Genomic DNA, 113,210 nt, shown 5'->3' with positions numbered 1-113,210 from the left:
CCGTCGTCGGCGCTCTCCTCACTCATGGGCCCCACCCTGCGGGCGCACCGGTTACAGGGGCCGAACGCGCGCTGTCACCTCGCTGTTAGGCGCCCCCGCCTAGCCTGGGCACGGACCTCGGCCGCGAGACGGGAGCAGGCGTATGACGTGGGGACCGCCCCGACAGCTCACGGGCCTGACCGCCCGGCTCGCACTGCGCCACGGCACCGCCCGCGCCCGCTTCACCGCCCTGTACGTCGCCCTCTTCCTGCTGTCGGGAACGGCGTTGCTCGTCGTCGCCGCCGTGGTGGCGTCCGGCGCGTCGAGCGACAGCGAGGCCGCGCCGGGCAGCGGCCTCGGCCGCCCGGCCACGGCGGCACTGGCCCAGGGCCGCATCGACCAGCTGGAGCAACAGCTGGCCCAGGCGCACGACCTCCAGTCCCGGCAGATCCTGATCGGCTCCGCCGTCGCGCTCGGCGTCATGGGGGTGACCTCGGTCGGCCTCGGCTGGTTCGTCGCCGGTCGTGTCCTGCGCCCGCTGCGCGTGATGACGGCGGCCACCCGCCGGATCACCGCCGACAACCTGCACGAACGCCTGGCCATCGACGGCCCCGGCGACGAGGTGAAGGACCTCGCCGACACCATCGACGACCTCCTCGGCCGCCTGGAGAACTCCTTCGACGCCCAGCGCCTCTTCGTCGCCAACGCCTCCCACGAACTGCGCACCCCGCTCACCACCATGCGGGCCTCCCTGGACGTGGCCCTCGCCAAGCCAGGCCCGATCCCCGAGGCCACCGCCACGCTGGCCACCCGGATACGCGCCGAACTCGACCAGGTGGACCACCTGTTGGAGGGCTTCCTCGTCCTGGCCCGCACCCGGCACGCCGAGTTCACCGACTCCGCGCGCCTCGCCCTCGGCCCCCTCGCGCTCACCGCCCTCACCGGACGGGCCGAGGACATCGCGGCCAAGGGCCTGACCGTGCGCGAGGACCGGATCGACGACCGCGCGTGGGTGTGGGGCAGCCGGACGCTGCTGCGCCGCGTCGCCGACAACGTGGTGGACAACGCGATCGTGCACAACGTCCCCGGGGGCTGGATCAGCGTCGCGGTACGGGCCGAGGGGGACGACGCGGGCGTGTCCCTCGTCGTCGAGTCCGGCGGGCCGATCCTCGACCGGCGGCGGGTGGCGGACCTCGCCCAGCCCTTCCGCCGCCTCGGCGCCGACCGGACCGGCGGCGGCCGGGGAAGCGGCCTCGGCCTCTCCATCGTCGCGGCCGTCACCCAGGCCCACGACGGCACCCTTGACCTGTACGCACGCCCCGACGGCGGCCTGCGCGTCACCGTCACCCTTCCCCGTACCGCCGACACGGGGGAGGGCGTGGCGCGTTGAGAATCCTGGTGGTCGAGGACGCCCGCCCTCTCGCCGAGGTCATCGCCGAGGGCCTGCGGGACCAGGGCATGGCCGTGGACGTGGCCCACGACGGGCTCGACGCGGCGGCCAAGCTGGACGTCACCGCGTACGACGTCGTCGTCCTCGACCGCGACCTGCCGGGCATCCACGGCGACACCCTCTGCCAGATGATCACCGAGCGGGACGGCCGTGCGACGGTCCTGATGCTGACCGCCGCCGTCTCACCCGGCGACCGCGTCAGCGGCCTGACCCTGGGCGCCGACGACTACCTCGCCAAGCCCTTCCACTTCCCCGAACTCGTCCTGCGCGTCCGCGCCTTGGCCCGCCGCCGCCCCGCCGCACGGTCCCGCGTCCTGCGCGCGGCGGGCATCGAACTCGACTCCGTACGCCGCACCGTCAGCCGTGACGGCCGCCCTCTCGACCTCTCCGTCAAGGAGTTCGCGGTGCTCGAAGCGCTCCTGCACGCGAGCCCCGCCTTCCTCAGCGCGGAAGACCTCCTCGAACAGGTCTGGGACGAGCACGCCGACCCGTTCACCAACACCGTGACGGTCACCATCAGCCGCCTGCGCCGCAAACTCGGCGATCCTCCGATCATCGCCACGACACCCGGCGTGGGGTACCGGATCACCGACCCAACTGCCGCGCCCGGCTGACCAGTCGGCGCCGGACGGAGCTTCGCTTCGGCGGATCAGGCCAGCAGCGGGGCGGTGAAGCTCCGCAACTCGTCGGCGCGGCGGTAGTGATGGCCGGTCAGTCCGGCGGCGCGGGCGGCCGTGACATGGCCGAGGGTGTCGTCGATGAACAGGCACCTGCGCGAGGCCGCGCCCACCCGCCGGGCCGCGGCCTCGAAAACGCGCGGGTCCGGCTTGGCGAATCCGAGGCGGGCGGTGTTGACCACCGCGTCGAACGCGTTGGTCAGGCCGAGCGCGGCGAGATCGTCCTCCAGCCGCGTGGTGGCGTTGGACACCAGGGCCACGGGCACCCGGGTGCGGACCTCGGCCAGGAGGCCCAGCACGTCGCGGTCGAGGCGGCCGGTCAAGACGCTCCAGTTGCCGACGAGTTCGCGGGCACGGTCGGCCGACCCGCAGGGCCCGGCGAGATCCGACGCCACCTGGGCGCGCCACTGGGCGTCACTGATCGCCCCGGTGACCGCCGCACTCAGCAGATCAGGGGCGAACGCCGCGGCGGCCAGCGTCCCTTCGGGTACTCCTGCCGCACGGTCGAGCGCGGCCATGTCGCCAAAATCCCACAGGCGCAGCACGCCGTCGAAGTCGCAGAGGACGGCATCGAAAGGCAAGTCACCCATGCCCCGATCCTGCCAGGCTGCTGCTGAACGGAGGAGCTGCGAACTGCAACTGACCCGCCCTCGCCGCGCGCGCTGTCTTCTGCCGATGGACACGGGACGGGGTTATGGTGCAGATGACGAAGGGCCAACGGCACCACCGGCCACCGATAAACCCGCAGGTCACTCGCTCTCCTCCCCGCACACGCGGGGCTGTTCCTGAGGCGGCCTGTACGCCGGGTATAAGCCAGGTCTCCTCCCTGCACATGTGGGGCTATTCCGGGCATCCACGTGACACTTCCGGCACTCGACGTACGGACGCTCACCCACTGGCCCCGTGCCTTCCCGAGCAGGTTGCCCTGGCCTGGCCAGTGGGCCGTGCCGTGCACGAGGCCGACGTGAATCGGGCGCGATCGGGGGCGTAGTCGCACGTCAAATACCCGGCGACGTGGGCGACTCGCACCGGGATACTGGTCGCCCATGGATGAGGTCGAAGTTGTCGTCGCCCATTCCGAGCGCACGACCCTGCGCGTCGGTGGGATGTTCCTGAAGGTGGACGCCGATCAGGCGCGCATCGACGCCGAGGTCCAAGCGATGGCCCTGGCGCCGGTTCCGACCCCCGAGGTCCTGTGGCACAAGCCGTCCGTGCTCGCGATCGCCGAAGTCCCCGGGACGGCACTTGGCCGCCTCGGCGAGCCGTCAACCGCGTCCCCGGCGGCGTGGGCCGCGGCAGGCGCCGCCGTCCGGAAGCTGCACGACGCGCCGCTGCCGCCTTGGCCCAGCCGGGGGAAGGGACCCGACGAGTTGGCGGCGGAACTGGACGGCGAGTGCAAGTGGCTCGTGGCGAACGGCGTCCTGCCCGCCGACCTGGTCACCCGCAACCGCCAGGTCGCCGAGGCCGCGCTCCGGCCGTGGACTCCGGTGTTCACGCACGGAGACCTCCAGATCACTCACGTGTTCGTTGAGGATGACCAGGTCATAGGCGTCATCGACTGGTCCGAGGCGGGCCCGGGTGATGCCCTGTTCGACCTGGCCATCCTGACGCTCGGGCACGAGGAGCGCTTGGGCGATGTCCTCGCTGGCTATGGCACGGACGTTGATCTCGACGTGATTCGCGCCTGGTGGTCGTTGCGCAGCCTGCTGGTGATTCGCTGGCTGGTCGAGCACGGCTTCGACCCGTTCGGGCCGGGCTGCGAGGTCGATGTACTGAGATCCCGGATGTGACGCACTGCGGGCCCTACGACGAATGCGTTCCAGCCCAGAGCCGGTCTCTGCCCATCCAGAAGCTCCGTGGGGGACCTGTGAGGTGCGGACGCTGAAAGGACATCGGCTATGCAGGGACGGCACGTTCCAGACAGCTACGGACGACAGCCAGGGGGCGGTCCTTGCACCCCCCTTCCGCCCATGGCCTTCGGGACGTCGGAGTCGGCGCGGGTAAAGTTGAGCAAAATCACCACCGCCCCCCGATAAACCCCCAGGTCACTTGCTCTCCTCCCCGCACACGCGGGGCTGTCCCCTACTCCCTCCTCCTGCGGGCCCTGCGCCCCCCTCCTCCCCGCAGACGCGGGGCTGTTCCCGAGAGGCGAGAGGGTTCCTTGAGGCTTTCAACCGTCCATTCCTGTAGTTCTGTTGTTACGCCTGGTGGAGAGCACCAGCGCGCAAAGTCGTACCGTTCACTGGCAAGTTGGGGCCATGGGGACCTTCGATGATCGAGACCTGAGCACAGCGATCATGAACGCGGATTCGCCGGTGTGGACTCTTCGCGCCGCTGCTGGCCGACAGCTCGCGGCATCGGCCAAGATCGGCGAAGTGGCAGACATTCTGAGTCGCCTCCTTCTGGATGCCTTGGACACCGGGGTGACCCAGGCCACCGCTGAGGCGTTGCTCACCCGCAGTGACTCCGTCGGCCTGCGACACGTGCTGTTGGCGAGAAGTCGAGCCGCCAGCTTCGACACAGCGGACCAACTGAGCGCCGCTCTCGACTCCGACCCCGACTGGATGACGACCGAGGGGGCGGATCGGCTGATCAGGCAGCTGCGAGAGTTGACGGCGGATGATGACGAGGGCGTCCGTGACGAAGCTGAGGGAATCCTCGCGAGAATGCGTCCGCGCGAGGAGTGGTCACGCGACCCAGCGACCGGGCCGGGTGGGTGACCGGCACAGAGTCCGCATTCAGCGACCAGCCGAACAGCATGGTGACCCGCTTCCCCCGGCACACTCGGGGCTGTTCCGCGTGGCCGGGCGGCGTGCTCAGCGCGTGGGTGCGGTTTTGATGAGTGGGGCGTCGCGCGTGAACATGCGGAAGCCGACACCGTAGTACAGCCCGCGCGCCGCCGGGTGGCCCGGGGCGCCCAGGCAGGCGACCGTCGCGTGGGTGGCACCGGCCGCCCGTGCCAGGTGCATCCCGTGCAGCAGCATCGCCCGGCCCAGGCCCCGGCGGCGGTGGCCCGGGTGCGTTCCGACCGGCTCGAACCCGACGGTCCTGTTCGCCTTGTCCAGCCACATGACGGTCGAGGCCGCCATCGTCCCGTCCGGCGCCTCCACCAGGACGTGGAGGTCGCCCCGGTACCCCGCCGTCTGCCGCACGCCCTCGTAGCTCTCGGCCGTGTACGCCGACGGAGCCCACGCGTTGAGGTGCGCCAGGACGGCGGCCTCCGGCCCCGCCTCGTCGGCGGTGCGGAACCTGAACCCGGCTTCCAGCGCCGGTAGTTCGACGTCGGCGAGGTCCCGCACGTTGAGCTGGGTCCAGGACCCGGTGTCGCCCAGCGAGGCCGGGTCGGTCACGTAGCCGTGCGCCGCCCACCGCGCGAGGCCGAACGTGTCGGCCGCGCTCGGCAGCACCGTACGTTCGACGCCCGGCGCCGTGGCGTCGTACCAGGCGATCACCTCGTCCACCAGCCCGGCGTGGTCGGGATGGACCTGATACGCCAGGTAGGCATCGGTGACGTCCCTCACCGACCCGTCGTTCCGCCTCACCCGGCGCGGGAGTTGGGCCCAGCCCCACGCCACCAGGTCGCCGCCGGAGAACCACAGCCGACGCGGCCAGCCCCCGCCGTCGCTCGCGTGCCCCCGGCCCCAGTTCCAGGCCAACTCCCCGAACGCCGCGTCGCTGTTCACCAGGTCAGGCCGGGTGGCGACGACACGTTGCGCCAGACCCTGCATGAGCCGCACGTCCGCGGCGCTCAGAAGCTCGAAACTCGGCACAGTACGCCACTGTGCCAGGACCCCACCCGGGCCATCGAACCGATTTCCGGGACCGCCGGTCGCGGCGGCGGCGCGTCGGGCCGGTGGGACGGCGCGTGGTGGTGGGGTGCGCCCGTGCCTGGTTCCGCACCACCGCCGGACGCCCCCGTGCTCTGCCTCGCCGTCATGGTCAACCCACGCCTTCGCCAGGAGAGTTGAGGAGCCCTGGCCTGTGGATGACCGGCCGGGGACCGTTCACCGAGGAGGTAGATGTGGCAGTGAAGCACGCCTTGCTCACGGCAGTGGCTCTCGCCGGGATATGGGTCTCCGGCACCGGTACGGCCCTGGCCGCCGGGGAGCCAGGGACGGCGGACGTCGGCGTCCTCGTCAGCCGGTTCGACAACGGCAGCTTCGAGTACCCGGTGGCCCGCGCGAACGCGTTCACCACGTACCAGGCGGGGGAGGCCATCGGGCCCTGGACGGTGACGAGCGGGGCCGTGGACCTCGTGGACGACGGCCTGTGGCAGGCCGCCGAGGGCAACCAGTCGGTCGATCTCAACGCCACCGTCCCCGGCGCCGTGGCGCAGATCTTCACCACCACCCCGGGGCAGACCTACACCGTCAGCTACGCCCTGGCCGCGAACCCCGGGGGCGGCCCGACCGTGAAGACCGGCCGGGTCCTCGTGGACGGCCAGAACGTCCAGGACTTCTCCTTCGACATCACCGGCAGGTCGCACACCGCCATGGGCTACATCAAGCGCCAGGTGACGTTCGTGGCCACGGCCGCCACCACGACGCTCGGCTTCGCCAGCACCACCGCCAACAGCCCCTACGGGCCGGTGATCGACGACGTCCTCGTGACCACCTGCGGCTGCCCCTGCTGAGACCCGCGCCGCCGCCTCCGGGGCCGTCACGGTCCCCGGGGGCGGTACGCCGTCTCAGGTGGCGCGGAGGTCGGAGAGCACCGCGTCCGTGAAGCGGGGCCATGCCTCCGCCGCCCACGGGCCGAACGGGCGGTCGGTCAGCGCCACGCAGGCGGCGCCGACGTCCGGGTCCACCCACAGGAACGTCCCCGACTGCCCGAAGTGCCCGAACGTGCGCGGCGACGACGTGGCGCCCGTCCAGTGCGGCGACTTGTGGTCCCGCAGCGAGAAGCCGAGCCCCCAGTCGTTGGGCCGCTGGTGCCCGAAGCCCGGCAGCACGCCGCTCAGCCCGGGGAAGACGACCGACGTCGCCTCGTCCAGCGTCCCGGGGTCCAGCAGGCGCGGCGCCAGCAGTTCGGCGGCGAACAGCAGCAGGTCGTCCAGCGTCGAGACGCCGTCCTTGGCGGGCGATCCCGACAGCTTCGTGCCGGTCATGCCCAGCGGCTCCAGCACGGCCTGCCGCAGGTACTCGGGGAACGCCATGCCGGTGGCCCCGGCGACGTGCTCGCCCAGGACGTCGAAGCCCGCGTTCGAGTACAGCCGCCTGGTGCCGGGCGGGGCGGCCACGCGGCGTTCGTCGAAGGCGAGCCCCGAGGCGTGCGCCAGCAGATGCCGTACGGTCGAACCCTCGGGCCCGGCCGGTTCGTCCAGCTCGACGGCGCCCTCCAGGGCGGCGATCAGCACGGCGTACGCGGTCAGCGGCTTGGTCACCGACGCCAGCGCGAACTGCCGGTCACCGGGACCCCGCGCGGCACGCCGCCCGTCCGCCCCGACCACTCCCGCCGCCGCCGTGTCCACCGGCCAGCCGTCGATCAACTCCAGGCTCTGCATACGTGCGAGCCTAACCCGTGGCCCGGGAACAGGACTCCTGGTCCCGGGGGCTTGCCTGGAGCGCACTCCAACTCCTTAGCGTTCTTCCATGACCCTGGTACAGCTCCGGCAACCCCAGTCCGAACGCGCCGATCTCTGCGCTTCGGCCGATCTGCCGCCCCCGCGGCCGGACGGCCAGGACCGCTACACGATCAGCGAGGTCTCCGCGCACTCCGGCCTGAGCGTCCACACCCTGCGCTGGTACGAGCGGATCGGGCTCCTCCCCAACGTCGATCGCTCCCACACCGGCCAGCGCCGCTACACCAACGCCGACCTCAGCTGGCTCGCCCTCGTGAGCAAACTGCGCCTCACGGGCATGGCGGTGGCCGACATGGTGCGCTACGCCGAACTCGTGCGGCAGGGTGATCACACCACGGCCGAACGCCGTGAACTGCTCAGCACCACACGAGAGGACGTCCTGCGCCGCATCGCCGAACTTCAGAGCACGCTCGCGGTCCTCGACTTCAAGATCGACCTGTACAGCGACGACGACACCCCCGGGGTGTCCGAAAGGAATTGATCCCGCGCATGACCACTTCCCAGATCGCGACCGCCGCCCTCGGCAGGGGCGGCCCCCGGATCGGTGTCCAGGGCCTCGGCTGCATGGGCATGAGCTTCGCCTACGGACCCACCGACGCCGACGAGGCACGCGCCACCCTGGAGCGCGCCCTCGACCTCGGGGTGACCCTCTTCGACACCGCCGACATGTACGGCATGGGGGAGAACGAGACGTTCCTCGCCCCGTTCGTCGCCAAGCACCGCGAAGAGATCACGATCGCGACGAAGTTCGCGCTGAGCTACGACCCGGAGCGGCCCACCGAGCGGCCCATCCGCAACGAACCGGCCTACATCCGCCAGGCCGTGGAGGCCAGCCTGCGGCGCCTCGGCATCGAGACGATCGACCTCTACTACATGCACCGCTACAACCCCGCCGTGCCGCTGGAGGACAGCGTCGGCACGATGGGCGAGCTGGTCACCGAGGGCAAGGTCAGGTACCTGGGCCTCAGCGAGGTGACGGGCGACGAGCTGCGCGCCGCGCACGCCGTCCACCCGATCGCGGCGCTCCAGTCGGAGTGGTCGCTGTTCTCGCGGGACGTCGAACGCACCGCCGTGCCCGCCGCGCAGGAGCTCGGCGTCGCGTTCGTGCCCTACTCGCCGCTCGGCCGCGGCTTCCTCACCGGCTCGTTCACGGACGCCTCGGCCGAGCTGGACGCGGGCGACTTCCGGCGCGGCCAGCCCCGGTTCAACGGCGCCAACGCCGTCGCCAACCGCGGCCTGCTCGACCCGATCCGCGCGGTGGCCGACGCGCACGGCGCCACCCTCGGGCAGATCGCCCTCGCCTGGCTCCACCAGCAGGCGCGGCTGCGGGACCTGACCGTCGTGCCGATCCCCGGCACCCGCAGGCGCACGCGCGTCGAGGAGAACACCGCCGCGACCCGCATCACGCTGGGCGAGGACGAGCTCGCCGCGCTCGACGCCATCGGGCCGCGCGTCGCGGGCAACCGCTACGCCGACATGAACTTCACCCAGGCCGGACGGGAATGACCCCGCCCGTGCCCCGTCCCCCCACCCCCTGACGCCCGCCGTACCCCGACCCGCCCCACCCCGACCCGCCCCACCGTCACGAACCGGGCCGACGGTTCATCCCGCACGGGACCGTCGGCCCGCCGCGCCGGGCTCACAGCTCGGCCAGCAGCTCCGACTTCTTCGCCGTGAACTCCTGGTCGGTCAGCAGACCGGCGGAGTGCAGCTCCCCGAGATGCCGTATGCGGTCGGCTATGTCCGCCGGGTTCGCCCGGTGGTCACGGTGCCGCGCCGCGTCGTCGTCCTCCGGCTCGGCCGCCCGTATCGCCTCAAGCACCGCCGCCGCGAGCGGCAGCGACTCGTGCACGGGGCCGTAGCCCCGCCCCAGGACGACGGACGCCGGGTCCTGGTCGGCCGCGGTGTCCGCGTCCGTCTCCTGCCCCTCGCCGCCCGCGCGCTCCTTCGCCGCGCCGTCCCGCAGCAGCCGCAGATGCCCCACCGACACCTCGGGCGAACGCCACTCGACGCCGGTCAGCTCGCTCACCCGGAACGCCTGGTCCCCCGCCTTCCACTTCGCGGACGACGCGGCCGTCCAGAACCAGCGGAAGGACACCTCCTTCCCGTCGAAGGCGACCTTCCCGTCGTACGCCTTGAACGCGGGCGGCGCCGGTGGCGCGGCCACCAGGTACGTCCGCGCCTCCTCGTCGGCCGGCGGCCCGAGCGCGCCGCGCAGCTCGGTCGCGTAGTACCCGGCGAGGTTCTCGCGCTCGGCGGGCAGGACGAGCCGGTACGGGTCCGCCGCCTCGCGCAGCTGTCCCCCCGCGGCGTCGAACAGCGGATCGGCCCCCCGCCGTGGCACGGCGTGCAGCACCACGGTCCCCTTGCGTTTCCCCGGTGCCAGATCGACCGTGCTCAGCGCCTCGTACGGAATACGGCGCTCCCCCAGCACCTGGAGGAGTCGCGGCGTGCGTATTCCCCGTTCGAAGCGGATGAGCACGGAATCGGTGTCGAACTCCCATGTGGAGTGGATTCCGGCCAGCACATCACCCATGCGGGTCATCGTAAGCGCCGGGACTGACGAAAAGGCTTCGCCCCGAGTGCTGTGGTCCTGTCACAATCCGCCGATCGCCGAACAGGGGGCGGACGGCGCGCATCCCCGCACCCCGGGGGCGCACGTCACACGGTCCGCGCGGCCCGCCCCGATCGCCGCCATCTGCACGAGACCCGCCCCGCCCGGCTCGAAGTACGCGCTGTGCCCCCGCGCCGCGCCCGCCGTCAACAGCCGTGCGCCGAACGACGGTTCGACCGGGTCGGTCCCGAAGCCCAGCGGCCCCAGCTCCATGTGCGGCACGTCCTCGATCCAGTCGCCCCGCGCCCGCATCGCCCACACCCGCGCGTCCGTGCCCAGCTCCGAGACGTGCGACGCGCGCATGCCGGGGCTCCCGGCGACTGTGATGTCCGTGACACGCGACGGCAGCCCGGCCGCCGCGACCCCGCACACCACCGACCCGTACGAGTGGCAGAACAGCGCGACGCGTGCGTCACCGGGCAGCGCCGACACCGCGGTCGTCAGACGGGCGGCGCCCGCCTCGGCGCGGCCCGCCGTGGCCGCCGACATGGCCATCCCCGCCGGGGCGTCGTAGTCGGCCCAGGCGATGACGGCCGTCCCGCCGCCGGACGGCAGGACGTCACGCTGCGCCGCGTACAGCGCCGCCGCCATCCCGGCGGGCGCCGTGTACCGGCCGACCGTGCGCTCGAACGTGAGCAGCCCCGTGTCCACGCCCGGCACGACCACGGACACGCGCCCGGCCGTCTCCAGGTCGCCGAAGACCTCCGCGACCCTGCCCTGCCCCGTCGGGTCGAACGAGAGGATCTGCCTGCCCGGCCGCAGCAGCGACTCGAAGCGGTGCATCCGCCGCCCCGCCTCGTGCTGCCCGGCGGCCGACAGCCGCGGGTCGCGCATGCGCGCCCGCTCGACGTCGCGCGCCGTCACGAGGGCGCGGCGGTTGGCGCGGTAGCGCAGCCGCACGGGCGCGCCCGCCATGTTGCCGACGACGAGCGGGTAGCGCTCGGCGAGACGGCGCCGCTGGCCGGGCGAGAGTCCTTCGAAGAACCGCGCGGTGCTCTCCGGCGCCATGGACGGGTCGGGCAGCGGCTCACCGGCGGCCGTGCCGCGCGCCCACGCGGCCAACTCGGCCTCGTACGCGTCGGGCAGCGGCTCGTCGGCGCCGGCGATCCAGCCCGCGGTCGCCAGCACGGCGAACACCACGGCGAGCGGCAGCAGCACACGGCGCACGGTCGCCGAGACCGACGCGGGCGCATCTGCGGACGTTTCCTGGGGAATGGGGTGAAAGTTCAGCACTGCCGCGTCATCTTACGGTGCTCGAACGGCCGCGCATACCGTCGTTCACCAGCCCGTACGCGCCCCGGACGCCGAACGGCCGCCGCACCCCTGCCGGGTACGGCGGCCGTCGTCGCGCGCGGGGCGCGGGATCAGCGGGTGGGACGCGTCACGCGTCGCCGCCCGCCGCGCCCGGGTCCGCGGCGGCCACGTCGAGCAGTTGGTAGCGGTCGATGGCCTGCTTGAGCACGGAGCGGTCGATCCGGCCCTCCTTGGCCAGCTCGGTCAGCACGGCGAGCACGATCGACTGCGCGTCGATGTGGAAGAACCGCCGTGCCGCGCCACGGGTGTCGGCGAAGCCGAACCCGTCGCCGCCGAGCGACTGGTAGGTGCCGGGCACCCAGCGCGCGATCTGGTCGGGCACGGAGCGCATCCAGTCGGACACGGCCACGAACGGGCCCTGCGCGCCCTGGAGTTTCGTCGTGACGTACGGCACGAGCTGCTCCTCCTCCGGGTGGAGGAGGTTGTGCTCCTCGGCCGTGACCGCGTCGCGGCGCAGCTCGTTCCAGGACGTGACGGACCACACGTCCGCCTTCACGCCCCACTCGTCGGCCAGCAGGCGCTGCGCCTCCAGCGCCCACGGGACGCCGACACCTGACGCCATGATCTGCGCCGGTACGGAGCCCGAGGTGCCCTCGGAGATCCGGTGCAGGCCGCGCACGATGCCCTCGGCGTCCACGTTCTCCGGCTCGGCCGGCTGGACGATGGGCTCGTTGTAGACGGTGAGGTAGTAGAAGACGTCCTCGGCGTCCTCGCCGTACATGCGGCGCAGGCCGTCCTTGACGATGTAGGCGATCTCGTACCCGTAGGCCGGGTCGTAGGCGACGCACGCCGGGTTCGTCGAGGCGAGCAGCTGCGAGTGGCCGTCGGCGTGCTGGGTGCCCTCACCGGTCAGCGTGGTGCGTCCGGCGGTCGCGCCGAGAACGAAACCGCGCGACAGCTGGTCACCCATCTGCCAGAACTGGTCACCGGTCCGCTGGAAACCGAACATCGAGTAGAAGATGTAGATCGGGATCAGCGGCTCGCCGTGCGTGGCGTACGCCGAGCCCGCCGCGATCAGCGACGCGGTACAGCCCGCCTCCGTGATGCCGTCGTGCAGCATCTGCCCGTTCGGCGCCTCCTTGTAGGCGAGCAGCAGCTCCCGGTCAACCGACTCGTAGTTCTGCCCGAGCGGGTTGTAGATCTTCGCGGACGGGAACATCGCGTCCATGCCGAAGGTCCGGTACTCGTCCGGCGCGATCGGCACGAAGCGGTTGCCGATCTCCTTGTCCCGCATGAGCTCCTTGAGCAGCCGGGCGAACGCCATCGTCGTGGCGACCGCCTGCTTGCCCGAGCCCTTCTTCACGGACGCGTACGTCTTGTCGCCGGGCAGCGCCAGCGGCTTCGCCCGCAGGACACGCTGCGGCACGAACCCGTCGAGCGCCTGCCGCCGCTCCTTCATGTACCGGATCTCCGGCGAGTCGGCGCCCGGGTGGTAGTACGGCGGTACGCCGCCCTCCAGCGCGCTGTCCGGGATCGGCAGCCCGAGCCGGTCGCGCAGGCCCTTGGCGTCCGCGACGGTCAGCTTCTTCATCTGGTGCGTGGCGTTGCGGCCCTCGAACGCGGGGCCGAGCTTCCAGCCCTTGATCGTCTGCGCCAGCACGACGGTCGGCTGCCCCTTGTGGGCGAGCGCGGCGCTGTACGCCGCGTACACCTTCCGGGCGTCGTGGCCGCCACGGCCGGTCGCCAGCCGCACCAGGTCCTCGTCCGACAGCCCCTCGACCATCGCCGCGAGGCGCGGGTCCGAGCCGAAGAAGTGGTCGCGCATGTACGCGCCTGACTCGGTCGCGTACGTCTGGAACTGGCCGTCCGGCGTGCTGTTCAGCCGGTTGACCAGCACACCTTCGGTGTCCTGGGCCAGCAGCGCGTCCCAGGAGCTGTCCCAGGCGACCTTGACCACGTTCCAGCCCGCGCCGCGGAACTGGCCCTCCAGCTCCTGCATGATCTTGCCGTTGCCGCGCACCGGGCCGTCGAGGCGCTGGAGGTTGCAGTTGACGACGAAGGTCAGGTTGTCCAGGCTCTCGCGCGCCGCGAGCGACAGCTGGCCGAGCGACTCGGGCTCGTCCATCTCGCCGTCGCCGAGGAACGCCCACACGTGCGAGCGCGACGTGTCGGCGATGCCGCGTGCCTGCATGTAACGGTTCATGCGCGCCTGGTAGATGGCGCTGATCGGGCCGAGGCCCATGGAGACGGTCGGGAACTCCCAGAAGTCCGGCATCATCCGCGGGTGCGGGTAGCTGGACAGGCCCCGGGGCGCCTTGGACTTCTCCTGGCGGAAGGCGTCGAGGTTCTCCTCGGACAGGAGGCCGTGCAGGTAGGCGCGGGCGTACATGCCGGGCGACGCGTGACCCTGGAAGTACACCTGGTCACCGCCGTCCCCGGCGTCCTTGCCGCGGAAGAAGTGGTTCCAGGCGACGTCGTAGAGGACGGCGGACGAGCCGAAGGTGGCGATGTGACCGCCCACCCCGATGCCCGGCCGCTGCGCGCGGGTGACCATCACGGCCGCGTTCCAGCGGTTCGCGTTGATGATCCTGCGTTCGAGCTCCTCGTCACCGGGGTACTCGGGCTCGTCCTTGGTCGCGATGGAGTTGACATGGTCCGTGCTGCGCGTCTCGGGCACGGCCACCCGCTTCTCACGGGCGCGCTCGATCAGGCGGAGCATGAGATAGCGGGCCCGTTCCCGGCCTCGCTCATCGACAGCCGCGTCGAGTGAGTCGAGCCACTCCTGAGTCTCCTCAGGGTCGAGATCCGGGACCTGGCTGGGAAGGCCGCCCATGACGATCGGGTTGCGATCTGATCCGGAAGCCACGCTGTTCCTTCACTGTGAGTTGTCTGCTCTGCATGTGTCGCGCCGCCTCCATCGTGGACCCCGGACGGCGAAACGTCATCTCTACCGGACGGTAATCAAGGGTGGCCCTGGTCCGGTGCCGGGGCCGCGTCCGCCCCGTGACCGGTGCGCCCTGGGCCCGCTGTCCACCGGCGCCAGGTCCGCGCCGCAGGGCGGCTCCGGCCGACCGCCCACCCTACGCCTGTGCCCTCCGACCACCGCGAACGCCTGTTCACCCCGTCCGCCGCCGGGGCGAACGCGCCGCGCGGCGCTGCCACGCCCGGGAGCCGCGCGGAACACGGCCGAGACGTCAACGTTTGGGCGGGCTCGACCGCCGGGTACTTGCGCGATCCGCCCCACGCGTGTGGACTACGCCCCAAGCCGCGCGCGCACGCGCGGCATGCCCGTACCCTTTTTCCAGGGTACTTCCCCGTAGTTTTCACAGAGCAGTTCCCGAGCGCAGCAGGAGTCCCCACGGACCCGAGGCTGCCCGACACAGGACAGGAGCAATCCGTGAGCGCGACCGCGGACCACGCGGAGGAGCGGACCAACCCCGCCGCGAGGCTGGGATTCCAGGCCGGACAGGTGGTCCAGGAGCTCGGCTACGACGACGACGCCGAGCAGGAACTCCGCGAGGGGATCGAGGCCCTCACGGGCCAGGATCTCGTCGATGAGAGCTATGACGACGTGGCCGACGCGGTGGTGCTGTGGTTCCGCGAGGATGACGGCGATCTGACCGACGCGCTGGTGGATGCCACCACCATGATCGACCCCGGGGCCCCCGTCTGGCTGCTCACACCGAAGACCGGCCGCGACGGCTACGTCGAGCCGAGCGAGATCGGTGAGGCCGCGCAGACCGCCGGTCTGTCGCAGACGAGCACCGTCAACGCGGGCAAGGACTGGTCGGGCAGCCGGCTGGTGACGCCCAAGGCGGCCGGGAAGAAGTAACCGCGCCCCGCGCACGTACGCCGGTCCCTGGGGGCAGCGATCCGCCCGCCAGGGACCGCGTCGTAGGCTGGGCGGTGACTTTGCCTCCCGCCGAGAAACGGATTACGCGCTCATGGCGATCGAGCCGGGCACCAAGGCCCCTGACTTCCAGCTCAAGAACCAGCACGGCCAGACCGTCTCGCTCGCCGACTACCGGGGCGAGAAGAACGTCGTGCTGCTCTTCTACCCGTTCGCCTTCACCGGCACCTGCACGGGTGAGCTGTGCGCGCTGCGCGACCAGCTGCCGACGTTCGTCAACGACGACGTGCAGCTCCTCGCCGTCTCCAACGACTCGCCGTTCTCGCTGCGCGTCTTCGCCGAGCAGGAGGGCCTTGAGTACCCCCTGCTGTCCGACTTCTGGCCGCACGGGGACGTTTCCCGCGCCTACGGAGTTTTCGACGAGGAGAAGGGCTGCGCGGTGCGTGGCACCTTCGTCATCGACAAGGAAGGCGTGGTGCGGTGGACGGTCGTGAACGCCCTTCCGGACGCACGCGACATCGGCGATTACGTCTCCGCGCTCCAGGCGCTGTGACCCACAGGTCCCGGCCCACCGGGACCGCCAGCTGATCCGGCCCCGGTCCCCGGGGTGACGGATCGGCCCGCGGGCGCCGCTCCGGCGGCGCCCGCACCCTCCCCGCCTCGCGGAAGACTGGACAACCCGTGATCCTGAAAACCTTCGGCTGGTCCTTCGGCCTCACCGTCGTCGGCCTAGCCGCCGCCTTCCTCCTCTGGGGGTGGGAGGGCTTCGCCATCGTGGCGATCCTGACCGTCCTGGAGATCTCGCTCTCGTTCGACAACGCCGTCGTCAACGCCGGTGTGCTCAAGCGGATGAACGAGTTCTGGCAGAAGATCTTCCTCACCGTCGGCATCCTGATCGCCGTCTTCGGCATGCGCCTGGTCTTCCCGGTGCTGATCGTCTCGCTGACGGCGCGCGTCGGCCCCATCGAGGCCGTGCAGCTCGCGCTCGACCACCCGGACCAGTACTCCGAGATGGTCACCGACGCCCACCCGGCCATCGCGGCCTTCGGCGGCATGTTCCTGCTGATGATCTTCCTTGAGTTCATCTTCGAGGAGCGCGAGCACGCCTGGATCGGCTGGCTGGAGCGCCCGCTGTCCAAGCTCGGCCGCATCGACGCCGCCTCGGTGGGCATCGCCCTCGCCGCGCTGCTGGTCACCGCCTCCACGATCGCCACCAACGCCTACCAGCACGGCGGCGGCCACGCCGACAAGTCGCAGACGGTCCTGCTGGCCGGTGTCGCCGGTCTGCTGACGTACCTGGTCGTCGGCGGCCTGTCCGGCTACTTCGAGGACCGCCTGGAGGACACCGAGGAGCGCGTGGACGAGGAGGCGCGGGAGAGCACGCAGCGTTCCGGCGCCCCGACGGCCGTCGGCCTCGCGGGCCGCGCCGCGTTCTTCCTGTTCCTCTACCTGGAGGTGCTGGACGCGTCGTTCTCGTTCGACGGCGTGATCGGCGCGTTCGCCATCACCAACGAGATCTTCGAGATGGCGCTCGGCCTCGGCATCGGCGCCCTGTACGTCAGGTCGCTGACGATCTACCTCGTCCGGCAGGGCACGCTGGACGACTACCGCTACCTGGAGCACGGCGCGCACTACGCGATCGGCGCCCTGGCCGTGCTGCTGCTGGTCAGCATCCGCTGGCACCTGCCCGAGGTCGTCACCGGCCTCATCGGCGTCGCCCTCATCGGCGCCGCGTTCTGGTCGTCGGTCAGGGCCAACCGGCTCGACGCGGCCAAGGAGAAGGCGCCGGCGGGCTGATCCGCGCCGCCCGCCGTCCCCCGGGGGATTGAAGGGGCGGGCGGCATGGGAAGTCTCCTCACGACGGGGCGGTCGATCGACCGCCCCGCCGTGCGGACGGCGCGCTGTCCCGGCCACGGCGGCAGCGGCACGACGGGAAGAGGGTGGGCGGCGATGGCGTCCCTGTGGTCGTACGTACGGGGCGGCGGTTCCGCCCGGCAGAAGTTCGACACCGTGGGTGGCATGTCGAGCTACGCGGTCGAGCTGACGCGGCGCTCGCCCACCGCCCCGCTGACCGCCGAGGGCGCGGACACCGGCACGTTACGCATCGAGCTGTCCTGGCGGATGCGCACCAACACGGACTTCGACCCCACCGCGCGGCGCGTGTGGCGCCAGCCGTGGAAGATCTTCAGACCGGCCGAGATCCAGGGCCACTCGCAGGGCGTCGCCAGCCTCGACTTCGACCTCGCCTGCCTGTACGAGCTGGCCGACGGCACCCGGGGCGTCGTGCAGTCGGTGGGCGGGCTGCTGGGCGACTTCAACGACCCGCCGTACGTCAAGCTCAGCGGCGACGACCGCTTCGGCACCGCGTCGGGCGAGCACCTGTACGTGAACCTCGACCACAAGGACGACTTCAAGCGCCTGCTGGTCTTCGTCTACATCTACGACGGCGTCCCGGCCTTCGACCGCGCCGACGCCGTGGTGACCGTCTCGGCCGCCGACGGCAAGAACATAGAGATCGGCCTGAACGACGCGCCCCCGCACGCGCGCTCCTGCGCCGTCGCGCTGATCGAGCACCACAAGGGGCGGCTCGTGGTGCGGCGCGAGGTGAAGTACGTCTACGGCTTCCAGGCCGAGATCGACCGGCTCTACGGGTGGGGCATGTCCTGGGGCTACGGCAGCAAGCCCAGCCGTACGCGCGCCTGAGCCCTCCCGACCGCGTCGGGCAGCGCCCACGGCGCGCGGCGGCGGCCGGTTCCATTCCGGACAAAGGCGGGGAAAGTCACGCCCGGCCGGTCCGGGTGCTCCTACCATGCGGCGGGCGGGACTTGCGGTCCGCACCGTGCCCGCCGACCGGGCGGGCGTCGAGCATGAGCAGCCCCGGCGCGGCGTCGCGCCGGGACGGAGGAGCGCCATGGCCACCACCACAACCGCCGCCCTCGCCATACCGGGTGAGGAGAAGTACACCCTGCGTGACATCGTCGTGGACGACCCGCGTCCGCGAGAGGTCTTGGTCCGCGTGGTCGCCACCGGGCTGTGTCACACGGACGCGACGTTCAAGGGGGCGTGGGCCGACCCGTCGCTGCCGCCGCTGGTGCTGGGGCACGAGGGGGCGGGCGTCGTGGAGAAGGTCGGCGACCGGATCACCGGCGTCCGGCCGGGCGACCGCGTGCTGCTCACGTTCAACTCGTGCGGCGAGTGCGCGACCTGCCGCACCGGCCACCCGGCGTACTGCGCCCGGTTCGACGGCCTCAACACCAGCCTGACCGGCAGCGTCCGCCCGGACGGCTCCTCGGGGCTGTCCGGCGTGGACGGCAGCCCGGTCGCCGGGGCGTTCTTCGGCCAGTCGTCGCTGGCGGGGCACGCCCTCGCGCAGGAGCGCAACGTGGTGCGGATCGACGCCGCGGACGACGAGGAGCTGGCCCTGCTCGCGCCGCTCGGCTGCGGCATCCAGACGGGCGCGGGCGCCGTGCTGAACGAGCTGCGGCCTGGCCCCGGCAGCACCGTCGCCGTGTTCGGCACGGGCGCGGTCGGCCTCGGCGCGCTGATGGCGGCCCGGCTCACCGGCGCCTCGCGCATCGTCGCCGTGGACATCGTCCCGTCCCGGCTGGCCCTGGCGCGCGAGCTGGGCGCGACCGACGTGATCAACAGCGCGGAGACGGATCCGGTCGCGCGGCTCCGCGCGATCGGCGAGGGCGTCGGCGTGCAGGCGGCCGTGGAGACCACGGGGGTGCCGCAGGTGCAGGCGCAGGCGCTCGAATCGCTGGCGGCGCGGGGCGTCCTCGGGCTGATCGGCGTGCGGCTGGGCGCCGAGTTCAGCGTCCCGGCGCTGTCGCTGCTGAGCGGGCGCCGCGTGTACGGGATCATCGAGGGCGACAGCGACATCGTGACGTTCCTGCCCGCGCTCGTCGGCCTGGTGCGCTCGGGCCGGATGCCGCTCGGGCGGCTGATGCGGTGGGGGAGGTGTGGGCGGGGCCGGGCGCCGGGCCGCGCCGATGCCGAACTCGCCGGCCAGCGCGACGAGGCCGCCGCGCACGCCGCGTCCGGCCGCGCGGAACTCCCAGCCGTCGGCCGTGCGCGCCAGCTCGCCGCCCACCATCGCCGTCTCGGCGGGCCCCGGCGTCAGCGGGAAGACGCCGAGGACGGCCGCGCTCGCCGCGTCCTGGACGAGGAGGCGGGGCGCGCTGTCCGGCGCCTGGAAACCGGCGTCGGCCGACACGGCGAGCACCACCCGCGTCACCCCGGCGTCGAGCTGCGCGAGATCCACCTCGACCGTCTCCCGCAGGCCCGCCGCGTCCCGGCGCCTGGCCAGCCTGCGGACGAGGCCGCTGGGATGGCGCGGCTGGTTGTAGAAGACGAAGTCGCCCTCGGAGCGCACGCGGCCCCCCGCGCCGAGGAGGAGCGCCGAGAGGTCGATGTCCGGGACCCCTGGCCCGCTCGCGGTGGGTGTCCAGCGCAGCACGGCGCGTACGACGGCGGCGGGCAGGTGAATTGCCGCCCCTTTGTCCAACGGGTGCGTCATGTGAGGAATCCTGCCTGTCGCCATACTTCCGAAACATTGGCGCGATTACGATTGGCCGAAGGGGTGGCCGGTCCAGCCAGTGGGGCGACCGGCACAGCTGGGAAGAGTCGGGGTAACCATGCGGCACTACGGGCATCTCACGCCTGGGCGACGTCGCGCGCTGTTCCACCGGGAACCGGCGGAATTCGGCCCGTCCTCGCCCGTCAGAACCCTGGGTGTCGCTCTCGGGGCGACACTTTACAGCCCCGCCACGCGGCCCCGGCTCGACGCCGACATCCGCAAACAGGCCGCCGCCGGTGTCATGTCCATGGTCTTGTGTCTTGAGGACTCCATCAGCGACGCCGAGGTGCCGGGCGCCGAGGAGAACCTCGTCCGGCAGTTCGGCCGCATGCTCCGCGACGCCGCCCCGCCCGACGCGCCAGCCGACGCGCCCCTGCTGTTCATACGCGTCCGCAGACCCGAGCAGATACCCGACCTCGTCGCCCGCCTCGGCCCCGCCGTGCGGCTGCTGACCGGCTTCGTCGTCCCGAAGTTCACCGCCACCAGCGGCCCGCCGTTCCTCGAAGCCCTCCTCGGCGCCGAGACGATCGCCGGGCGGCGCCTCCTCGCCATGCCGGTCCTCGAATCCCCCGAGCTGCTGCACATGGAGACCCGCGCCGAGGGCCTGCGCGCCGTCGCCCGCGTCCTCGACAAGTACCGCGACCGCGTGCCCGCCGTCCGCCTCGGCGTCACCGACTTCTGCTCCGCCTACGGCCTGCGCCGCACCCCCGACATGACGGCGTACGACGTGCACCTCGTCGCCTCCGTCATCGCCGACGTCGTCAACGTCTTCGGCCGCGCCGACGGCTCGGGCTTCACCATCTCGGGGCCCGTCTGGGAGTACTTCCGCCCGCAGGAGCGCATGTTCAAGCCCCAGCTGCGCAACAGCCCCTTCACCGGCCGCGCCGAGGGCCTGCGCGCCCGCCTCATCGAGCACGACATGGACGGCCTCCTCCAGGAGATCGAGCTCGACCGCGCCAACGGGCTCCAGGGCAAGACCTGCATCCACCCCTCGCACGTCGCCCCCGTGCACGCGCTGTCCGTCGTCACGCACGAGGAGTTCAGCGACGCCGCCGACATCATCGGCACGGGCCCGGACGGCGGCGGCGTCCTGCGGTCCGCGTACACCAACAAGATGAACGAGGTGAAGCCCCACCGCGCGTGGGCAGAACGGACCTTGCTGCGCGCCGAGATGTTCGGCGTCGCCCGCGAGGGTGTGGACTTCGTGGACCTACTCGCGGCGGGAATCTCATGAACACGACACCCACGTACGACACCACCGGCACCGGCACGGGCGACGCGCCCGTCTGGCCGGGGGAGTGGGTCGCCCGCCGCCTCGGCGTCACCCTGCGGGGCCCAGGCGTCCGCGACCTCCTCGGCCTCGCCCTGCGGCACAACACGAAACGGGCCCACCTGCTCGTCTCCAGCGTCCTCGGCAAGCACGTCCCGCAGGACCCGCGCACCGTCCACGGCACCGGCCTGCGCCTCGGGCAGCAGGTCCGCGACCTGCTCGGCCCCGACGCGGAGCGCGCCGTCGTCCTCGGCTACGCCGAGACCGCCACCGGCCTCGGCCACAGCGTCGCGGACGGCCTCGGCGTCCCCTGCCTCCACTCGACGCGCCGCCCGGTGCGCGGCCTCGCGGCGGCCGGTGGCTTCGAGGAGGAGCACAGCCACCACACGTCGCACCTCCTGCTGCCCGCCGACCCCGCGCTCCTCACCGGCGACGGCCCCCTCGTGCTCGTGGACGACGAGCTGAGCACCGGCCGTACCGTCCGCAACACCCTCACCGCCCTGCACCGCGCCCACCCCCGCGCCCGGTACGTCGTCGCCACCCTCGTGGACATGCGCACCGACGCCGACCGCGCCGCGCTCGCCAAGTGCGCGGCCGACCTCGGCACGACCGTCGAGGTCGCCGCCCTCGCGCGCGGGCGCGTCGAACTGCCCGCCGACGTGCTGGAACGCGCCGCCGCCGTCGTCGCCGAGGCCGAGGCGGGCATGCCGCCCGCCGCGCCCCCGGCCGCCACCGCGCCCGCCGCCGTACGCGTCGAACTGCCCTGGCCCGCCCGCGTCCCCGACAGCGGACGCCACGGCTTCACCCCCGCCCACGCCGCGCGCCTCGACGCCGCCCTCCCCGACCTCGCCCGCCACCTCGCCGCCGCCCTGCCCCCCGGCGCCCGCGACGTCCTGTTCCTCGGCACCGAGGAACTCATCTACACCCCGCTGCGCCTCGCCTGCGCCCTCGCCGACGCCACGCCCGCCGCGCGCGTCCGCTTCTCCACGACCACCCGCAGCCCCGTCCTGCCCGTGGACGACCCCGGCTACGCGATAAGGACCCGCCTCACCTTCCCCGCCCACGACGACCCGGCGGACGGCCCGGGACCCCGCTACGCCTACAACGTCGCGGGCCGCGCCTGGGACGCCGTCGTCCTCCTCACCGACACCCCGGGCGACACCCCCGCGCTCCACGCGCCGGGCGGCCTCCTCGACCAACTCGCCGCGCACACCCCGCACCTGATCCTCGCCGTCGTCCCCGACCGCAGACTCGCGGAGCCCCTGCGCGGCCCCGCCTTCTCCTCCTACGCGCCCGACGAGGTCGGCTGGCTGCTCCAGGACGTCTCCGACGTCACCCTCGAAGCCCCCGCCGAGGAACGCGAGGAGGCCATCCAGTCGGGCGGCGCGCACTACGCCGAGTCGCTGCCCGTCGAGTACCAGCCGAGCCCCGAGTACCAGGCGCTGTTCCACGCCGCGCTCGCCGCCTCGGCAGGACGCGTCGCCCGCGCCGTCGGCACCGTCACCGAGGCCGTCCTCGCCGAACGGCCGGGCCGCCGCCCCGTCCTCGTCTCCCTCGCCCGCGCGGGCACCCCCGTCGGCGTCCTCATGCGCCGCTGGGCCCAGCACGCGCACGGCGTCGAACTGCCGCACTACGCCGTGTCCATCGTGCGCGGCCAGGGCATCGACACCACCGCGCTGCGCTGGCTCGCCGCCCATCACGACCCGGCCGACGTCGTGTTCGTGGACGGCTGGACGGGCAAGGGCGCCATCACCCGCGAACTCGCCGACGCCCTCGCCCCGTTCCCCGGCTTCGACCCCGCCCTCGCCGTCCTCGCCGACCCCGGCGGCTGCGTCACCACCTACGGCACGCGCGACGACTTCCTGATCCCCTCCGCCTGCCTCAACTCCACGGTCTCCGGGCTCATATCCCGCACCGTCCTGCGCGCCGACCTCGTCGGCCCCGACGACTTCCACGGCGGCAAGCACTACCGTGAACTCGCCGCCGCCGACGTCTCCGTACCCTTCCTCGACAGCGTCGCCGACCACTTCACCGACCCCGCCACCGCCGCCGGGGTCGCCGCCGACACCGCCGCGCTCCTCGCCGCCGACCGCACGCCCACCTGGGAAGGATGGCGCGCCGTCGAACGCATCAGCGAGAGCTACGGCATCGGCGACGTCAACCTCGTGAAGCCGGGTGTCGGCGAGACCACCCGCGTCCTGCTGCGCCGCGTCCCCTGGCGTGTGCTCGCGCGCCGGGGCGCCGGAGCCGACCTCGACCACATCCGGCTGCTCGCGCAGCAGCGGGGCGTGCCCGTCGAGGAGACCGACGACCTGCCCTACAGTTGCGTCGGGCTGATCCACCCCCGGTACACCAAGGGCGCCACCGGCGCCGACGGAAAGGCCGCCCGTTGAGTTCGCCCCCGACCGTGATCGCCAGCGATCTGGACCGCACCCTCATCTACTCGCCCGCCGCCCTCGCCCTGCCCATGCCGGACGAGGACGCGCCGCGCCTGCTGGGCGTCGAGGTCCACCAGGGCCGCCCGCAGTCCTTCCTCACCGAGACGGCCGGACGCCTCTTCGCCGCGCTGACCGAGGACCCGCGCGCCGTCCTCGTCCCCACCACGACGCGCACCCGCAAGCAGTACCACCGCATCAACTTCCCAGGCCGCGCGCCCGAGTACGCCATCTGCGCCAACGGCGGCCACCTCCTCGTCAACGGCGCCACCGACCGCGACTGGCACGCCTCCGTGCGCGCCGCGCTCGCCGCCGACTGCGCCCCCCACGCCGAGGTCGCCGCCCACCTGCGCACCACCGCCGACCCCGCCTGGCTCCTCAAGGACCGTGACGCGGAAGGGCTGTTCCGCTACCTCGTGGTCGAACGGGCCCTGCTGCCCGACGCGTGGGTCAAGGAACTCACCGACTGGGCCGGGCCGCGCGGCTGGACGGTCTCCCTCCAGGGCCGCAAGCTCTACGCCGTCCCGCGCCCGCTCACCAAGTCGGCCGCCGTCGCCGAGGTCGCGCGCCGCACCGGCGGCGGAACCGTCATCGCCGCAGGGGACTCGCTCCTCGACGCCGACCTGCTGCTGGCCGCCGACCACGGCTGGCGGCCGGGACACGGCGAACTCGCCGCCGAGGGCTGGACCGCCCCGCACGTCACCGCTCTGCGCTCTCAGGGCGTCCTGAGCGGCGAGGAGATCCTGCGGGCCTTCCTGGCGCACCTCGATCGTCACGGCGATCGTCACGGCCCTGCGGACCCGTCTGCCCCTCCCGGCCCGTCCGCACCCGCGTGATCGCCCGGCCGCGCATCTCGTTCAGCCTGCGCCGCCGCAACTCCTCGCCCAGCGCGTCCGGATGCCGGGCGCGCCAGTAGGGGTTGTCGTGCGGCAGGCGGCCCGAGAACCGCCCGTACATGCCGAACGCCAGCAGCACCACGCCGATCGCGAAGCTGAAGACGACGTTCTGCATGCGGAAGTCGAGGAAGTTCGCCGGGGTGCGCAGCACGGCCAGGTTGAAGAAGCCGCTCAGCACGAACAGCGTCCCGAGGACGAGGATGAGGTTCGACGCGAAGTTCCCGCCCACCGCCATGCCGACCGCGAGCAGCGCGCCGATGACGATGGACAGCACGCTCAGCGCGCCGTTGCTGTTCAGCCCCCACACGGCGTTGTTGCCCGTGTCGAAGAACCCGATGCTGGAGAAGAGCCCGAAGATCCCGAAGACCGCGAGGCCGAGCCCCATCAGCCCGGCGCCGACACGGTAGACCGTGCTCAGGCGGTGGTCGGTGCGCAGGGACTCGTTCAGCCTGGCGTTCGTCAGGAGCGCGCGCGGGCCGACGGGCAGCCGTGAGCCGCCGCGCGGGTCCGTCCCCGGGGGAGCGGTCATGAGAGGGCCTCCTCACCTCGTGTCCGAGGCCGCGTACCCGCTCACGAAGCGGACAAATCACCCACGCGCGGTGCGGATCTCCTCCACCACCCCGGCCGCCATGCCGCGCACGGCCCGTGTCTCGGTCAGGAACACCCAGTAGTCGGGATGGCGCCCGCCGCCCTCCAGCACCGCCACGGCACGCTCCAGCCGCTCCGCCGCCGCGTCCAGCGGCCTGGCGTGGCGCGGGTCGGGGCGTGAGCGGCCCGCCATCGCGAGGCGCTGCGCGTCCCGGACGGCGAACTGCGTCCGCTCGATCTCACGGCTCGGGTCGGCCGCCACCTCGTCCAGCAGCCGCAGCCGCTCGCGCGCCGCGCCCACGGCCTCGTCCGTCCGCCCCAGCAGCCCGTGGACCGTCGTCAGCCCGTCGGTCGCCGCGCCGAACCGCTGCTCGGCCCGCGCCCGCCCGGCCTCGGCCAGCAGCTCCCGCGCCTGCCCGACCGACGCGGCGGCCTGCTCCGGCACGTGCTGGAGGTCCTGCCAGCAGGAGGCGGTGAACCGCCGCCGCAGCTCGCTCAGCACCGGCTCGACCTGCTCGGCGCGGTTCGCGATGGCGTCGGCGCGTGTGCGCAGCGACGACAGCCGCCGGTCGATCTCCCCGGCGCGCTCCGGCAGCCGCTCCACCTCGGCGGCCAGCGCCGTCGCGCGGCGGCTGACGTCCTCGGCGCGCCGGATCGTCGCCTGCACGCCGTGCCGCCCGGCGCCCTCGTTCAGCAGCCGCAGCTCGGGGCCGAGGGCGGCCAGCGCGGCGGCCGGTTCCTCGGCGCGCATCCCGGCGCCGCGCGCCCCGTCCAGCGCCTCCGTGGCGGCCCGCAGCGCCTGCCTGGCGCGCTCCACGGCGGGCGTCACCCGTGCGAGCTGCGACTCGGCGCGCATCTGGAGCGGCTCCAGGCGCTGCCCGAAGCGCGCCAGCTCGCCCTTCACGGTCTGGAGCTCGGTGCGGGTCGCGGTGAGGGCCTGGCGGGCGCGGTGGGCGCCGTCGGCGTCGAGCTGGGCGCTGTCGAGGTCGTGCGCGTCCACGACGGTGATGTAGTGGGCGCTGACGTTGTCGGCGCGCTCGCTGAGCGTCGCGAAGTCGGCGGCCATCCGCGCGGCCTGCGGCGAGTCGTCGGCCGCGCCGATCGTCTCCAGCGCGATCCGCAGGTCGCGCTGCGCGGTGTCCAGCTCGTAGAACGCGGCGGCTGCGGCGTCCTTCGCCTCCAGTGCGGCGGCCCGCAGATCCTCGACGCGACCGCGCCGCCAGGGCCGCGTCCCGCCGCCCGCGAACACGGCGGGCAGCGCGGCGGGCAGTACGGAGGCCGCCAGGACGGCCACGGAAAGCGACGGCGCAAGCACGGACGAGACGAAGTCCTTCGCGAAGCGCGGTGCGATCACGCGTCCCTCTCCCCACGACGTTCCGGCAGGTACGTGTCCGCCCATTGTCCCACCCGCCCCCGCATTTGCGGCGGCGGGCGGCGGGGCATGTAGGCTTCTGCTTCACTTCCGGGTGCATAGCTCAGTGGTAGAGCGCCGCCCTTACAAGGCGGATGTCGGCGGTTCGAACCCGTCTGCACCCACCTGTGACCGCAAGCCCGAACAGGCCCTCGCCGAGGGCACGTTCGGGCTTCGTCACGCTGCCCGCCGGGCGGGCCCGGCGGACGGGTCCGGACTCAGGAACCGCCCGGGGCGGGGGCGAGCCCGTCCGGCTGGCTCGTGACGGTGGCCCACAGGGACGCGACGGCAGCCCGTGCGCTCGCCACGGCGATGTCCCGCTCCCGGTCGTCCACCGCGCGTGACGCGGCGACCGCGGTGGCGGGGAACAGCCGGTCGGTGATCGGCCGCAGCTGCGGCGCGTCGCCGAGGTCGGCCAGCCGCTCGACCAGTTCGTGGGGCACGCTCTCCGGCCAGTAGTGCAGCCCGCCCCAGGAGTTCGATGCCTGGGCCACGAGCGGCACGAGTCGCTGCGCGATCCGGCAGCGACGGCAGGCGTAGTACGACCAGCCGGGGCCTGAGCCGGACGCGACCTCGGCCACCGCGACGAGGCCGCCGTCGTGCGCCTCGCAGTACATGCACCGTGGCACGAGACTCACCGCTCCTCCTCGCCGTCGGGCTCGGTCGGCAGGGGCGGCTCGTCCTGCCACGGATACTGCCGCAGCGGCCCCTCCAGACCGGTGATGACGGTGATCTCCGGCTCAGGATCACGCACCGGCGCGGGCTGCGGAGGGCGGAAGCGGTCGTCAACCACGGAAGACCCCCTCGAACCTGCCGGGCAGCCATGCGGCGCACGGAATGATCGGGGACCGGGGCGGGGGTGTTGAGACGTCGGGCATGTCGCTCCTTGCCGAACTGGGGGAGACCCGTGCCACGACGGTAGGGAGGAGCGGAGCGCCGGCGCGTCCTCGATTCGCGGATATTCAGCGCGGCGCTCGGCCGATTCACGGCCGTTCTCAGAGGCTGAGCTGGGCGCGAGCCCTGGCGATCAGCCGGTGAGCCGCCGCCCCGTAGACGGCGCTCTCGGCGAGCATCTGCCACACGCGGAGGTACAGGGACACCGACTCGGAGTCGTCCAGCCACAGCTCCGCGTGCCAGTCCTCCACGATGGCGAGCCGCTCGTCGTAGATCCAGAACCCGCCGGAGGGTGGCAGTTTCAGGATGCTGCCGAACGGCACGATGCCGAGCTTGACGGTGTCCAGCCCCAGCACGCCGGTCAGCCGATCCAGCTGGGCGGCGAGAACGTCCGGCGCGCACACTCCCGCGTGCAGGGCCGCCTCCCACATCAGGATGCGGAAGCTCCGGCCGCTGTCGTACAGGAACTCCTGGCGCCGCACGCGGGCGCGGACGGCGTCGTCTATGTCGCGTGGAGTCCGGTGCAGATCGGCGTACCGGCTGAAGACGGCTCGGGCGTAGTCCGGGGTCTGGAGCAGCCCCACGACCATGGCGCTCTGCCACGCACGCATGGTGGCCGATCGGGCGTACTCCACCGTCAGCGCGTCCTGCACGGGCCGGTGCCCGGCGGCGAGCTGGCGGCGCCACGACCGCGAGCGGGATTCGAGGGTCCCTAGACGAGCCAGCAGTTCGTCCGACGCCTCCGGGTTGCCGGTCGCCTCCGCCCACGCGATCAGGTCCGGTGCGCTCGCCGTCTGGCGGCCGGTCTCCAGCTTGCTGATCTTCGACTGGGGCCAGCCGAGCCGGTCGGCGAGTTCCCGACCGGTGAGCCCGGCGCGCAGCTCCCGGAGCCGCGCGCCGAGCGCCACCCTCCCTTGTTGGAAATCGGTGCTCACACCTGTGCCTGGTCGTAGGGCACGGCATGGTGCCATGCCGCCTCACGAGTCCGGCAGTACCGGACGACCTGCACCGGGTCGGTGATCAACTCGACGCCGGTCAGGGCGTCGTCACCGTCGAAGCGCAGCAGTGCCACGACTCGCGCGTCGAAGATCCAGAAACCTTCGGCGGGAAGCTCCAGTTCGTCCGCCGCAGCACGCGAGAGGATGCGGATGTCCTCCCCGACGGCGGTGTTCCGCCGTGCGTTGTCGAGCAGGTACCGCTGGCCCGGGGTGGGCGGGTCGTCCACGAGCCGCACGCGCTCGAACCGTTTGCCCAGGGCTGATTGTTCCCGGTGCCCACGGCACCACGGGTCGTCAAGATCCCACCGCACGGTGCCGTTGCTCATGAACTCCCGCCAGGTGTCCGTCTCCTCGTCCTCGGCGTACCGACGCCGTGTCTCCAGTCGCCATGCCGAGTGCGCCAGCGTGCGGAACATCGCGCCGAACTCTTCGAAGGTGATCTCGTGCGGAACGTGGACCGGTTCTTTCGGACCGAAGTTGGCCAGCAGCTCGCGCGGCACGATCACGGCGCCCTCGCCGTCCTTGAGATTGCGCAACTGCCGCAGCTCCGCCGGGTCGGTGACGACGTCGCCCTGCACGAGGTAGCTGTCGGTGTTCTCGACTTCGTAGAGAGTGGGGCAGCCGTCGTTCCCCGAGCTGGTGCCCACCAGACGTAGCCGTCGCGTCATCGGTGTTCCCCTCCGTCGATGAGGACACGCACGGTAGCCGGGTGTGCGGTCCGGGTACCAGTCCTGCCTCTGTCGGTGGGATGCGGGTGCCCACGCCAGGGCTCGACCCTGTGTGGCGAGAGGCGTTCGTGCGTGTGGTGCACTTCCCTCATGAGCGGCCGTGTGTTGTATCTCCTGGCTTGCGGTGCCCCGCCTGTGCGGTACTTGGAGCGGCCGGTCCGCGAGGCGCGGGCGCGGGGTTGGGATGTCTGTGTGGGGGTGACGCCGACCGCTGCCGAGTGGACGGTGGATCAGCACGCCGGGTGGGAGCGGCTGGCTGGGCATCCGGTGCGGGTCCGTCCCCGCGTGCCGGGCGCCCCGGCGGACGGGTGGCCGCCCGCCACCGTCACCGTGGTCGCTCCGGCGACGCTGAACACGGTCAACGCCGTCGCCCTCGGGCTGACTCCGACGTGGGTCGCGGCCAACGCTTGTGAGGCGATCGGCAAGCGGAAGCCGCTCGTGGTGATGCCGTGCGTGAACAGCGCCTACGCGACGCATCCGCAATTCGGCCGGTCCGTCGAGGTGTTGCGCTCCACCGGGGTCCGAGTCCTCTACGGGCCGGGCGGGTTCGTCCCGAACGAGCCGGGTCAGGGGCAACCGGAGGCATACCCCTGGCACTTGGCTCTCGACGCTGCCGACGAGGCCGTGTAGCGCGCGCACCCGGCGACCGGGGGGCGGGAGGGCCGTCAGGGTGTGGTGCGCAGGCCCAGGATGTAGGTGGCGGTGAGGGCGACGGTGCGGTCCTTGTCGTGCGACAGGTCGGTGAGGGCGCGGGAGGCCGTGGTGCCGGGGATGTCCGCGAGCGCCTGGGCCAGCCGTCGGCGTGCGGACGGCTCGTTGTTGCCGTCGCCGTGGGCGAAGCGAGCGACGAGCCCGGCGGCGATGCGGTCGGCCAGCGCCGGGCGGCTCGCCAGCGCGCTCAGCGCGTCGGCCGCATCGACGTCGTGCACCTGCTCCACGACCATCTCGACGAGCGTCGGGACCGCCTCGGCCACCTCCCGCGCCCCGAGCGCCAGGGCCGCGTACCTGCGGACCACGACGTCGGGGTGCGCGAGCGCGTCCCGCAGCGGCGCCGTCGCGCCCTCGTCCTGAATCTCCGCGAGCGACTGCACGGCACGCTTCCGCACCTCGGCCACCGGCGAGCGCAGGCCCTCCGCCAGCAGCGCCGCCCCCTCGTCGCCCGACTGCGCCAGCGCCCACCGCAGGGCCCCGGCGACATACGGGTTCGTCTCGCTCAGCGCCGCCTCGACCAGCGTCTCCACCGGGACCGGCGCCTCGGCGGTCGAGGACAGCGCGGCGCGCTGGCGCGTCCCCGCGCTCTTCGAGCCCAGCCCGTGGAGCAGGGCGACGACCTGGAGGACGTCGGCCCAGTCGGCGGGTTCCGCCGCGTCGATGCGCCGCAGCCGCGTGAGGAGGGCCGTCTCCGCCGCGATGCGTTCCTGCGTCCGCCGGACGAGGTCGGCGACGAGGTCAGCGGGCCTGAAGCCGGGGTCGTCCAGCGCGGCCCCGGCCTCCCGCAGCGACAGCCCCAGCGACCGCAGGCTCTCGATGTGGAAGATCCGCCGGATGTCCTCGTCGGAGTACTCCCGATAGCCACCCTCCGTACGGCCCGTCGGCCGCACCAGGCCGAGCGCGTCGTAGTGCCTGAGCATGCGGGCGCTGACCCCGGACCGTCGCGCCACCTCACCGATCAACACCGCTGCTCACTCCTCCCGGCCGTTCGTGCCGAGGACCACGATGCGCTTCGCCTCCTCGATCGCGAACTCGAACCCGGCGTCCGGGTCGCGCAGCAGCCGTTCCGTGGCGATCGCGTGCTGACGCGCGGGGGGCGCGGCGTCCGCCATCGCGGCGCGCAGCGTCGGGAGCATCGCCTCCCCGAGCCCGATCAGCGCCCGGCTGAGACTCAGCTGCGTCTCCCGTCCGCCCCGCCCGAGCTGGGTGGCAAGCACCCCGGCCAGCTCCGCCTTCCCGTCCTCCGGCACGAGCACGACCGCCGCCCGCCAGGCACTGCGCGCCACCTCGTCGTCGGCGTCGGTCAGCAGCGCCCGGGTGATGCCCGGCCAGGCACGGCGGTCCCCGATCTTGGACAGCGTGTGCAGCGCCTGGCTGCGCGGCTGCGCCGCCTCCGCGCGCAGCTCGGGCAGGAGCGCCGGGACCGTCAGGGACGACGGGTGGCGGGTGAGCGCCCAGGTGAGCATCTCGCGCACGGAGAACTCGGGCTCGACCGCGCAGCGTTCGACCAGTTTGCCGACGAACCGGGGGTCGGGGTCCGTGCCGACCGCCAGGGCGGCCCGCAGCCGCACCGACGCGTCGCCGTGCTCCAGCGCACGGAGGAGTCGGGTCGTGTCAGGGGACTGGTTCCGTGTGGTCATCGGGATCACCTCCATGTCCGCCAGTGAAGACCTTCGCACCGTGACAAGGTCAAACGGGTCACGCCCTGTGGGCGGGCGCGGACTTTCCGTCCACCGGTCGGCGTCCGAACGGTGAGGCCCGCCGGGCGTGGGTGGGGGAAGCCCCACCCGCGAGCCGGTGGCGGGCTCCAGTGATCGGACGGGGCTCCGTGCGGGAGGCTGAGCGGCGGGGGCCGGGCCACGGCGTGCCCCGTACGTCGGCAGGTCCCGCACGTCCCGCACGGAAGGAAGTCACTGCACATGAACACACTTGCCGCTCCCCGGTGGCCCCCGGGCGTCTCGGCCCGCGCGCTCGCGGCCGCTGCCGGGGCCCTGGTCGTGGCCTTCGTCGTCGCCCCTGGCGTGCTGGCGGCGGTCGGGCCCGGCGGCGGTCTCGCCGGTGGGCGGGGCATCGGCGAGGCCGTCCGCGAGGCGTTCGTCGGGTACTGGGGCACGGACGGGCGGGAGTTCACCCCCGAGCTGGAAGGGGTGGTCGCGTACTGGTTCCGCTATCACGTCGCCAAGGCCGTGATCGCCGGGATGCTGCTGGCGGTGCTGGTCGCGCTCGCCGTCCCCGTGGGGAGGGCTTTCCTGCGGGCCGACGGCCTCGGAGCCGGTCGGCGGGCCGCTCTCGCGGGGGCCGGTGCGCTCGTCGCGGGGCTCGGGGCGCTGGCGCTCGTCACGGTGATGGCCAACATCCAGGGCGCACTGGCGCCGTACTCCTCGCTGCTGCCGATGCTGACGGAGGGCACGTCCGACGCCGAACTCACCGGCACGCTCGACCAGGTCACGGAACAGCTCCGCGACGCGGCGGGGGCGGCGGGCCCGGGGCATGAGCCCTCGCCCGCCGTGGACGCGATGATCGGCGACTTCGCCCACTACCACGCGGTGATGGCCGTGATCGCCGCCGTCGCGGCGGTCGTCCTCGTCGGCCTGAGCGTGTGGCTGTGGCGGCGGTTCGCGGGAACGCCCGCGCCGGACAGGCGGAAGAGGCGCGTGCTCGGATCGGTCGGCACGCTCGCGGTGTTCCTGTCGCTGGCCGTGCTCGTCGTCGCCGTCGCCAACACCTCGACGGCGGCGGACCCCGCACCGGCGCTCCTCGCCTTCTTCGACGGCGGGTGGTGACGTCGGGCGCGGCGGAGGGAGCGTGGCACGGTCGGGGTCGGGGTCGGGGTCGGGGTCGGGGCGAGGGGGCGGCCCCGGCCGTGCCGCGTCAGAACCGGAAGCCGATGACGCCGAAGCCCGGCTTGGCCGCAGCCATCCGTATCCAGCCGAGGCACTGCGTCACCGCCTCCTCGACCGCGGGCTCCAGCGCAGACGCCTGCCCCGACGCAGCGACGGCCCCTTGGCCCGCCTCGTACTGCCGCAACGCCTCGGCTATGTGCTCGGGCGCCCACTCGCCGCAACTCGGTGCGTCGGCCCAGGGGAGGGGAGAGGGCAGGCTGCCGTAACCGAAGTCGGCCACCGACACGGCCGTGACCCCCCGCGTCTTCAACCCCTCATCGACCATCGACAGCCAGTCGCCCCGGTGGGGGGTGAAGCTGTTGTTGTCGAGGAACCGGCCGGTGAGCGAGCACAGCCGCTTGTAGGCGTAGCCGTAGGTGAAGGCGTGGTCCCTGTTCTCGGAGAACGGCCCGCCGTGGACGACGGCGTGCAGCGCCTCGCTCGCCGTGGGCGCGCCCTGCTCGATCGCGTGGCTGAAGTAGTCGTCGTCCTGCGCGAGCAGGTCGGGGAAGGCAGCACGGACCCATGCGAGCAACTCGTCGTCACGGGACCCGACGAGGGCACGCGTGGCGGCGATGTCGAGCAGATAGACGCTCAGGGAAGAACTCATGCGGTGAGTCTAGGAAGGGGCACTGACATTGCTCGTGTGACCGTGACGGCGGGGGACGAACGGGAATCGGGGCCGGTTCATGTGACGCCCGCGTGTCGGCGCGCTTTAGGACAGGATCCGCCCTGAAGTGTTCCTACTGTGGATGGCTCCAGAGCCTTCGGTCACGGAACACCGTGACGTGGGCACGGAACCAACACGGAGGCAGCACGATGGACTTGGTGGTCACCACCCCAACCGGGCATGTCGGGTCTCGTGTCGTGCGGCTGCTGCTCCAGGCGGGGGTCCGTCCCCGTGTTCTGGTGCGCGATCCCGACCGGCTGGACGCCTTCACCCGTGAGCGCGTCGATGTCCGGCGGGGCGACCTGACCGACGCATCCTTCGTCCGCTCGGCGACGTCGGGCGCGGACTGCGTCGTGTGGATCGACCCCACCCCGCACACGGCCGACGACGCGAACGAGCTGTCACGCCGGACGGTCGCCGGACTGACGGCCGCCCTCCGCGCCGGGGACGTCGGCCGGGCGATCCTGCTGAGCAGCGTCGGCGCCGAGAAGCGCTACGGCGTCGGGCACATCGACGGATTGGCCCGGGTGGAGGACGAGTTGGAGGAGACGGGCGCCGATCTCCTCGTCCTGCGGTGCGGCTACTTCTTCACCAACCTGCTCGCGCGCTCGGACGAGTTGGAGCGCGGCGTCCTCAGCACGTCCGCCGACCCCGATCAGGCGATGCCGTGGGTGGACCCCCGCGACGTCGGCGACATCGTCGCGGCGCGGTTGCTCGCCGGGACGTGGCGGGGGCGGTTGGTCCGGGCGATCCACGGCCCGGAGGATCTGACGTGGAAGGCCGTGGCGGAGAACCTGTCCGGCGCGCTGGGACGGCCGGTCGAGCTGCGGGTCGTCAGCGACGACGACGTGCGGCGGTCGCTGCGCGCGGCGGGTCTGTCGGCGGATGCGGCCGAGAGCGTGGTCGGCATGACGGCCGGGCTGCGCGGCCTCGTCCCCGAACAGCCTCGGACCCCGATCACCACAACGCCATCCGACCTGGCCGGCTGGGCATACACCCACCTCCGGCCCGCGCTTGCCCGCTGACGCCGCCCGTGCTGTTCCGGTACGTTGTCGGGGCGGCTCGACAGTGAGCTGCCGCTCCGGGGGGAGCAAGTCTCTGACCAGCGCAGATGCACTACCGGCGGATCGCTGCACTTCCGCCGCGAAAACCACCCGCAACCCCCGGGCTGACCAGCGGCTTTACCCTCGGGTCGTCATCACCCCAAGGTGGGTTCGCAACTCGTGCCGGTGCGCGCCGGTGACGGCGCCGAGGTGCCGTCGTCATCACCCCAAGGTGGGTTCGCAACGCGAGCTGGCGGAGGCGGTGTTCGGCGGCGCCGGGCTGTCGTCATCACCCCAAGGTGGGTTCGCAACTGGACGCCCTTGTTCTTGAACGCGGTGCCGCAGAACACGTCGTCATCACCCCAAGGTGGGTTCGCAACGTCGGCCTGGGGGTCGGGTCCGGGGGCGGCGTAGGTCGTCATCACCCCAAGGTGGGTTCGCAACGGCAGCACGGCATGGTCCAGGACGGCGCGGATGTCCAGGTCGTCATCACCCCAAGGTGGGTTCGCAACAGGTCCCCCGCTTCCGCCCGCGCGTACGCGTCCGGTCGTCATCACCCCAAGGTGGGTTCGCAACCGCGGCAGACGAGCGGCGCGTGGTCGATCCGTCCGGTCGTCATCACTCCAAGGTGGGTTCGCAACAGGTCCACATGAGCCGACCCGGCGTAGACGTAGCGTCGTCATCACCCCAAGGTGGGTTCGGAACGCCGGTCGGGAGGACCCGGGCGGCGACGGCGGTCACGGTGTCATCATCACCCCAGGCTGGGTTCGGAATATGCACGGCTTGTCGGTACCCGCGATGACCTCGGGGTGTCATCAGCCCATGGTGGGTTCGCAGATGGGGGCGAAGGGGTGGGTCAGAGGTCGAGGCGGGAGGGGTCGAGGGTTGGGGCGGACTGTGCGAGGAATGCCTTGCGGGGTCCGACGTCGTTGCCCATCAGCAGGTCGAAGACCTGCTCCGCCGCCTCCAGGTCGGCGACGTTGATGCGGCGCAGCGTGCGGTGCCGCGGGGCCATCGTCGTCTCGGCCAGCTGGTCGGCGTCCATCTCGCCCAGCCCCTTGTAGCGCTGGACGGACTCCTTGTACCGGACGCCGGTGCTCCTGAACTCCGTCAGCCGCTCGCGCAGTTCGCGGTCCGAGTACGTGTAGACGTACTTCTCCCGGCCCTTCCCCGGCTGGACCAGCTCGACGCGGTGGAGCGGCGGAACCGCCGTGAAGACCCGTCCGGCCTCGACCAGCGGTCTCATGTAGCGGTGGAACAGGGTGAGCAGCAGGGTGCGGATGTGGGAGCCGTCCACGTCGGCGTCGGTCATCATGATGATCTTGCCGTACCTGGCCCGGCCGAGGTCGAAGGTACGGCCGGACCCCGCCCCTATGACCTGGATGATCGCGCCGCACTCGGCGTTCTTGAGCATGTCGGTCACCGACGCCTTCTGCACGTTGAGGATCTTGCCCCGGATCGGCAGCAGCGCCTGGAACTCGGAGTTCCTGGCGAGCTTCGCCGTCCCCAGCGCCGAGTCGCCTTCCACGACGAACAGTTCGCTGCGCGCGACGTCGTCGCTGCGGCAGTCCGCCAGCTTGGCGGGCAGCGAGGACGACTCCAGGGCCGTCCTGCGGCGTTGCGCCTCCTTGTGCTGACGGGCGGCGATCCGCGTACGCGCCGCGGCGACGGCCTTGTGCAGCACGGCACGGGCCTGCTGGGCGGCGTCGCCCCTGCCGGAGGCCAGGAACGCCTTCAACCCCCCGGCCACGACGGCGTGCACGATGCGGCGGGCGGCCGAGGTGCCGAGGGCTTCCTTGGTCTGCCCCTCGAACTGCGGCTCGGCGAGGCGCACCGTCACGACGGCCGTGAGCCCTTCCAGGGCGTCGTCCTTGCCGATGTCGCCCTCGGCGGCCCGCAGCAACTTCCTCGTCCGCAGCGCCTCGTTCACCGTCCTGGCCACCGCCTGCTCGAAACCGGCGACGTGGGTGCCGCCCTTGGGCGTGGCGACGATGTTGACGAACGAGCTGACGACGCTGTCGTAGCCGGTGCCCCAGCGCATCGCGACATCGACGCCGACCTCCCGCGTGACCTCGGTGGGCGTCATCCGCCCGTGCTCGTCGAGCACCGGGACGGTCTCGGTGAAGCTGCCCCGCCCGCTGAAGCGCAGGACGTCGCTGATGCCCCTGTCGGCGGCCAGATGCTCGCAGAACGCGCTGATGCCGCCGTCGAACCGGAAGACGTCCTCGCCCGCGCTCCCCGCCGCGCCGGGGCCGCGCGCGTCGTGGACGGCGATCGTCAGCCCGGGGACCAGGAACGCGGTCTGGCGGGCGCGCCGGTGCAGCGTGTCCAGGGAGAGCGCGGCGTCGCTGAGGAAGATCTGACGGTCGGCCCAGTAGCGCACGCGCGTGCCGGTACGCGACGCGGGGATCGTGGCCGTGCGGCGCAGGCCCCGAGCGGGGGTGAAGGGGGCGTCGGGGCCCGGCCCGCCGAAGGTGCCGGGGACGCCGTGGCGGAAGCTCATGGCGTGGGTGCGTCCGTGGCGATCGACCTCGATGTCGAGCCGGGCGGAGAGCGCGTTGACCACCGACGCGCCGACGCCGTGCAGGCCGCCGGAGGCGTCGTAGGAGCCGCCGCCGAACTTCCCCCCGGCGTGGAGCTTGGTGTAGGCGATCTCGACGCCGGACAGCCCGGTGCGGGGTTCGGTGTCCACGGGGATGCCGCGGCCGTTGTCGCCGACCTCCACCGACCCGTCCCGGTGGAGGGTGACCTCGATGCGGTCGCAGGCGTCGGCCAGGGCCTCATCGACGGAGTTGTCGAAGATCTCCCACAGGCAGTGGGTCAGGCCGCGGCTGTCGCTCGAACCGATGTACATGGCGGGGCGTTTGCGTACGGCCTCCAGTCCTTCGAGGACGGTCAGGTGCCGCGCGGTGTAGGCGGAGCCGTCCGCGACGGGACGCTCGGTTGGCGGGGCGGGGAACGTGCTCACGCGGGGGCTCACTTCGGCTGCGGAGGGACGAGGGGGCGGCGCGTTCAGATGTCGAGGAAGCGCACGTCCTTGGCGTTGCGCTGGATGAACGACCGCCTGGCCTCGACGTCCTCGCCCATCAGGACGGTGAACAGGGCGTCGGCGAGGGCCGCGTCGTCCAGGGTGACCTGCCCCAGGACGCGGTGCTCCTGGTCCATGGTCGTGACGCGCAGCTCCTCGGCGTTCATCTCGCCCAGGCCCTTGAACCGCTGGATCGAGTCGTCCCTGACCCGGCGGCCGTCCCGTCGGCCGCGCTCCAGCAGCGCGTCGCGCTCGCGGTCGGAGTAGGCGTACTCGACGTGGTCCCGGCCCCACGTGATCTTGTACAGCGGCGGCCGGGAGAGGTAGACGTGGCCGTGCTCGATGAGGGGCCGCATGAAGCGGAACAGGAAGGTCAGCAGCAGGGTGGTGATGTGCTGGCCATCGACGTCGGCGTCCGCCATCAGGATGATCTTGTGGTACCGGAGCTTCGCGAGGTCGAACTCCTCGTGCACACCGGTGCCGAACGCCGAGATCATCGCCCGGACTTCCTCGTTGTGCAGGATCTTGTCGATGCGGGCCTTCTCGACGTTGAGGATCTTGCCGCGGATGGGCAGGATCGCCTGATACCGGGGGTCGCGGCCCGACTTGGCCGAGCCACCGGCCGAGTCGCCCTCCACGATGAAGATCTCGCCGCGCGCCGGATCACCCGACTGGCAGTCGGACAGCTTGCCCGGCAGGGCCGCCGACTCCAACAGGCCCTTGCGGCGGGTCAGGTCACGGGCCTTGCGGGCGGCGACGCGGGCGGTGGCCGCCTGGGTCGCCTTGCGGACGATGTCGGCCGCGTCGTGCGGGTTGCCGTCGAACCAGTCCGTCAGGCGCTCGTGCACGACCTTCTGCACGAACGTCCTGGCCTCGCTGTTGCCCAGCTTGGTCTTGGTCTGGCCCTCGAACTGCGGCTCGCCGAGCTTCACCGAGATGATCGCGGTCAGGCCCTCGCGGATGTCCTCACCGGTCAGGTTGCCGTCCTTCTCGCGCAGCAGCCGCTTCTCGCGCGCGTACCGGTTGACGACCGTGGTCAGCGCCGTGCGGAAGCCCTCCTCGTGCGTGCCGCCGTCGTGGGTGTGGACGCTGTTGGCGTACGAGTAGACGCTGTCGGCGAACTGGCTGTTCCACTGCAACGCGACCTCCACCGACAGCCGCCGCCCGGTGTCCTGCGCGGCGAGGGAGACGACGGACGCGGGGACCGGCTGCCCCTTGCGGGCGTTGAGGTAGGTGACGAAGTCGGTGAGGCCGCCGTCGTAGCGGTGGGAGACCGTCCTCGCCGCCCCTTCCTCGGTCGCCGCACGGGCCGACGCGCGCTCGTCGGTGAGGGTCAGCGTCAGCCCCCGGTTGAGGAAGGCCATCTCGCGGAACCGCCGGGCCAGGGTCTCGAAGGCGTACTCGGTGGTCTCGAAGATGTCGCCGTCCGCCCAGAACGTGAGGGACGTGCCGGTCTTCGAGGTGGCCTCGTGGCGGGCCAGGGGAGCGGTCGGCGCGCCGCGCTCGTACTCCTGGGTCCAGCGGTGGCCTTCGGTCCAGATCTCGGCGGACAGCCTGGTCGAGAGCGCGTTGACCACCGAGAGCCCCACCCCGTGCAGCCCGCCGGAGACGGCGTACCCGCCGCCGCCGAACTTGCCGCCCGCGTGCAGCACCGTCATGACCAGCTCGACGGCCGGTCTCCGCTCCACCGGATGCATGCCGACGGGGATGCCCCGGCCGTTGTCGCTCACCCGCAGGCCGCCGTCGGCCAGGATCGTCACGTCGATCCGGTCGGCGACCCCGGCCAGCGCCTCATCGACCGAGTTGTCCACGATCTCCTGCACCAGGTGGTGCAGGCCCTGCTCACCCGTGGAGCCGATGTACATGCTGGGCCGCTTGCGTACCGCGTCGAGCCCTTCCAGGACGGTGATCGCGCCCGCGTCGTACGCGGCGGGGGTGGTGTGAGCCCGGGAAGTGGTCACATTGCTCTCTTTTCGGGCACGGCGAACCGCGCCGCGCCGCACCAGTGGGTGCGGGAGCGGTCGGATCACCGGACGGACGACGGGTCGCGGGCAGGCCGAGGAAGGGCCTCGGGGCCCGCGGGTCCCGGCGCCGGGGAGGCGGCGGGACGTCGTCCAGAATATCGAGAGTGATGTGCGGAGTTGGGGCGAGGAGTTGCCTGGGCGCCTCTCTCGCCGCCGTTGAGCGCCCCGGTCGATCCCCCCTGATGGGTGAGCGGGAAAATCCGGGAGAGCGGCGTATGGCGGCCCTCTCGGCGCTCTGGCGCACCGGGTGACAGGCGGCTTTTTCCGGCGTGACGCTCCGCAGTCGGAGTCGGTGTCGTGGGCCTCCCGGCCGGACGTCCGCCGTGCAAAGGGGGCGCTCTCCGGCTCACTGCCGGGGAGGTGTCTCCTCGCCGTCCCGGGGCTCGTCCGGCTGGGGTTCGGGGGGCATGCGCCACACCGGGCGGGGCAGCGGGCCCTCAAGGCCGGTGATCACGGTGATCTCCGGGTTCGGGTCGCGGACGGGCGCGGGCTCGGGGGGCCAGTAGCGCGACGGGTCAGGCACGGCATTCCCCGACCACGCGGGACCGTATGGCGAACGGCGCGTTCCGGACGGCCGAGGCGGGCATGCGCGCCGCGTCGATCGTCCACGAGGACGGCAAGAGCAGGGGGGTGGGTGTCGCCATGAGCGCTCCTCAGGGACCGAGGTCGTGCTCAGACCGTAAAGATTCGGCCGGATGAAAGGCCATGGGATTGCGGAAAGTTGCGGCGCTCATCCCAGGGCGTCGAGGGCGGACGTGATGAGGCGGCGCGCGCGGTCGCCGTGCACGGCGAGGTCCAACAGCCGTGCGTGCGCGCGGACATAGAGGTCCACCTCGCCCGGCGCCGTCACCGTCACCTGCGCGGCGAGCAGTTCGACGTGCACCCGCTGGTCGTCGAACATCGTGAACGCCTCCAGCGTCCACTGCCCCCGTGACCGGGCCGCGAACGGCACTATCCCCACCGACACGGACGGCAGCGCCATCACCGAGAGCAGGTACCCGAGTTGCCCGGCCATCACCGCCGGGTCGCCTATCTGGTAGCGGAGCACCGACTCCTCGATCAGCATCACGAAGCGGGGCCGCCCCTGCCGGACGATGCGCGAACGCGTCATCCGGGCCTCCACCGCCTCGGACACGTCGTCGGGGGTGCCGCGGAAGTCCGTTATCGCCGTGAGCAGCGCCGTGGCGTATTCCGGTGTCTGCAACAGCCCCGGCATCACGTGCGAGGAGTACGTGCGGAACAGGCGCGTCGCCTCGTACAGCGGCACGCGGGACTCCTGGAGGCGCCGCATCCCGCCACGTTGGAGGCGGCGCCACTCGATGTACATCGAGTCCGCGTCGCGCGAGGCGCTGACCAGGTCGCCGACCTGGTCCTCGACGCCGCACGCGGCGCACCACGCGCGGATGTCGGCGTCGGACGGCGCGGCCTGCGCCCGTTCCAGCCGGGTGGTCTTCGCCGGGTGCCACCCGCACCGGGCAGCCACTTCGCGCCCGGTCAGCCCGGCGTCGAGGCGGAGCTCCCGCAGACGGCTGGCGACGGCCCGGCGTGCTGCCTGGGCGCTGGATGACGGCTCTGTCATGGGCGGCTGCTCGGCACCTGGTGTCAGATCGTGAACTCGGCGTGCGGCACGGCTCGTTCCCATACCTTCTCGAACGCGGTCGAGCACAGGGCGACGACAGCGGGAGTGTCCACGACCTCGGGGCCACCGCTCGCGCCGTCACCGCTGAAATGGTTGAAGCGGACGACTACCTTATCGAACAGCCAGAAGTCGTTGCCCGGCAAGGCGATGTCCGACGTGTGTCGGCGCGACAGCCAGCGCACGTCCTCGCCCGCCTCGATGTTGAGCGGGGTGCCCGCGTGCTCGAAGCGGATGTACTCGGAGACCGGCTCCGAGACGATCCGCGCCCGGCGGAAGGTCACCCCACGGCCGGTGGCGGCGCGCACCATGTCGAGCCACGCGCTCCGGCGTCCGACCCGGTCGTTCCTGCTGCCGTCCCGGCCCGCCCGCCAGGCGGCGAACTCCGCGGCCTCCGGGGCGATCGCGTAGGAATCGCGCATCTCCAGATGGACGGCCGAACTCCGGCAGTCAGCCAGCTGCTCTGCGAAGCTCGGCGGCATCGCAGGCCGTCCTCAGGATCGACGCCATCCGGGCGGGGATTCGGATCACGGCCTCGGTGTCGGGAATCCTGCCGGTCTCCAGGCACTCGCTCTCGGTGGCCTCGTCCGCCTTCCATCCCTGCACCACGATGTCGGCGGTTTCCTCGTCCACCCATACTGTCGGGCACTCGTCCCCGTCTGTCGTGGGGTCGATGCCCATGAACCGTAGTGCCATCCCGTCATCTCCTGTCGAGTAGCTATCGGGCGTTTCGGACTGTCGCCCTCCAGGGACTATGTGTCAAGGGTGCATTACGTGCGGTGATGTCGCGCCCCGCGTCCGCGCCCGCGCCCCGTGTCGCGGGGGTCTCGGCACGGGGGCGGACGGGCGGGGTGCGGGGGCCGGGGGGCGGCGCCGTGCGGTGCCGGTCGCCGGTGGGAACGGGACGGGGGTGGCCGGGGCGTGCGGTGGCCTGCTCGTCCGTCGTTCGCGGTTTGCCGGACGGTGGGGGAGGCGCCGGGCGCGTCAGGCGGTCGGGAAGCGGGTGACCCAGCGCCGTTGCCACGGCGTCTCGACGGCCCGGGGGTGGTGGTGCGCGCGCGTCCAGGCGACCGCCTCCGCGGGGGCCACCCCGGCCAGGATCGCCAGGCAGGCGACGACCGTCCCCGTACGGCCGACGCCGCCCCCGCAGGCGACCTCCACCGCCGCGCCCTCGCGTGCCCGCCGGTGCAGGTCGCGGATGTGCCGCACGGCCGCCTCGCCGTCGCGCGGCAGCAGGAAGTCCGGCCACTCGATCCAGGCGTGCTCCCACTCCAGCTCGCCCTCGTGGCGGCGGCGCAGCTTGGCGGTCCCCAGGTAGAGGCCGAAGTCGGGCGACGGCCCCTCGGGGCGTCCGTCGCGCAGACCGCGGCCCCGTACGAGGGAGCCGTCGGGGAGGCGCAGGGCGCCGGGCAGTGCGGTGGTGCTCATCGGGTCACGCTCCCTGGGGTGTTGACGGGCTGAGGGATCGGCGCAGGCGGTGGTTGGCGACCTTGAGCCGGTTCCCGCAGCGCTCCGGCGTGCAGTAGCGGCGCCGGCCCGCCCGCGTCGTGTCGGCGAACACGCCCCGGCAGCCGGGGGCGGCGCAGTCGCGGAACCGCTCGTGGCCGAGCGTGCGGACGACGCCCGCCAGGCCCGTGGCCAGGAACGCCGCCAACTCGTCGGCGAGCGACGCGCCCGCCGCCGTCGTGACGTACCACTGCCAGCGGCCGTCGCCGTCCTGCCGCAGCACGGGCGCGCGTCCGGCGCGGCCGGTCAGCACGGCCGTGCCTGCGGCGGCGTGGTCGGGGGTCTCCGTCTCGATGATGCCGCGCACCTCCCGGCGCAGCAGGTGGAGTTGGTGGACGTCCGCCGGGCTCGGTGGCCTTCCGTCCGCGAGGGCGTCGGGGCGGAGGTCGTGCCTGGTCAGGAAGGCCGTCAGGGCGTCGGCGTCGGGCAGCGCCTCGCCTTCGGTGGCCCGCACGGTGGGCGACGTGCACACGAGCGCGGTCGCGACCGCGGCCCCGCGCGCGTAGTCGCCGAGCGGGAACTCCATGCCGTGCTCCTCTCGTCGGTAACCTGTGTAGCGGCAATATAGCGGTTACGGGCGCGCGCGGGAGCCGGGCCGGGCCGGGGTGCACGATCCGCGCCACGACCACGGACGCCGACACCGCCGCACCTCGTCGGCCGGGCACACCCTGATCTCCGCCGTGCCCTCGCCCGCTGACGCCGCCCGCGCTGTTCGGGTACGTTGTCCGGACGGCTCGACAGCGCGCTGCCGCTCCGGGGGGGAGCAAGCCTCTGACCAGCACTGATGCACTACCGGCGGATCGCTGCACTTCCGCCGCGAAAACGGCCCGCAACCCCCGGGCTGACCAGCGGCTTTACCCTCGGGTCGTCATCAACCCAAGGTGGGTTCGCAACACCTGATTGAAGAAGTCCGGGTTGGGGCCGTCCGCGTCGTCATCAACCCAAGGTGGGTTCGCAACCGCAACTTCTTGACGTAGTCCCTCTCGGTCTGGATGGTCGTCATCAACCCAAGGTGGGTTCGCAACGGGGAGTTGAAGAAGTTCATGGGCGGACTCCGGTCAGGTCGTCATCAACCCACGGTGGGTTCGCAACATGCGCTGCGGCGGGCCCTGATCCGTACGGCGCAGTGGTCGTCATCAACCCACGGTGGGTTCGCAACGCTGGCCGCGGATCGGCGTCGAGGCGCTTGAGCAGCGCGTCGTCATCAACCCACGGTGGGTTCGCAACCCGGTAGAGCCGGGCTCGGACGTGGCGGAGGAAGAAGTCGTCATCAACCCACGGTGGGTTCGCAACCCGACGAACGCCTCGGCGTGATCAGCTCCGATCTGTCGTCATCAACCCACGGTGGGTTCGCAACGTGCAGCCGATCCGGCGGGCGATGGCCCGATCCGGTCGTCATCAACCCAAGGTGGGTTCGCAACATGTATCGGACCTGCACGGGGGCGAGGGTCCGTCTGCCGTGTCGTCATCAGACCAGCGTGGGATTCGCCGCGTGGTGAGGTGTGCTGCGAGGAGGGTGAAGGCCGGGGGTGGGGGCGTCGGGGTGTGTCAGAGCCTGTGATTTCGGTGCGGGTGGGCTCGGGCACACTGCCTGCATGGCGTTCATCGACGGCCGCCCGGCCACCGCGGAGGACCTGGCCGCGCTCGGGCTCACCAACTACGGCCACTACACGAGCATGCTGGTCACCGACGGGCGGGTGCGCGGTCTCGGGCTGCACCTGGAGCGGCTGGTCAGGGACTGCCGCGCGGTGTTCGGCGCCGATCTCGACCCCGGCCGCGTCCGCGCGTACGCGGGGGCGGCGGCGCGGGCCGGGAGCGGTACGTTCGTCGTGCGGGTCACGGTCTACGACCCCGCCATCGGCCTGGCCACCACGCACCGGCGCGGGGAGCCGCACGTCCTGGTCACCGTCCGTCCCGCCGGGGGGACGGACGCGCCGCCGCTGCGCGTGCGGCCCGTGCCGTTCCAGCGCGACGTCCCCGAGGTGAAGCACACCGGCCTGTTCGGGCCGCTGCACGCACGCCGGGAGGCCAGGCTCGCGGGGTACGACGACGCGCTGTTCGTGGACCCGGCGGGCCACGTCTCCGAGGGCACCACCTGGAACGTCGGCCTCTACGACGGCCGCGACGTCGTCTGGCCGGAGGCGGGCGTCCTGCCTGGCGTCACGATGACGCTGCTCCAGCGGGCCCACCCGTACGTCGTCCGGCCCGTCCCCGCCGAACTGCGCAACGTCGAGGCGGTGTTCGCGACGAACAGTTCCTTCGGCGTCCGGCCGATCGCGCGCGTCGGCGAGGCCGCGTTCCCGGCCGTCCACCCGATCATGGACGAACTGAGCGCCGCCTACCTCGCGTTGCCGCTCGACCCCCTGGACCCGCCGGACTGAGCCCCGCTCACCCCCAGACCGCCGTCGCCGGATCGACGCCGTGGGCCCGCGCGTTGGCGAAGATCGTGTCCCGCAGCCAGACGGCCGTGCCCGGCGCGAGCGTGTCGTAGTACGCGGCGAACCTGGGGTCGTCCGCGAACATCCGCCCCAGGCACACGTGCATGGCGTGCGTGCAGTCGAAGTAGCCGCAGAGCAGGGCCCGTTGCCGCTCGGCGAGGGCGTTCGCCGCGGTGGAGTCGGGGGCCGTACCGGCGCGGGACGCGGCGGCGAGGTCCGCGTTCAGCGCCTCGGTGGCCGCCGCGACGTCCTTCCAGTCCTCGGCGCTCCGCCCGGCGGACCGCTCGGCGTACTGCGCCCACTGCGGCGAGCCGCCCCAGCGCTCCTCGGCCTCCCCGACCCACTCGGGCCGCCAGTCGGCGCCGAAGATCTCCACCTGCTGCTCCGGGGTGAGACGTATGCCGCCGCGCGACGCGTCCAGCATGCGGTCCACGGCGCGGACCATCCGCTCCAGGCGCGCCCCACGCTCGACCAACTGCGCGCGCTGCCGCAGCAGATGGTCACGCGCGTCGGTGCCAGGCTCGTCCAGGAGGCGGGCGATCTCGGCGAGCGGGAAGCCGAGTTCGCGGTAGACGAGGACCCGGTGCACGCGCGCGACGTCGTCGCCCGAGTACACGCGGTACCCCGCCCAGGTGCGCCCGCCCGGGCTGACCAGGCCGATGGCGTCCCAGTGGTGCAGCGTCCGCACGCTGACGCCGACGAGCGCCGCCGCCCGCCCCACGGTCAGCCCGCCGCCCGTCCCCGGCGCCTCGTCGTCCTGGCCCACCCCGACAGTCTCGCCGATCGGCGCGGTCATGACCGGGGGACCTCGATGCCCACCGCCCGCATGCGCTCGGCCGCCGGGCCTTCCGGGTCGAGCGGAAGCGCGGCCGTCAGCACGACCCGGGTGTTCTCCGGCGTGACGACGGTCAGTTCGACCGAGTTCCACGGCATCTCGCGCGGGCCCTGCACGCAGCCCGGCGCCAGCTCCTCGCAGTGCGCGGCGATCTCGTCGAGCTGGCCGAGGACACAGGAGAAGGCGATGCTCACGGGCGGCGGCTCGGCCGCGGGCGTGCCCGGCACGAGCAGGACGTCCTGGAACGCCCACCGCCGCAGGTGGACCAGCCGTCCCGGGATCGTGAACAGGTCGATGAAGCCGAGCCCGCGCTCCCAGAAGTCCCGGGAGGCGTCGAGGTCCGCGGTCGGGACGCTGAGGTAGGTCGGCATGCCGTAGAAGCCCCGGTGGACGTCCGGGGCGACGGCGTCGAGGGCGGGAAAGGGGACGGGGCTGGTGAACTCGCTCATGCCGCGATCCTGGAGCCTCCCGCGACGTCAGGGTCAAGCCGCGCCCCACCCGCCTTTACGAAGTGTCCAACTCTGGATAAAGTGTCCGACGTCCGGTGGCCTGGGCGCCACCGGCGGAAGGATGCGTCATGGAAACCCGGCCACCGACCCCTCCCGCGCCGTGCCTGATCGACCAGCGCACGGACCGCGCGTACCCCCTCGACCCGCTGCGCTGGTGCGGCGACGACGGCGCGCCGCTGACCGTCTCGCCCCTCCCGGCCGTCCCGCCCTCCGGCATCGACACGGCGGAACGCTCCCTGTGGCGCTACCGCGCGGCACTGCCCGCCCCGGCCACCCACGCCCCCGTCAGCCTCGGGGAGGGCCGCACGCCGCTTCTCGAACGCACCTGGGAGGGCGCCCAAGTGCGCTTCAAACTGGAGTGGTTCAACCCCACGGGCAGCTTCAAGGACCGGGGCGCCAGCGTCATGATCTCCGCGCTGGCCGCGCAGGGCGTGACCGAGGTCGTGGAGGACAGCTCGGGCAACGGCGGGTCCGCCGTCGCCGCCTACTGCGCCGCCGCCGGGATCGCCGCCGAGATCCTCGTCCCCGAGGGGACGTCCGCGGCCAAGGTCGCCCAGACGCGGGCCCTCGGCGCGCGCGTGCGGGCCGTCCCGGGCGACCGCGACGCGACGGCCGCCGAGGCCCTGCGGCAGTCGGCGCGCGTCCCGTACGCCGGGCACAACTGGCACCCCTTCTTCCTCCAGGGCACCAAGACGCTGGCCTACGAGCTGTGGGAGGACCTCGGCTTCACGGCCCCCGACGCGGTGGTGACGGTCGCGGGGGCCGGGAGCATCGTCCTCGGCCTCGACCTGGGCTTCGGTGAACTGCTCGCCGCCGGGCTGATCCCGCGCCTGCCCCGGCTGCTGGTCGCCCAGCCCGCCGCCTGCGCGCCGCTGCACGCGGCCGTCCAGGGCATCCCCGTCCCGCCGTTCGGGCCGACCGTCGCCGAGGGGGCCGCCATCCGCGCGCCGGTCCGGCTGCCGGAGGCCGCCGCCGCCGTCCGCCGCTCCGGCGGGGACACGGCGGCGATCCCCGAGGCCGCCATCGTCGAGGCGCAGCGCGGCCTCGCCTCGCTCGGCCTGCACACCGAGCCGACCAGCGCCACGGCCGCCGCGGCGGTGCGCGTCTTCCGCGAACGCGGCGCCGTCCGCGCAGGGGAGACGACGGCCGTGATCCTCACCGGCACGGGCCTCAAGGCCGCGGCGGCGGGCGGCGGCAGCCTCGTCGCCGTGGGCGCCGCCGCGTGACGGGCGACGGCGGGGCGCCGGGCACCGGGGCGGCGACCGGCGGCACGGACATCGAGGCCGAGAACGCGCTGCTCCTGCGCGAGGCGGAGAAGATCGTCACCGCGCTCGGCCGGACGTTCCCCGGGCTGTGCGAGGTCGTCCTGCACGACCTGAGCGACCCCGGCCACGCCGTGCGCGCCATCGAGAACAACCTCTCGGGCCGCGCCGTGGGCGACCCGGCCACCGAACTGGGCCTCGCCCGCATCGAGGACCCCGGCTACCCGGACGTCCTCCAGAACTACCCCAACCGCTTCCCGGACGGCCGCCCGGCCAAGAGCACGTCCATCGGCATCAGGAACAGCGCGGGCGTCTACGTCGCCGCCATCTGCCTCAACCTGGACGTGTCGCTGTTCGCCACCGTCTCGCGGAGCCTGGCGAACCTGGTGCGCACCGAGGAGACCGACCAGCCGCCGCGCGAAACCCTCAGCGCCAGGACCGTCACCCAACTGCGCGCGGCCGTCGAGGAGTTCGCGGCGGCCCGTGGCACCACGCCGCGCGGTCTCGACGCGCACGCCCGCCAGGAGCTGGTCCGCTCCCTGCGGGAGCGCGGATTCCTCCAGGTCAAGCACGCGGTGCCGACGCTGACCGACCTCCTCGGCGTCTCGCGCGCCACCGTCTACAACTACCTGCGCCCCCAAGGAGACGACCAGCCGTGACCGCCCCCTCGCCCCGCCCCGCCCGCCCCTCGGGCCACTACACGCAGGCCGTCGTCGTCCCGGCGGGCGCGCGCCTCGTGCACGTCTCGGGCCAGTTGCCCGTCACGCCGGACGGACAGGCCCTCGCCGACCGTCCGTTCGCCGAGCAGGTGGCCCAGGTCCTCGCCAACGTGGACGCCTGCCTGGCCACGGTCGGCGCCGACCGCAGCCACCTCACGAAGGTCCGCGTGTACGTCACCGACATCGCCGACTGGCCCGCGTTCGACCGCGCCTACGCCGCCTGGCTCGGCCCCGACCTGCGCCCGGCCCGTGCCGTCGTCGGTGTGGACGCGCTGCACTTCGGTGTCCGTCTGGAGATCGAGGCGGAGGCCGCCCTTCCCTGACCTGCGCGAACGCGGGCTTCCCCGGGGTCGGGGGCGGGCCGCGCCGCGTCCGCCGGGCACCTCCACGGTTGATACGGCACCCGGCGCGTGGGAGTCTGGACTACTGACGAAGCTCAGTCCGGACTCCCGGGTTCCGGTCCACGGCCACCGTGTGAAGGTGGCCGTGGAGCCGGAAACCGGTTCCGGACCGTGCGCGGCGCCGAGCCGCGCGCCGTAACTGCGGGCGACCGGCCCGCGTTTCTGGGCCGCCCCTCATGGAAGGGGGAACGCGGCATGCACGACTTCACGTTGACGACGACATCGACCGCGGGCAGCGTCGTCATGGCGCCCCACGGTGAACTCGACTACGACACCCTGTCCGACATCGAGGACGCCCTGACCCGCCTGCCGGTCTCGGCGGGTCCGGTCGTCCTGGACATGACGGGGGTCTCGTTCATGGACCTCGCCGGGCTGCGCCTGGCATACCTGCTGGCCAACGAGGAACCGGTCGCGGGCCGGATCGTCATGGCGCGCGGATGGCGCCCCCAGCCGGAGAAGCTGATGCGGCTGGTGGACCTGCCGCGGCCCTGTGGCCGCTGCGCGCTCTGACCGCACCGCACCGCACCGCACGAAGGACGGACGGCGCCCCGCGCACCACGCGGGGCGCCGTCGCGTTCCCCGGCGGTCAGACGCCGCGTGCCGCGCTGGCGCTGTTGTGGTCGCCGGTCAGCTTGGCCGCGAGTCCCTTCACGAGCGACCCGGCCGCCGCGATCCCGGCGGCGCCCGCGGTCTCCCAGAAACTTGCCGAGAACATGTCGGCGGGACCCGCCGCCACGGCGACACCCGCGGCGGCCACGACGAACGTCGCGACGACCCGTTCGACGAGATCGGTCACATATGTCCTCGCCGTGCGGACGAGGTCGGAGGGGGCGGGGAGATCGGATTTCATCAGCTGGCTCCACTCTGTGGGGAAGCGCTTCCCCACAAGGTTTCCCGCTCCGTAGTCGCTCAGTGACGAACGGTCGCGCAGTGCGGCTTACGAGGGACAGCTCGCACGGATGACTGAACGGTGGCGCCCCCGCCGTCGCCGCCCGGCGCGGGCCTTCCTAGAGTGGCCGCGATGCTGTCGCTCCCGGCCGTCACGCCGTCCCTGCCGTCGCCCCTGACGCCGCTGTCCGACCCGGCGCTGTCCCGGGCGGGCGTCGAGCTGCGGCTCAAGCGCGACGACCTGATCGACGCCCGCATCCCCGGCAACAAGTGGCGCAAGCTCATGCCCAACCTGCGGGCCGCCGTCGAGCAGGGACACACCCACGTGCTCACCTTCGGCGGCGCCTGGTCGCACCACATCCGGGCCGTCGCCGCCGCCGTCGGGCCCGCGGCCACCGGCGTCATAAGGGGCGACGAGCTGGCCACGCGGCCCCGCAACCCGTCCCTCGCGGCGGCCGAGGCGGACGGGATGCGGCTCGCGTTCGTCTCCCGCGCCGACTACCGGCGGCTGCTGCGCGGCCTGGACGAGCCGGGCGTACGGGAGGAGCTGCGGCGCGCGCACGGCCGCTGCTACGTCGTCCCCGAGGGCGGGTCCAACGCGCTCGCCGCCCGGGGCGCGGCCATGACGGCGGCCGAGCTGCCCGACCTCGGCGCGCGTGACGTCGTCTGCTGCGCGGTGGGCACGGGCGGGACGCTCGCCGGGATAGCGGCCGGGCTGCCGCCGGGCGCCCGCGCGCTCGGGGTGGCGGCGCTGCGCGGCGACGGCTACCTGGAGGGCGAGGTGGCGCGCCTGCACGCGGCGGGCTGGGGCCGCCCGTTCGCCAACTGGACGATCGACCACGGCCATCACGGCGGCGGCTACGGCCGTGTGCCGCCCGAGCTGGAACGGTTCGCCACCGCCTTCGAGGCCCGGCACGGGCTGCGCGTGGAGCGCCGCTACGTCGCCAAGGCGCTGCTCGCCGTGCACCGGCTCGCGGGCGGGCCGCTGCTGCCGCCGGGCACGCGCGTCACCGTCGTCGTCACCGGCCCTCCAGGCGAGGGCGCTACGAGGTCGGGCTGAGGCCGAGGAAGAAGTCCCGCACGTCCCCGGCGAACAGCTCGGGCACCTCCATCGCCGCGAAGTGGCCGCCGCGCTCGAACTCCGACCAGTGCCTGATGTCGTACAGGCGCTCGGCCAGCGGGCGCACCGACAGCGTGATGTCGTGCGCGAACACCGCCACGCCCAGCGGCACCGGGCACCCCCCGCCGCCCCGGGTGGACTCGCGGGTCAGCCGTGCGGACGAGGCCGCCGTGGCGGTCAGCCAGTACAGCGAGACGTCGGTCAGTATCCGCTCGTCGGGGACCGGCGTGCCCGGGTCGGTCCACTGCGCGAAGCGCTCGGCTATCCACGCCAGCTGGCCGACCGGCGAGTCGGTCAGCGCGTAGCCGAGGGTCTGCGGGGTGGTGGCCTGGAGCGCCTGGTAGGGCGGGCGGTTGGCCATCAGCCGCCTGACCGTGTCGAGCCTGGCCTCCTCCGCCGCGGTCAGGGTGACGTCGGCGTCCGGGGCGGGCCGGGTCGGCAGGTAGTTGACGTGCACGCCGACGACCCGCTCGGGCGCCACCGAGCCGAGCGCCGTCGAGATGCCTGAGCCGAAGTCGCCGCCCTGCGCGCCGTAGCGCTCGTACCCGAGGCGGTCCATCAGCTCGGCCCAGGCCCGCGCGACCCGCGTGACGTCCCAGCCGCGTTCGTGGGTCGGCCCGGAGAAGCCGAAGCCGGGGATGGACGGGATCACCAGGTGGAAGTCACGCGACAGCGGCTCGATCACGTCGAGGAACTCCAGGAAGGAGCCGGGCCAGCCGTGGGTGAGGATCAGCGCGAGGGCGTCGGGCCGGGGGGACCTGACGTGGACGAAGTGGATGTCCTGGCCCTCGATCTCGGTGGTGAAGTGCGGCAGCTCGTTGAGCCTGGCCTCCTGCGCGCGCCAGTCGTAGCGGGTGCGCCAGTGTTCTGCCAGCTCCTTCAGGCGTGCCAGCGGGAAGCCGTAGTCCCAGCCCGCGTCGGTCAGCTCGTTGGGCCAGCGGGTGCGGGAGAGGCGGTCGGCCAGGTCGTCGAGGTCGGCCTGGGGGACGTCGATGCGGAACGGCTTGATCACAGTCATGGTCGGCACTCCGGAGCGCTGGTGCGGGGACCCCATTGTTGGTGCCCCTAACGTTTGCCTGACTAACGATACACCAATCGTTAGTGGACCCAACGATTCGGTAGACTCGCCGCATGGAGAACCCACGGTGGAAGACCATGCCGAGCTGGCTGCTCACCCAGACCGGCAACCACGCCCACCGCCTGGTGACGGACGAGTTCGCGTCCGTCCAGGCCCGCGGCTACCACTACCGGCTGCTCGCGACGCTTGAGGAGTTCGGCCCGGCCAGCCAGGCCGCCCTGGGGCGCCGTACGGAGATCCACGTCAGCGACATGGTCGCGACGGTCAACGAACTGGCCGGACGCGGCCTCGTCGAGCGCGCCCCCGACCCCGCCGACCGGCGGCGCAACATCATCACGCTGACCGACGCGGGCACGCGGCAGCTCCGGGTGCTTGAGGAACGGCTGGCCGCGTCCCAGGAGGCGCTGCTGGCCCCGCTGTCCGCCGAGGAGCGGCAGCGGCTGACCGCGCTGTTGTCCACCCTGCTCGACCACCACGACCGGCGCCCCGACGCCGCGGATTCGCCGTCGCGCTGACGTGCCAGGAGGAGGACGTCCGCCCGCCGGGAACGGTCGGGGTGCGGGCCGTCAGGGAAGCGGTGTCGCGCCCGGCTCGGGAAGCGAGGGCGGCGCAGGGACCGGCCGCAGCAGCCGCAGCGCGACGCCCCCGGCCACCAGCAGGAAGACGACGGACAGCCCCGTGCTGATCCAACTGGCGCCCAGCAGTTGGCCGCCGAGGTAGCCGATGCCGACGCTGTAGACGGTCCACACGACGGCGGCCAGCGCCGACCAGGGCAGGAACTCCCGCTTGCGGCGCCCCGACACCCCGGCGCCGAGACTGACGACCGCCCGCCCGGCGGGGGCGAAGCGGGCGAGGACGACGAACGAGCCGCCGCCGCGCTTCAGCGCGGAGTCCAGCCGCTGCTGCGCGCCCGACAGGCGGCGCGAGCGCGCGATCGCGCCGTCGAAACGGCGCCCGCCGTGCAGGGCCGCGGCGTAGGCGAGCAGGTCGCCCGCGATGGAGGCGGTCGTCGCGCACACACCCAGCAGGAAGAGCTGCGGCAGGTGACTGTTGGCGCCTGGCCCCGGGAGACCGGCGACGTCGGCCGCCGTGCCCGCCGCCACGGTCGCGGCGGCGACCACCAGGGCACCGCTCGGGAGCACCGGGACGAACACGTCGAGCAGGATGGACAGCGCCACCACGACGTAGATCCACGGGGCGTAGAGCAGTATCCCCAAGGTCTCCTGCACAGCGCTCCCCGTCTTCCGCTCCGCCCCTGTCTCCCGGCTCTCACCGGGGTGGGCCGCGTGTCCCAGTAGGACGCGCGATCGAACGTGGTGGTTCCGCCGTAAAGCGTACGCCCGCGTCCCCCACCCGGTGCACATGGGTGCGTGTGGCGGGCATCTCAACGTCCACGTGGGCAGGGTGGTCCCGGACGCTGCCCGGCACGGTGTGCGTGAGGTGGCGCGTCAGAGCGGACGAGCACGAGGAGCAGCGGTGAAGGCACGGGTCATGAGCGGGGCGGTCGCGATGGCGGCGACGGTGGTGCTGGGCGTGGGCGCGGCGCCCGCGGGGGCGGTCCCCGGAGCGGGGCCGGGCGCCGAGGGCGCAGAGGAGGCCGAGCACTGGCTGCGCGCCAAGGGGGAGTTCGGGCCGGTCGGGGAGACGGGCGAGGTGCCGGTCGCGGTGACGTACGACGAGGCGCTGGTGCCCGCCGGGGCACACGTCCGCGTCGGGCAGCGCGTCACCGGGGACCGGATGGTGATCGACCTGTTCGTGGGCGGTCTGGTGCCCGGCCGCACGTACGGAGCGCACGTCCACACGGCGCCGTGCGGGGCCGATCCGGCGTCCTCGGGGCCCCATTACCAGAATGTGCCGGGCGTCGCCACCGAGGAGAACGAGGTGTGGCTCGACTTCACGGCGGGCGGCGAGGGCGCGGGCAGCGCGGTGGCCGGGAAGGGCTGGGTCTTCCGCGAGGGCGAGGCGGCCTCGGTCGTCGTCCACGAGCACGCGACGGGCCACGGCGGCGTGGCCGGGGACCGGCTGGCGTGCTTCACCGTCCCGTTCGCGGGCGCGGCGCAGGGCTGACGGCGACGGCGGGGGAGCGCGGGCGCCCGCGCTCCCTCCCCGGGCCGGGCCGGGTCAGGCCGGGCCGGGTCAGGGGAGCGGGGGCAGCGGGCGCCGGGCGACGTCGTGCGCCTCGTCCGCGGGCAGTCCGAGCATGCGCAGGACCAGCTCAGCCATCCGCTCCCCGGCCGCCGCGTCCAGGGCCTCCAGCGTGTGGAGCTGGAGCATGCCGAGGATCGAGCCCCCGACCGCCCCCAGCGCGAGCCGCGGGTCCTCGACGGCGAAGCGGCCTGACGCCGCGCCCGCCCGGAGGTCGCGCAGGGCGCGCGGGCCGAGCCCGGTCCCTGCGTGGATGTGCTGGAGCCCGCGGTAGCGCAGGATCTGCGTGATCTCCGGGTGGGTGGCCGCCAGGCGCAGCGTCAGCCGGACGCCGGTGGCGACCGTCTCGGCCGGGTCGGCGATGCCCTCGGTCACGGTGTCGAGCAGCCGCCCGTACTCCTCCAGCGCGTCCGCGACGGCGGCGTCGAAGAGGGCGGTCTTCGTCTCGAAGTGGTTGTAGAAGGTGCCGAAGCCGACGTCCGCGCGGTCCGCGATCTCCTGGATGCTGACGTCCGTGCCGCCCTGCTCGGCGAGGATGCCGCGGGCCGCGGCGACGAGCGCCTGCCGTGTCCTGGCCCTGCGGCGCTCGAAGCGGTTGGCGGGCTCGGTGGCGGGCTGGGGCATGCGGCCGATTCTATGAGCCGCCGGAACCGGGCGGACGCCCGCCCGCGTCCGTGCCCGCGTCCGCCGTCGTCAGGGCCGCCCAGCCGGCCGCCGACGCGGCGATCGCCTCGCGCCCCCGCTCGGCCGCCAGCACCACCCTGTCCGGGCGCAGCAGCACGGCGCCGCCGCCCAGCCAGGCGGCGAGCCGCCCGTCCGGCTCGGCGACCACGGGCCCGGCCGCCGTCGCCCCGGGCGACAGCGACACGACGCGCGCCGGGAGCGTCCGCGCGAGCGCCAGCAGACGCGGCGCGGGCGGTCGGCAGGTGAGCAGCGAGAAGCCGTCCCCCAGCACCTCGTCCAGCAGCACGCGGCTCCCGTCCTGCGTGAGGACGTACGGCTGCGGGCACAGGTCGCCGGGCCGCGCCCCCCGGCCGACGGCGGGCCGGTGCGCCGTGAGGGTGCCGTCCGTCAGGGGCGGGCTGAGGTTCGCCAGGGCCAGCCGGGACAGCGCGCCGCTGCGGCGCCCGACGCGGAGGGCCGCCGTACGGGCCAGGGCGGTGGCCGGATGCCCGTTCGTCATGGCGTGGCCGACGAGCACGGCGGTGCGCACGAGCCGCGTCGCGTGCGGACGGCGCTCGGCCTCGTACGTGTCGAGCAGCTGCTCGGGCGCGGCGCCGTCCAGGACGCGGGCCAGCTTCCACGTGAGGTTCCGGGCGTCGCGCAGCCCGGCGCCGAGTCCCTGGCCGATGAACGGCGGGGTGAGGTGCGCGGCGTCGCCGAGCAGGAAGACCCGCCCGCGCCGCCACCGGTCGGCGACGCGCGCGTGGAAGGTGTACGCGGCCGTGCGCAGCACCTCGATCTCCCGCGCCGGGACGGAGCCGGTCCAGGGCGCGAGCAGGGCGCTCAGCCGCGCCGGGTCGGCGAGCGCGGCGTCGGCCGCCCCGGCGCCGAGGCGGAACTCCCAGCGGTAGCGGTCGGGGCCGATCCGCATGTACGTGCCCGGCGCGGCCGGGTCGCAGATCTGGTGCACGCCGTCCCAGGCGGGCAGGGGCCGCGCGCAGCGGACGTCCACGACGAGCCAGCGTTGCGCCCCGCCGAGGTCGCGGTTGCGGGCGCCGACGGCCTCGCGGGTCAGGCTCGCCGCCCCGTCGCAGCCGAGGACGGCCGAGGCGGCGAACGTCCGCTCCCCGCCGCCGTCCCGCAGCCGGACCCGAACGGGCAGGCCGCTGCCCGGCGGCGGCAGGGTCAGCCCGGTGACCTCGACCGGCGCGTGCAGGCGGACGCCGGGCTGCCGCGCCAGGTGGGCGCGCAGCAGGCGTTCCAGGTCGGGCTGGTCGAACATGTTGGCCTGCGGGAAGCCGTGGTCCCCGAGCGGGCTGTCGCGCGGGAAGCGCGCCAGGACGCGGTGGCGCCCGTCGATCAGCTGCATGCCGAGCGCCGGGCGGCTGAGGGCGAGGAACTCCTCGTGCGCACCGGCGGCCTGGAGGACGCGCACCACCTCGTCGTCCAGGTGCACCGCGCGCGGCAGGGCCCAGGGCGTCGCGTGCCGCTCGAAGACGTCGCACGCGACGCCGTGCCGTGCCAGCAGCAGCGCGGCCGTCAGGCCCACCGGCCCCGCGCCGATCACGGCGACCGGCTCGCGTCCCGGCGCCGTCACGAGGCCATCGCCTTCATGAGCGCGGCCAGGCGCGGGACGTCCAGTTCGTTCTCCTCCCGCAGGGCGCGCGCCACGGTCCGCAGCAGCGCGGGCGACGGCGACGTGCCGAGGAAGTCGCGGGTCGCGGGCGGCCCCCACTGGGCGAGGCCGGACGCGGACATGGCCGCCCAGCCGGGCGCGACGGTGTGGTCGAACAGGTCGCCGTCCGTGAAGTGCTCGACCAGCAGCCGGTCCGGGTCGCGCCAGTAGTCGAAGATCTGGCTGCCCTGGATGTGGCGCCCGATGCCCCACGAGCGGCGGTAGCCGCGGCTGGCGAGATACGTGCCGCCCGCGGCCAGCGCGTCGAGGTCGGCCACCTGGTAGGCGGAGTGGACGTAGCCGGGGTCGGGGCCGAGGTGCATGGCCAGGGTGTGGTGGTCGGCGGGCAGCGTGCCCCGGTCGCAGCGGATGAACGCCATCGACGGGCCGCGCCCGCGCTGCCCGTCGAGGTAGAGGAAGTCGCTGACGATCAGGCCGAGATGGCGCAGGTACCAGTCCAGCGCGCGGGCGAACACCCTTGTCGCCAGCACGACATGGCCGAGCCGTTCCACGCGTGCCGGTTCGAGCGGCGGGCGCTGCGGCGCGTTGATCCGCGCGGCGCGCGCTCCGCTGTTGAGGACGAGGGGCCGCTGCGGCGGCAGCGCGGGCTGCTCGGCGACACCGTGCACCACGCGCACGGGCAGCCCCGACGGGTCGAGGAGATCGACGCCGTGGCCGCCGCCGTACTCCTCCAGGGGCCGCACGGCACGCCCGGTGGCGCGCGCGAGCCGGTCGAGGTCGGCGCGGTCGGCGGCCAGGAACGCCGGGCCGAGGAAGTGCGACGCCGGGCCCTTGCGGATGACGAGGCAGTGCGGGCCGGGCAGCGTCCCGCGCAGGTGGAGCGCGTCGGGCGTGCGGGCGGCCACGGTGAAGCCGAAGTCGCGGGCGAACGTCTCGGCGCGGGCGAGGTCGGGCTTCACGAATTCGAGCCACGCCAGGTCGGTCACCTTGATGACGGCCCGCGGGTCGCGGCCCGGGTGCTCGCCGCGGCGCGCGCCCTCCTCGCTGTGCAGGCCGTGGTGCGGGTCGTGCGCCGGGCGTTCGGCGGGGGTGGTCATGGTGCTTCCCGGGGGGTGGGCGCGGCGAAGTGCCAGGCGAAGGTGTGGCGGTCGAGGGCGGCGCGGACGCGATCGGCCGTCGCGTCGCTCGGCGGACGCGGCACGGTCGCGGTGAGCCGTCCGCCGTCCGGCGCGCAGACGACCTGCTCGGCGGGCACCGGGAAGCCGGTGTCGGCCAGCTCGGCGAGCACGGCGTCCCGCAGCGCGAGCAGCCGCAGCGGCACCTTCGTCGGCTTCCCGACGTCGGTGAGCGGCAGGGCGTCCAGGACGGTCACCCCGGCGGGCACCGCCGCGCCCTCGCCGAGGGCCGCGCGGGCGTGGGCGGCGAGCCCGTCGGGCGTGACGGCGGCCCCTGGCACGAGGGTGACGTACGCGACGGGCACCTCGCCCGCGTGCGCGTCGGGGCGGCCGACGGCGCTCGCCCCGGTGACGTCCGGGTGCGTCAGCAGCGCGTCCTCGATCACGGCCGGGTCCAGGTTGTGGCCGCCGCGGATGATGACGTCCCTGGCGCGCCCGGCGAGGTGGACGAAGCCGTCGCCGTCCACGCGGGCGAGGTCGCCGGTGACGAGCCAGCCGTCGCGCACCGCCTCGCCCGGGTCGAGCAGCGGCCCGCCGGGGCCGTGGCCCGTGACGTAGCCGGGGAAGACGGCGGGGCCCTGGACGGCGAGCACGCCCGGTCCGCCGTCCTCGCCCGCCGCGAGGGCCCGTACCCGCTGGTACGGCAGCCGCTGGCCGACGGCGCCCGCGCGGTACCCGTCGCCCGTGAAGCTCCTGGCCGTGGCGCACGTCGCCTCCGTCAGCCCGTAGCCCTCGCACAGCTCGACGCCGGTGTGCGCGGTGAACGCGGCACGCACGGCGGGCGGCAGCGGCGCGGCGCCGACCACGGCGAAGCGCAGCGAGCCGATGTCCGCGTCCACCGGGCACTGGGCGAGGATCGCGTAGACGGTGGGGACGGAGGACAGCGTCGCGACGCGGAAGTGTTCCACGATCCGCCAGATCTCCGCGTACAGCGACGGCTCGCGGTAGCCGAGCGGGCCCGTCCACACGACGTGCTGGCCGCGCAGGAGCGGCCCGAGCAGCGTGACGACCAGGGCGTTCACGTGGAAGAGCGGCAGCCCGGCGAACAGGACGCCGTCCTCGTCGAGGAGGGTGTCGGCGGCGACGCTCCAGGCGTTGACGACCTCGTTCGCGTGCGTGTGCGCCGCGAGCCGGGGGGCGCCGGTGGTGCCGCCCGTGTGGAAGACGGCGGCGAGGTCGGACGCGTCCGGCGGGGGCGCGGGGAGCGCGTCGGGACGGCCGTGCGCCGCCTCGTCCAGGTAGGCGACCGCCGTCCCCTCCGGGCCGGTGAGGGCGGGCCCGGCGCCGGTGGCGCCCGTGGGGCGCAGCGCGAACAGGGCGTCGAGGCGCAGCAGGGCGGCCACCTCGCGCGCCGTCTCCCAGACCTCCGCGTCCAGCTCGGGGCCCGCCGCGACCAGCACGCGGGTGCCCGGCAGGCCCAGCAGCGCGGCGACCTGCGCGGCGGGCAGCCGGGGGTTGACGGGCGCCGCGATCCCGATCGCCTGGGCGGCGAGCAGCGCGGCGGGCAGCAGCTCGGTGTTGGGGGAGAGCAGGCCGATGGGCGTGGTGCGGCGCGCGCCGTGGGCGTGGAACACCTGGGCGATGCGGTGGACGGCGCCGCGCAGCCGGGCGAACGTCCAGGCGGAGCCGTCACGCCACGCCTCGGCGCTCGGCAGGACCGTCAGCGCCGTGCGGTCGGGCCACAGGCGGGCGGCGCGGTCGAGCGCGGCGTACGTGGACGGCGGCAGGCCGCGTGCGCTCAGCGGGACGGCCTCGATGGCCGCCAGGTCGGCGGGGCGCGCGTAGGACTCGGGCCACAGGAGGGCGTCGGGGGTGGTCATGCCTGCGCCTCCTGCGGGGTGGCGGCGCGCACCGGGGTGCGCTGGGTGCCCAGGTCGAGGCCGTCGTCGCGGCTGCTGATGCCGCTGGTGACGACGTCGCCCGGCTTCAGGTAGGCGGGGTTCCGCGCCTGTCGGGCGAAGAAGATCTCCCACTTGCGGCGGGCGGGCAGCAGCGAGCCGACGAGTTCCGCGAGGCGTCCCGGCGAGCGCAGCGCCGTCCCGCCCGGCGTGCCGGTGAGGAGGACGTCGCCCGGCGCCATGGCCTGGAAGCGCGCCAGCGCGGTGAGGGCCGCGTCCGGCCTGGTGATCATGTCCGCGACGGTGCTGTCCTGGCGCACGTCCCCGTTGACCGCGCAGACCAGCCGCAGCCGCTCCAGGGACGCCAGCTCCTCCGGGCCGACCAGCAGCAGCCGGGGGCCGAGGGGCGTGAACGTAGGGTAGGACTTGCTCTCGTAGAACTGCGTCTTCGGGAGCTGCACGTCCCGGGCGCTGATGTCGTTGGCCACGACCAGCGCGGCGACGTAGCGGGGCAGCGTCGCCGTCGTGACGTCGGTGCCCAGCGGCAGCGGGGCGCCGAGGACGAGCCCCAGCTCGACCTCGTGGTCCAGCAGCCGCACGTGTGCGGGCCGCACGATCTCGGCCTCGGGGCCCGTGACCGAGCCGGACGCCTTGCGGAAGAAGGCGGTGGGCACGGTGTCCGGGTCGAAGCCGGAATCGACCGCGTGCGAGCGGTAGTTGACCATCTGCGCCACGACGCGGCAGGGCGTCGTCACCGGGGACAGCAGCGTGTGCCCCGACGGGTCCTCCCACCCCTCGCCGTCGGCGGCGTCGGCGGCGCGCTCGACGGCCGCGCGGTCGGCGAGGAGTTCCGCGGTGGTCGCGGCGTCGGTCGGGACGCGGCGTATCCGGTGGTCCGCGCGCTGGACCCACCATCCCTCGGCGGTGCGCACTACGGCTCTGCTCATGGCTGGCTCCTGCGTCCGGCCCGGCGCGCCGTGCCTTGCGGGGCCGGGGCGGGCGGGGACGGACAAGAGGGCGGGCGGCGGCGGGGCGGGCCGCGCGGCGTCCGGCGTCCGGGCGGCACCCTCACCACCGTGATTGATGAAAGCATCAGTTGTGATGTCGCAATCTGTCAATCGTCCGGCGCGGCCACCGGCCCGCGGCGCCGTCTCAGGGGCGCGGCGCCCCGGCCTCCAGCCAGCCGATCAGGTCGCCGGTGAGGAGGGCGCCGTCCCGCGCCACGTCGGGGCCGACGGCGCCGAGGCCCAGGAGGTGGACGGACTCCCGGTCGCGGCCGTGGCGGCGCATGAACAGGCCGGAGCCGCCGCTGTCGTCGCCGACCAGGACCCAGCCGGGCGCGTACCTGGCCACCTCGTACGTCGCGTTGCGCTCGGGGAGGTCGTGCGGCCCGTGGAGCGTCAGGCCGTCGGGCAGGGACAGCCCCGGCGTCGTGCGCCACAGGCGGGCCACGGCCGGGACCGGCCCGTCGCGCAGACCGGCGGCCTCGGCGGCGCGCACGGCGGCGAAGCCCGCGAACGAGTCAGCGTACGGCTCCAGGCCGCCGCCGCCGAGGTGGTCGCGCCGCAGGACGGCGCGTTCGCCGCCGGGGGAGGGGGCGGCGAACAGGAAGTCGTCCCCGCAGTCGGGCTCGGACGCGAAGCGCAGCAGGCCGCCCGCCTCCCGCCGCCAGGGCGCGGTGACGGACTCCGCCGCGTCGGCGTACGGGGGCGGGACGACGGTCGCGACCTCCGCGCGGCACACCGTCCCCGCGCCGTACGCGCGCAGCCACCAGCGGTACGAGCGCGGCAGCGGCCCCACCACCGCCTCGGCGGCCACGACGTCGGCCTCCGCCGCCCCGGCGCGGGGCGGCCCGGCGGGCGTGAGCGAGTCCAGCAGGGCGCGGAGGTGGTCGAGATCCGGCGTCACGCGGCGCAGTGTGTCACGGGGGTCCGACAGTGCCGGACGGGCGGGGGCGGGCGGGTCAGGCAGCCGCGCGGGTCAGGACTCGTCGGCGATCAGCACGATGCCGCCGCCCGGGGCCGGCTCGACGCGGACCCGCTCCAGCGTGTCCACGCGCGCGGTCGGCCGGTGCTCCGCCGCGCGCCGCCCGACGCCGAGCACCCGCATCCCGGCCGCACGGCCCGCCGCTATGCCCGCGCCCGCGTCCTCAAGGACGACGCAGTCCGCCGGGTCCACGCCCAGCTCCGCCGCCGCTTTGAGGAAGCCCTCCGGGTCCGGCTTGCTCGCGCTCACCGACTCCGCCGTGACCAGCACGTCGGGCAGCCGCAGCCCCGTCGCGCCCATCCGGGCCTTCGCCAGCTTCAGGTCGGCCGAGGTGACCAGGGCGTGCGGCACGTCCCGGATCGCCGCCATGAACTCCGGGGCGCCCGGCACGGGGACGACGCCCGCCAGGTCCGCCGTCTCCTGGGCGAGCAGGAGGCGGCCGTCGGCGAGGTTCTGTTCCACCGGGCGGTCGGGCAGCACCACGGCCATGGTCGCCCACGCCTGCCGCCCGTGGACGACGGCGAACAGCTCCTCGGCGTCCACGCCGTGCTCCGCGGCCCACGCGCCCCACACGCGGCGCACGACGGCCTCTGAGTCCACGAGCGTCCCGTCCATGTCCAGCAGGAGCGCGCGGGCGTGCAGGCGGGCGGTGCGCATGGCGGCGGGCTCCAGACGGACGGCGGGGGCGCGGCAGGAAAGCCAGTGGCCCCGCCCGAAACTGGTCGGGGAAGCGGGCGGAACCACTTTGTTTGCCCACGGTACAAAAATCGGGGGTGGTTTGGCCAGCCCCCCGGCGCCCTCTTCCGCGACCGTTCACCGCGCGTTCAGTCCGGCCCGCCCCGCCCCCGTCAGCCTTTCCGCGGCTGTTCCCACCGCGCCTCGTGGCCGCGCTCCGCGCTGAGCTGCACGACCAGGTCCGTCAGGTCGCGCGGGCGGTCGGCGTTCCACCAGTCGCCCAGCAGCGCCGCCAGCTCCTCCTCCCGCGCGCGGGCCAGCCCCGCCGCCACCGCGCGGCCCCGCTCCGTCGTGATGAGGAAGGTGCCGTCGCGCCAGGTGAGATGGCGCTCCTCCAACTGCCGCGCCGCGTCCGACACCGCGCCGAGCGGCAGCGAGGCCCGTTCCGCCAGGTGCTCGGGGTCCACCCACCCGCTCTCGTCCACGCGCAGCAGCAGCCAGCACGAGGCGGGCAGCAGGTCCTGGCCCGCGCGCCCGGCGATGCGCCCGTACAGGTCGCGCCGCCCCGCACGGCTGCCCAGCAGCGACAGCGCGCGGGCGCACTCGTCGCCCGAGGACCGCTCCACCGGGTTCGGCGGCAGCGTCTCGCTCGCGTCCGGCGCCTGCACGCTCCCGCGCAGCGGCTCCTCGCGCAGCAGCCAGGCCAGGACGTGCGCGACGACCAGCACCGGCACGGCGTACAGGAACACGTCGGTGATCGCGTCGGAGTACGACCCGAGCACCCGCGTGCGCACCCCTTCCGGCAACCGGGCCACGCCCTGCTGGTCGCGCGTCAGCGACCCGGGCGTCACGCCGGGCGGCAGGCGCACGCCGCGCAGGGCGTCGTCGAGGTTGTGCGTCAGGTGGTTGGTGAAGATCGTGCCGAAGATCGCGACGCCGAACGCCGAGCCGATCGAGCGGAAGAACGTGACCCCCGACGTCGCCACGCCCAACTGCCGGTAGGGAACCGCGTTCTGCACCGCCAGCACGATGACCTGGAGCACCAGCCCGATGCCCATGCCGAAGACGGCGAACCAGACGCTCATCTCCAGGTTGCCGCTGTGCCGGTCGAGCGTGCTCATCAGCAGCAGCCCCACGGCGGTGACGGCCGTGCCGATCACCGGGTAGACCTTCCAGCGGCCCGTGTGGCTGATGAGCTGCCCCGACAGCGTCGAGGTCAGCAGCAGCCCGAAGACGAGCGGCAGCAGGTGCACGCCCGACAGCGTCGGCGACACGCCGTGCACGACCTGGAGGAACGTCGGCAGGTACGTGAACGCCCCGAACATCGCCCAGCCGATCACGAACGCGATCAGGCAGCACAGCACGAACGTCCGCACGCTCGCCAGCTCCGGCGGCAGCACCGGCTCGGCCGCCCGCCGCTCCACCGCGACGAACGCCACCAGGCACACCGCCCCGATGATCGCCACGACCGCGATCTGCCACGACCCCCAGTCCCACGTCGTGCCGCCCAGCGACGTCGCCACCACCAGGCTGGCGGCCACCACGGCGATCAGGAACGTCCCCGCGTAGTCGATCCTGTGGCGGCGCGGCGGCACCGGGATGTGCAGGAACGCGGCGATCACGCCGAGCGCGACGACCCCCACCGGCAGGTTGACGTAGAAGACCCAGCGCCAGCTGAGGTTGTCCACGAACAGGCCGCCGAGCAGCGGCCCGAGCACGCTCGTCGCGCCGAACGTCGCACCGAACAGACCCTGGTACCGACCCCGGTCGCGCGGGGGTACGAGGTCCCCGACGATCGCCATCGACAGCACGATCAGCCCGCCGCCCCCCAGGCCCTGGACGAAGCGGAAGGCGATCAGCTCCGGCATGTTCTGCGCCTGCCCGCACAGGGCCGAGCCGATGAGGAAGATGACGATGGCCAGCTGGAAGAGCTTCTTGCGCCCGTACTGGTCGCCCAGCTTGCCCCACAGCGGCGTGCCCGCCGTCGCGGCCAGGAGATAGGCCGTGACCACCCACGAGAGGTGGTCGAGGCCGCCGAGGTCGCTGACGATCGTGGGCAGGGCGGTCGCGACGATGGTCTGGTCGAGCGCGGCGAGGAAGAGGCCGAGGAGCAGCGCGCCCAGCGACAGGTAGAGCGTGCCGCGGGTCTGGGCGCCGGGGTCGGGGCCGCCGTGGTCGCGGTGGTCGTGGCCTCCGGTGCTGTCACCGGTGCCGATGCCGTCGCCGTCCGGCCGGTCCGCGCCGGTGGAGGACTCCGCCGCCATGGCCTCGCCTCCTCGTGTTCGACGCGTCACTCGTTCGTTCGTTTGCCTTGCTCTCATTTTGTCCGCATTCGCCCGCTTCGGCTTCTTCGGCGACCGCCCCCCGTCACCCAAAGGGGTGGTGCATAATCGCTGGCATCACAAGGGGACGGGGACGGGAGGCGCCGGTGACCGACCAGCCCGACTGCCTGATCTGCGGGCGACTCGTATGGCCCTCGGGGGACCCGTCCTGCGACTGCCTCACCCATACGCTGTCCCGCCGCGTCGATCCGCCCCGCTACGGCCCCGACCCGGCGGACGTCGCCCTCTTCCCGCTGGACCCGCCGCGCAGGTCACACGCCATGACGGTGCCTCAGCCACCGCCGCCGCAGGCCCCCGCCACCCCCGCGCCCGCCTCAGGACCCGACTTCGAACAGGTCGCGCACCTCGCCCCGCGCCGCGCCCCCGCCACCCACCGCAAGCCGCGCCAGCGCACCCGCATGGCCGCGGCGGCGGGCGGCGCGGTCGCCGCCGTCGTGGGCACCACGGCGCTGGCCGCGTCGTTCCTCGGCGCGCAGGGCCGTTCGGACGAGGCGCTGCGCGGCGACACCGCCAGCCCGACGCTCGCCATCCCCGACGAGGACGTGTCCGACACGCCCATGGTCCCCCGGCCCCGTGACCCCACGCAGACCCCCGGGCGCGGCGAGGACTCCACGCGCGACCCCGACGGCCACGGCGAAGGCGACGGCGACGTGCGCTGGGACGGGCGCACCGTCCCGCCGCCCAGGAGCGGCCACGAGGGCGCGCAGCCGCACATCCCCGTGCCGCCGCGCCCGACCGAGCCCGAGCAGCCGAAGCCGCCGCAGACGTCCCCGCCGCCCGGCTCGGAGTCGCCCGACCCGCCGGAGTCGCCGGAGCCGCCCGAGTCGCCAGGACCGCCCACCGGTCCCGGCGACCCCGATCCGGGCGACCCGGACCCGGGCGATCCCGACCCCGGCGACCCGGACCCCGGCGACCCCGACCCGGGCGACCCCGACCCGCCGACCACACCGGAGGAACCGCCCGTCCTCCAGCTCGGCGACGAGGGCCCCGAGGTCGTCGAGCTGCAGATGCGGCTGCTCCAGCTCGGCTGGGTCTACAACGGCGCGACGGACGGGGTCTTCGACGAGGAGACCCGCGCCGCCGTCGCCCGCTTCCAGACCGCCTACGGCATCACGGACGACCCGGAGGGCGTCTACGGCGCCGCGAGCCGCGCCGTCCTGGAGGCCAACACCACGGTGTGACGGGGCGGTTGCTCACCTGCCGGGCGGGGCGGCAGGGCCGGTGGTGACGCTGGCCCACATGCACAGCCCGTCCGGTGTGCGGGCGGTGCCGTAGGTGTGGCGGACGTCGTCGGCCAGGCCGGGGAGCGGGTCGGGCAGGTGGGGGGTGCGGTCGGCGCGTGCGCGCAGGATCTGCACGACGACGCCGCTCTCGTCGGCGCGCAGGGACAGCCACCACGGGCGCCGCGTCAGCCCGGCCGTGATCATCGCGTCGGCGACCGGCCAGGCGGCGGACAGGCCGTAGGTGTCGAGTGTCCGCCACGCCCATTCCCTGGCCGCTGCCGTGTCGTCGCGTCCGCCGCCGCCGGGGAAGAGGTGGGAGGTGAACAGCTGCACGGGCCCGTCGTGCGGGCCTTCGCCGGTCACTCCGCCTCCCTGACGGCGACCCACAGGGCGAGGACGGCGGCGTGCACGGCTATCGTCGCGGCGCCACGGTCCCGGCAGGCCACGACGCGGGACGCCGCGGCGGCGACGGCGGGGAACAGCCGGTCGGCGACGGCGCGCAGCTGCGGGGCGTCGCCCAGGTCGGCCAGGCGGGCGACCAACTCGCGCGGGACGGCCTCGGGCCAGTGGTGCAGCGCGCCGCAGGACCCGGCCGGGTGGGCGGCCAGCGGCATCAGGCGGTACGTGACCCGGCACGGGCGGCACGCGTGCACCACGGGACCACCCGTCCTGGCGACGGCGACCAGGGCCCCGGCGGTCGCCGAGCAGTAGGCGCAGCGGCGGGGGAGGGGGCGGGCGGTCACGTGGGGTCTTCCTCGTCGTGCGTGCCGTCCTGGGCGGGTTCGGTGGCGGGGTCCGGCTGTTGGCGGGAGTGGGGGGAGAGGACGGGGCGCCAGAGCGGGCCTTCGAGGCCGGTGATGACGGTGATGTGCGGGTTCGGGTCGCGGCGGGGCGCGGGCTCCGGTGGGCGGTAGCGGTCGTCAGCCATGGCCCACCTCGCCGAACACCCTTACCAGTGCGCCGTACAGGACGTCCGGGTCGGTCAGGCAGTCGCCGGAGGGCCGGAACGTCAGCCACCGGACCTCGGCGTCGGCGTCCCCGTCCCACAGGCCGTGGACGCGGTCGGCGGGCGGGATCGCGAGCACGTGCCCGCGGCCCAACGGCACGACACCGCCCGGCCACCACCGGCCGTTCGCCGCACCGACCGGGACGAGCCAGTGCAACACCCGCTGCACCGGATCCTCCACCACCGGCCCCGACAACCCCGTCAACGCGAGACGCGGCAGGACGTACAGCCCCTGAAGCGCGGGAACCCGAACAGCGTCGAACTCCTCCCCCAACGGCCTTATGCGCAGCCGCCCATCGAGCGGCATCCAGTGGGGCAGGGAGAGGGGAGGGGTGGTCGCCATGGGCGTCTCCTGTGACGTTCAGTGTTCCGACCGTCACAGGTTTCCAAAAGGGGAAGGGCCTGGTGTTCCCGTATTCGGGAACATCAGGGGGTGTCCTCGTGGCGCTTCTACACCCCGACCCACGCCGCCAACGATGCCAACGTGCCAGGTACGGACCGGGAGCGGCGCACGAGTACCCCCACCGTCTCCCGCATCAGCGGGTGATAGCGCGCCTGCTGCGGCGCCGCCTCACGTGCCTTGAACAGCTCCTTCTGCGCCGACTCGCCACGCCCCATCTGTGAGTAGGCCCTCGCCAGTTCGATGTGATAGCGGCCGACCCGCATCCGAGGGTGATCCGCAGGGAACCGCATCTTGCGCGCGAACTTCACCGCCTCGCCGAGCCGCCCCAGCTCCACCGACGTGGCGACGTCGAAGTGGGCCACGCTGGTCAGCCCGAACGACGCCCAGTACACCTGCGGCACGTCACCGATGCGCTCGGCGACGCCCCGGGCCTCCTTCATCCGCTCCTTAACGTCCTCGCCGTTCTTGGCCTGCGCGGAGGCGATCGCCCCGGCGAGATGGAGGCTTCCGGACACGGCGAGTGCCGGGACCGAGCGAGGCGCGTCGTGCTGTCCCACGAGCTGTTGCGCGCGATCCAGGACGCGGAGCGCCATCGGGTTGTCGCCACGCCGCAGGAACATGCTGGAGCGACGTTGGAGCCGGAGGGCCAGCAGCAGGGGATCTTGCGCCTGTTCGCCCATGTAGCCCATGCGCTCCAGGGCGATCGCGGCGAGATGCTGGAAGCCGAGCCGGTAGGCGAACTCGTAGGCCACCCAGTAGCACCAGGCGAGTTGTGCGGCGGTGCGGCGGCGCTCCGCTCCTTCCGGCAAGCCGCTGATGATGGTGGTCAGTTCGGCGAGCAGACCGGGCAACCGGTCCCCTGTCCTGTTGTACTCCGTGGCGCAGGCGGCCTTGCACAGCTCGCCCACCTCGGCCGACACCTCCGACAGCGGGCGCGGTCGGATGCTGAGATCAGGGCCGAGGTCGTACATGTCCAGGGCGATGGCCAGCGGGGCGATCATGCGATCGAGCTGGTCCTGGCGCATCTCCTCAAGGAAGGGCTGGCCGTTGAGCACGGCCACTTCGACCTCCAGCGCACGGGCGACGGCCGCGACGACGGCGGGAGTGGCGGGCGACAGCCCGGCCTCGATCTTCGCAATCGTGCCGCGCGAGACGAACGCGCGCTGAGCCAGACCCGCTTGCGTGAGCTGACGTAGTTTCCGGTAGTCGGCGATGCGTGCGCCTGTGTGGTCGTCAGCGGGAAGTGGCATGCCGAACTCCGAACCAGTCGTGCCCATTTCTGCCCCGACACCGAAAACGGTACCTCCGGTCCATCGGCCGGGGTCCGTGTTCGGCTGTCATACCGGACGGCGGCGGGGCGCGGTCGCGGAAGGGCTGGTGCGCCGGGGGATGTGCGGGTACCACCGAGGGCCTGTGCGGCGGCGCGGGCCGCTCGAACCGTTGCCGGGCTGGGCCGACAACCCTCTCCAAAAATCCCGCCGGTATCGGTCACCTGTTCTCCGGCGTTGGCGGGCAGTTGCGCGGGCTGGTCGAGCGAGGTGGACTGCGCCCATGAGCGTTCTGTACCTCATCGCGTGCGCGGCGGGCCCGACCCGTCACATCGACGTCGGAGTGCGCACGGCACAAGCGGCGGGCTGGGACGTGTGCCTCGTCCTCACCCCCTCCGCCGCCCGTTGGCTGGAGCCCCGGCGGCCCGAGCTGTCCGAACTGACCGGCCACCCGGTGCGCGACCGGTACAAGCTGCCGCACCAGCGGGACGCGCTCCCGAAGGCCGACGCGATGCTCGTGGCGCCGATGACCACCACCAGCGCGTGCAAGTGGGCGGCCGGGATCACCGACACGGTCGCGCTGGGGTTGCCCGCCGAGGGCGTGCACCTCGGAGTCCCCGTGGTCGCCATGCCGTTCTGGTCCACGGCGCTCGGTGCCCAGCCCGCCGTCGGGCGCGCCGTCGAGACGCTGCGGGAACAAGGCGTCCGCGTGGTCTTCGGCCCGGGGGAGCCGCACCCGCCCAAGCAGGGAGACAGCACGACGTTCCCCTGGGACGTGGGGCTGGACTCGCTCGCCCCGGAGTGACGCCGCGCCCCGCGCGTACTGCTCGGGGCCGGGCCCGTCAGCTCTTCGACCGTGCGGCGCGGCGTTCGCCGTCCGGGGGCGGCGCGAAGTGCGTCGGTACGTCGAACGCCGCGCGTCGTGTCGCTCGGCGCAGGGCGCGCAGCACCGTCCCGCCGCAGGCCGCCACCAGCCCCGCCGTCAGCAGCGCGCGCGGCACGTCCCAGCCGAGCGACGTCGTCAGCACGTACGCGACGTAGCGCCGCAGGTTCTCCGGCAGCGGATCGCCCGGCACGAACGACACCCCGGTGCCCATCCCCAACAGGTACGGCCACCCCTGGAGGTTCATCACCAGCCCGTACCCCAGCGACGACACCGCCCCGTACGCCGCCAGCAGCGCCACCTCGCCCCGCCCGCGCAGCCGGTCGCCGCCGGGCAGCAGCCCCGCGCCCATCGCCACCCAGCCCATCGCCAGCATCTGGAACGGCAGCCACGGCCCGACGCCGCCCGTCAGCAGCGCCGACACGAACATCGCCACCGAGCCCACCACGAAGCCGAACCCCGGCCCGAGCGCCCGCCCCGCGACCACCATCAGGAAGAACATCGGCTGGAGCCCCGCCGCCCCCGCCCCCAGCGGGCGCAGCGCCGCGCCCCCGGCCGCCAGGACGCCGAGCATCGCGACGGCCTTCGCGCCGAGGCCCGTGTCCGCGAGCGTCGCCGCGACCACGGCGAGCAGCAGCGGCAGCAGCAGCGCGAACAGCCAGGGCGCGTCGGCCGAGTGCGCGAGGCCGGAGCCCGGGTCGGCAAGCAGCGGCCAGCCGAACGCCACGACCCCCACCGCCGACACCAGCGCCAACGCGGCGGCCGAGCGCGGCCCGAGGCCGACGACCGCGAACCGCGCCGTCACGACGCGCCGCCCCGTACGTCGTCCCGCACGCCGCCCCCCACGCCGCGCAGCGCGCCGGCGACCTGCGCCACCGTCAGCCACGGCCCCGGCGCCAGCACCTTCGCCACCTGCGGGGCGAACGAGGGCGACCCCACGACGACCTCGGCCGTCGGCCCGTCCGCGACCACCTCGCCGTCCGCCAGCACCACCACGCGGCTCGCCAGGTCCGCCGCCAGCTCGACGTCGTGCGTCGCGAGCAGCACGCAGTGCCCCTCGTCCGCCAGCTCCCGCAGCACGCCCGCGAGGCGTTCCTTCGCCGCGTAGTCGAGCCCGCGCGTCGGCTCGTCGAGCAGCAGCGCGGGCGGCGCGGCCGTGAGGACCACGGCGAGCGCCAGCGCCAGCCGCTGCCCTTCCGACAGGTCACGTGGATGCGCCTCGCGCCGCACCTCGGGCAGCAGCCGCGCGACCAGCGCGGCGCACGCGCCGGGGGCCGCGCCCGCGTCCGCGTCGGCCGCCGCGCACTCGGCGGCGACCGTCTCCTCGTACAGCAGGTCACGCGGGTCCTGCGGGACGAGGCCCGCGTGCCGCAGCAGTGCGGCGGGCTCCGCGCGGTGCGGGACGAGGCCGTCCGCCAGCGTCACGGACCCGGCGGCCGGGGCGTGCATGCCCATCAGCGTGCGCAGCAGCGTCGTCTTCCCGGCCCCGTTGCGGCCCATCAGCGCGACGGTCTCCCCCGGCCGCACGACGAGCCCGACGTCGCGCAGCACCTCGGCGCGCCCACGCCGCACCGTCAGCCCGCGCACGTCCAGCAGCGCCGCCCCGCCGTCCGGCGATGCCGCGGGCGCGGGCCGCAGCCCGTCGAGCCGCCCGCGCAGCCCCGCCGCACGGCGCCGCGCGTCCCGCACGGACAGCGGCGGCGGCTCCCATCCGGCCAGCCCCGCCAGCGCCACGACCGGCGGGCGCACCGGCGAGCGCGCCAGCACCGCCGCAGGATCGCCCAGCACGGGCGGCTCGCCGGGCGCGGGCAGCAGGAGCACGCGGTCCGCGTACTGCACGACGCGTTCCAGCCGGTGTTCGGCCATCAGCACGGTCGTCCCCAGGTCGTGCACCAGCCGTTGGAGCACGGCCAGGACCTCCTCGGCCGCCGCCGGGTCCAGCGCCGACGTCGGCTCGTCCAGCACGAGCACGCGCGGATGCGGGGTCAGCACCGAGCCGATCGCGACGCGCTGCCGCTGCCCGCCGGAGAGCGTCGCCAGGGGTCGGTCCCGCAGGTCGGCGAGGCCGAGCAGGTCGAGGGTCTCCTCGACGCGCCGCCGCATCGTGTCGCGCGGCACGCCCAAGGACTCCATGCCGTAGGCGAGTTCGTCCTCGACGGTGCTGGTGACGAAGTGGGCGAGCGGGTCCTGCCCGACCGTGCCGACGACGTCCGCCAGGTCACGCGGCGGGTGCGTGCGCGTGTCGCGCCCGGCGACCGTGACCCTGCCGCGCAGGGTGCCGCCGGTGAAGTGCGGCACCAGGCCGCACACGGCGTTCAGCAGCGTGGACTTGCCGACCCCCGACGGGCCGACGAGGAGGCACAGCTCGCCCTCCTCCACCGTCAGGTCCACGCCCGACAGCGCGGGCGCGGCGGCGTCGGCGTACGTCACCGACACGTCCTCGAAGCGGATCACCGGCCCACCGCCCCCCGCACCGGGCGCGGCGCGACGAGCGCGGGCAGCAGCCCGGCCAGCACGCCGAGCGCCGCCAGCGGCGGGAAGTGCGGCACGCTCAGCGGGACCGCCGGGGGATTCAGCGCCGCCGCGTCCGCCCCGGCCGCGTACGCCATCACCCCCGCGACGAGCGCCCCCGACCCGGCGACCAGCCAGGCCCGCGCGCCCCACCGGTCGGGCCGGTAGCGCGTACGGGCCACGCGCCGCCCGCCCAGCAGCAGCCCGCCCGTCGCCGCAGCCACCCCCGCGAGCAGCAGCGGCAGCCCGTACAGCGCGCCCTCCGCCGCCAGCAGCCCGTAGCTCCCGGCGCACACCCCGACGAGCCCGCCGAGCGTCAGCGCGGACGTCGCACGACGAACGCCCGGCGGCACGGCGGCGGTGCGGCCGTACCCGCGCGCGTCCATCGCGGCGGCCAGCGCCACCGACCGCTCCAACGCGCCCTCCAGCACCGGCCGCGCGACCTGGAGGAACGAGCGCGCGCCCCGGTCCCTGCGCCCCCGCAGCCGCCGCGCCTCGCGCATCCGCAGCACGTCCGACACCAGCTGCGGCGCGAACGTCATCGCCACCACCACGGCCACCCCGATCTCGTACAGCGCCCCCGGCAGGGACTTGAGCAGCCGCGCCGGATCGGCCAGCGCGTTCGCCGCGCCCAGGCAGATCAGCAGCGCCGCCAGCCGCAGCCCGTCCAGCGCCGCGAACACCACGCCCTCGGCCATCACCCGGCCGCCGATCCGCACCCCGGCCGCCCAGTCGGGCAGCGGCACCTCGGGGAGCGTCACCAGCAGCGTCGTCCCGCCGATCGGCGAGCCGAGGGCGATCGCGAAGACGACCCGCAGGACGACGACGAACGCGCCGAGCGCCAGGTAGAAGCCGAACGCGCGGGCCCAGGGGGCGTCCGTCCTGCGCGCCGCCACCACGTAGCCCGCGACGGCGACGACCAGCGCCAGCAGCAGCGGGTTCGTCGTCCGCGAGGCGGCCGTGGCCAGACCGAGGGCCCACAGCCACCACGCCCCGGCGTGGAGCGCGTTGCCCCGGGTCGCCAGGGGCGCGCGGACGGCGGACACCGCCGTCAGTCCCCCCGGCGGCGGCCGTGCACCAGCGCGGCGGCCACCAGCACGGCGACGGCGGTGATGCCCGCGACGACGCCGAAGGCCGTGGACGTGCCGTTGCCGCCGTCGGAGGCGGCCCTGGCCGAACTGCCTGAACCGCTGGAACCGCTGGAACCGCTGGAACTGCCTGAAGCCTCGTCCGCCGACACCGCCTCGCCGCAGCCCGTCTCCGGGTAGCCCGCGATGCCGCACAGCAGCGCGCCCGCGTCGTAGCGCAGCGGCTCCGCGACCGACGCCAGTGCCTCGGCTGCGGTCGCGCCGTCCGGCAGCTCCGCGCAGGCCGTACGCGGCTGCGGCGGCTCCTCGCCCGCCGGGGCGTCCGCCTCGGTGCCGAAGTCCACGACGACCGCGACATGCCCCGCCGGGTCCTCGTCGGCGCAGACCGCCGCGAAGTCCGCCTCGGCGCGCGGCTGCGCCTGCCCGTCCGCCTCGGTGCTCACGGCGAAGCGGAAGCCGATCAGCCCGCCCGCGTCCGGCCGCGCCGTGCCAGGACCCTCCTGCGCGTACGTCCAGCCGCCGCCCTCGGCCGCCTCCCAGAACGACCAGTAGCGGTACGCCGTGTCGTCCGCCGAGGCCACGCCCGCCAGCGCCGCCTGCGACGCCAGCGCGGCGGCGGCGGTCAGCGCGACGGCCAGCCCGCGTGTCCGCGCGCGCACTACTCGGCCTTCCGCGCCCGGCGGCGCGTCATCAGCACGCCGATCACGATCCCGATCACCAGACCGGCGCCCACGATCCACAGCACGGCGCCCGACAGGCCGCCCTCGTCGTCGCCCGCCGCGTCCGCCGCGCCCTCGTCCGGGGCCGGGCCGAGGCGGTCGAGGGCGGCCACCAGGTCGGTGCCGCCGAAGTCCGTCGCCGAGGTGTCCGTCGCGTGCGCCGCCAGGATCAGCATGCCGAGCGCGGCCGGGCTCGCCGTCACGTCCGGCCAGGCGTCCGCGTTCTCGGTCAGCCAGCCGAGCGGCGCCCGCGCGGCGTCCTGGTGGCCGCCGGCCGCGAGCGCGAGGACGGCCTTGACCGTGCTGCCGTAGTCGGGCTGCTCGTCGTCGGTCGCGCCGGGCAGGGTGGTGACGAGGTGCTGGCCGTCGGCGGCCATGAGCGCGCTGAGCTGCGCGCCGCCGGTGGCGGCGGCCGTCACCTGCGACGGCACGGCGGCCTCGCCCGTGGGGGCGTCGGACGGCATGGCGTCGCCCGAGCCGTCGCCGTCCGCGTCGCCGTCCCCGTCGCCCGTCCCCGGGTCGGCCGGGTCGCCCGCGCCCGCGTCCGCCGTGCCGCACTCGGCGGCTTCGAGCGGCGCCGCCGCCTCCACGTCGGGATCGACGAGCAGCCCGCTGCCGTACAGCGCGAGGACGGCGTCGGCGGTCGCCGGGCCGTTGCCCGTCAGGTCGCCCGTGCCCTCGTCCGGCTGCCAGGCGAACGCGCCGCGCTCGTCCTGCGCGGCGCCGCAGCCGAGCTGGAGCCCGGCCAGCGCGTCCCAGGGCGAGGCGTCGTCGCGCGTCACCTCGGCCGGGTCGCGCCCGGCGGCCGTGAACGCGCCGACGACGACGGCCGTCGAGTTCGCGTCCGTCGCGCCGCCCGGGGTGTAGCTCCAGCCGCCGTCGGCGTTCTGCACGCCCGCCAGCCACGCCAGGGCGGCGTCCACCGCCTCGTCGTGCCCGCCGAGCGCGGCCAGCGCCTGGGCGGCCAGGGCCGTCGCGTTCGAGTCGGCGCCCGTCACGTCCTCGCACGGCTCGGAGGGGACCGGCCGGTAGGCGAGGAACGAGCCGTCCCCGCACTGCTGGCCCGCCAGCCACGTCACGGCCTCCTCGGCGGGCGTGTACCCGACCGAGTGCTGCGCGAGCAGCGCGATCGACTGCCGCCACACGCCGTCCATCGACGGGTCGTTGCTCCCGAAGAGCCCGTCGGGCAGCTGGTCGGCGGCCGTCGCCGTCCCCGGCGTCGTCAGCGCGGAGGCGGCCAGCAGCGCCACGCCCCCCGCCAGGGCGGCGGCTGCGCGGCGCAGCCGGTACGTCCGGGGCGCCGGGCGCCGGTTCGCGGTGATGGACACACGGAAGCCTTTCACTGTGCCGACGACCGGCGCGGCTGACCTCCGGGGCGCGGACCTGCCGCGCGGCGAGGCACCGGGCACTGCGCCGTACTCCTCGACGGGGCCGACCGCCGTGGTTCCGGCGGCCTGGGTGCCAGTGCGGCCCACGCGGGCGTTCCGGCTCGCGGACGGCGCGCCCTCCCGGGGGCCGCCCCGCTCACGGTTGCGGGTCAGCGCCGGATTCGCACCGGCTTCTCCCGTACGTGGGTGACTGCGGGGGTCACTCTATCGGCCCCCACCGGGCCGCCCGCCGACGAGCCCCGGGCACGGGCGGCCCCCGTGATCAGGAACCTGTCACGGAACGGTCACTCCGCCCCGCGCGGCCCCGGCGCGTGGCCAGACTGTCCCCGTGACCGTCGCCGCGTTCGTCGTCGCCGCGCAGTGGCCCCTGCTCGTCCTGCTGCTCGTGCTCCTCCTGGGCACCGGCATGATCTCCGGCAAGGGCTTCCGCGCCGCCGTGCTCTCACGGAACCGGCACGCGGGGCCCGACGGCTTCTCCGGCGAGCTGGCCCCGCCCACCACCACCGAGGCGCTGCCCCCCCGAGCCCGAGCCCGAGCCACAGCTCGGGCGACAGCACGATCAGCGTCACGGTCCACGAGGGCGGGACCGTCAACCTCACCAGCGGCACTGAGCGCGGCCCGCGGCCGGAGGGGCAGGGGGGCGGCGTGGTGGGAATCACCTTGATCGGGCGGGGCCATCGGGGCGCCGCGCAGGCTATGTTGATACCCGCGAGTAGCCGCGCGTGCGCGGTGTCTGAGGAGAGAACGACCCCTGGGAGTGGCCGGGCGTGACCCATGAGTCTGGTGAGGACCGCCCCCTCCGGATCGCACTGCTCAGCTACAAAGGGAACCCGTTCTCCGGCGGCCAGGGCGTCTACGTCCGTCACCTCTCCCGTGAACTGGCCGCGCTGGGCCACCGCGTCGAGGTCATCGGCGCCCAGCCCTACCCCGTGCTCGACCCCGGGGTGACGCTGCGCGAGCTGCCGAGCCTTGACCTGTACCGGCAGCCCGACCCGTTCCGCACGCCGGGGCGCGACGAGTACCGCGACTGGATCGACGTCCTCGAAGTCGCCACGATGTGGACCGGCGGCTTCCCCGAGCCCCGCACCTTCGCGCTCCGCGCCCGCCGTGAACTCCTCGCGCGGCGAACCGAGTTCGACGTCGTGCACGACAACCAGACGCTCGCCTACGGCCTGCTGGGCGGCGCACGCCGCGCCGGGCTGCCGCTCGTCACGACGATCCACCACCCCATCACCGTGGACCGCCGCCTCGAACTGGCCGCCGCCGAGACGTGGAAGCGCCGCTACTCGCTGCGCCGCTGGTACGGCTTCACGCGCATGCAGAAGCGCGTCGCGCGCCGCCTGCCGACCGTCCTCACCGTCTCGGGCGCCTCCCGCCGCGAGATCGTCGAGGACTTCGCCGTGCCGCCCGCACGCGTGCACGTCGTGCCCATCGGCGCCGACACCCGCGTGTTCCACCCAGACCCGGCCGTCCCGCGCGTGCCGGGGCGCATCGTCACCACGTCGAGCGCCGACGTGCCGCTCAAGGGGCTCGTGCACCTCGTGGAGGCCCTGGCCAAGCTGCGCACCGAACACCCGGACGCGCACCTCGTCGTCGTCGGCAAGCACCCGCGGTCCGGGCCCGTCGCCGACGCCCTGGAACGCTTCGGCCTCGCCGGGGCCGTCGAGTTCGTCACCGGCATAGGCGACCGCGAACTCGCCGACCTGGTACGCGGCGCGCAGGTCGCCTGCGTCCCGTCCCTCTACGAGGGCTTCTGCCTCCCGGCCGCCGAGGCCATGGCCGCGGGCACGCCCCTGGTCGCCACGACCGGCGGCGCCATCCCCGAGGTCGCGGGCCCCGACGGCGAGACCTGCCTCGCCGTACCCCCGGGCGACGCGGGCGCGCTCGCCGCCGCCCTGGCCAGGATGCTGGCCGACGCCGACCTGCGCGCCCGCCTGGCCGCCGCGGGCCGCGCACGGGTCCTGCGCCGCTTCACCTGGCGGCAGGCCGCCCTCGGGACCGCCGAGCACTACCGGATGGCACTGGAACAGCAGCGCCACCGGCCATGACGACCGGCCCTACGGCCAGCGAAGGGGTGCCCGACACATGCTGACGGTGGACTTCTCCCGGTTCCCGATCGCCCCAGGCGACCGGGTGCTCGATCTCGGCTGCGGCCAGGGGAGGCACGCGTTCGAGACGTACCGGCGCGGCGCCCGCGTCGTCGCCCTCGACCGCAACGGCGAGGACGTCCGCCACACCGCGCGCTGGCTCGCCGCCATGCGCGCCGCGGGCGAGGCCCCCGCCGGGGCCACGGCGTCGGCCGTCGAAGGGGACGCGCTCGCCCTGCCGTTCCCCGACGAGAGCTTCGACGCCCTCGTGGTCTCCGAGATCATGGAGCACGTGCCGGACGACAAGGGCCTCCTGGCCGAGGCCGTCCGCGTCCTGCGCCCCGGCGGCCGGATCGCCGTCACCGTGCCGCGCTACGGGCCCGAACGCGTCTGCTGGGCACTCTCCGACGCCTACCACCAGGTCGAGGGCGGGCACATCCGCATCTACCGCGCCGACGAACTCCTCACGCGCATCCGCGAGTCGGGCCTGCGCCCCTACGGCAGCCACCACGCGCACGCGCTGCACTCGCCGTACTGGTGGCTCAAGTGCGCCGTCGGCGTGGACAACGAGAAGGCCCTGCCCGTGCGGGCGTACCACAAGCTGCTCGTCTGGGACATCATGAAACGGCCGCTGGCGACCCGCGCCGCGGAACGCGCCCTCAACCCGCTGCTGGGCAAGAGCCTCGTCGTCTACGCGACCAAGCCGCACGCCCCGGAGCAGCACGGGTGACCGCCCCCGGCCACCGCGAACGCCCCGCCCTGCCCGGCGTCCTGACCGCCGACGAGGCCGGTGAGACCGCCGCCGCCATCGCCGCCACGCAGCGCGCCGACGGCGCCATACCCTGGTTCCGCGGCCACCATCTCGACCCCTGGGACCACGTCGAGGCGGCCATGGCCCTCGACACCGCGGGGGAACGCGACCGCGCCGAGGCCGCGTACGACTGGCTCGCCCGCCACCAGAACGCCGACGGCTCCTGGTACGCCGCCTACGCCGACGGCGACCCCGCCGCCCCCACCGACCTCGCCGCCGAGAGCAACTTCTGCGCCTACCCGGCCGTCGGCGTCCTCCACCACTACCTGACCACGGGCGACGAGGCGTTCCGCCGCCGCATGTGGCCCACGGTCGTGGCCGCCGTCGAGTTCGTCCTCGGCCTCCAGCAGCCGGGCGGCCAGCTCGGCTGGCGCCGCGAGGCGGACGGCACGCCCGTCGCCGACGCGCTCGTCACCGGCTCGGCCTCCTGCTACCACGCCCTGCGCTGCGCCCTCGTCCTCGCCGAACGCGAGGGCAGCCCGCAGCCCGACTGGGAGTTGGCCGCCGGGCGCCTCGGCCACGCGCTGCGCGGCCACCCGGAGCGCTTCCTCGACAAGTCCCGCTACTCGATGGACTGGTACTACCCGATCCTCGCCGGGGCCGTGCGCGGCAGCGCCGCCCGCGCCCGGCTGGCCGCCGACTGGGACGCGTTCGTCGTGCCAGGACTCGGCGTGCGCTGCGTCCGCCCCAACCCGTGGGTCACCGGCGCCGAGAGCGCCGAACTGGCCCTCACGCTCTGGGCCGCCGGGCTCGCGCCGCGCGCCGTCGAGATCCTGCGCAGCCTCGCGCACCTGCGCGCCGACGACGGCCTCTACTGGACGGGCTACGTCTTCGCGGACGACGCCGTCTGGCCCGCCGAGCGCACGACGTGGACCGCCGGTGCCGTGCTCCTCGCCGTCGCCGCGCTCACCGGCGACCCCGCCACCCGCGCCGTCTTCTCCGCCGACCGCCTCCCGCCCGGCCTCGACACCGGCTGCTGCACCCTGTGACGGAGGCGCCCCCCGGGCCGCTGGCACACTGAGCGGATGACCGCACACGACCCGAAGGCAGAGCTGCTTCGCTACCTGAACAGCGCCCGTGACGCGCTGCTGTGGAAGCTCGACGGCCTGTCCGAGTACGCCGTCCGCCGCCCGCTCACGCCGACCGGCACCAACCTCCTCGGCCTCGTGAAGCACGTCGCCGGGGTCGAGTCCGAGTACTTCGGCTCGGTGTTCGGCCGCCCCTTCCCCGAGACGCTGCCGTGGCTCGCGGAGGACGCCGAGGACAACGCCGACATGTGGGCCACGGCCGACGAGTCACGGGCGGACGTGACCGCCCTGTACACCCGGGTGCGCGCGCACGCGGACGCGACCGTCGCCGCGCTCCCGCTCGACGCGATCGGGCACGTCCCGTGGTGGCCCGCCGACCCCGAAGGGGTGACGCTGCACCGCGTCCTCGTCCACGTCACCGCCGAGCTCAACCGGCACGCGGGCCACGCCGACATCGTCCGCGAACTCATCGACGGCACCGCCGGGTTGCGCGCGGGCGTCAGCAACCTCCCCGAGCACGACGGCGACTGGTGGACGCGCCACCGCGACCGGCTGGAGCGCGCCGCGCGCGAGGCCGCCGGGCAGGACTGAACTCCCTCGGAAACGCCGGAGCGGCGGTGGCCCCGAGGCCACCGCCGCTCCGTTCGTGCGTTGCGTGCGTCCGCGTGCTCAGCCGCGCTGGATGCCGGACGTGTCCTGGAGGACGCCGCGACGGCCGTCCTGCGTCTGCGCGATGAGGGACTGCCCCCGCTGCTCGACCGCCAGGTACCAGGTACCGGGCGCCAGTTCGGCGATCGGCGTCGGCGCGCCGTCCTCGCCGTACAGCGGCCGAGCGGCCGGGACGGCGAACCAGAACGGCTGGAAGTCCGAGGCGCCGCCGGTCGCGGGCGCGACCTGCGTGGCCTGGTAGCCGCCGGGCTGCTGCCCGCCCGCCGCCGGGTAGCCGTAGCCGCCCTGCTGCGCGCCGAACGGCGGCTGCTGACCGTACCCCGCGGGCTTCGGCGCACCGGTCAGCGGGGCCTGGAGGCCCGGCACGACCGGCGTCATGACGGCGGCAGCCGCCAGCGCCAGCGCCGCCAGCAGGCCGATGATCAGGCCGGTACCGACGTCGAAGCCCCAGCCACCGCCCAGCGACCACACGGCCGCCCACGCGGAGGTCACCGCCAGCGCGATGCCCCACTGGTCGAGCCGCAGCCCGCCGAACTGGCGCTCACGGTTCGGCAGGAAGCGCGAGCCGACGATCGCCGCCGCGCCCAGGATGCCCGCCAGGAAGACCGAGGGGAGGATCGGGAAGATCTCGGACTCCCAGGCGTTCGTGCCTCCCCCTCCGAAGTCGCCGTCCGCGGTGTAGGTGTCGAGAAAAGAGGCGATGAAGAGCAGGACCGCTGCTCCGATCACTACTGCGTCGCCTCGGGAGAGCGAGCGGTTGTTCACGTCTGATCCTTTGCCGTTCTCGTCGTCATGGTCAGGTCGAAAAGGGTGGGCCCATCGTACGGACGCCGCCCGCGCGCGATCCGGGGGATGTACGTACTGTTTCCGACACGACACGCTTGTGATGAGGTCGTGACCTGCCCCGATACGGCCTGTTGCACAGGTCAGACCCCCGGTCCCGTACGCCGCAGTACGCGCAGCGAGCGGCAGCCGCGCAGCGCCGTGAAAGCCCCGCTGCGCACCGCCCGCCGCCATACACGGTACGGCGGCTGCCCGCCGTCCGACGGGTCGGGGAACACGTCGTGGATCACCAGCAGCCCGCCCTCGGCGAGCTTCGGCGCCCAGCCCTCGTAGTCCGCGGTCGCGTGCGCGTCCGTGTGCCCGCCGTCGATGAACACCAGGCCGAAGCGCCCGCCGAGCGCCGCCGCGGCCTGCGCGGAGCGTCCCACGACGGCGATCACGTGCGGTTCGAGCCCGGCGTCCGCGACCGTGCGCCGGAAGTGCGGGAGCGTGTCGAGACGGCCCGCGTCCGCCGGGTCGAGCAGGTCCGCGTCGTGGAACTCCTGGCCGGGCTGCTGCTCCTCGCTGCCCCGGTGGTGGTCCACGGTGACGGCCACCGTCCCCGCGCGGCGCGCGGCGTCGGCCAGCAGCAGCGTGGACCGGCCGCAGTAGCTGCCGATCTCCAGCAGCGGCAGCCCCAGACCGGCCGCGTCACGGGCCGCCGCGTACAGCGCGCGGCCCTCGTCGGGCGGCATGAAGCCCCGCGCCGCCCCGAACGCCGCGAAGACGTCCGTGTCGTCAGCCACACTTCCCCCTGCGGTCCCCCCGGCGTACGCCCACATGCTGCCCTACCCGCGGGCGTCGGGCGGCACGGGGGTGGGGTCCTGTTCCCCGCCGCCGATCCACGAATTGCAAAATTCTGCAATTCACCACATGCTGTGATGGCCGTATCCCCAGGAAGCCGCGACGAGGAGAGGTGGAGGCCGTGCCGGTCCCGCTGTACCAGGCCAAGGCCGAGTTCTTCCGGATGCTCGGGCACCCGGTCCGCATCCGCGTGCTGGAGCTCCTGCAAGGCGGGCCGATGCCGGTGCGGGACCTGCTGGCCGAGATCGAGGTCGAGCCCTCGGCGCTCTCCCAGCAGCTGGCCGTCCTGCGCCGCTCCGGCATCGTCACCTCGACGCGGGAGGGCTCCAGCGTCGTCTACGAGCTGGCCGGTGGCGACGTGGCGGACCTGATGCGGGCCGCGCGGCGCATCCTGACCGAGATGCTCGCCGGGCAGAACGTGCTCCTTGAGGAGCTGCGGGAAGCCGAGGTCACCAGCCGGTGAGCACGCCCTTCGCCCGGCCCTGGCGCCGGGTCGCCGCGCTGCTGCCCGCCCGCGCCGACCTCGCCGCCATGGGCCGCAACCCGCGCCGTGACCTGCTGGCCGGTCTCACCGTCGCCGTCGTGGCGCTGCCGCTCGCGCTCGGCTTCGGCGTCTCCTCAGGACTCGGCGCCGAGGCGGGCCTCGCCACCGCCGTGGTCGCGGGCGCGCTCGCCGCGCTGTTCGGCGGCTCCCACCTCCAGGTCTCCGGCCCGACCGGGGCGATGACGGTCGTCCTCATGCCGATCGTCGCCCAGCACGGGCCCGGCGGTGTGCTGACCGTCGGGCTGATGGCCGGTGCGCTGCTGATCGGGCTCGCGCTGCTGCGGGCGGGCCGGTACACGCGGTACATCCCGGCCCCGGTGGTCGAGGGCTTCACCCTCGGCATCGCCTGCGTCATCGGCCTGCAACAGGTCCCGAACGCCCTCGGGGTGCCCGTGCCGGAAGGCGATCGGGTCCTCGTGGTGACCTGGCGGGCCGTCGAGGAGTTCACGCACGCCCCCAACTGGACGGCCCTCGCGCTCACCCTCGCCGTGGCCGCCGTGATGCTGCTCGGCGCCCGGTGGCGGCCCACCGTCCCGTTCTCCGTCGTCGCGGTCGCCGCCGCGACCCTGGCCGCCCAGTTCTTCGGCCTGGACGCGGCGCCCCCCATCGGGGACCTGCCGTCCGGACTGCCCGCCCCCTCGCTGGCCTTCCTCGACGTGTCCGCGCTCGGCTCGCTGCTCGCCCCCGCCGTCGCGGTGGCCGCGCTCGCCGCGCTTGAGTCGCTGCTGTCCGCCGCCGTCGCGGACGGCATGACGACCGGGCAGAAGCACGACCCGGACAAGGAACTGTTCGGCCAGGGCGTCGCGAACCTGGCCGCCCCGCTCTTCGGCGGCATCCCCGCCACGGCGGCCATCGCCCGTACCGCCGTCAACGTCCGTACCGGCGCCACCTCCCGGCTCGCCGCCCTCACGCACGCCGCCGTCCTCGCGGTCGTCGTCCTCGCCGCCGCGCCCCTCGTCTCCCACATCCCGCTCGCCGCGCTGGCCGGGGTGCTGCTGGCCACCGCGATCCGCATGGTGGAGATCGGCGCGCTGCGCGCCATGGCCCGCGCGACCCGCTCCGACGCGGTCGTGCTGGCGCTGACCGCGCTCGCCACCCTCGCGCTCGACGTCGTCCAGGCGGTCGTCATCGGCCTGGTCGTCGCGGGCGCCCTGGCCCTGCGCGCGGTCGCCGCCCAGGCCCGCATGGAGCGGATCGACCTCAAGGCCGACCTGCCAGGCGAGCACGGCGAGGAGGAACGCGCCCTGTTGGCCGAGCACATCGTGGCCTACCGGATCGACGGGCCGCTGTTCTTCGCCGGCGCCCACCGCTCCCTGCTCGAACTCTCCGAGGTCGCCGACGCCCGCGTGGTGATCCTGCGCATGTCGCGGGTCACCACCATGGACGCCACCGGCGCGCTGGTCCTCAAGGACGCCGTGCGGGAGCTGAACCGGCGCGGCATCGTCGTGCTGGCCTCGGGGACGCGGCCGGACCAGCGCCGTACCCTCGCGTCCGTCGGCGCCCTAGACCTGCTGCGCTTCGAGGGGCAGGAGTACGCGACCACGCCGCACGCCGTCGCCGGAGCCCGCGCCCACCTGCACAAGGCGGGGCTGCTCCCGGCGCCTTCCGGCCCCGCCGACCCGTCCGCCCCGTCCGACGGTCCCGCCGATCCCGCCGATCCCGTCGAGGCTTCGCGCTGAGGGGGCGCCGAGGCTCCCGCCCCGCCCGTCTCAGGCCAGCGGCGCCTGCTGCAACGGCACGGGCTTCGCGGCCCGCGGCGCGGTCGCCGTCACGTACAGGTTCGGCGAGACCTGCGTCAGGTACGCCGGGACCGGCGCGGGCGGCGCCCCCTCCCCGGGCCCCGGCGCGGCCTCCGCCGCCTCCTGGCCCGCCGCCCGGCCCTGCTCGCCGCCAGGGCCCGCGCCCGTCCCCCTGGCCGTCGCCCCGCCGCCCCAGCCGTACAGCTCGCCGCCCGTCCCGTGCTCCCGGCGCGAGCCCAGCGCGGGCAGCCGCGACAGGCCGCACGGCGCCGCCTCCGTGCTGAACGGCAGCAGCAGCTCGCCCTCCACCGTCCACCGCCCCGCCCCGCTCAACCAGCCGCGCGGCGGCGTCACATGACGCAGCTCCCGCTCGCCCGGCCGCCACACCGCGACCCATTCCCCCTCGGCCGCCGTCATCCGCAGCGCCACACCGCAGTCCTCCGGCACCAGCACCTGCCCCGGCTGCGCCGCGAACGGCGTCATCCGCGCCCCGTCCTCCCGCAGCGCCTCGGGGAACCGCACGGGCCGGTGGCTGCCCAGCACGGCCCACCCGATCCGGTCCTCGCCCGGCGCGTCCGAGCGCACCATCAGCAGCCCGCTGTCCGGATCGGCCAGCAGCAGCCGGTCGTTGCTGTCCTCGGCGATCCGCAGCAGCTCGGTCGGCCCGCCGCCGCGCCGCACGTCCACGGTCACCGCGCGCGTCCGCCCCCGCCCGTCCGTGTGGTCGAGCGCCAGCAGCCGCCCCTGCCGGTCCAGCCAGGCGCCGCCCGAGCACGGCCCGGGCAGCACCGTCACCAGCTCGGGCCCGAACGCGCCGCCGCACACCAGCCACAGGGCCGTCCCCGACAGGCCGGTCGCCGCGTCCCTGGCGCGGGGCGCCAGCGCGTACACCCGCGTCCCGTCCGGCGCGGCCGGCAGCAGCGTCAGCCGCTCGCAGTCCACGGCGCCCAGGGGCAGTTCACCCGTCTCGGGGCCCGACGGGTACAGCAGCGAGAAGTGGCACCTGCCGTCCGCGCGCCGCCCGATCAGCACCCGCCCGTCCGCCAGCGGCACCAGGGCGCTGTCCGGCTCCTCCGGCTGGTTCCCCGGCAGGCGGACGGCGTACGGCTCGGGGCCGTCCAGCGTCCAGCGCTCCGGACACCACCCGCCGTCACCGCCCGCGAGCCGGGCCGCGTACGCGCCGTCGGGCGACATCACCAAAGGCGCGGGCCGCCACCCCGGCGGGGCCGTGACCGTCATCGCACTCTCCTGCTTCCTGCGGGCCTGTCGGGACAAGTGGGACCAGAGGGGGGTACCTCCACCGAGGACGCTAGATTTCGGGCCACCGGCCGAACAACTCTGCCGGTCCTCCTTCACACGGAAGGGTGACAGTTGCTCGAACAGCATGATCAACTGGGGCCCTTTGTGCTTCTCCTCCCGAATCCGGGCAAGACGCGCGTACCCGGCCCGCCGGGCGACGCCCCGGGCACCGCCCGCCCCGCACCCGCCGGTTCCCCGGCGGGAGGCCGCTCCGGGGCGGGTAGCCTGGGCCCGTGCCCGTACTCTCCGACGTGATCGCCGCGCTCGACGGCCTGTGGCCCCGCGCGCTGGCCGAGGGCTGGGACGCCGTCGGGCCCGTCTGCGGCGACCCCGACGCCGAGGTGACGCGCGTCCTGTTCGCCGTCGATCCGGTGCAGGAGATCGCCGACGAGGCCGTCGCGCTCGGCGCCGACCTCCTCGTCACCCACCACCCGCTCTACCTGCGCGGCACCACCACCGTCGCGGCCGACACGTTCAAGGGCCGCGTCGTCCACACGCTGATCCGCGCCGGAGTCGCCCTCCACGTCGCGCACACCAACGCCGACCGCGCCGACCCCGGCGTCTCCGACGCCCTCGCCGCCGCGCTCGGCCTGCGCGTCACCGGCCCCCTCGTCCCCGACCCGGCCGACCCCGCCGGACGGCGCGGCCTCGGCCGGATCTGCGAACCGGACGGCCCCCTCGACCTCGCCTCCCTCAGCGCCCTCGCCGCGCGGCGCCTGCCCGCCACCGTCCAGGGCATCCGCGCCACCGGCCCCGCCGACCTGCCGATCCGCACCGTCGCCGTCTGCGGCGGCTCGGGCGACAGCCTCTTCGACGCCGTACGCGCGGCGGGCGTTGACGCGTTCCTCACCGCCGACCTGCGCCACCACCCGGTGTCCGAGGCGCGTGAACACTCGCCCCTCGTCCTCGTGGACGCCGCCCACTGGGCCACCGAGTCCCCCTGGTGCGTCCAGGCGGCTGCCCAGCTCGACGCCCTCTCGGAACAGGCCGGTTGGGGCCTGCGCACCCACGTGTCCCAGCGGGTCACCGACCCCTGGCTCATCCACCGTCCGTCACCCCCCACCGCGCCATGACGGCCGCCCCCACCCCCGCACCACCCCCGTACCGCCTCATACCGACATCCGCCGCGCACCAGCACAGCCCGAGCAGAGGAGCCCCCAACTGAACGCCGCGCCCGCCGATCAGATCCGGCTGCTGGACGTCCAGGACCTCGACGTCCGGCTCACTCAGCTCGCCCACCGCCGCGCCCACCTGCCGGAACACGCCGAGATCCGCGCCGCGGAGAGCGAGCTGACGCAGCTGCGCGCCCTCCTCGTCGCCGCCAGGACCGAGGAGAGCGACACCGTCCGCGAGCAGACCAAGGCCGAGCAGGACGTGGACCAGGTGCGCCAGCGCGCCGCCCGCGACCAGCAGCGCCTGGACTCCGGCCTCGTCACCAACCCCAAGGACCTCTCCGGGCTCCAGAGCGAGATCGCCTCCCTCGCCCGCCGCCAGGACGCGCTGGAGAACGTCGTCCTGGAGATCATGGAACGCCAGGAGACCGCCCAGGCCCGCGTCACCGAGTTCACCGCGCGCGTCGAGGACTCCGAGCACAACGCGGAGGACGCGACCAAGCGCCGCGACGCCGCCACGGCGGAGATCGACGCCGAGGCCGACACCGTACGCGCCGACCGCGCCCGCCTCGCCGCGACGATCCCGGCCGACCTCCTGAAGCTCTACGACAAGCTGCGCGAGCAGCAGGGCGGCGTCGGCGCCGCGCGCCTGCGCCAGCGCCGCTGCGAGGGCTGCCGCCTCGAACTCAACATCACCGAGCTGAACGAGGTGCGGGCCGCGCCCGCCGACGCCGTCGTCCGCTGCGAGAACTGCCGCCGCATCCTGGTGCGCGCCACCGAGTCCGGCCTGTGAGCGGCGCGGCGCCGGGCGGGCGCAGGCTCGTCGTCGAGGCCGACGGCGGCTCCCGCGGCAACCCGGGGCCCGCCGGTTACGGCGCGCTCGTCCTCGACGCGGTGACCGGCGAGGTCCTCGCGGAGACCGCCGCCTACCTCGGCACGTGCACCAACAACGTCGCCGAGTACCGCGGGCTCATCGCCGGGCTCCGGGCCGCCCACGCGCTCGCGCCCGACGCCGCCGTGCGCGTCCGCATGGACTCCAAGCTCGTGGTCGAACAGATGTCGGGCCGCTGGAAGATCAAGCACCCCGACATGCGGCCCCTCGCCATGGAGGCGCGCGAGATCTTCCCGGCGGGCGCCGTCACGTACGAGTGGATGCCGCGCGCGCGGAACAAGCACGCCGACCGGCTCGCCAACGAGGCGATGGACGCGGGCGCGCGCGGCGAGGCGTGGCGTCCCGCCGAGCCGCCCGCCGCCCGTACCCCGGAACTGGCCGACCCCGAGCCGCTGCCCGAGACACCCGCCGTCGGCTGGGGCGGTGGCGACGGGCCCGCCACCACGTTCCTGCTGCTGCGGCACGGCGAGACGGCCCTGACGCCGCAGAAGCGGTTCTCCGGCAGCGGCGGCACCGACCCGGAGCTGTCCGCGACCGGCCTGGCGCAGGCCGCGGCGGCTGCCGAGGCGGTCGCCGCCGCCGGGGGCGTCGCGGGCATCGTCAGCTCGCCGCTGACGCGCTGCCGCCAGACGGCCGAGGCCGTCGCCGTGCGGCTCGGCCAGGAGATCCGCATCGACGAGGGGCTGCGCGAGACGGACTTCGGCGCCTGGGAGGGCCTGACGTTCGCCGAGGCGGGGGAGCGGTACCCGGACGACCTGAAGGCGTGGCTGGCCACGCCCGGCGGCGACACGGGGCCGACCGGCGGCGAGACGTTCACCTCCGTCGCGCGCCGCGCCGCCGTCGCCCGCGACAAGACGATCGCGCGGCACGCGGGCAGGACGGTGCTGGTCGTCAGCCATGTGACGCCGATCAAGTCGCTGCTGTGCATGGCGCTCGGGGCCCCGCCCTCGGCCATGTTCCGGCTCGAACTGTCGGCGGCCGGGCTCTCCGAGATCGCGTACTGGCCGGACGGCGGCACCAGCGTCCGGCGCGTCAACGACACGGCGCACCTGCGGGGCTGAGCGGCCCGCCCGCCGGGCGGCTCAGCTGACGGGCGGCGGGTCGTGGTCCGCCGTCCAGGCCCGTAGCTTCTCGGGGTTCAGCACGGCCCAGACGTGCCTGATCCGCGCCCCGACGACGTCCAGGGCCATCACCATCACGGTCACGCCGTCCAACTGCGCGGCGAGCCCCGGCCGCCCGTTCACGGCGCGCTCGCGCAGCGTCAGCCCTGGCGGCGCCCCGGCGAGGAGCGCCACCAGCGCCTGCGCCACCCGCTCACCCCCCACGAGCGGGCGCGGCTCGGACGGCGCGAACCCGCCGCCGTCCCCGGTCGCCGTCGCCCCGGGGTCGAGCAGCCCGACCAGCGCCGCCACGTCCCCGGCCGTCCACGCCTCCTTGAACTCCCGGACGACGGCCGCCCGCCGCGCCGTCGGCGTCGCCGACTCCCGCGCCACGCGCAGGCGGCGGCGGGCCGACGACGCCAACTGGCGGCAGGCCGCGGGAGTGCGCCCGACGATCACGGCCACCTCGGCGAACGGGTAGCGGAACACGTCGTGCAGCACGAACGCGACGCGCTCGGCCGGCGTCATCGCGTCCAGGACGACCAGGAACGCCATGCCGAGCGACTCGTCCAGCGTCACCCGGTCCGCCGGATCGGTGCCGCCGCCCGCCCACCCCTCCTCCCACTCCCCGCCCCCCGGCAGCGGCTCGGGCAGCCACTGCCCGACGTACCGCTCGCGCCGCACCCGCGCCGAGCCGAGCACGTCCAGGCACACGCGCGCGGTGGCCGTCGTCAGCCAGGCGGCCGGGGACACGACCTCCTCGCGGCGCCGCGCGGACATGGCGTACCAGCGCGCGTACGTCTCCTGCACGGCGTCCTCCGCGTCGGCGAGCGAGCCGAGCAGGCGGTAGGCGACGCCGATCAGACGCCGCCGCTCGGCCGCCGCCGCGTCCCGTGGCGGTTCCGACGGAACGTCCATGCTGTGCCGCCGCCCCCTTCCTGTGCTCCGGGCCCGTGGTCCTTCCACCCATCAGACGAGACAGCGCGCCGGAACGTGAGGCCGCCCCCCGGCCTGACATCCGGGGGCGCCACGTCGTCCTCCCTGTGCAGCCCCGCCCACACCGACGACAGTGGAGAGCCCCGATGAACGTGTTCCTGTGGATCGTCCAGGCGTTCCTGGCCGCAGGCTTCGCCGTCTCAGGACTGATGAAGGTCACCCTCCCGATGGACAGGCTGGCCACCACGCTGCCCTGGGTGCGCGACTTCCCCCCGGCGACCGTACGGTTCATCGGCGTCACCGGACTGCTCGGCGCCGCCGGGCTGATCCTCCCGGCCGCCACCGGCATCGCACCCGTCCTCACCCCGCTCGCCGCCTGCGGGCTGGCCGCCACGATGCTGCTGGCCGCCCGCACGCACCTGCGCCGTGGGGAACCCGAGGCCCTGCCCGTCAACGGCGTCCTCCTCGCGCTCGCCGTCCTCGTGGCGTGGGGGCGCTTCGGCCCCTACGCGTGGTGACCCGCGCCCACCGCGCAGCCCCCGCAGCGCAGCCCTCGCCGCACCGGCTTAACGCGTTGCGACCCTCCGCGCCGCGCCACCAGAATCCGGGCATGCTGAAACCCATGACCGAGACCTCACGCGACGTGTCCGCCCTCTTCGCCAGCGGGCGGCTCATCGCCATCCCCCGCCGCACCGCCCGCCGCGAACAGCTCCTGCGCCACCTCGCCGACACGCTCTTCGAACCGGGCCGCACCTACACCGAGCGCGAGGTCAACGACGTCATCCGCACCGTCCACGACGACACGGCCGCCCTGCGCCGCTACCTGGTGGACGACGGCCTGCTCACCCGCAGCCCCGACGGCACCGCCTACCACCGGCCTACAACTCCGTGACCACCACGTCGAGCCCGCCCGGCGCGGGCTCCTCCACCACGTAGCCCAGGTCCCGCAGCGCTCCCGCCAGCTTCCCCGCCGTCCGCGGCAGCGCACCCGCCGTCAGCAGATCGCGCAGCAGACGGCCCTTCGTCGCCTTGTTGAAGTGGCTGACCACCGACCGCTTCTCCACACCGTCCACCACCCGCGACTGGAGCACCCGCACGGCCACCGTCCGGCGCGCCACCTCCCCGGCGGGCCGCCACATCGCCGCGTACGCCGACGAGCGCAGGTCGAGCACCACCTGCCCGTCGGCGGCCTCCGCCATCGCCTCCGCCATCGGGCCGCGCCAGTACGCCGACAGCGCCCCGAGACCCGGCAGCCGCACCCCCGCCGAGCACCGGTACGACGGCACCCGGTCCGTCACCCGCAGCGCCCCCCACAGGCCGGAGAACACCACCAGCGACGCCCGCGCCCGCCGCCGCGCCGCAGCGTCCAGCGACCCGAGCCCCAGCGCGTCGTACAACACCCCCGTGTACAGCTGACCGGCAGGCCGCGCCGGGGCCTCCCGCAGCCGGGCGTTCCTCGCGACCTCGCCGCGCAGCCCCTCGCTCAGGCCCAGCACCTCGCGTGCCTTCTCCGCGTCGGCCGCGCACAGCGCCGTCAGCTCCTCAAGGACCGCGCCACGCGCCGCGCGCAGCGCGGGGAACGACAGTCCGCCGAGGTCGAGCGGCGCACCCGCCCCGTCCCCGGCCTTACCCTCCGAAGGTGGCAGCAGCACAAGCACCGGCACAGCGTACGAGAAGGACCGGCGCGCAACCCAACCGGGACGGCGCCGAACAGGCCGTATGGACGCGCGTCGCCCCCGCCCCCGGAGCCCCGTCCCTCGACCTGCTCACCGCCCGCTTCGACCAGCTCCGCTACGCGCCGCACGCCCACGCCGAGTTCGCCGTCGGCGTCACCACGGGCGGCCTGGAGACCATCCGCTACCGGGGCGACGACCACGTCTCAGGACCCGGCAGCCTCGTCGTCCTCGAACCCGACGAGACCCACACCGGCGGACCCGCCACCGCCACTGCGGGCTTCGCCTACCGCGCCGCATACCCGTCGCCGGAACTGCTGGGCGAAGGCGTACGCGGGCGCCCGTACTTCCGCCGCCCCGTCATCGAGGACCCCGCGCTCGCCACCGCCCTCGACCGCGCCCACCGTGCCGCCACCGCCCCCACGGCCGACCCGCTGCGCACCGAGAGCGACCTGCTGACCCTGTTCACCACGCTCGCCACCCGCCACGCCGCCCCCGGCACCGCCCGGCCCCAGTGCGTCCTGCCCCAGCCCGACCGCATAGCCGACGCCATGCGCGAACGGCTCGCCGCCCAACTCGACGCCCCACCCGGCCTCGCCGCCATCGCCGCCGACCTGGGGCTCTCCCGCTACCAGGCGCTGCGCGCGTTCCGCGCGTCCACCGGCATGACGCCGTACGCCTGGCTCGCGCAGTACCGCGTCAGCCGTGCCCGCGCGCTGCTGGACCGAGGCGCCCGCCCCGCCGACGTCGCGGCACGCGTCGGCTTCGCCGACCAGGCGCACCTGACGCGCTGGTTCCGCCGCGTGGTCGGCGTCACCCCGGCCGCGTACCGCAACAGCGTTCAAGACGGGGCCCGTCGCGGGGGATGAGGCTGGCGGCATGTCACCGCGAGGCTGGTCGCTGTTCGCCCTTATGTGCGTCATATGGGGCATCCCCTACCTTCTGATCAAGGTAGCCGTCGAGTCCCTGTCCGTACCCGTCGTCGTCTTCACCCGCTGCGCCATCGGCGCGCTGCTGCTCCTGCCGTTCGCCCTGCGGCAGATGCGCGCCCTGCGCCCTCACGCCCTGCCCCTCGCGGGCTTCGCGGCCTGCGAGATCATCGGGCCCTGGGCGCTGCTGTCCGACGCGGAACGCCACCTGTCCAGCTCCACGACCGGCCTGCTGATCGCCTGCGTGCCCGTCCTCTCCGTGCTCATCGCCAGGGAACGGCCCGACGCCCGCCGCTGGGCCGGACTCGCCGCGGGACTCGTCGGCGTCGCCGTCCTCGCCGCGCCCGAACTCACCGGCGGCAGCGCCTGGTCCGTCACCGAGGTGCTGCTCACCGCGCTCGGCTACGCCGTCGCGCCGCTCATCGCGACCGGGCCGCTCAGGGACGTCCCCACCCTGCCGCTCACCGCCGCCTGCCTCACCCTCGCGGCGCTGCTGTACGCCGTTCCGGCCGGACTGACCCTGCCGGACACCGCGCCCCCCGGCCGCGCCGTCGCCGCACTCGTCGCGCTCGGTGTGCTCTGCACGGCGCTGGCGTTCGTGATCTTCCTCGAACTGATCCGGGAGGTCGGCGTCTCGCGCGCCGTCGTCTTCACCTACGTCAACCCGGCGGTCGCCGTCGCGGCGGGCGTCACGTTCCTCGACGAGCCCCTGACGGGCGGCATGGCCGCCGCCTTCGCGCTGATCCTGGCGGGCTCCGTCCTGGCCACGGGTAGGATGGCGCGCACGGCGGACGAGCCGGCCGGGCGGTCGCGTCGGGATGTCCTGCATCCCGCCGAGGAACGTCCGGGCTCCACAGGGCAGGGTGGTAGGTAACGCCTACCTGGGGTGACCCACGGGACAGTGCCACAGAAAACAGACCGCCGGGGCTTCGGCACCCGGTAAGGGTGAAACGGTGGTGTAAGAGACCACCAGCGCCCAGGGTGACCTGGGCGGCTCGGTAAACCCCACCTGGAGCAAGGTCAAAAGGGGCCGCCTCGCGGCGGCCCTGCGCGGATGACCGAGGGCTGCCCGCCCGAGTCCGCGGGTGGACCGCACGAGGCCGGTGGCGACACCGGCCCTAGATGGATGGCCGCCTCCCCCGGGCGCCGCAAGGCCCCGGGGCGACAGAACCCGGCGTACAGGCCGCCTCGTCCGCCGCCCACGCCTGACCTGCGGCGACGCGGGTTCCCGGGCCGTCGATCGGGCTCTGAGGGAGCCCAGGGAGTCTCCCCGGACTCGGCGTGCAGCGCGCCCGCACCCCGGACAAGCACCCGATACACACGGTCAGTCGCCATTTCCCAGCGACATCGCGCCTCCGGAAGAACCGGACACCACGCTCCCCAACCACCCGACCAACGCCCGCCTCCCGTTTCCAGTGGAAACGGTCGTGCCGTCGGGGTCGCGACTCCCGGCCGTCCCGGAGGACGACCGCCACGCCCCTCAATTTGTACCGCACGGTCTTCGAAATGCGAGAGTTGCGATCCCCGGCCGTCCCGGAGGACGACCGCCACCGCCTCCGAGCAAGGAAGCCGCCGCGCGCATGGAGGTTGCGATCCCCGGCCGTCCCGGAGGACGACCGCCACCACCGCCATCACCTGCCGCCGCTGCCGCACCCGCTACGTTGCGATCCCCGGCCGTCCTGGAGGACGACCGCCACGAGGACGTCCGTACGAAGACGGAGCGCGCGGTCGTGTTGCGATCCCCGGCCGTCCTGGAGGACGACCGCCACATCCGGACCCCAGAACGCAAGCACCAGAGCACCAAGAGGTTGCGATCCCCGGCCGTCCTGGAGGACGACCGCCACCGCGGAACACTAGCTGCGCCGCGCCGGGCGGCAGGACGTTGCGATCCCCGGCCGTCCTGGAGGACGACCGCCACGAGGAGAGTTCCCCGTCCCGGTCCTGCACCTCGGCTCGTTGCGATCCCCGGCCGTCCTGGAGGACGACCGCCACGTCGCCGTCGCGGGCATCGTCGTCCCCATCGCGGTGTTGCGATCCCCGGCCGTCCTGGAGGACGACCGCCACGGGCAGGCCTGAGTGCCGGGAGCCGTGGGCCGGGGGGTTGCGATCCCCGGCCGTCCTGGAGGACGACCGCCACCCGCCCTTGCCTCCCTGTGGGCTCCACAGCGGCACCAGTTGCGATCCCCGGCCGTCCTGGAGGACGACCGCCACCACCGACCTCCGCCGACTGGCATGGGACACGGAAAGTTGCGATCCCCGGCCGTCCTGGAGGACGACCGCCACTCGGCCCAGCACTGGAGGACGAACGGGTTCGTGTAGCCGTTGCGATCCCCGGCCGTCCTGGAGGACGACCGCCACCAGGCAGACCGGACCACCGGCCCGCCCCCACCACCGAGTTGCGATCCCCGGCCGTCCTGGAGGACGACCGCCACCACGAGCCTGGGAGGCATCGCACCTCCTCGGGAATGCCGTTGCGATCCCCGGCCGTCCTGGAGGACGACCGCCACAGCAGCAGCGACGGCGACACCAGCACCGACGCTGGGTTGCGATCCCCGGCCGTCCTGGAGGACGACCGCCACGGGCGTCTCGCTCACCAATTGGCGAGCGTTCGCGATGTTGCGATCCCCGGCCGTCCTGGAGGACGACCGCCACCCCCTGGTCCATCCTGTCGGAGATCGCGCTCCTGGACGTGTTGCGATCCCCGGCCGTCCTGGAGGACGACCGCCACGGGTCTGCCCGGAGACAAAGGCGCGGAGGGCCGGGTTGCGATCCCCGGCCGTCCTGGAGGACGACCGCCACGCCGGATAGCAGCCGCCGAGTGAGCGCCAGCGCCGGTTGCGATCCCCGGCCGTCCTGGAGGACGACCGCCACCCAGGACCCGGGCGAGCGCGGCCCCGAGTCCGTGTAGGTTGCGATCCCCGGCCGTCCTGGAGGACGACCGCCACGCTCCCAGGTGTTCGCCTCCTCGCCCTTGCCGTCGATGTTGCGATCCCCGGCCGTCCTGGAGGACGACCGCCACCTCCCAGGTGTTCGCCTCCTCGCCCTTGCCGTCGATGTTGCGATCCCCGGCCGTCCTGGAGGACGACCGCCACCCCGAGCGCCTGTGCGCGTGGTGCCGCAAGCCGGTGTTGCGATCCCCGGCCGTCCTGGAGGACGACCGCCACCACGGGCGGCCGGGCCGCAGGCAAGGCCCTCGCCGCCATGTTGCGATCCCCGGCCGTCCTGGAGGACGACCGCCACTCGACGCGGTGACCTGTTCGGTGCGGCGGCGGGGGTTGCGATCCCCGGCCGTCCTGGAGGACGACCGCCACTACGTGGCGGTGAACGCGTCGGGGGACAGGACGCGGTTGCGATCCCCGGCCGTCCTGGAGGACGACCGCCACGACACCCCGCATGGCCGATGAACAGACTACCCAGTTGCGATCCCCGGCCGTCCTGGAGGACGACCGCCACCCTGGCCGGGCGCGGCGGACGACCCCGGCCTCCTCGTTGCGATCCCCGGCCGTCCTGGAGGACGACCGCCACGTTGGAGAAGGTGCTGAGCACCGGTGACGGCGGACGGTTGCGATCCCCGGCCGTCCTGGAGGACGACCGCCACCGGCCTTCCCCGGCCGCCAGAGCTGTCCTCTGGGAGTTGCGATCCCCGGCCGTCCTGGAGGACGACCGCCACGGCCATTCACCGGCCTGTTTCGCCCAGCGTAGTCGGTGTGCTCGGCTCTCGGGGAGACGAAAGATTCATGAACCGGACATCTCTCTTCGGTGCGATCCGTGTTTTCTGGGCACACTGGAGGTTCCGAAGTCCTCGGGCACACAGGGGTATAGGGACGCTACGGTCGGCGTCATGGGAAGCGTAGCTGCTGATGATGACCCTCGGAGCCGTGAATCCAACGAACTGTGGGCGCACAGCCGAAGTCCGGTTTCCCTGCGGCGGCACACCTTGGAGGAACACCTCCGGGGGACAGCCGCGCTGGCTCGTCAGTTCGGCGAAGCGTTCGGGGCGGCCGAACTGGCCGAGTACCTGGCGCTGGTCCACGACGTGGGCAAGGCGGCCTGCGCCTGGCAAGCCGGTCTGGTTGACAGAGCGGAGAGGACCGGCGGCCGTGTGGGTGTCCCCCACAAGGAGGCCGGGGCCTTTCTCGCCGCCCGGTACACAGGCAAGCAGTTCGCTGCCGTCGTGCAGGGACATCACGGTGGCCTGCCCGCCCCGCAGGTACTCAAGACGCTTCTGCTCTCGCTCCGCGACGGTCGTCACGAGGATCAACTCCTCATCGACGAGGCATGCGCGCGTGCCGGACGCCTGATTCCGGAGATCCACCCCGATCGCCCGGTGCCCGTGCCCGCATGGCTGGGGCCGTGCCCGCCGCACGACAGGCCGCGGCAGGAACTGGCGCGGGACCTGCTGATCCGCATGCTGTTCAGCTGCCTGGTGGACGCCGACTTCCTGGACACGGCGGCTCACTTCGCGGGGCTGCCGGTCCGCCTTGCGCCGTCCGTGGCCATGTCCGGCCTGACCGAACGCTTCGAGACGCGACGCCGTCACCTGCTGGCGGGCCACCCGTCCTCGGAGGTCAACGATGTCCGGCAACGCGTCTACGAGCAGGTGATCGCGAACGCGGCGCGGGAGCCGGGGATCTACGTGTTGCACGTGCCCACCGGCGGCGGCAAGACGCTGGCCTCGGCGGGCTTCGCCCTCCACCACGCCGCACACCACGGGCTGCGGCGGGTGGTCGTGGCGGTTCCGTACATCAGCATCACCGAGCAGAACGCCAAGGTCTACCGGGACTTGCTCGACCCGACAGACCCCGAGGACGCCCCCGTGGTCCTGGAGCACCACAGCGCGATCAACCTCGACGACGACGAGAACATCTGGGCGCGGACGGCCGCGGAGAACTGGGACGCCCCGTTCGTCGTGACGACGACGGTCCAGCTCTTCCAGTCGCTGTTCGCCAACAAGCCCGCCGCGATGCGTAAGCTGCACCGCCTGGCCGGCTCGGTCATCGTGCTGGACGAGGTGCAGGCGTTGCCGGACCGGCTCCTCGTACCGATCCTGAGCGCGCTGCGCGGCCTGGTGGAGTACTTCGGCGTGACGGTGGTCCTCGCGTCGGCGACCCAGCCCGACTTCTGGTCCCTGACCCAGCTGGACGGCGTGCCGCGCCGTCAGCTGGCGGAAGAGCCCGCCACCCTCTTCAGGGATCTGCGGCGTGTGCGCTACGAATGGCGCATGGAGGCGGACGTCACCTGGGAGGGGATCGCCGACGAGATCTCGCGTGAGAGCGGTCGCCGGACTCTCGTGGTCGTCAACTCGACCAAGGACGCGGCCATGATGCATCGGCTGCTGCGGGACCGAACAGAGGGCCATGTCCTGCATCTCTCGACACGGATGACGGCGGGCCACCGTCGCGAGACCATCGAGCGCATGCGTACCTTGCTCGACGCCGGGGCCGAGGTGCGTGTCGTTTCGACCAGTCTGATCGAGGCGGGCGTGGACATCGATTTCCCGTTGGTCTACCGCGCCTGGGCACCGGCCGAGTCCTTGCAGCAGGCCGCCGGACGGTGCAACCGTGACGGACGTCTGGCCATCGGAACGACCGTCGTGTTCCGGGTCCCCGGTGCTGGAGCGCCCAGAGACGAGACGTTCACCAGGGCGCTGGACGTCACCGCCACGGAGTTCGGGCCCGGACGAGCCTTCCCTGACGACCTGGACGCCCTCGACACCTACTACAAGCGGCGGTACGCCCTCCAGGGCGGCGGGGCGAAGGGGATGGGGACGGACATCGACGCCTTGCGCGCGCTGCTCGACTTCCCCGCGGTGACGGAGGCGTTCAAGATGATCGACGACACCTTCACCCAGCCGGTGATCGTCATCCGCCCCGACGACGAGCCGGACGCGATCGAGGCCGACATCGCCGCGCTTCGCTCCCCCTACCCGGCCGGGCCGGGACCGTTGCGCCGCTTGCAACCGTACGTCGCCGCGCTGCCCCGTCGGGAGGCGCAGGCCGCGCTGGCGGCAGGGCTGGCCCAGCCGGTGATCGGTGACATGCTCCATTGGCAGGGCGCGTACCACCCGGAGCGCGGCCTTGACCCGGCAGAACCGGAGGACCGGGGCGCGTACAGCATGTGAGCTCCGACTGACCCTATGTATAGGCTCGCTTCAAGGTCGCCTGCTCGGTGGCCCGGTGGCGGCTTGCTCGGGCTGAGCAACCGGGAATCGCAATTACAGGGGTCACAGGGGCGTTTCGCTCACTCCTTGGCCAAGAAGCGGATCGAGAGAGTCATTTCTCGATCCGCTTCTTGCATTCTTGAGCATTTTCGATCATCTTGCGGCTCGGGGCGGTTGGCGCGTCCCTGTGCGGCGGCTCGGATCGTTTCTTGTCCTCCACTGTGACACCTGTAGAACCCGTGAGAAGCAGACGTTGAGTTCCCTGTTCTCCTGGCGTGGCCGGAGGCGGCCGTCGGCTTGGCGTAAGCCGCCGAGCTGGCCTGATCGCCCGTGACGCGGTCCGCGACCCCGCCCTGACCGACTGATTATTTTCGCCTTTGATCAGATGTGACGCGAGGTGGAGCTGAAGCTCATCCCTGTGTCAGTGGCTGCTGTTAGCGTCTCGACTCGCTGAAAACCCCCGTTGCCTGGGGGCGAATTGTGGAAGTCGGCAGAGCCCGAGAGGGAGAGGCGGAGGAGCGATGACGCATGGGGGTGGTGTCGGTGGCCGCAGTCTTGCCGAGCGGCGCGGTAACGACGGCTGGGTGTTTCCCGACCTCGTCGTGGAGACCTGGGGGCCGTTGGCCTGCTTCACCCGTCCTGAGCTGAAAACCGAACGGGTGAGTTACCCGGTGATGACGCCTTCAGCGGCGGTCGGACTGCTGGAATCCATCTTCTGGAAGCCCGAGTTCAGGTACGTCGTGACGGAGATCGAGGTCCTTGCCCCGATCGCATGGACGCAGGTGCGCCGCAACGAGGTCCGGGCCACGCTCAGCGCCAAGAAGGTCAAGGAGCTGGCGAAGAATCCCCGGCTGCGATACGACGTGGAGACCGACCGCGACCAACGCAACACCATGGCACTGCGGGACGTCGCCTACCGCATTCACGCCCAGGTCGTCGTGACCGGCGGCTCCGCGCCCGAGGAGAAGTACCGGGAGCAGTTGCGGCGGCGGGTGGACCGTGGTGCCTGCTTCTCACAACCCTTCTTCGGCTGCCGGGAATTCGCGGCGGCGTTCGGGCCGTCCACCGACCGCCCGGCGTTGGCTCACTTGAATGAGCAGTTGGGCGTGATGCTGCACTCCATCCGCTACACACCGGAGGGCGAGCGGTACCAGTGGTTCCTGGCGCAGCTTGCCGAAGGCGTCATGGAGGTGCCGTTGAAGCCGCTGCCCGCCGAGGCTGTGGCGATGCCGCAGTCGTCGCGGCGTGCGGACGCCCGGGAGGCGTGAACTCGTGCTGCTTCAGCGACTCACCGAATACGCCGACCGGATCGCCGACACCCTGCCGCCGGAATTTTTCCGGGATCGGCAGATCCACTGGGGGCTCGTGCTCACGGACGACGGTCGGCACGGTTCGCTCATCGATCTGCGCCCCGCCAAGAAGGCCAAGGGGGGAGGCGTGGTCCAGCCCGTGCCCTACGTTCAGCGTTCCGGCACCAAGGTCGCCCCCTTCCTGCTCGTGGACACCGCCGAGTTCGTCCTCGGCCGCCCCCGTGGCGTGGATGCTCCGGGCGGTCCCACCGACAAGGACCGAGCCGAGGCCGCGCGGCGCCACCGGGACTACCGCGCACTGGTGGTCCGTTGGACGAACGCCGCGTCCGAGGACGGGTGTGCCAAGGCGCTGGCCACCTTCCTCGACGGCGAGGGCGTCGCGGCACTGGACGTACCCGAAGACCTGGATGCCCGCGAGACGGTCGCGGTCATGGTCGATTCGCAGTGGCTCCACGAACTGCCCGCCGTCCGCCGACTCTGGAGCACGATCGTCCGCGAACGGAAGGGCGGGGCAGCGGGAGCAAGCGCCCTGTGCCTCGTCTGCGGGAAGGTGGGCAGCCTCCTCGCCACCATCCCCGAGCCGGTGAAGAAGGGCCTCATCCCCTCCACCGGCGGAAGCAACGAGGCGCAGCTCGTCAGCGTCAACACCGAGGCCCAGGGCCGCAACGGCAGCATCCAGCTGGTCAACACCCCGGTGTGCGACCGCTGCGGCGGCCGAACCATGGCCGCGCTCAACCACCTGCTGGCCGACGAGAGGCACCGTCGCCGCTTCCCTGACAGCGTCCTCGTCTGGTGGACCCGCCACCACCACGAGCAACCGCTGATCGAGACGCTGGACGACAACCCACCGGACCCGGAGATCGTCCGACACCTCATCGAGGTCCTCAACGAGCATCCGACACCCGATTCCCTGCGCGGACTGAACGAAAGCGATTTCTGTTCCCTCACACTCGGGCTGAACAACGCCCGCACCGTCGTCCGCGACTGGCTCGACATCCCGTTGGTCGTGCTCAAGGCCAATCTCGGTGCGTGGTACGAGGATCACGGCGTCTTCGACGGCTGGTCCGGCACCACCCGATACGTGCCGTTGTGGCTCATGGCCCTGGCGACCGGCCGCCACAGCGGGGGGCAGTACGTCAAAGGAAGCGCGCCGCAAGGCGTCGAACGCGACCTGTTCACGTGCGCCCTCCGACGCACCCCCCTCCCGGCCCACCTGCTGCCCCACCTCCTCCAGCGCATCCGGGCGGACGGTCATCTCGACGCCCCCCGTGTGGCGCTCCTGCGCCTCGCCCTCTCACGCCCTCACGACCGAACGGACCGCCCCATGCCGCGACTCGACCCGGACAGCACCGACCCGGCCTACCTCTGCGGACGAGCCTTCGCCGTCCTCGAAGCCGTGCAACGGGCCGCGCTGCCCGACGTCAAGGCCACCCTCGGCGACAAGTACTTCGGCGCGGCCATGACCGCGCCCGGCACCGTCCTCGCGAACCTGCGGCACGGCGCCAACGCCCACTTCAAGCGGCTCCGGCGTGACAACGAGGGCGCCTACTGGGCGCTGCGCAACAGGCTCACCACGGTCTTCGCGGCGTTCTCCGACGACCTCCCGGCCCACCTGTCCCTCCGCGGGCAGGGCCGTTTCGTCATCGGCTACGAGCAGCAACGGGCCGCTGACCTCGCCGCGGCCAAGGCCGCCAAGGACGCCAAGACGGCGAAGAACGGCGCTGCCCCCGACAGCGCGGCCCCCCCTGTCTCCTGACCCCTCACCCCTTTCGCCCGATCGGAGAACGCATCCCATGACCGAAGCCCACCTCGACCCGGCCCGCAAGCACGACTTCCTGTTCCTCATCGACGCCACCGACAGCAATCCGAACGGCGACCCCGACGCCGGAGGCATGCCCCGCACCGACCCGATCACCGGCCAGGGGCTGATCACCGACGTCGCCATCAAGCGCAAGATCCGCAACACCGTGGCGCTGTTCGCCGAGCACGACCAGGTCCCCGGTCGGCACATCTACGTCGAGGCCGGCGTCTCCCTCAACAGCCAGCACGAGCGCGCGTACACCGCGCTGGGCGACAAGACCGGCCCGGCGGATGCCCGCGACTGGATGTGCGAGAACTTCTTCGACGTCCGCATGTTCGGCGCCGTCATGAGCACCGGCAAGAAGCAGGCCGGACGGGTCCAGGGCCCCGTGCAGATCTCGTTCTCCCGGTCCATCGACCCCATCACCCCGCTGGAGATCGGCATCACCCGCGTGACGCCCACCAAGCAGGAGGACGTGGACGCCTGGAACGACCCGGAGAAGAAGAACAAGGGCAAGGAGACCGAGATGGGCTCCAAGCACATCGTGCCCTACGCCCTCTACCGGGGTACCGGCCACTTCAGCGCCCCTCTCGCCCGACGCACCGGCGTGAGCAGGGACGACCTGGAACTCTTCTGGCGGGCCTTCCAGAACATGTTCGAGCACGACCGCGCGTCCGCCCGCGGTGCCCTCGCCCTGCGCGGACTCTACGTCTTCACCCACGACGACGCCTTCGGCCGCGCCCCCTCCCACACACTCTTCGAGAGGATCACCGTCAAGAACCTTCCCGACTCCACAGCCCGCAGCATCACGGACTACGGCCCGATCGAGGTGCGCGACGCCGAGCTGCCGTCAGGCGTGACCCTGACCCGTCTCGTCGGATGAGCGACACCGCCGTGCTTCCCGTGGGGGGAGGGCGGGAGCCCGCGCAGGTCACCCTCTCCTCGCTGGAGCACTACACCTACTGCGCCCGCCAGTGCGGACTCATCCTCCTGGAAGACGCGTTCGCCGACGACGCCGCCACCGTCCGGGGCACACTCCTGCACCAACGCGTGGACACCCCGGGCAACCGGGGACGCGGGAGACTGCGCGTCGTGCACGCCCTGCCCGTCTGGCACGACGGGTACGGCCTGACCGGCACGTGCGACACCGTGGAGATCCACACCGACGGGCGCATCCTGCCCGTCGAGCACAAATCCGGCCGCTACCACCCCGGCGGCCCGGCGGACGTACAGGCGGCCGCCCAGGCGATCTGCCTCCAGGAGATGTTCCACCGCCCGGTCCCACAGGCGGCCGTCTACTCCTCGGCCGACCGCCGCCGCCACCTCATCGACGTCACACCTGAACTCCACGAACGCGTCCTCGCCGCCACGCGCGCCGTCCGCGCGCTCCTCGACACCAGCACGCTCCCGCCACCCGCCGCCGACACGCGATGCCGCCGCTGCTCCATGGCCACCGGCTGCATGCCCCGTGTCCTCGCCCGCACCGAACGGTACGGGAAGGCCCTCGACGGGCTGTTCACCCTTGACGACCGAGAAGACGACCACCACCCATGACCACCGAGCTGCTGAACACCCTCTACGTCCAGACCCAGGGAGCCGACCTCCGCCTGGACCATGACTCCCTGCGCGTCTACCTGCCGGACACCCAGGAGCGGAAGTCCCTGCCGCTCCGGCGCATCGAGAGCATCGTCGTCTACGGCCACATCAACCTCTCGACCGAGCTGCTGGCGCGATGCGCCCAGGACGGCCGTCCCGTGACCTGGATGTCGCGGTCCGGTCGATTCCAGGCCCGGCTGGACGGAGCCGTCCGGGGCAACGTCCTCCTCCGGCACGCCCAGCACCTCCTGCACGACCAGATGCCCTCCAGGATCGCCATCGCCCGGAACATGCTCGCGGGCAAGGTCCGCAACAGCCGCTGGCTCCTGGTGCGGGCCGCCCGCGACGCGCCACCGGGGCCACGCGAGGAGATCCGGCAGGCCGCGGCCACGCTCGCCGGAATCCTGACGACCGTCGCCGAGGCGGACACCATCGACAAGCTGATGGGGCATGAAGGCGACGCCGCGCGGGTCTACTTCGCGGCGCTCCGGCTCATCCTCAAACCGGGCCCGGACATCCCACCCTTCACCCGGCGGGCCCGCAGACCTCCCACCGATCCCGTCAACGCCTTGCTCTCGTTCAGCTACGGGCTGCTCCGCAGCATGGTCCACGGAGCCGCCGAGCAGGTGGGACTCGACCCGTACATCGGTTTCCTCCACGGCATCAGACCGGCCAAACCCGCGCTGGCACTCGACGTGATGGAGGAGTTCCGTGCCCCGATCGCCGATCGATTCGCCCTCACCTTGCTGAACCGACGACAGGTCCGCGCCACTCATTTCGAGAACCTCGCGGGCGGAGCCGTCCGTCTCACCGAGGACGGACGCAAGACCGTCCTCGCGGCCTGGCAGCAGTGGAAGACCGAGAGCTGGGACCATCCCACCGCCGGTCGGTCGGTACCCGGCGGACTGCTGCCCGTCGTGCAGTGTCGTCTCCTGGCGCGCCACGTCCGCCACGAACTGCCGGGCTACCTGCCGTGGATCGCGTCGTGATGGATCTGCTCCTCACCTACGACGTGGACACGACCACACCGGACGGGCGGCGACGCCTGCGACGCGTGGCCAAGCTCTGCGAGGGCCATGGGATACGCGTCCAGAAGTCCGTCTTCGAGATCGTCGCCGACGAGACCGACCTCCTGCGGTTGACCGACACCATCGACCGTCTCATCGACAAAGACAGGGACAACGTCAGGATCTATCGCCTGCCGCACGCGGGTCTCGCGGAGGTGCGGACACTGGGCATCGCACAGACGACGCCGCATCGCGACGACCTCGTCCTCTGACCGACCCGGGTCTCGTGTCCGGCGAACGGGCCTTTCCGCCAGTTGTACGACCGGCAACCGCGACGACACGTCGGCACAGCCTTTCGGGGCTGTGCCGACACTGTTTCCTGCACAGCCGCCCATGTGAGGAACGCGTCGCGTTCCTCCGCCGTCCGGGAGGACCGCCTCCACCGAGCGTCCTCGGGCGTCCGCCGCTCACCCCGGAGTTCCGATCCCGGGGGGATCGACCTGCGGCCGGGCCGGGCCGTGGTGGGGGCATGGCCCTCACCCGGCAGCCGGGGGAGACGTCAGCGGTTGTCGTCGAGTGCGGCGTGCATCTGCGGCTGGTCGTCCTGGTCGTGGGTCAGGGCGTAGCTCTCGACCTCGTTGAACGCCTTGGACGCGACGCCGAGGATCTCCTTGTACGGGTTGACGCCGACGGCCTTCTCCGCCGCGCCGCCGAACAGACCACCGGCGGTGCTGCTGATCAGACCGTGACCGGCGGCGATGGGCTTGGCGCCTGCGTCGAGGATGCTGCGGGGCAGCCCGGCCATGTCGGCGTACTTGTCGGTGAGCGCGTGGCGCACCATCGCGACGAACGCGTCATGGAAGCCCGGCGGGAAGAACTTCTTGTAGAACTCGATGGCCTGGGCGGTCATGAACACCCCGTCGTCGGACTTCTGCCACTCCCGGTCCCGCTCGGAGTTCCACACCTGCTCGACCACGTCGGCGTTCTTGGGCAGCAGCCACTTCTCGGGGGTGCCGAGGTAGTGGCCGACGAAGTGCCAGGCGCAGATGAAGCCGTGGGCGTCGTCACGGGAGACGGCCAGGCCCAGGTTCTCCATCGCCTGGAGAATCTGGGTGCTGAAGACGCAGGCCGCGCCCGTCGTGTACTTCTGGGAGACGGGCTCGCCCCACTTGGCGTAGTCCCACTCGCCGCTCTGCTTGTGCAGCTGGCGTACCGAGGCGTGGACCAGGCGCACCTTGGTCACGTTGGCCACCAGCGTGCCATCGCGCAGGGCGTCCTTGTCACCCATGTCGATGAACAGCCTTGACGACTGTGACAGTCGGCGGCCCGGCCCCTCCACGCCGCCGAGGCGGCCGGTGGACCGCAGGGTGAACGCGCCGGTCGGTGACAGGTAGGTGCCGATCAGCCCGACGGTCCCTTGCAGCATCGACATCTCGCCGTGGTGGTGGGCGAAGAAGCCTTCCGCGGCCTTCACGTCCGCCTCGCTCCAGTCCGGCGGCGGGGCGGCGGCCTCGTGCAGGAACTGCGCGAGTCGTTCGGGCAGGCGCGAGAGGTCCTGGTGGGGCTTCAGCGTCCCGATGGTGCGGAACAGGGCGTTGACCCCGTCGATCTCCCCGTCGGCGAGCAGGTCCGCCACAAGCGCGTCGGCGGCCGGGTCACCGACCTGATTCGCGGCGTCGAGTTCTTCCCTGACGTTCGCAGGCGACAAAGGCACAGCGAGTACTCCCTCTTGGTTCGGATCGGCGATGTGCTCCGCTGCCGGACCGGAAGCGGACAGCACGAACGCGCCCCTCCCCGCCCGCCGGGCCCGGCAGACGACGAGGGACCACGCGAGCACGATGGCGGATCGCGTTCCCGAATGTCGGGGGATACGTTCGGTGTCACCCGCACGTGGCATCAGGCGTGCGCCCCGCGCACGCGGGCACGGGCGCACGCCTACTGCCTGCACTGATGCGGCGGTCGCCCGCGAGGGGCGCGGCGGGGCCAGCCAGTTGTCCTTTGGGGGACCGGTTGGACTTCGGCCATCCCGGAGGGCGACCGCTACACCTCACCCATCACCAAGTCGCCGTCAGCCGGAGGTTGCGATCCTCAGTCGCCCCGGAGAGCGACCGCCACCTGCCAGACCCCGGCCGACGCGGCGGAGGCCGAGGCGTTGCGATCCTCAGTCGCCCCGGAAGGCGACCGCCACGGCCCAGGGTGGTGGACACCTGCCGCAGCGACGACTCGTTGCGATCCTCAGTCGCCCCGGAGGGCGACCGCCACCGCGGGCCGCCATGCCGATGATGCGCTCGTAGGAGAGTTGCGATCCTCAGTCGCCCCGGAGGGCGACCGCCACCCGCACCCTCACCGAGATGACCCGAACGGACAGGTTGCGATCCTCAGTCGCCCCGGAGGGCGACCGCCACGCCCTCGCCCGGGTGGGTCCACTCCTCGGCCTTGGCGAGTTGCGATCCTCAGTCGCCCCGGAGGGCGACCGCCACTCCACGGGAGCCGGTCTCGGCGTCGGCTGGGCCTACGTGCAGGTTGCGATCCTCAGTCGCCCCGGAGGGCGACCGCCACCCCCGTTGGCGCGGTAGCCGAGAGCCTCCTTCAGTTCGTTGCGATCCTCAGTCGCCCCGGAGGGCGACCGCCACCGATGTGTCGCCGCAGGTGAGAGGACCAGCATGGCGTTGCGATCCTCAGTCGCCCCGGAGGGCGACCGCCACGGGTCAGGCCGCCGACCAGCTCGTGCACGCGGCCGTTGCGATCCTCAGTCGCCCCGGAGGGCGACCGCCACAAGTACGTCGGCAGGGGCTCCCGCTGGGGCAACCCGTTGCGATCCTCAGTCGCCCCGGAGGGCGACCGCCACCTGGAAAGCCCTCCCCGACATCGCGCCCGAACGCCCCAGCGTTGCGATCCTCAGTCGCCCCGGAGGGCGACCGCCACCGTCGCAAGTCGGCGTACGGGGGCTGGCAGGGCACCGAGTTGCGATCCTCAGTCGCCCCGGAGGGCGACCGCCACCACGACCTGACCTGGGACCTCCAGCAGGCCGGGCACGTTGCGATCCTCAGTCGCCCCGGAGGGCGACCGCCACACTCCAGCGCCAGGCGGCCGCCGAGGCTCAGCGAGTCGTTGCGATCCTCAGTCGCCCCGGAGGGCGACCGCCACGCTGGCGACGGCGTGGCAGTCGCGCGGCGCTTCGACGTTGCGATCCTCAGTCGCCCCGGAGGGCGACCGCCACCCGACGCGCCACCGCACCAACCGTTACCCTCACCACCGGTTGCGATCCTCAGTCGCCCCGGAGGGCGACCGCCACTGTCGTTGAGCTGTGTGTTGTGCGGAGCGTAGCTGAGTAGATCGGGTGCCTGTGCCACGAGTTCTGCTGATACCGGACTTTTTTCTTCGGCGCGATGTGCGTGTCGTGGGCACGCTTCAGGTTCCGAACCTGGCTCGGAGCTGTCCGTGAGGTGCTTTCGCATCGCGAGCCTAGCGGCGGCGCGTGGTGCCCGGCGGGGTTCGCGTGCGTTCGGAAGCGGGGGTCAGGAGAGCGTTGCGCGGATTGTGTCGCGTAGCCAGCGCTGGGCCGGGTCCGCGTCGAGGCGTGCGTGCCAGAGCAGGCGTACGTCGAGGGGCGGCAGGTCGGCGGGGATCGGGAACCACCGCAGGCCCAGCGCCGGGCCGTACTGTTCCGCGAGCCGCTGGGGGACGAGGCCCACGTAACGGCTCGACGCGATCAGCAGCGCGGCGGCGAACGTCGGGACGACGGCCGCGACGTGGCGTCGCAGCCCCGCCGCGTCGAGCACGTCGTCCAGCGGGCCACGGGCGCGCCCCCGGCGGGACGCCGAGACGTGCGGGTGGTCGCACAGTTGACGCAGTGTCGGGCGCCGGTTGCGGCCCAGCGGTCCGTCCGCCCGCACGATGCCGACGAGCCGTTCGCGGTACAGCGGGGCCGTGCGGAGGTCGGGTGCGGTGGCCTCCCCGACGCCGATGTCCATGTCGATCGAGCCGTCGCGCAGCGGCTCCAGGCTCTCGCTGCCCTCCGGCACGAAGCGCAGCACCACCCCGGGGGCGACGGCCGCGGTGGCCTCGACGGCGGCCGTCGCCAGCGTCGCGGACACGCCGTCGTTGATGCGGATCGTGAACGTACGGCGCAGGTCGGCGGCCGACACCTCGCGGTCCGCGGTGATCAGCGCCGACGCCTCGTCCAGCAGCGACCGCACCCGTGGCGCGGTGCGCAGCGCGAACGGCGTGGGCGCCATGCCCCGCCCGGCGCGTACGAGGATCGGGTCGCCCATCGCGCGGCGCAGCCGCCCCAGCGCCCGGCTGGTCGCGGGGACGGACAGGTGCAGCCGTTCGGAGGCCGCCGTGACGCTGCACTCCTGGAGCAGCGCGTCGAACACGCGCAGCAGGTTCAGGTCGAGGTGGTCCGTCATAGTTGCATCGTACGCAAGCCAGCATTGTCAAAGTTGCGTGGCGCGGAGGTCCGGTGGGTTCCTACGGTCGCGGGTATGCCCGTTCAGCTCCTGTCCCGCACCCCTGCCCGCGCCTCGTACGGTGGCCTGCTCGCCGTCATGTGCGCCTGCGTCGTCCTGGTCATCGGGACGGTCGCTGCCGTCAACCTCGCCGTCCCCGCGCTCGCTGCGGGCGCGCTGCATCCGTCGCCGTCGGCGCTGCTGTGGATCGTGGACACCTACGTCGTCGTCTTCGCCTGCCTGGTGATCCCCGGCGGCGCGGCGGGCGACCGGTTCGGCCGCAAGGGCGTGTTGCTCACGGGCCTCGGGCTGTTCGCCGCCGGGGCGCTGCTGTCGGCGGTGGCGTCGGACGTGCCGCTCCTCCTCGTCGGCCGGGCCGTCACGGGCGTGGGCGCTGCCGCCGTGCTGCCCAACACGCTCGCCGTCCTGCTGCACGCCGTCCCCGCCGACCGCAGGGCCGCGACGACGGCGACCTGGGCGTCGATGACGGGGATCGGCGGCGTCGTCGGCAACGTCGGCGGTGGGGCGGTGCTCTCCGGCGGCTCGTGGCGGTGGCTGTTCCTCGCCGCCGTGCCGGTCGCGCTGGTCCTCGCGGCGCTCACGGCGCGTGTCGCGCCCGTCCAGCCGCGTCACGACCGCCCGCTCGACCCGCTGGGCACGGCCCTGCTCGTCGCCGCGTCGGTCGCGCTGCTGCTCGGCGTCGTGCAAGGCCCCGAGGCGGGCTGGGGAAGCCCGGTCGTCGTCGCCGGATTCGTCGCCTCGGCCGTGCTGTTCACGGTCTGGACGCTCGTCGGGCTGCGCGCCGCGCACCCGTTGCTCGACCCGCGGCTGTTCCGCGTGCGGGCACTGCGCGACGCCTGCCTCGGCATGACGGCGGTCTTCTTCGGGATGTTCGCGCTGTTCTACGTCAACGCGTCGTTCCTCCAGTACGGGAAGGGCTTCGGCGTCCTGCGCACCGGGCTCGCCGTCGTCCCGCTGACCGCCCCGCTGGTCCTTGCCGCACGGCGCGCCGGACGTGTCGCGGGGCGTGTCGGCCTCGACGTGACGCTCGCGCTCGCCTTCGCGTCCATCGGCGGCGGACTTCTCGGGCTGTCCACGAGCGGCGCGGGGACGCCGTATGCCGCGTACGCCGCCTGGCTCGCCGTCATCGGGGTCGGCCTGGCGCTCGCGTTGCCCGCGCTCTCCGGCGCCGTCGCGGGTGCCTTGCCGCCGGACCGTGCCGGGGTCGGCGCCGGACTCCAGGCGACGACACGGGAGTTCGGCAGTGCCCTCGGCGTCGCGGTCGTCGGCACGGTCCTCGCCGCCCGGTTCGCCGCCGCGCTGCCCGCCGACGTCCGCGCGGGCGACGCCCCGCACACCGTCGCGCAGGCCCTGGCCTCCGTCGATCCCGGTGGGGCCGACGACGTCCGCGCCGCGTTCGTCTCGGCCGCGCAGGACGCGCTGCGCGTGACGGGCGTGGCCGTCCTCGTGCTCGGCGCGTTCGTGGTGCTGGGGTCGCTGCTGTCGCGGCGGCGCGCCGGACGAGTCGGTCCCGGGGGCGCGTGTTCGCGCCTGGGATCGTCGCGGTAGTGGAGGACATGACAGCCCGGCACGCGCCGGACCACGGTCGTACGCCGTCAGCCGCGTGCACGCAACCAGCGCCGGGTGTGCAGTCGCACCCGCCCGTGCCACTCTGGATACGGGCGGCCCGCCGGAAGACCTCACAACGGCCCGACGGGCGGACGGTGGGGGAGTGCGGGCGCGTCCCTGTGACTCGGGAGGTGTCAGTGGCCACGTCCACAGCAGTGGTTTGGGTGACCGCGTTCGGTGCCGTCGCGGTGAGCGTCGGCGTGACGGCGTGCGTGCGGGCGTGGGCGCAGGTGCAGATAGCGAGGATCGAGGCCAAGCGCGGTACGCCGACCCGTCCGCGCTGACCGCCGTGCCACGCGATATCCCTGGGGGGTCGGAGTACGGATTCACCCGGAAGGGTGACTTCGGCTCTCAAGTGATCGCTGGCGGTGCCTGATACGTTCCCGGTCGATCTTTCTACGGCGGGCCACGCGCCTTGTCGATCGGATGTGATCCGAGACGGAAGGGCGGTGGTGCCGTCCGCCCGCCGACCTGCTCAGGACAGCCCGTCGTTGTCAGTGTCCGTGGCTAGCTTCCTCCCTGTCGCCGTGCTGTCAGAAGGAGGATGTGATGTCACCCGAGTCGCCTTTCGTGCCCCGGGGGAGACGGGGCGCGCAGCGCCTGTGGTTGTGGGTCATGGTGCTCACCGCCAACGGGGGCAGGTGTGTGTACTGCGACCTGGCCGACGCGGAGACGCTGGAGCACGAACGACCGGTCGCGGACCAGGGACACGATGTCTGGTGGAACCTGCTCCCGGCCTGCGACCGGTGCAACGGCTGGAAGCGGGGGCGCACCGCCGCCGAGTGGGTCGCGGACATGAAGCTGCAACTGCGTTGGCCGAAGTTGCGGTTCACCAAGAACACCCTTCCGCTCGCCACGGTCGAGGGCATACGCGCCCGCGTCGGCCGCACACGTGCGGAGATACGTGACCCGGACCGGTCCCGGTGGTTCGAGCACCACTACGGCGACAGGAGCAGGCCGCCGCGGCGCGCGGGCATCCACGAGGTGGCGCGCGAATGCGGCCGGACCCTGGCCCGTTACCCGCACAGGCCGTGGACCACGCCGGAGAGCCCCAGGGCCACGGGGCGGTTCTGCACCCGCCGGATGTGCTGCCCCGGGAGCCACCCGGACGCCCGGTGGGAGACGGTGATGGTCGCCAGCCTCGACCACCACAGGTTCCAGGTGGCCGCGTTCGAGGAGGGGCTGCATCCGGGAGACCTGCTCGGGAACCTTGTCCGGCGTTACCTGGCGGAACGGGGCGGCGTATGAGGGGTGTCGGAGCGCGGTGCCGCGATGGGCCGGGGCGGGCGCGGCGTCGGGCGCGCGGGGAGGGGCCCGCGCCGCCGGGCGGGGGCATGCAGGTTCGCAGAGATACGGAAGAAGATCGCAGGTAACGAAAGGAGTTCGCAGGGATAGGGAAGGAGGTGGAGTCCGGTCGTCGTGAGGCGTTGACGGGGCGGTGGTGGCGCCGTGCCGGGCGGGTGGTCAGGGGCCGGGTGTGAGGCCGCCAGGAGGGAGGGGGATCGCCAGGCCGGTGAGGCCGGTCGCGTCCGGGCCGCGGTGCAGCGCGCCCGTCACCTCGGACGGGAGCGGGGTCAGGCCGAGCAGGCCGGTCACCAGCGTCGTCGCCGTGCGGTGCCAGTCGGGGGCGCGGCGCAGCATCGCGTGGTCGCCGCCGTGCACGACCAGGCGGCAGACGGCTGCTCCCGCCGCGCGGGCGCGCGCGGCGAGGGAGAGGGAGCCGTACGGGTCCGTCACCCGGTCCTCGTCCGCGTGCACCAGCACGGTGCTGGTGGAGGTGAGCTGGTCCACCGGGTCGTCCGGCGGGCACCACGGCGCCAGCGCGACGACGCCGCGCACGCAGGGGCGGCCCGCCGCGCGCAGCGCCGCACGGCCGCCCATGGAGTGCCCGACCAGCACGATCGGCACGGGTCCGAAGCGGCGGGTGGCCTCGCTGAGGGCGTCCTCGGCGTCGCGCAGCGCGTCGGCCCGTCCGCCGTTCCAGCCGCGGTACCGGTAGCGGACGATGCCGGTGGCGACGTCCCGGCCGCCCGCGGCCGTGCGCACGGCGCGGGCGAACGGCCGCATGCGCAGGGCCGGGAGGTTCCAGCGGGGCGGCGGGCCCAGGCCGTCCGCGCGCCCGCCGTGCAGGAAGAGGACGACGCCTTCCGCCGCGTCCTGCCCGCCGCCGGTGCGCAGTCCCTGGGACCTGTGCCACTCCACGTGCCGCCTCCGTCCGGTCCCGGCGCGGACGCCCCGCGCCGATCCCCCTCACGTATTCGGTGCAGGACCCCCCTCCGGATGGGTCGGTCCCGCGGTTTCCTCGGATCTCCCCGATATTTTCTCCGCGCGGACCAATCCACCCCGGCACCGGCGCCGAATCACCCGTGAACCGGACAGGCGGCGGGAGCGGAAGGGGCGAGCGGCATGGGACAGGACCGGCGGCGTGTGGCGGTGGTGGGGTCGGGTGTCGCGGGGCTGACGGCCGCGTACGTCCTGCGCCGCGCGGACGACGTCACGCTGTTCGAGGCCGACACGCGGCTCGGCGGCCACGCGCACACCCACGACCTGCCGGGCGCGGACGGGCGCCTCACCGCCGTGGACAGCGGATTCATCGTCCACAACGACCGCACCTACCCCACGCTGCTGCGGCTCTTCCGCGAACTCGGCGTCAGCACGCAGGACTCCGAGATGAGCATGTCCGTGCGCTGCGAGGGCTGCGGCCTGGAGTACGCGGGCGCGCGCGGCCTGCGCGGGCTGTTCGCCCAGCCGAGGAACGCGTTCCGCGTCCGCTACCTCGAAATGCTCGGCCAGGTACCGGTGTTCCACCGCGCCGCCCGGCGGCTGCTCGACTCGTCGCCGCACCTCGGCGAGCCGACCTTCGGCGAGTTCCTCACCGCGGGCGGCTACTCGGACTACTTCGTCGCGCACTTCGCCACCCCGCTCGTCTCGGCCGTCTGGTCCTGCTCCGCCTCCACCGCCCTGCGCTACCCCGCCCGCTACCTCTTCCGCTTCCTCGCCCACCACGGCCTGCTCAGCATCTCGGGATCGCCCGCCTGGAAGACGGTGACGGGCGGCTCCCGCGCCTACGTGGACCGCATCGCGAAGGAGCTGACGTCCGTCAGGACCGCGACACCGGTACGCGCCCTGCGGCGCACGACCGACGGCGTGCGCCTCACCACGGGCGACGGCGCCACGGAGGCGTTCGACGCCGTCGTCGTCGCCGTCCACCCCGACCAGGCCCTGCGCGTCCTGGCCGACCCGACCGAGGCTGAACGCCGCGTCCTCGGCGCCTTCCGCTACTCCCGCAACGTGACGCTCCTGCACACCGACACGCGCCTGCTGCCCCGCGCGTCCGGCGCCCGCGCCTCGTGGAACTACCTGATGCCGTCCTGCACGGCCGCCGCCGACCGCGTCCGCGTCAGCTACGACATGCGGCGGCTCCAGCGGCTCGACACCCCCGAGACGCCCATTGTCACGCTCGGCGGCGAGGACCGGGTCGATCCCGAACGCCTCCTGGCGCGCATGGAGTACGAACACCCCATCTACACGCCGGAATCCGTCGCCGCCCAGGCGTCCCTGCCCGACCTCGCCACCCGCACCACCGCGTACGCCGGGGCCTACCACGGCTGGGGCTTCCACGAGGACGGCTGCCGCTCCGGCGTCGCCGCCGCCCACGCGCTCGGAGCCACCTGGTGACCCCCCGCCCGTCAGGCCCCCGCCCGTCAAGCCCCCGCCAGCCTCAGCCCCCGCCCCCGCGCCCGCCGGTGCCCGCCCTGTACGAATCCCTCGTCACGCACGTCCGCACCGCCCCCCTCCGCCACCGCCTGCGCCACCGCACGTACCTCTGGCTCGTGGACCCCGACCGCCCGCCCCGGCTCCTGTCTCTTATACACATCTCCGAGCCCACGAGACCGAGGCTGATCTCG

General features: G+C 73.6%; 105 protein-coding genes, 1 tRNA gene, 1 other RNA gene, 4 pseudogenes and 3 CRISPR repeat arrays (1 of these 114 running past the window's edge). Of the genes and pseudogenes, 54 read left to right on the top strand and 57 right to left on the bottom strand.

The window, feature by feature from the left end; translation table 11 throughout:
- Positions 1-26 carry the 5' end (the start) of an ABC transporter ATP-binding protein gene (locus tag IF27_RS25995; protein WP_052852219.1) on the bottom strand. It extends 943 nt beyond the left edge of the window, so the window shows 26 of its 969 coding nt (coding positions 1-26); its start codon is at positions 24-26; the stop codon falls past the left edge of the window.
- A gap of 116 nt (positions 27-142) precedes the next feature.
- Here IF27_RS25995 and IF27_RS25990 point away from each other — a divergent pair, with 116 nt between their 5' ends.
- Together IF27_RS25990 and IF27_RS25985 are read left to right on the top strand one after the other, a co-directional pair.
- Complete coding sequence (locus tag IF27_RS25990) at positions 143-1,369, top strand: sensor histidine kinase (RefSeq protein WP_190233108.1); 1,227 nt, start codon at positions 143-145, stop codon at positions 1,367-1,369.
- The gene (locus IF27_RS25985) at positions 1,366-2,043 is read left to right on the top strand and encodes a response regulator transcription factor (protein ID WP_190233107.1); all 678 of its coding nucleotides are present in this window, start codon (positions 1,366-1,368) and stop codon (positions 2,041-2,043) included. Before IF27_RS25990 ends, IF27_RS25985 begins: the two co-directional genes overlap by 4 nt.
- A gap of 35 nt (positions 2,044-2,078) precedes the next feature.
- Here IF27_RS25985 and IF27_RS25980 read toward each other — a convergent pair whose 3' ends face one another.
- Positions 2,079-2,696 carry an HAD-IA family hydrolase gene (locus IF27_RS25980; RefSeq protein ID WP_052852217.1) on the bottom strand — a complete coding sequence of 206 codons (618 nt, stop codon included), beginning with the start codon at positions 2,694-2,696 and terminating at the stop codon, positions 2,079-2,081.
- Positions 2,697-3,152: 456 nt separating this feature from the next.
- On the opposite strand from IF27_RS25980, the gene IF27_RS25975 reads away from it, so the two are divergent.
- On the top strand, positions 3,153-3,896 hold the full coding sequence (locus IF27_RS25975) for a phosphotransferase family protein (RefSeq protein WP_052852216.1): 744 nt from the start codon (positions 3,153-3,155) through the stop codon (positions 3,894-3,896).
- A 468-nt stretch (positions 3,897-4,364) separates the two neighbouring features.
- Positions 4,365-4,826 (top strand): hypothetical protein, encoded by a 462-nt coding sequence (locus tag IF27_RS25970; RefSeq protein ID WP_052852215.1) that lies wholly within the window; start codon positions 4,365-4,367, stop codon positions 4,824-4,826.
- 96 nt (positions 4,827-4,922) lie between these two features.
- Here the strand turns inward: IF27_RS25970 and IF27_RS25965 are convergent, their stop codons facing one another.
- On the bottom strand, positions 4,923-5,876 hold the full coding sequence (locus tag IF27_RS25965) for a GNAT family N-acetyltransferase (protein ID WP_110946249.1): 954 nt from the start codon (positions 5,874-5,876) through the stop codon (positions 4,923-4,925).
- Between the two features lie 251 nt (positions 5,877-6,127).
- On the opposite strand from IF27_RS25965, the gene IF27_RS25960 reads away from it, so the two are divergent.
- The gene (locus tag IF27_RS25960) at positions 6,128-6,739 is read left to right on the top strand and encodes a choice-of-anchor C family protein (RefSeq protein WP_420822053.1); all 612 of its coding nucleotides are present in this window, start codon (positions 6,128-6,130) and stop codon (positions 6,737-6,739) included.
- A 54-nt stretch (positions 6,740-6,793) separates the two neighbouring features.
- Here the strand turns inward: IF27_RS25960 and IF27_RS25955 are convergent, their stop codons facing one another.
- Positions 6,794-7,609 (bottom strand): serine hydrolase domain-containing protein, encoded by an 816-nt coding sequence (locus tag IF27_RS25955; RefSeq protein ID WP_052852213.1) that lies wholly within the window; start codon positions 7,607-7,609, stop codon positions 6,794-6,796.
- Between the two features lie 88 nt (positions 7,610-7,697).
- Between IF27_RS25955 and IF27_RS25950 the strand changes: the two genes are divergently transcribed.
- Both IF27_RS25950 and IF27_RS25945 read left to right on the top strand, forming a co-directional pair.
- On the top strand, positions 7,698-8,168 hold the full coding sequence (locus IF27_RS25950; protein ID WP_052852212.1) for a MerR family transcriptional regulator: 471 nt from the start codon (positions 7,698-7,700) through the stop codon (positions 8,166-8,168).
- Positions 8,169-8,176: 8 nt separating this feature from the next.
- On the top strand, positions 8,177-9,193 hold the full coding sequence (locus IF27_RS25945; protein WP_052852211.1) for an aldo/keto reductase: 1,017 nt from the start codon (positions 8,177-8,179) through the stop codon (positions 9,191-9,193).
- 133 nt (positions 9,194-9,326) lie between these two features.
- Here the strand turns inward: IF27_RS25945 and IF27_RS25940 are convergent, their stop codons facing one another.
- The 3 genes from IF27_RS25940 to aceE form a co-directional block, all read right to left on the bottom strand.
- Positions 9,327-10,223: a DUF4429 domain-containing protein gene (locus IF27_RS25940; protein ID WP_052852210.1), complete on the bottom strand. Its 897-nt coding sequence runs from the start codon at positions 10,221-10,223 to the stop codon at positions 9,327-9,329.
- Between the two features lie 60 nt (positions 10,224-10,283).
- Positions 10,284-11,459, bottom strand: a complete 1,176-nt coding sequence (locus IF27_RS25935; protein WP_420822052.1) for an alpha/beta hydrolase — start codon at positions 11,457-11,459, stop codon at positions 10,284-10,286.
- 223 nt (positions 11,460-11,682) lie between these two features.
- Entirely contained in the window at positions 11,683-14,421 is a 2,739-nt protein-coding gene (gene aceE, locus IF27_RS25930) for a pyruvate dehydrogenase (acetyl-transferring), homodimeric type (protein ID WP_052852208.1), read from the bottom strand.
- A gap of 531 nt (positions 14,422-14,952) precedes the next feature.
- On the opposite strand from aceE, the gene IF27_RS25925 reads away from it, so the two are divergent.
- The 5 genes and pseudogenes from IF27_RS25925 to IF27_RS30575 all read left to right on the top strand — a co-directional run.
- Positions 14,953-15,387 carry a DUF3052 domain-containing protein gene (locus tag IF27_RS25925; protein ID WP_052852207.1) on the top strand — a complete coding sequence of 145 codons (435 nt, stop codon included), beginning with the start codon at positions 14,953-14,955 and terminating at the stop codon, positions 15,385-15,387.
- Between the two features lie 112 nt (positions 15,388-15,499).
- Positions 15,500-15,958, top strand: coding sequence for a peroxiredoxin (locus tag IF27_RS25920; RefSeq protein WP_052852206.1), 459 nt, complete (start codon positions 15,500-15,502; stop codon positions 15,956-15,958).
- A 128-nt stretch (positions 15,959-16,086) separates the two neighbouring features.
- On the top strand, positions 16,087-17,202 hold the full coding sequence (locus IF27_RS25915; protein ID WP_052852205.1) for a DUF475 domain-containing protein: 1,116 nt from the start codon (positions 16,087-16,089) through the stop codon (positions 17,200-17,202).
- A gap of 153 nt (positions 17,203-17,355) precedes the next feature.
- Positions 17,356-18,108, top strand: coding sequence for a Tellurium resistance (locus tag IF27_RS25910; protein WP_052852204.1), 753 nt, complete (start codon positions 17,356-17,358; stop codon positions 18,106-18,108).
- Positions 18,109-18,214: 106 nt separating this feature from the next.
- Positions 18,215-19,240, top strand: a pseudogene (locus tag IF27_RS30575) (NAD(P)-dependent alcohol dehydrogenase); the annotation flags it as partial.
- Positions 19,241-19,462: 222 nt separating this feature from the next.
- On the opposite strand, the pseudogene IF27_RS30570 reads toward IF27_RS30575, so the two are convergent.
- Positions 19,463-19,948: pseudogene (locus IF27_RS30570) on the bottom strand (TerD family protein); the annotation flags it as partial.
- Between the two features lie 94 nt (positions 19,949-20,042).
- Here IF27_RS30570 and IF27_RS25905 point away from each other — a divergent pair.
- The 3 genes from IF27_RS25905 to IF27_RS25895 are packed head-to-tail and all read left to right on the top strand — an operon-like array spanning position 20,043 to position 24,525.
- A complete protein-coding gene (locus IF27_RS25905) occupies positions 20,043-21,218 on the top strand; it encodes an HpcH/HpaI aldolase/citrate lyase family protein (RefSeq protein ID WP_052852203.1) in 1,176 nt (391 codons plus the stop codon).
- A complete protein-coding gene (locus tag IF27_RS25900; RefSeq protein WP_052852202.1) occupies positions 21,215-23,647 on the top strand; it encodes a phosphoribosyltransferase in 2,433 nt (810 codons plus the stop codon). Before IF27_RS25905 ends, IF27_RS25900 begins: the two co-directional genes overlap by 4 nt.
- 14 nt (positions 23,648-23,661) lie before the next feature.
- Positions 23,662-24,525 (top strand): HAD family hydrolase, encoded by an 864-nt coding sequence (locus tag IF27_RS25895; RefSeq protein WP_338058224.1) that lies wholly within the window; start codon positions 23,662-23,664, stop codon positions 24,523-24,525.
- Between the two features lie 52 nt (positions 24,526-24,577).
- Here the strand turns inward: IF27_RS25895 and IF27_RS25890 are convergent.
- Both IF27_RS25890 and IF27_RS25885 read right to left on the bottom strand, forming a co-directional pair.
- Positions 24,578-25,114: pseudogene (locus IF27_RS25890) on the bottom strand (DUF4383 domain-containing protein); the annotation flags it as partial.
- Positions 25,115-25,171: 57 nt separating this feature from the next.
- Positions 25,172-26,572: a hypothetical protein gene (locus IF27_RS25885; RefSeq protein WP_420822051.1), complete on the bottom strand. Its 1,401-nt coding sequence runs from the start codon at positions 26,570-26,572 to the stop codon at positions 25,172-25,174.
- Between the two features lie 65 nt (positions 26,573-26,637).
- Here IF27_RS25885 and IF27_RS25880 point away from each other — a divergent pair.
- Positions 26,638-26,709 (top strand) — tRNA-Val (locus IF27_RS25880).
- A 93-nt stretch (positions 26,710-26,802) separates the two neighbouring features.
- On the opposite strand, the gene IF27_RS25875 is transcribed toward IF27_RS25880, so the two are convergent.
- The 4 genes from IF27_RS25875 to IF27_RS25865 all read right to left on the bottom strand — a co-directional run bounded on the left by IF27_RS25875 (position 26,803) and on the right by IF27_RS25865 (position 29,144).
- Positions 26,803-27,222: a hypothetical protein gene (locus tag IF27_RS25875; protein WP_190233106.1), complete on the bottom strand. Its 420-nt coding sequence runs from the start codon at positions 27,220-27,222 to the stop codon at positions 26,803-26,805.
- Entirely contained in the window at positions 27,219-27,377 is a 159-nt protein-coding gene (locus IF27_RS31265; RefSeq protein ID WP_190233105.1) for a hypothetical protein, read from the bottom strand. The genes IF27_RS25875 and IF27_RS31265 overlap by 4 nt, the downstream gene beginning before the upstream one ends.
- Positions 27,378-27,579: 202 nt before the next feature.
- Positions 27,580-28,413 carry a helix-turn-helix domain-containing protein gene (locus IF27_RS25870; RefSeq protein ID WP_052852199.1) on the bottom strand — a complete coding sequence of 278 codons (834 nt, stop codon included), beginning with the start codon at positions 28,411-28,413 and terminating at the stop codon, positions 27,580-27,582.
- Complete coding sequence (locus IF27_RS25865; RefSeq protein ID WP_052852198.1) at positions 28,410-29,144, bottom strand: DUF6879 family protein; 735 nt, start codon at positions 29,142-29,144, stop codon at positions 28,410-28,412. The genes IF27_RS25870 and IF27_RS25865 overlap by 4 nt, the downstream gene beginning before the upstream one ends.
- Positions 29,145-29,294: 150 nt before the next feature.
- Here IF27_RS25865 and IF27_RS25860 point away from each other — a divergent pair, with 150 nt between their 5' ends.
- Positions 29,295-29,834, top strand: coding sequence for a flavoprotein (locus tag IF27_RS25860; RefSeq protein WP_052852197.1), 540 nt, complete (start codon positions 29,295-29,297; stop codon positions 29,832-29,834).
- A gap of 35 nt (positions 29,835-29,869) precedes the next feature.
- Here the strand turns inward: IF27_RS25860 and IF27_RS25855 are convergent, their stop codons facing one another.
- Both IF27_RS25855 and IF27_RS25850 read right to left on the bottom strand, forming a co-directional pair.
- Positions 29,870-30,880, bottom strand: coding sequence for a HEAT repeat domain-containing protein (locus IF27_RS25855; RefSeq protein WP_052852196.1), 1,011 nt, complete (start codon positions 30,878-30,880; stop codon positions 29,870-29,872).
- Between the two features lie 6 nt (positions 30,881-30,886).
- Entirely contained in the window at positions 30,887-31,555 is a 669-nt protein-coding gene (locus IF27_RS25850) for a HEAT repeat domain-containing protein (protein ID WP_052852391.1), read from the bottom strand.
- 279 nt (positions 31,556-31,834) lie between these two features.
- Between IF27_RS25850 and IF27_RS25845 the strand changes: the two genes are divergently transcribed.
- Positions 31,835-32,698, top strand: coding sequence for a hypothetical protein (locus IF27_RS25845; RefSeq protein WP_052852195.1), 864 nt, complete (start codon positions 31,835-31,837; stop codon positions 32,696-32,698).
- Positions 32,699-32,786: 88 nt separating this feature from the next.
- On the opposite strand, the gene IF27_RS25840 is transcribed toward IF27_RS25845, so the two are convergent.
- Positions 32,787-33,407 (bottom strand): DUF7691 family protein, encoded by a 621-nt coding sequence (locus IF27_RS25840; protein WP_052852194.1) that lies wholly within the window; start codon positions 33,405-33,407, stop codon positions 32,787-32,789.
- Between the two features lie 209 nt (positions 33,408-33,616).
- Here IF27_RS25840 and IF27_RS25835 point away from each other — a divergent pair, with 209 nt between their 5' ends.
- Positions 33,617-34,492, top strand: coding sequence for an NmrA family NAD(P)-binding protein (locus IF27_RS25835; RefSeq protein WP_052852193.1), 876 nt, complete (start codon positions 33,617-33,619; stop codon positions 34,490-34,492).
- An 874-nt stretch (positions 34,493-35,366) separates the two neighbouring features.
- On the opposite strand, the gene IF27_RS25830 is transcribed toward IF27_RS25835, so the two are convergent.
- The 9 genes from IF27_RS25830 to IF27_RS25800 form a co-directional block, all read right to left on the bottom strand.
- Positions 35,367-37,478, bottom strand: coding sequence for a DNA gyrase/topoisomerase IV subunit B (locus IF27_RS25830; RefSeq protein ID WP_223291218.1), 2,112 nt, complete (start codon positions 37,476-37,478; stop codon positions 35,367-35,369).
- Positions 37,479-37,522: 44 nt separating this feature from the next.
- On the bottom strand, positions 37,523-39,499 hold the full coding sequence (gene gyrB / locus IF27_RS25825) for a DNA topoisomerase (ATP-hydrolyzing) subunit B (protein WP_052852191.1): 1,977 nt from the start codon (positions 39,497-39,499) through the stop codon (positions 37,523-37,525).
- 409 nt (positions 39,500-39,908) lie between these two features.
- Positions 39,909-40,085: a hypothetical protein gene (locus IF27_RS31260; RefSeq protein ID WP_190233103.1), complete on the bottom strand. Its 177-nt coding sequence runs from the start codon at positions 40,083-40,085 to the stop codon at positions 39,909-39,911.
- Entirely contained in the window at positions 40,078-40,206 is a 129-nt protein-coding gene (locus IF27_RS31870; protein ID WP_263053856.1) for a hypothetical protein, read from the bottom strand. Before IF27_RS31870 ends, IF27_RS31260 begins: the two co-directional genes overlap by 8 nt.
- An 86-nt stretch (positions 40,207-40,292) precedes the next feature.
- A complete protein-coding gene (locus IF27_RS25820; RefSeq protein WP_052852190.1) occupies positions 40,293-41,141 on the bottom strand; it encodes a helix-turn-helix domain-containing protein in 849 nt (282 codons plus the stop codon).
- A gap of 23 nt (positions 41,142-41,164) precedes the next feature.
- Complete coding sequence (locus IF27_RS25815; protein ID WP_223291217.1) at positions 41,165-41,620, bottom strand: DUF6879 family protein; 456 nt, start codon at positions 41,618-41,620, stop codon at positions 41,165-41,167.
- A gap of 28 nt (positions 41,621-41,648) precedes the next feature.
- On the bottom strand, positions 41,649-41,894 hold the full coding sequence (locus IF27_RS25810) for a hypothetical protein (RefSeq protein ID WP_052852188.1): 246 nt from the start codon (positions 41,892-41,894) through the stop codon (positions 41,649-41,651).
- A 288-nt stretch (positions 41,895-42,182) separates the two neighbouring features.
- The gene (locus IF27_RS25805; protein WP_052852187.1) at positions 42,183-42,626 is read right to left on the bottom strand and encodes a protein-tyrosine phosphatase family protein; all 444 of its coding nucleotides are present in this window, start codon (positions 42,624-42,626) and stop codon (positions 42,183-42,185) included.
- A 4-nt stretch (positions 42,627-42,630) separates the two neighbouring features.
- A complete protein-coding gene (locus IF27_RS25800) occupies positions 42,631-43,230 on the bottom strand; it encodes a CGNR zinc finger domain-containing protein (RefSeq protein ID WP_052852186.1) in 600 nt (199 codons plus the stop codon).
- Between the two features lie 338 nt (positions 43,231-43,568).
- Positions 43,569-44,125: direct repeats of the CRISPR family, unit length 30 nt; unit sequence GTCGTCATCAACCCACGGTGGGTTCGCAAC.
- Positions 44,126-44,299: 174 nt separating this feature from the next.
- Between IF27_RS25800 and IF27_RS25795 the strand changes: the two genes are divergently transcribed.
- Positions 44,300-45,085, top strand: a complete 786-nt coding sequence (locus tag IF27_RS25795) for an aminotransferase class IV (protein ID WP_052852185.1) — start codon at positions 44,300-44,302, stop codon at positions 45,083-45,085.
- Between the two features lie 7 nt (positions 45,086-45,092).
- Here IF27_RS25795 and IF27_RS25790 read toward each other — a convergent pair whose 3' ends face one another.
- On the bottom strand, positions 45,093-45,938 hold the full coding sequence (locus tag IF27_RS25790; RefSeq protein ID WP_052852184.1) for a MerR family transcriptional regulator: 846 nt from the start codon (positions 45,936-45,938) through the stop codon (positions 45,093-45,095).
- Positions 45,935-46,426 (bottom strand): VOC family protein, encoded by a 492-nt coding sequence (locus IF27_RS25785; RefSeq protein WP_052852183.1) that lies wholly within the window; start codon positions 46,424-46,426, stop codon positions 45,935-45,937. The genes IF27_RS25790 and IF27_RS25785 overlap by 4 nt, the downstream gene beginning before the upstream one ends.
- Positions 46,427-46,554: 128 nt before the next feature.
- Here IF27_RS25785 and IF27_RS25780 point away from each other — a divergent pair, with 128 nt between their 5' ends.
- The 4 genes from IF27_RS25780 to IF27_RS25765 all read left to right on the top strand — a co-directional run bounded on the left by IF27_RS25780 (position 46,555) and on the right by IF27_RS25765 (position 49,378).
- The gene (locus IF27_RS25780; protein ID WP_052852182.1) at positions 46,555-47,712 is read left to right on the top strand and encodes a threonine synthase; all 1,158 of its coding nucleotides are present in this window, start codon (positions 46,555-46,557) and stop codon (positions 47,710-47,712) included.
- A 50-nt stretch (positions 47,713-47,762) separates the two neighbouring features.
- Positions 47,763-48,407 (top strand): helix-turn-helix transcriptional regulator, encoded by a 645-nt coding sequence (locus IF27_RS25775; RefSeq protein ID WP_052852390.1) that lies wholly within the window; start codon positions 47,763-47,765, stop codon positions 48,405-48,407.
- Complete coding sequence (locus IF27_RS25770) at positions 48,404-48,790, top strand: RidA family protein (RefSeq protein WP_052852181.1); 387 nt, start codon at positions 48,404-48,406, stop codon at positions 48,788-48,790. The genes IF27_RS25775 and IF27_RS25770 overlap by 4 nt, the downstream gene beginning before the upstream one ends.
- A gap of 273 nt (positions 48,791-49,063) precedes the next feature.
- Positions 49,064-49,378, top strand: coding sequence for an STAS domain-containing protein (locus IF27_RS25765; protein WP_052852180.1), 315 nt, complete (start codon positions 49,064-49,066; stop codon positions 49,376-49,378).
- Between the two features lie 76 nt (positions 49,379-49,454).
- Here the strand turns inward: IF27_RS25765 and IF27_RS25760 are convergent, their stop codons facing one another.
- Positions 49,455-49,718: a hypothetical protein gene (locus tag IF27_RS25760; protein WP_052852179.1), complete on the bottom strand. Its 264-nt coding sequence runs from the start codon at positions 49,716-49,718 to the stop codon at positions 49,455-49,457.
- Between the two features lie 171 nt (positions 49,719-49,889).
- Here IF27_RS25760 and IF27_RS25755 point away from each other — a divergent pair, with 171 nt between their 5' ends.
- Complete coding sequence (locus IF27_RS25755) at positions 49,890-50,816, top strand: 1-aminocyclopropane-1-carboxylate deaminase/D-cysteine desulfhydrase (RefSeq protein ID WP_052852178.1); 927 nt, start codon at positions 49,890-49,892, stop codon at positions 50,814-50,816.
- On the opposite strand, the gene IF27_RS25750 is transcribed toward IF27_RS25755, so the two are convergent.
- A complete protein-coding gene (locus IF27_RS25750) occupies positions 50,800-51,894 on the bottom strand; it encodes an epoxide hydrolase family protein (protein WP_223291216.1) in 1,095 nt (364 codons plus the stop codon). The two genes, IF27_RS25755 and IF27_RS25750, sit on opposite strands and share 17 nt — an antisense overlap.
- A gap of 113 nt (positions 51,895-52,007) precedes the next feature.
- Between IF27_RS25750 and IF27_RS25745 the strand changes: the two genes are divergently transcribed.
- Positions 52,008-52,469 carry a MarR family winged helix-turn-helix transcriptional regulator gene (locus tag IF27_RS25745; protein ID WP_052852177.1) on the top strand — a complete coding sequence of 154 codons (462 nt, stop codon included), beginning with the start codon at positions 52,008-52,010 and terminating at the stop codon, positions 52,467-52,469.
- Positions 52,470-52,520: 51 nt separating this feature from the next.
- On the opposite strand, the gene IF27_RS25740 is transcribed toward IF27_RS25745, so the two are convergent.
- Entirely contained in the window at positions 52,521-53,183 is a 663-nt protein-coding gene (locus IF27_RS25740; RefSeq protein WP_052852176.1) for a DedA family protein, read from the bottom strand.
- A 247-nt stretch (positions 53,184-53,430) separates the two neighbouring features.
- On the opposite strand from IF27_RS25740, the gene IF27_RS25735 reads away from it, so the two are divergent.
- A complete protein-coding gene (locus IF27_RS25735; RefSeq protein ID WP_223291215.1) occupies positions 53,431-54,021 on the top strand; it encodes a superoxide dismutase family protein in 591 nt (196 codons plus the stop codon).
- Positions 54,022-54,090: 69 nt separating this feature from the next.
- On the opposite strand, the gene IF27_RS25730 is transcribed toward IF27_RS25735, so the two are convergent.
- The 8 genes from IF27_RS25730 to IF27_RS25695 all read right to left on the bottom strand — a co-directional run bounded on the left by IF27_RS25730 (position 54,091) and on the right by IF27_RS25695 (position 64,336).
- The gene (locus tag IF27_RS25730; RefSeq protein WP_052852175.1) at positions 54,091-54,723 is read right to left on the bottom strand and encodes a TetR/AcrR family transcriptional regulator; all 633 of its coding nucleotides are present in this window, start codon (positions 54,721-54,723) and stop codon (positions 54,091-54,093) included.
- 10 nt (positions 54,724-54,733) lie between these two features.
- The gene (mhpA, locus tag IF27_RS25725; RefSeq protein WP_052852174.1) at positions 54,734-56,359 is read right to left on the bottom strand and encodes a bifunctional 3-(3-hydroxy-phenyl)propionate/3-hydroxycinnamic acid hydroxylase MhpA; all 1,626 of its coding nucleotides are present in this window, start codon (positions 56,357-56,359) and stop codon (positions 54,734-54,736) included.
- On the bottom strand, positions 56,356-57,495 hold the full coding sequence (locus IF27_RS25720) for a VOC family protein (protein WP_052852173.1): 1,140 nt from the start codon (positions 57,493-57,495) through the stop codon (positions 56,356-56,358). Before IF27_RS25720 ends, mhpA begins: the two co-directional genes overlap by 4 nt.
- A complete protein-coding gene (locus IF27_RS25715) occupies positions 57,492-59,393 on the bottom strand; it encodes an acyl-CoA synthetase (protein WP_052852172.1) in 1,902 nt (633 codons plus the stop codon). The genes IF27_RS25720 and IF27_RS25715 overlap by 4 nt, the downstream gene beginning before the upstream one ends.
- Positions 59,390-60,358: a fumarylacetoacetate hydrolase family protein gene (locus IF27_RS25710; protein WP_052852171.1), complete on the bottom strand. Its 969-nt coding sequence runs from the start codon at positions 60,356-60,358 to the stop codon at positions 59,390-59,392. Before IF27_RS25710 ends, IF27_RS25715 begins: the two co-directional genes overlap by 4 nt.
- A gap of 205 nt (positions 60,359-60,563) precedes the next feature.
- Complete coding sequence (locus IF27_RS25705; protein WP_052852170.1) at positions 60,564-61,319, bottom strand: SMI1/KNR4 family protein; 756 nt, start codon at positions 61,317-61,319, stop codon at positions 60,564-60,566.
- A gap of 72 nt (positions 61,320-61,391) precedes the next feature.
- Positions 61,392-62,054 (bottom strand): HAD-IA family hydrolase, encoded by a 663-nt coding sequence (locus IF27_RS25700; RefSeq protein WP_052852169.1) that lies wholly within the window; start codon positions 62,052-62,054, stop codon positions 61,392-61,394.
- Between the two features lie 191 nt (positions 62,055-62,245).
- A complete protein-coding gene (locus IF27_RS25695) occupies positions 62,246-64,336 on the bottom strand; it encodes an MDR family MFS transporter (RefSeq protein ID WP_110946245.1) in 2,091 nt (696 codons plus the stop codon).
- Between the two features lie 164 nt (positions 64,337-64,500).
- On the opposite strand from IF27_RS25695, the gene IF27_RS25690 reads away from it, so the two are divergent.
- Positions 64,501-65,595, top strand: a complete 1,095-nt coding sequence (locus IF27_RS25690) for a peptidoglycan-binding domain-containing protein (protein WP_052852168.1) — start codon at positions 64,501-64,503, stop codon at positions 65,593-65,595.
- A gap of 12 nt (positions 65,596-65,607) precedes the next feature.
- Here the strand turns inward: IF27_RS25690 and IF27_RS25685 are convergent, their stop codons facing one another.
- The 5 genes from IF27_RS25685 to IF27_RS25665 form a co-directional block, all read right to left on the bottom strand.
- Positions 65,608-66,000 carry a hypothetical protein gene (locus IF27_RS25685; protein ID WP_052852167.1) on the bottom strand — a complete coding sequence of 131 codons (393 nt, stop codon included), beginning with the start codon at positions 65,998-66,000 and terminating at the stop codon, positions 65,608-65,610.
- A complete protein-coding gene (locus IF27_RS25680; protein ID WP_052852166.1) occupies positions 65,997-66,380 on the bottom strand; it encodes a hypothetical protein in 384 nt (127 codons plus the stop codon). Before IF27_RS25680 ends, IF27_RS25685 begins: the two co-directional genes overlap by 4 nt.
- Positions 66,377-66,565: a hypothetical protein gene (locus IF27_RS25675; RefSeq protein ID WP_052852165.1), complete on the bottom strand. Its 189-nt coding sequence runs from the start codon at positions 66,563-66,565 to the stop codon at positions 66,377-66,379. The genes IF27_RS25680 and IF27_RS25675 overlap by 4 nt, the downstream gene beginning before the upstream one ends.
- On the bottom strand, positions 66,558-66,986 hold the full coding sequence (locus tag IF27_RS25670) for a hypothetical protein (protein WP_052852164.1): 429 nt from the start codon (positions 66,984-66,986) through the stop codon (positions 66,558-66,560). The genes IF27_RS25675 and IF27_RS25670 overlap by 8 nt, the downstream gene beginning before the upstream one ends.
- Before the next feature lie 107 nt (positions 66,987-67,093).
- Positions 67,094-68,296, bottom strand: a complete 1,203-nt coding sequence (locus tag IF27_RS25665; protein ID WP_052852386.1) for a helix-turn-helix domain-containing protein — start codon at positions 68,294-68,296, stop codon at positions 67,094-67,096.
- Between the two features lie 301 nt (positions 68,297-68,597).
- Here IF27_RS25665 and IF27_RS25660 point away from each other — a divergent pair, with 301 nt between their 5' ends.
- On the top strand, positions 68,598-69,119 hold the full coding sequence (locus tag IF27_RS25660; RefSeq protein ID WP_052852163.1) for a flavoprotein: 522 nt from the start codon (positions 68,598-68,600) through the stop codon (positions 69,117-69,119).
- A 37-nt stretch (positions 69,120-69,156) separates the two neighbouring features.
- Here the strand turns inward: IF27_RS25660 and IF27_RS25655 are convergent, their stop codons facing one another.
- The 5 genes from IF27_RS25655 to IF27_RS25635 are packed head-to-tail and all read right to left on the bottom strand — an operon-like array spanning position 69,157 to position 74,843.
- The gene (locus IF27_RS25655) at positions 69,157-70,002 is read right to left on the bottom strand and encodes an ECF transporter S component (protein ID WP_052852162.1); all 846 of its coding nucleotides are present in this window, start codon (positions 70,000-70,002) and stop codon (positions 69,157-69,159) included.
- Positions 69,999-71,651, bottom strand: coding sequence for an ABC transporter ATP-binding protein (locus IF27_RS25650; protein ID WP_052852161.1), 1,653 nt, complete (start codon positions 71,649-71,651; stop codon positions 69,999-70,001). Before IF27_RS25650 ends, IF27_RS25655 begins: the two co-directional genes overlap by 4 nt.
- The gene (locus IF27_RS25645; RefSeq protein ID WP_052852385.1) at positions 71,648-72,763 is read right to left on the bottom strand and encodes a CbiQ family ECF transporter T component; all 1,116 of its coding nucleotides are present in this window, start codon (positions 72,761-72,763) and stop codon (positions 71,648-71,650) included. Before IF27_RS25645 ends, IF27_RS25650 begins: the two co-directional genes overlap by 4 nt.
- The gene (locus tag IF27_RS25640; RefSeq protein WP_110946244.1) at positions 72,760-73,455 is read right to left on the bottom strand and encodes an SCO2322 family protein; all 696 of its coding nucleotides are present in this window, start codon (positions 73,453-73,455) and stop codon (positions 72,760-72,762) included. Before IF27_RS25640 ends, IF27_RS25645 begins: the two co-directional genes overlap by 4 nt.
- A complete protein-coding gene (locus tag IF27_RS25635; RefSeq protein ID WP_052852160.1) occupies positions 73,455-74,843 on the bottom strand; it encodes a hypothetical protein in 1,389 nt (462 codons plus the stop codon). The genes IF27_RS25640 and IF27_RS25635 overlap by 1 nt, the downstream gene beginning before the upstream one ends.
- An 827-nt stretch (positions 74,844-75,670) precedes the next feature.
- Between IF27_RS25635 and IF27_RS25630 the strand changes: the two genes are divergently transcribed.
- From IF27_RS25630 to IF27_RS25615, 4 genes are read left to right on the top strand one after another with little or no spacing between them, the layout of a single operon-like run.
- Positions 75,671-76,951, top strand: coding sequence for a glycosyltransferase family 4 protein (locus IF27_RS25630; RefSeq protein WP_052852159.1), 1,281 nt, complete (start codon positions 75,671-75,673; stop codon positions 76,949-76,951).
- Positions 76,952-76,988: 37 nt separating this feature from the next.
- The gene (locus IF27_RS25625) at positions 76,989-77,720 is read left to right on the top strand and encodes a class I SAM-dependent methyltransferase (RefSeq protein WP_052852158.1); all 732 of its coding nucleotides are present in this window, start codon (positions 76,989-76,991) and stop codon (positions 77,718-77,720) included.
- Positions 77,717-78,790 (top strand): prenyltransferase/squalene oxidase repeat-containing protein, encoded by a 1,074-nt coding sequence (locus tag IF27_RS25620; protein ID WP_052852157.1) that lies wholly within the window; start codon positions 77,717-77,719, stop codon positions 78,788-78,790. The genes IF27_RS25625 and IF27_RS25620 overlap by 4 nt, the downstream gene beginning before the upstream one ends.
- A 36-nt stretch (positions 78,791-78,826) precedes the next feature.
- On the top strand, positions 78,827-79,420 hold the full coding sequence (locus IF27_RS25615; protein ID WP_052852156.1) for a DinB family protein: 594 nt from the start codon (positions 78,827-78,829) through the stop codon (positions 79,418-79,420).
- Between the two features lie 78 nt (positions 79,421-79,498).
- On the opposite strand, the gene IF27_RS25610 is transcribed toward IF27_RS25615, so the two are convergent.
- Positions 79,499-80,263, bottom strand: a complete 765-nt coding sequence (locus IF27_RS25610) for a DUF5336 domain-containing protein (protein ID WP_052852155.1) — start codon at positions 80,261-80,263, stop codon at positions 79,499-79,501.
- A gap of 161 nt (positions 80,264-80,424) precedes the next feature.
- Positions 80,425-81,102, bottom strand: coding sequence for a class I SAM-dependent methyltransferase (locus tag IF27_RS25605; RefSeq protein ID WP_052852154.1), 678 nt, complete (start codon positions 81,100-81,102; stop codon positions 80,425-80,427).
- A 143-nt stretch (positions 81,103-81,245) separates the two neighbouring features.
- Between IF27_RS25605 and IF27_RS25600 the strand changes: the two genes are divergently transcribed.
- Positions 81,246-81,587 carry an ArsR/SmtB family transcription factor gene (locus tag IF27_RS25600; RefSeq protein WP_052852383.1) on the top strand — a complete coding sequence of 114 codons (342 nt, stop codon included), beginning with the start codon at positions 81,246-81,248 and terminating at the stop codon, positions 81,585-81,587.
- 68 nt (positions 81,588-81,655) lie between these two features.
- Positions 81,656-83,347, top strand: a complete 1,692-nt coding sequence (locus IF27_RS25595) for a SulP family inorganic anion transporter (RefSeq protein WP_420822056.1) — start codon at positions 81,656-81,658, stop codon at positions 83,345-83,347.
- A 30-nt stretch (positions 83,348-83,377) separates the two neighbouring features.
- On the opposite strand, the gene IF27_RS25590 is transcribed toward IF27_RS25595, so the two are convergent.
- Positions 83,378-84,646 (bottom strand): hypothetical protein, encoded by a 1,269-nt coding sequence (locus tag IF27_RS25590; RefSeq protein WP_052852152.1) that lies wholly within the window; start codon positions 84,644-84,646, stop codon positions 83,378-83,380.
- 293 nt (positions 84,647-84,939) lie between these two features.
- Between IF27_RS25590 and IF27_RS25585 the strand changes: the two genes are divergently transcribed.
- From IF27_RS25585 to IF27_RS25575, 3 genes are all read left to right on the top strand, one after another.
- Positions 84,940-85,779, top strand: coding sequence for a Nif3-like dinuclear metal center hexameric protein (locus IF27_RS25585; RefSeq protein ID WP_052852151.1), 840 nt, complete (start codon positions 84,940-84,942; stop codon positions 85,777-85,779).
- Positions 85,780-85,867: 88 nt separating this feature from the next.
- Entirely contained in the window at positions 85,868-86,611 is a 744-nt protein-coding gene (locus IF27_RS31255; protein WP_052852382.1) for a CT398-like coiled coil hairpin domain-containing protein, read from the top strand.
- A complete protein-coding gene (locus IF27_RS25575; protein ID WP_052852150.1) occupies positions 86,608-87,771 on the top strand; it encodes a bifunctional RNase H/acid phosphatase in 1,164 nt (387 codons plus the stop codon). The genes IF27_RS31255 and IF27_RS25575 overlap by 4 nt, the downstream gene beginning before the upstream one ends.
- A 21-nt stretch (positions 87,772-87,792) precedes the next feature.
- Here IF27_RS25575 and sigJ read toward each other — a convergent pair whose 3' ends face one another.
- Positions 87,793-88,728: an RNA polymerase sigma factor SigJ gene (gene sigJ / locus IF27_RS25570; RefSeq protein ID WP_052852149.1), complete on the bottom strand. Its 936-nt coding sequence runs from the start codon at positions 88,726-88,728 to the stop codon at positions 87,793-87,795.
- Between the two features lie 164 nt (positions 88,729-88,892).
- Here sigJ and IF27_RS25565 point away from each other — a divergent pair, with 164 nt between their 5' ends.
- Together IF27_RS25565 and IF27_RS25560 are read left to right on the top strand one after the other, a co-directional pair.
- The gene (locus IF27_RS25565) at positions 88,893-89,264 is read left to right on the top strand and encodes a DoxX family protein (RefSeq protein WP_052852148.1); all 372 of its coding nucleotides are present in this window, start codon (positions 88,893-88,895) and stop codon (positions 89,262-89,264) included.
- Positions 89,265-89,368: 104 nt separating this feature from the next.
- Positions 89,369-89,638: a DUF2087 domain-containing protein gene (locus IF27_RS25560; protein ID WP_223291212.1), complete on the top strand. Its 270-nt coding sequence runs from the start codon at positions 89,369-89,371 to the stop codon at positions 89,636-89,638.
- Here IF27_RS25560 and yaaA read toward each other — a convergent pair.
- Positions 89,625-90,404: a peroxide stress protein YaaA gene (yaaA, locus tag IF27_RS25555; protein ID WP_052852381.1), complete on the bottom strand. Its 780-nt coding sequence runs from the start codon at positions 90,402-90,404 to the stop codon at positions 89,625-89,627. The genes IF27_RS25560 and yaaA overlap by 14 nt on opposite strands.
- Here yaaA and IF27_RS25550 point away from each other — a divergent pair.
- The 10 genes and pseudogenes from IF27_RS25550 (at position 90,386) to cas2 (ending at position 103,494) form a co-directional block, all read left to right on the top strand.
- Positions 90,386-91,288: a helix-turn-helix domain-containing protein gene (locus IF27_RS25550; RefSeq protein ID WP_052852146.1), complete on the top strand. Its 903-nt coding sequence runs from the start codon at positions 90,386-90,388 to the stop codon at positions 91,286-91,288. The genes yaaA and IF27_RS25550 overlap by 19 nt on opposite strands.
- Before the next feature lie 10 nt (positions 91,289-91,298).
- A pseudogene (locus IF27_RS25545) lies at positions 91,299-92,054 on the top strand (DMT family transporter); the annotation flags it as partial.
- Between the two features lie 86 nt (positions 92,055-92,140).
- Positions 92,141-92,543: RNase P RNA component class A (gene rnpB, locus IF27_RS26665), an RNA gene on the top strand.
- A 243-nt stretch (positions 92,544-92,786) separates the two neighbouring features.
- Positions 92,787-95,018: a CRISPR direct-repeat array (repeat unit 37 nt; unit sequence GTTGCGATCCCCGGCCGTCCTGGAGGACGACCGCCAC).
- A 171-nt stretch (positions 95,019-95,189) separates the two neighbouring features.
- Complete coding sequence (gene cas3 / locus IF27_RS25540; RefSeq protein ID WP_110946241.1) at positions 95,190-97,469, top strand: CRISPR-associated helicase Cas3'; 2,280 nt, start codon at positions 95,190-95,192, stop codon at positions 97,467-97,469.
- A 560-nt stretch (positions 97,470-98,029) separates the two neighbouring features.
- Complete coding sequence (gene cas5c / locus IF27_RS25535; RefSeq protein ID WP_190233102.1) at positions 98,030-98,776, top strand: type I-C CRISPR-associated protein Cas5c; 747 nt, start codon at positions 98,030-98,032, stop codon at positions 98,774-98,776.
- A gap of 4 nt (positions 98,777-98,780) precedes the next feature.
- On the top strand, positions 98,781-100,574 hold the full coding sequence (gene cas8c / locus IF27_RS25530) for a type I-C CRISPR-associated protein Cas8c/Csd1 (RefSeq protein WP_190233101.1): 1,794 nt from the start codon (positions 98,781-98,783) through the stop codon (positions 100,572-100,574).
- Positions 100,575-100,611: 37 nt separating this feature from the next.
- The gene (cas7c, locus tag IF27_RS25525; protein WP_052852143.1) at positions 100,612-101,502 is read left to right on the top strand and encodes a type I-C CRISPR-associated protein Cas7/Csd2; all 891 of its coding nucleotides are present in this window, start codon (positions 100,612-100,614) and stop codon (positions 101,500-101,502) included.
- The gene (gene cas4, locus IF27_RS25520; protein WP_052852142.1) at positions 101,499-102,173 is read left to right on the top strand and encodes a CRISPR-associated protein Cas4; all 675 of its coding nucleotides are present in this window, start codon (positions 101,499-101,501) and stop codon (positions 102,171-102,173) included. The genes cas7c and cas4 overlap by 4 nt, the downstream gene beginning before the upstream one ends.
- Complete coding sequence (gene cas1c / locus IF27_RS25515) at positions 102,170-103,204, top strand: type I-C CRISPR-associated endonuclease Cas1c (RefSeq protein ID WP_052852141.1); 1,035 nt, start codon at positions 102,170-102,172, stop codon at positions 103,202-103,204. The genes cas4 and cas1c overlap by 4 nt, the downstream gene beginning before the upstream one ends.
- On the top strand, positions 103,204-103,494 hold the full coding sequence (gene cas2 / locus IF27_RS25510) for a CRISPR-associated endonuclease Cas2 (protein ID WP_052852140.1): 291 nt from the start codon (positions 103,204-103,206) through the stop codon (positions 103,492-103,494). The genes cas1c and cas2 overlap by 1 nt, the downstream gene beginning before the upstream one ends.
- Positions 103,495-103,781: 287 nt before the next feature.
- Here the strand turns inward: cas2 and IF27_RS25505 are convergent, their stop codons facing one another.
- Together IF27_RS25505 and IF27_RS25500 are read right to left on the bottom strand one after the other, a co-directional pair.
- Entirely contained in the window at positions 103,782-104,936 is a 1,155-nt protein-coding gene (locus IF27_RS25505; RefSeq protein WP_223291211.1) for an oxygenase MpaB family protein, read from the bottom strand.
- A gap of 364 nt (positions 104,937-105,300) precedes the next feature.
- A CRISPR array of direct repeats spans positions 105,301-106,517; the repeat unit is 37 nt; unit sequence GTTGCGATCCTCAGTCGCCCCGGAGGGCGACCGCCAC.
- Positions 106,518-106,740: 223 nt separating this feature from the next.
- On the bottom strand, positions 106,741-107,634 hold the full coding sequence (locus IF27_RS25500; RefSeq protein ID WP_052852138.1) for a LysR family transcriptional regulator: 894 nt from the start codon (positions 107,632-107,634) through the stop codon (positions 106,741-106,743).
- Positions 107,635-107,709: 75 nt separating this feature from the next.
- On the opposite strand from IF27_RS25500, the gene IF27_RS25495 reads away from it, so the two are divergent.
- Together IF27_RS25495 and IF27_RS25490 are read left to right on the top strand one after the other, a co-directional pair.
- Positions 107,710-109,242, top strand: coding sequence for an MFS transporter (locus IF27_RS25495; protein WP_052852137.1), 1,533 nt, complete (start codon positions 107,710-107,712; stop codon positions 109,240-109,242).
- 609 nt (positions 109,243-109,851) lie between these two features.
- Positions 109,852-110,550, top strand: a complete 699-nt coding sequence (locus tag IF27_RS25490; RefSeq protein WP_190233100.1) for an HNH endonuclease — start codon at positions 109,852-109,854, stop codon at positions 110,548-110,550.
- A 216-nt stretch (positions 110,551-110,766) separates the two neighbouring features.
- Here the strand turns inward: IF27_RS25490 and IF27_RS25485 are convergent, their stop codons facing one another.
- Complete coding sequence (locus IF27_RS25485) at positions 110,767-111,504, bottom strand: alpha/beta hydrolase (RefSeq protein WP_110946238.1); 738 nt, start codon at positions 111,502-111,504, stop codon at positions 110,767-110,769.
- A 204-nt stretch (positions 111,505-111,708) separates the two neighbouring features.
- Between IF27_RS25485 and IF27_RS25480 the strand changes: the two genes are divergently transcribed.
- Together IF27_RS25480 and IF27_RS31980 are read left to right on the top strand one after the other, a co-directional pair.
- A complete protein-coding gene (locus IF27_RS25480) occupies positions 111,709-112,980 on the top strand; it encodes an NAD(P)/FAD-dependent oxidoreductase (protein ID WP_052852135.1) in 1,272 nt (423 codons plus the stop codon).
- A gap of 68 nt (positions 112,981-113,048) precedes the next feature.
- Positions 113,049-113,210, top strand: a 162-nt coding sequence (locus IF27_RS31980) for a DUF1365 family protein (RefSeq protein WP_338058225.1), incomplete at its 3' end; no start/stop codon positions are given.

The sequence above is a fragment of the Streptomyces avicenniae genome, from assembly GCF_000719135.1.
GTDB classification, from domain to species: Bacteria; Actinomycetota; Actinomycetes; order Streptomycetales; family Streptomycetaceae; genus Streptomyces; species Streptomyces avicenniae.
Note: the sequence above shows the minus strand (reverse complement) of the source record. Positions and strands in the feature narration are given on the sequence as shown.

Bases quoted from the DNA above. Each gene is read 5' to 3' on its own strand.
- IF27_RS25955 (WP_052852213.1), bottom strand. From the start codon at position 7,609: ATGCAGAGCCTGGAGTTGATCGACGGCTGGCCGGTGGACACGGCGGCG.
- IF27_RS25970 (WP_052852215.1), top strand. From the start codon at position 4,365: ATGGGGACCTTCGATGATCGAGACCTGAGCACAGCGATCATGAACGCG.
- IF27_RS25660 (WP_052852163.1), top strand. From the start codon at position 68,598: ATGAGCGTTCTGTACCTCATCGCGTGCGCGGCGGGCCCGACCCGTCAC.
- IF27_RS25810 (WP_052852188.1), bottom strand. From the start codon at position 41,894: ATGGCACTACGGTTCATGGGCATCGACCCCACGACAGACGGGGACGAG.
- IF27_RS25665 (WP_052852386.1), bottom strand. From the start codon at position 68,296: ATGCCACTTCCCGCTGACGACCACACAGGCGCACGCATCGCCGACTAC.
- IF27_RS25835 (WP_052852193.1), top strand. From the start codon at position 33,617: ATGGACTTGGTGGTCACCACCCCAACCGGGCATGTCGGGTCTCGTGTC.
- cas7c (WP_052852143.1), top strand. From the start codon at position 100,612: ATGACCGAAGCCCACCTCGACCCGGCCCGCAAGCACGACTTCCTGTTC.
- IF27_RS25910 (WP_052852204.1), top strand. From the start codon at position 17,356: ATGGCGTCCCTGTGGTCGTACGTACGGGGCGGCGGTTCCGCCCGGCAG.
- cas1c (WP_052852141.1), top strand. From the start codon at position 102,170: ATGACCACCGAGCTGCTGAACACCCTCTACGTCCAGACCCAGGGAGCC.
- cas5c (WP_190233102.1), top strand. From the start codon at position 98,030: ATGACGCATGGGGGTGGTGTCGGTGGCCGCAGTCTTGCCGAGCGGCGC.
- IF27_RS25590 (WP_052852152.1), bottom strand. From the start codon at position 84,646: ATGACGGTCACGGCCCCGCCGGGGTGGCGGCCCGCGCCTTTGGTGATG.
- IF27_RS25845 (WP_052852195.1), top strand. From the start codon at position 31,835: ATGAACACACTTGCCGCTCCCCGGTGGCCCCCGGGCGTCTCGGCCCGC.
- IF27_RS25745 (WP_052852177.1), top strand. From the start codon at position 52,008: ATGGAGAACCCACGGTGGAAGACCATGCCGAGCTGGCTGCTCACCCAG.
- IF27_RS25795 (WP_052852185.1), top strand. From the start codon at position 44,300: ATGGCGTTCATCGACGGCCGCCCGGCCACCGCGGAGGACCTGGCCGCG.
- IF27_RS25595 (WP_420822056.1), top strand. From the start codon at position 81,656: ATGGGCCGCAACCCGCGCCGTGACCTGCTGGCCGGTCTCACCGTCGCC.
- IF27_RS25730 (WP_052852175.1), bottom strand. From the start codon at position 54,723: ATGCCCCAGCCCGCCACCGAGCCCGCCAACCGCTTCGAGCGCCGCAGG.
- IF27_RS25490 (WP_190233100.1), top strand. From the start codon at position 109,852: ATGTCACCCGAGTCGCCTTTCGTGCCCCGGGGGAGACGGGGCGCGCAG.
- IF27_RS25980 (WP_052852217.1), bottom strand. From the start codon at position 2,696: ATGGGTGACTTGCCTTTCGATGCCGTCCTCTGCGACTTCGACGGCGTG.
- IF27_RS25940 (WP_052852210.1), bottom strand. From the start codon at position 10,223: ATGGGTGATGTGCTGGCCGGAATCCACTCCACATGGGAGTTCGACACC.
- cas4 (WP_052852142.1), top strand. From the start codon at position 101,499: ATGAGCGACACCGCCGTGCTTCCCGTGGGGGGAGGGCGGGAGCCCGCG.
- IF27_RS25905 (WP_052852203.1), top strand. From the start codon at position 20,043: ATGCGGCACTACGGGCATCTCACGCCTGGGCGACGTCGCGCGCTGTTC.
- IF27_RS25565 (WP_052852148.1), top strand. From the start codon at position 88,893: ATGAACGTGTTCCTGTGGATCGTCCAGGCGTTCCTGGCCGCAGGCTTC.
- IF27_RS25785 (WP_052852183.1), bottom strand. From the start codon at position 46,426: ATGAGCGAGTTCACCAGCCCCGTCCCCTTTCCCGCCCTCGACGCCGTC.
- IF27_RS25950 (WP_052852212.1), top strand. From the start codon at position 7,698: ATGACCCTGGTACAGCTCCGGCAACCCCAGTCCGAACGCGCCGATCTC.
- IF27_RS25945 (WP_052852211.1), top strand. From the start codon at position 8,177: ATGACCACTTCCCAGATCGCGACCGCCGCCCTCGGCAGGGGCGGCCCC.
- IF27_RS25715 (WP_052852172.1), bottom strand. From the start codon at position 59,393: ATGACCACCCCCGACGCCCTCCTGTGGCCCGAGTCCTACGCGCGCCCC.
- IF27_RS25820 (WP_052852190.1), bottom strand. From the start codon at position 41,141: ATGACAGAGCCGTCATCCAGCGCCCAGGCAGCACGCCGGGCCGTCGCC.
- IF27_RS25605 (WP_052852154.1), bottom strand. From the start codon at position 81,102: ATGTGGGCGTACGCCGGGGGGACCGCAGGGGGAAGTGTGGCTGACGAC.
- IF27_RS25780 (WP_052852182.1), top strand. From the start codon at position 46,555: ATGGAAACCCGGCCACCGACCCCTCCCGCGCCGTGCCTGATCGACCAG.
- IF27_RS25670 (WP_052852164.1), bottom strand. From the start codon at position 66,986: ATGGCGACCACCCCTCCCCTCTCCCTGCCCCACTGGATGCCGCTCGAT.
- IF27_RS25790 (WP_052852184.1), bottom strand. From the start codon at position 45,938: ATGACCGCGCCGATCGGCGAGACTGTCGGGGTGGGCCAGGACGACGAG.
- IF27_RS25975 (WP_052852216.1), top strand. From the start codon at position 3,153: ATGGATGAGGTCGAAGTTGTCGTCGCCCATTCCGAGCGCACGACCCTG.
- IF27_RS25865 (WP_052852198.1), bottom strand. From the start codon at position 29,144: ATGACGCGACGGCTACGTCTGGTGGGCACCAGCTCGGGGAACGACGGC.
- IF27_RS25840 (WP_052852194.1), bottom strand. From the start codon at position 33,407: ATGAGTTCTTCCCTGAGCGTCTATCTGCTCGACATCGCCGCCACGCGT.
- IF27_RS25750 (WP_223291216.1), bottom strand. From the start codon at position 51,894: ATGACTGTGATCAAGCCGTTCCGCATCGACGTCCCCCAGGCCGACCTC.
- IF27_RS25850 (WP_052852391.1), bottom strand. From the start codon at position 31,555: ATGACCACACGGAACCAGTCCCCTGACACGACCCGACTCCTCCGTGCG.
- IF27_RS25805 (WP_052852187.1), bottom strand. From the start codon at position 42,626: ATGAGCACCACCGCACTGCCCGGCGCCCTGCGCCTCCCCGACGGCTCC.
- IF27_RS25625 (WP_052852158.1), top strand. From the start codon at position 76,989: ATGCTGACGGTGGACTTCTCCCGGTTCCCGATCGCCCCAGGCGACCGG.
- cas3 (WP_110946241.1), top strand. From the start codon at position 95,190: ATGGGAAGCGTAGCTGCTGATGATGACCCTCGGAGCCGTGAATCCAAC.
- IF27_RS25815 (WP_223291217.1), bottom strand. From the start codon at position 41,620: ATGCGCGATTCCTACGCGATCGCCCCGGAGGCCGCGGAGTTCGCCGCC.
- IF27_RS25615 (WP_052852156.1), top strand. From the start codon at position 78,827: ATGACCGCACACGACCCGAAGGCAGAGCTGCTTCGCTACCTGAACAGC.
- IF27_RS25695 (WP_110946245.1), bottom strand. From the start codon at position 64,336: ATGGCGGCGGAGTCCTCCACCGGCGCGGACCGGCCGGACGGCGACGGC.
- IF27_RS25720 (WP_052852173.1), bottom strand. From the start codon at position 57,495: ATGACCACCCCCGCCGAACGCCCGGCGCACGACCCGCACCACGGCCTG.
- IF27_RS25900 (WP_052852202.1), top strand. From the start codon at position 21,215: ATGAACACGACACCCACGTACGACACCACCGGCACCGGCACGGGCGAC.
- IF27_RS25495 (WP_052852137.1), top strand. From the start codon at position 107,710: ATGCCCGTTCAGCTCCTGTCCCGCACCCCTGCCCGCGCCTCGTACGGT.
- IF27_RS25765 (WP_052852180.1), top strand. From the start codon at position 49,064: ATGCACGACTTCACGTTGACGACGACATCGACCGCGGGCAGCGTCGTC.
- IF27_RS25760 (WP_052852179.1), bottom strand. From the start codon at position 49,718: ATGAAATCCGATCTCCCCGCCCCCTCCGACCTCGTCCGCACGGCGAGG.
- IF27_RS25755 (WP_052852178.1), top strand. From the start codon at position 49,890: ATGCTGTCGCTCCCGGCCGTCACGCCGTCCCTGCCGTCGCCCCTGACG.
- IF27_RS25920 (WP_052852206.1), top strand. From the start codon at position 15,500: ATGGCGATCGAGCCGGGCACCAAGGCCCCTGACTTCCAGCTCAAGAAC.
- sigJ (WP_052852149.1), bottom strand. From the start codon at position 88,728: ATGGACGTTCCGTCGGAACCGCCACGGGACGCGGCGGCGGCCGAGCGG.
- IF27_RS25560 (WP_223291212.1), top strand. From the start codon at position 89,369: ATGACCGAGACCTCACGCGACGTGTCCGCCCTCTTCGCCAGCGGGCGG.
- IF27_RS25990 (WP_190233108.1), top strand. From the start codon at position 143: ATGACGTGGGGACCGCCCCGACAGCTCACGGGCCTGACCGCCCGGCTC.
- IF27_RS25710 (WP_052852171.1), bottom strand. From the start codon at position 60,358: ATGAGCAGAGCCGTAGTGCGCACCGCCGAGGGATGGTGGGTCCAGCGC.
- IF27_RS25480 (WP_052852135.1), top strand. From the start codon at position 111,709: ATGGGACAGGACCGGCGGCGTGTGGCGGTGGTGGGGTCGGGTGTCGCG.
- IF27_RS31870 (WP_263053856.1), bottom strand. From the start codon at position 40,206: ATGGCGACACCCACCCCCCTGCTCTTGCCGTCCTCGTGGACGATCGAC.
- IF27_RS25700 (WP_052852169.1), bottom strand. From the start codon at position 62,054: ATGCGCACCGCCCGCCTGCACGCCCGCGCGCTCCTGCTGGACATGGAC.
- IF27_RS25885 (WP_420822051.1), bottom strand. From the start codon at position 26,572: ATGGGCGGACACGTACCTGCCGGAACGTCGTGGGGAGAGGGACGCGTG.
- IF27_RS25800 (WP_052852186.1), bottom strand. From the start codon at position 43,230: ATGGAGTTCCCGCTCGGCGACTACGCGCGCGGGGCCGCGGTCGCGACC.
- IF27_RS25500 (WP_052852138.1), bottom strand. From the start codon at position 107,634: ATGACGGACCACCTCGACCTGAACCTGCTGCGCGTGTTCGACGCGCTG.
- cas2 (WP_052852140.1), top strand. From the start codon at position 103,204: ATGGATCTGCTCCTCACCTACGACGTGGACACGACCACACCGGACGGG.
- IF27_RS25675 (WP_052852165.1), bottom strand. From the start codon at position 66,565: ATGGCTGACGACCGCTACCGCCCACCGGAGCCCGCGCCCCGCCGCGAC.
- IF27_RS25860 (WP_052852197.1), top strand. From the start codon at position 29,295: ATGAGCGGCCGTGTGTTGTATCTCCTGGCTTGCGGTGCCCCGCCTGTG.